83 protein-coding genes, 3 tRNA genes and 1 pseudogene are annotated in these 84,692 nt (G+C 60.1%); 39 read left to right on the top strand and 48 right to left on the bottom strand.

What is annotated here, in order from left to right:
• Positions 1-284 precede the first annotated feature (284 nt).
• The 4 genes from ACM62R_RS08170 to ACM62R_RS08155 all read right to left on the bottom strand — a co-directional run bounded on the left by ACM62R_RS08170 (position 285) and on the right by ACM62R_RS08155 (position 5,206).
• Positions 285-1,307: a KpsF/GutQ family sugar-phosphate isomerase gene (locus ACM62R_RS08170; RefSeq protein WP_415183561.1), complete on the bottom strand. Its 1,023-nt coding sequence runs from the start codon at positions 1,305-1,307 to the stop codon at positions 285-287.
• A 37-nt stretch (positions 1,308-1,344) separates the two neighbouring features.
• The gene (locus ACM62R_RS08165; protein ID WP_415183560.1) at positions 1,345-2,697 is read right to left on the bottom strand and encodes a hypothetical protein; all 1,353 of its coding nucleotides are present in this window, start codon (positions 2,695-2,697) and stop codon (positions 1,345-1,347) included.
• Positions 2,698-3,388: 691 nt separating this feature from the next.
• Positions 3,389-3,463 (bottom strand) — tRNA-Thr (locus tag ACM62R_RS08160).
• 42 nt (positions 3,464-3,505) lie between these two features.
• The gene (locus ACM62R_RS08155) at positions 3,506-5,206 is read right to left on the bottom strand and encodes an ABC transporter permease (protein WP_415183559.1); all 1,701 of its coding nucleotides are present in this window, start codon (positions 5,204-5,206) and stop codon (positions 3,506-3,508) included.
• A 99-nt stretch (positions 5,207-5,305) separates the two neighbouring features.
• Between ACM62R_RS08155 and ACM62R_RS08150 the strand changes: the two genes are divergently transcribed.
• Positions 5,306-6,181: a hypothetical protein gene (locus tag ACM62R_RS08150; protein ID WP_415183558.1), complete on the top strand. Its 876-nt coding sequence runs from the start codon at positions 5,306-5,308 to the stop codon at positions 6,179-6,181.
• A 14-nt stretch (positions 6,182-6,195) separates the two neighbouring features.
• Here ACM62R_RS08150 and ACM62R_RS08145 read toward each other — a convergent pair whose 3' ends face one another.
• The gene (locus ACM62R_RS08145) at positions 6,196-6,447 is read right to left on the bottom strand and encodes a DUF2312 domain-containing protein (RefSeq protein ID WP_415183557.1); all 252 of its coding nucleotides are present in this window, start codon (positions 6,445-6,447) and stop codon (positions 6,196-6,198) included.
• A gap of 182 nt (positions 6,448-6,629) precedes the next feature.
• Here ACM62R_RS08145 and ACM62R_RS08140 point away from each other — a divergent pair, with 182 nt between their 5' ends.
• Entirely contained in the window at positions 6,630-6,845 is a 216-nt protein-coding gene (locus tag ACM62R_RS08140) for a hypothetical protein (protein WP_415183556.1), read from the top strand.
• Positions 6,846-6,851: 6 nt separating this feature from the next.
• On the opposite strand, the gene ACM62R_RS08135 is transcribed toward ACM62R_RS08140, so the two are convergent.
• Together ACM62R_RS08135 and ACM62R_RS08130 are read right to left on the bottom strand one after the other, a co-directional pair.
• A complete protein-coding gene (locus ACM62R_RS08135; RefSeq protein WP_415183555.1) occupies positions 6,852-8,861 on the bottom strand; it encodes an enoyl-CoA hydratase-related protein in 2,010 nt (669 codons plus the stop codon).
• Between the two features lie 263 nt (positions 8,862-9,124).
• A complete protein-coding gene (locus tag ACM62R_RS08130; RefSeq protein ID WP_415183554.1) occupies positions 9,125-10,285 on the bottom strand; it encodes a FliM/FliN family flagellar motor switch protein in 1,161 nt (386 codons plus the stop codon).
• A 229-nt stretch (positions 10,286-10,514) separates the two neighbouring features.
• Between ACM62R_RS08130 and ACM62R_RS08125 the strand changes: the two genes are divergently transcribed.
• Both ACM62R_RS08125 and ACM62R_RS08120 read left to right on the top strand, forming a co-directional pair.
• Positions 10,515-12,239 (top strand): Hint domain-containing protein, encoded by a 1,725-nt coding sequence (locus tag ACM62R_RS08125; RefSeq protein ID WP_415183553.1) that lies wholly within the window; start codon positions 10,515-10,517, stop codon positions 12,237-12,239.
• A gap of 429 nt (positions 12,240-12,668) precedes the next feature.
• The gene (locus ACM62R_RS08120) at positions 12,669-13,022 is read left to right on the top strand and encodes a hypothetical protein (RefSeq protein WP_415183552.1); all 354 of its coding nucleotides are present in this window, start codon (positions 12,669-12,671) and stop codon (positions 13,020-13,022) included.
• Positions 13,023-13,028: 6 nt separating this feature from the next.
• Here the strand turns inward: ACM62R_RS08120 and ACM62R_RS08115 are convergent, their stop codons facing one another.
• Complete coding sequence (locus ACM62R_RS08115; protein WP_415183551.1) at positions 13,029-14,495, bottom strand: APC family permease; 1,467 nt, start codon at positions 14,493-14,495, stop codon at positions 13,029-13,031.
• Between the two features lie 143 nt (positions 14,496-14,638).
• Here ACM62R_RS08115 and ACM62R_RS08110 point away from each other — a divergent pair, with 143 nt between their 5' ends.
• From ACM62R_RS08110 to ACM62R_RS08100, 3 genes are all read left to right on the top strand, one after another.
• Positions 14,639-16,090, top strand: a complete 1,452-nt coding sequence (locus ACM62R_RS08110) for a biotin carboxylase (protein ID WP_415183550.1) — start codon at positions 14,639-14,641, stop codon at positions 16,088-16,090.
• A 164-nt stretch (positions 16,091-16,254) separates the two neighbouring features.
• A complete protein-coding gene (locus tag ACM62R_RS08105) occupies positions 16,255-17,424 on the top strand; it encodes a C45 family autoproteolytic acyltransferase/hydolase (protein WP_415183549.1) in 1,170 nt (389 codons plus the stop codon).
• Complete coding sequence (locus ACM62R_RS08100; RefSeq protein ID WP_415183548.1) at positions 17,421-18,320, top strand: carbon-nitrogen hydrolase family protein; 900 nt, start codon at positions 17,421-17,423, stop codon at positions 18,318-18,320. Before ACM62R_RS08105 ends, ACM62R_RS08100 begins: the two co-directional genes overlap by 4 nt.
• Before the next feature lie 1,095 nt (positions 18,321-19,415).
• Here the strand turns inward: ACM62R_RS08100 and ACM62R_RS08095 are convergent.
• The 4 genes from ACM62R_RS08095 to lgt all read right to left on the bottom strand — a co-directional run bounded on the left by ACM62R_RS08095 (position 19,416) and on the right by lgt (position 23,280).
• Positions 19,416-20,099: a Hint domain-containing protein gene (locus tag ACM62R_RS08095; protein WP_415183547.1), complete on the bottom strand. Its 684-nt coding sequence runs from the start codon at positions 20,097-20,099 to the stop codon at positions 19,416-19,418.
• 459 nt (positions 20,100-20,558) lie between these two features.
• Complete coding sequence (pgeF, locus tag ACM62R_RS08090; RefSeq protein WP_415183565.1) at positions 20,559-21,314, bottom strand: peptidoglycan editing factor PgeF; 756 nt, start codon at positions 21,312-21,314, stop codon at positions 20,559-20,561.
• Between the two features lie 2 nt (positions 21,315-21,316).
• Positions 21,317-22,411 carry a class I SAM-dependent methyltransferase gene (locus tag ACM62R_RS08085; protein ID WP_415183546.1) on the bottom strand — a complete coding sequence of 365 codons (1,095 nt, stop codon included), beginning with the start codon at positions 22,409-22,411 and terminating at the stop codon, positions 21,317-21,319.
• Entirely contained in the window at positions 22,408-23,280 is an 873-nt protein-coding gene (gene lgt / locus ACM62R_RS08080; RefSeq protein ID WP_415183545.1) for a prolipoprotein diacylglyceryl transferase, read from the bottom strand. Before lgt ends, ACM62R_RS08085 begins: the two co-directional genes overlap by 4 nt.
• Before the next feature lie 109 nt (positions 23,281-23,389).
• On the opposite strand from lgt, the gene ACM62R_RS08075 reads away from it, so the two are divergent.
• The gene (locus ACM62R_RS08075) at positions 23,390-23,671 is read left to right on the top strand and encodes an accessory factor UbiK family protein (protein WP_415183544.1); all 282 of its coding nucleotides are present in this window, start codon (positions 23,390-23,392) and stop codon (positions 23,669-23,671) included.
• A 100-nt stretch (positions 23,672-23,771) separates the two neighbouring features.
• Here the strand turns inward: ACM62R_RS08075 and ACM62R_RS08070 are convergent, their stop codons facing one another.
• Positions 23,772-24,083: a DUF6476 family protein gene (locus ACM62R_RS08070; RefSeq protein WP_415183543.1), complete on the bottom strand. Its 312-nt coding sequence runs from the start codon at positions 24,081-24,083 to the stop codon at positions 23,772-23,774.
• Between ACM62R_RS08070 and ACM62R_RS08065 the strand changes: the two genes are divergently transcribed.
• The 3 genes and pseudogenes from ACM62R_RS08065 to ACM62R_RS08055 all read left to right on the top strand — a co-directional run.
• A complete protein-coding gene (locus tag ACM62R_RS08065; RefSeq protein WP_415183542.1) occupies positions 24,073-25,110 on the top strand; it encodes an RluA family pseudouridine synthase in 1,038 nt (345 codons plus the stop codon). The genes ACM62R_RS08070 and ACM62R_RS08065 overlap by 11 nt on opposite strands.
• A 169-nt stretch (positions 25,111-25,279) precedes the next feature.
• Complete coding sequence (gene rpoH, locus ACM62R_RS08060; RefSeq protein WP_415183541.1) at positions 25,280-26,179, top strand: RNA polymerase sigma factor RpoH; 900 nt, start codon at positions 25,280-25,282, stop codon at positions 26,177-26,179.
• A 232-nt stretch (positions 26,180-26,411) separates the two neighbouring features.
• Positions 26,412-26,825: pseudogene (locus ACM62R_RS08055) on the top strand (transposase); the annotation flags it as partial.
• A 215-nt stretch (positions 26,826-27,040) separates the two neighbouring features.
• Here ACM62R_RS08055 and ACM62R_RS08050 read toward each other — a convergent pair.
• Positions 27,041-27,115, bottom strand: a tRNA-Thr gene (locus ACM62R_RS08050).
• A 102-nt stretch (positions 27,116-27,217) separates the two neighbouring features.
• On the opposite strand from ACM62R_RS08050, the gene ACM62R_RS08045 reads away from it, so the two are divergent.
• The 11 genes from ACM62R_RS08045 (at position 27,218) to ACM62R_RS07995 (ending at position 33,903) form a co-directional block, all read left to right on the top strand.
• Positions 27,218-27,370: a hypothetical protein gene (locus tag ACM62R_RS08045; RefSeq protein WP_415183540.1), complete on the top strand. Its 153-nt coding sequence runs from the start codon at positions 27,218-27,220 to the stop codon at positions 27,368-27,370.
• Positions 27,371-27,376: 6 nt separating this feature from the next.
• A complete protein-coding gene (gene murA, locus ACM62R_RS08040) occupies positions 27,377-28,645 on the top strand; it encodes a UDP-N-acetylglucosamine 1-carboxyvinyltransferase (RefSeq protein WP_415183539.1) in 1,269 nt (422 codons plus the stop codon).
• 57 nt (positions 28,646-28,702) lie between these two features.
• The gene (locus tag ACM62R_RS08035; RefSeq protein ID WP_415183538.1) at positions 28,703-29,182 is read left to right on the top strand and encodes a DUF2948 family protein; all 480 of its coding nucleotides are present in this window, start codon (positions 28,703-28,705) and stop codon (positions 29,180-29,182) included.
• A gap of 124 nt (positions 29,183-29,306) precedes the next feature.
• Entirely contained in the window at positions 29,307-30,620 is a 1,314-nt protein-coding gene (gene hisD, locus ACM62R_RS08030) for a histidinol dehydrogenase (RefSeq protein WP_415183537.1), read from the top strand.
• Positions 30,617-31,096 carry a UPF0262 family protein gene (locus tag ACM62R_RS08025; protein ID WP_415183536.1) on the top strand — a complete coding sequence of 160 codons (480 nt, stop codon included), beginning with the start codon at positions 30,617-30,619 and terminating at the stop codon, positions 31,094-31,096. The genes hisD and ACM62R_RS08025 overlap by 4 nt, the downstream gene beginning before the upstream one ends.
• Positions 31,096-31,557, top strand: a complete 462-nt coding sequence (locus tag ACM62R_RS08020) for a low molecular weight phosphatase family protein (RefSeq protein WP_415183535.1) — start codon at positions 31,096-31,098, stop codon at positions 31,555-31,557. The genes ACM62R_RS08025 and ACM62R_RS08020 overlap by 1 nt, the downstream gene beginning before the upstream one ends.
• A gap of 144 nt (positions 31,558-31,701) precedes the next feature.
• Positions 31,702-31,920, top strand: coding sequence for a translation initiation factor IF-1 (infA, locus tag ACM62R_RS08015; protein ID WP_036636451.1), 219 nt, complete (start codon positions 31,702-31,704; stop codon positions 31,918-31,920).
• Positions 31,917-32,492 carry a Maf family protein gene (locus ACM62R_RS08010; protein WP_415183534.1) on the top strand — a complete coding sequence of 192 codons (576 nt, stop codon included), beginning with the start codon at positions 31,917-31,919 and terminating at the stop codon, positions 32,490-32,492. The genes infA and ACM62R_RS08010 overlap by 4 nt, the downstream gene beginning before the upstream one ends.
• The gene (locus ACM62R_RS08005) at positions 32,489-33,535 is read left to right on the top strand and encodes a ribonuclease E/G (protein WP_415183533.1); all 1,047 of its coding nucleotides are present in this window, start codon (positions 32,489-32,491) and stop codon (positions 33,533-33,535) included. Before ACM62R_RS08010 ends, ACM62R_RS08005 begins: the two co-directional genes overlap by 4 nt.
• On the top strand, positions 33,532-33,705 hold the full coding sequence (locus tag ACM62R_RS08000) for a DNA gyrase inhibitor YacG (RefSeq protein WP_415183564.1): 174 nt from the start codon (positions 33,532-33,534) through the stop codon (positions 33,703-33,705). The genes ACM62R_RS08005 and ACM62R_RS08000 overlap by 4 nt, the downstream gene beginning before the upstream one ends.
• 122 nt (positions 33,706-33,827) lie before the next feature.
• Positions 33,828-33,903, top strand: a tRNA-Phe gene (locus tag ACM62R_RS07995).
• Between the two features lie 193 nt (positions 33,904-34,096).
• On the opposite strand, the gene ACM62R_RS07990 is transcribed toward ACM62R_RS07995, so the two are convergent.
• Genes ACM62R_RS07990 through ACM62R_RS07965 form a run of 6 tightly spaced genes read right to left on the bottom strand, consistent with a single transcriptional unit; the run spans position 34,097 to position 41,183 of the window.
• Complete coding sequence (locus ACM62R_RS07990; protein WP_415183532.1) at positions 34,097-34,807, bottom strand: hypothetical protein; 711 nt, start codon at positions 34,805-34,807, stop codon at positions 34,097-34,099.
• On the bottom strand, positions 34,804-35,478 hold the full coding sequence (locus ACM62R_RS07985) for a hypothetical protein (protein ID WP_415183531.1): 675 nt from the start codon (positions 35,476-35,478) through the stop codon (positions 34,804-34,806). The genes ACM62R_RS07990 and ACM62R_RS07985 overlap by 4 nt, the downstream gene beginning before the upstream one ends.
• Positions 35,475-35,804 carry a hypothetical protein gene (locus ACM62R_RS07980; protein ID WP_415183530.1) on the bottom strand — a complete coding sequence of 110 codons (330 nt, stop codon included), beginning with the start codon at positions 35,802-35,804 and terminating at the stop codon, positions 35,475-35,477. Before ACM62R_RS07980 ends, ACM62R_RS07985 begins: the two co-directional genes overlap by 4 nt.
• Positions 35,801-36,355, bottom strand: a complete 555-nt coding sequence (locus tag ACM62R_RS07975; protein ID WP_415183529.1) for a hypothetical protein — start codon at positions 36,353-36,355, stop codon at positions 35,801-35,803. The genes ACM62R_RS07980 and ACM62R_RS07975 overlap by 4 nt, the downstream gene beginning before the upstream one ends.
• Positions 36,346-40,899 carry a phage tail protein gene (locus ACM62R_RS07970; protein WP_415183528.1) on the bottom strand — a complete coding sequence of 1,518 codons (4,554 nt, stop codon included), beginning with the start codon at positions 40,897-40,899 and terminating at the stop codon, positions 36,346-36,348. The genes ACM62R_RS07975 and ACM62R_RS07970 overlap by 10 nt, the downstream gene beginning before the upstream one ends.
• On the bottom strand, positions 40,896-41,183 hold the full coding sequence (locus ACM62R_RS07965; RefSeq protein ID WP_415183527.1) for a DUF6950 family protein: 288 nt from the start codon (positions 41,181-41,183) through the stop codon (positions 40,896-40,898). The genes ACM62R_RS07970 and ACM62R_RS07965 overlap by 4 nt, the downstream gene beginning before the upstream one ends.
• 888 nt (positions 41,184-42,071) lie before the next feature.
• Between ACM62R_RS07965 and cpaB the strand changes: the two genes are divergently transcribed.
• The 11 genes from cpaB (at position 42,072) to ACM62R_RS07910 (ending at position 52,259) form a co-directional block, all read left to right on the top strand.
• Positions 42,072-42,941, top strand: coding sequence for a Flp pilus assembly protein CpaB (gene cpaB / locus ACM62R_RS07960; RefSeq protein ID WP_415183526.1), 870 nt, complete (start codon positions 42,072-42,074; stop codon positions 42,939-42,941).
• Between the two features lie 239 nt (positions 42,942-43,180).
• Positions 43,181-43,450 (top strand): pilus assembly protein N-terminal domain-containing protein, encoded by a 270-nt coding sequence (locus ACM62R_RS07955; protein ID WP_415183525.1) that lies wholly within the window; start codon positions 43,181-43,183, stop codon positions 43,448-43,450.
• On the top strand, positions 43,447-44,607 hold the full coding sequence (locus tag ACM62R_RS07950; RefSeq protein ID WP_415183524.1) for a type II and III secretion system protein family protein: 1,161 nt from the start codon (positions 43,447-43,449) through the stop codon (positions 44,605-44,607). The genes ACM62R_RS07955 and ACM62R_RS07950 overlap by 4 nt, the downstream gene beginning before the upstream one ends.
• 4 nt (positions 44,608-44,611) lie before the next feature.
• Positions 44,612-45,292, top strand: coding sequence for an OmpA family protein (locus ACM62R_RS07945; protein ID WP_415183523.1), 681 nt, complete (start codon positions 44,612-44,614; stop codon positions 45,290-45,292).
• Between the two features lie 259 nt (positions 45,293-45,551).
• Positions 45,552-46,820: an AAA family ATPase gene (locus ACM62R_RS07940; protein ID WP_415183522.1), complete on the top strand. Its 1,269-nt coding sequence runs from the start codon at positions 45,552-45,554 to the stop codon at positions 46,818-46,820.
• A gap of 10 nt (positions 46,821-46,830) precedes the next feature.
• Complete coding sequence (locus tag ACM62R_RS07935; RefSeq protein WP_415183521.1) at positions 46,831-48,285, top strand: CpaF family protein; 1,455 nt, start codon at positions 46,831-46,833, stop codon at positions 48,283-48,285.
• Between the two features lie 3 nt (positions 48,286-48,288).
• Positions 48,289-49,257, top strand: a complete 969-nt coding sequence (locus ACM62R_RS07930) for a type II secretion system F family protein (protein ID WP_415183520.1) — start codon at positions 48,289-48,291, stop codon at positions 49,255-49,257.
• A gap of 9 nt (positions 49,258-49,266) precedes the next feature.
• On the top strand, positions 49,267-50,265 hold the full coding sequence (locus ACM62R_RS07925; protein ID WP_415183519.1) for a type II secretion system F family protein: 999 nt from the start codon (positions 49,267-49,269) through the stop codon (positions 50,263-50,265).
• A 4-nt stretch (positions 50,266-50,269) separates the two neighbouring features.
• Complete coding sequence (locus ACM62R_RS07920; protein WP_415183518.1) at positions 50,270-50,839, top strand: tetratricopeptide repeat protein; 570 nt, start codon at positions 50,270-50,272, stop codon at positions 50,837-50,839.
• A 52-nt stretch (positions 50,840-50,891) separates the two neighbouring features.
• Positions 50,892-51,752, top strand: coding sequence for a tetratricopeptide repeat protein (locus tag ACM62R_RS07915; RefSeq protein ID WP_415183517.1), 861 nt, complete (start codon positions 50,892-50,894; stop codon positions 51,750-51,752).
• Positions 51,753-51,755: 3 nt separating this feature from the next.
• Positions 51,756-52,259 carry a prepilin peptidase gene (locus ACM62R_RS07910; RefSeq protein WP_415183516.1) on the top strand — a complete coding sequence of 168 codons (504 nt, stop codon included), beginning with the start codon at positions 51,756-51,758 and terminating at the stop codon, positions 52,257-52,259.
• Between the two features lie 20 nt (positions 52,260-52,279).
• On the opposite strand, the gene ACM62R_RS07905 is transcribed toward ACM62R_RS07910, so the two are convergent.
• The gene (locus ACM62R_RS07905) at positions 52,280-53,920 is read right to left on the bottom strand and encodes a hypothetical protein (RefSeq protein WP_415183515.1); all 1,641 of its coding nucleotides are present in this window, start codon (positions 53,918-53,920) and stop codon (positions 52,280-52,282) included.
• Positions 53,921-54,060: 140 nt separating this feature from the next.
• Here ACM62R_RS07905 and ACM62R_RS07900 point away from each other — a divergent pair, with 140 nt between their 5' ends.
• Positions 54,061-55,371, top strand: coding sequence for an ATPase (locus tag ACM62R_RS07900; RefSeq protein ID WP_415183514.1), 1,311 nt, complete (start codon positions 54,061-54,063; stop codon positions 55,369-55,371).
• A 119-nt stretch (positions 55,372-55,490) separates the two neighbouring features.
• Here ACM62R_RS07900 and folD read toward each other — a convergent pair whose 3' ends face one another.
• From folD to ACM62R_RS07805, 19 genes are all read right to left on the bottom strand, one after another.
• Positions 55,491-56,381, bottom strand: a complete 891-nt coding sequence (gene folD, locus ACM62R_RS07895) for a bifunctional methylenetetrahydrofolate dehydrogenase/methenyltetrahydrofolate cyclohydrolase FolD (protein ID WP_415183513.1) — start codon at positions 56,379-56,381, stop codon at positions 55,491-55,493.
• Positions 56,378-56,683, bottom strand: a complete 306-nt coding sequence (locus ACM62R_RS07890) for a chorismate mutase (RefSeq protein ID WP_415183512.1) — start codon at positions 56,681-56,683, stop codon at positions 56,378-56,380. Before ACM62R_RS07890 ends, folD begins: the two co-directional genes overlap by 4 nt.
• A gap of 95 nt (positions 56,684-56,778) precedes the next feature.
• Complete coding sequence (locus tag ACM62R_RS07885; RefSeq protein WP_415183511.1) at positions 56,779-58,455, bottom strand: formate--tetrahydrofolate ligase; 1,677 nt, start codon at positions 58,453-58,455, stop codon at positions 56,779-56,781.
• A 102-nt stretch (positions 58,456-58,557) separates the two neighbouring features.
• The gene (locus ACM62R_RS07880) at positions 58,558-59,157 is read right to left on the bottom strand and encodes an MOSC domain-containing protein (protein WP_415183510.1); all 600 of its coding nucleotides are present in this window, start codon (positions 59,155-59,157) and stop codon (positions 58,558-58,560) included.
• Positions 59,157-59,936: a methyltransferase domain-containing protein gene (locus ACM62R_RS07875; protein WP_415183509.1), complete on the bottom strand. Its 780-nt coding sequence runs from the start codon at positions 59,934-59,936 to the stop codon at positions 59,157-59,159. The genes ACM62R_RS07880 and ACM62R_RS07875 overlap by 1 nt, the downstream gene beginning before the upstream one ends.
• Positions 59,937-59,943: 7 nt before the next feature.
• On the bottom strand, positions 59,944-61,842 hold the full coding sequence (gene ftsH / locus ACM62R_RS07870; protein ID WP_415183508.1) for an ATP-dependent zinc metalloprotease FtsH: 1,899 nt from the start codon (positions 61,840-61,842) through the stop codon (positions 59,944-59,946).
• A gap of 81 nt (positions 61,843-61,923) precedes the next feature.
• A complete protein-coding gene (tilS, locus tag ACM62R_RS07865) occupies positions 61,924-63,162 on the bottom strand; it encodes a tRNA lysidine(34) synthetase TilS (protein WP_415183563.1) in 1,239 nt (412 codons plus the stop codon).
• Positions 63,163-63,188: 26 nt separating this feature from the next.
• Positions 63,189-63,995 carry a tol-pal system protein YbgF gene (ybgF, locus tag ACM62R_RS07860; protein WP_415183507.1) on the bottom strand — a complete coding sequence of 269 codons (807 nt, stop codon included), beginning with the start codon at positions 63,993-63,995 and terminating at the stop codon, positions 63,189-63,191.
• Between the two features lie 10 nt (positions 63,996-64,005).
• Positions 64,006-64,530: a peptidoglycan-associated lipoprotein Pal gene (gene pal, locus ACM62R_RS07855; RefSeq protein WP_415183506.1), complete on the bottom strand. Its 525-nt coding sequence runs from the start codon at positions 64,528-64,530 to the stop codon at positions 64,006-64,008.
• Positions 64,531-64,625: 95 nt separating this feature from the next.
• Complete coding sequence (gene tolB / locus ACM62R_RS07850) at positions 64,626-65,972, bottom strand: Tol-Pal system beta propeller repeat protein TolB (RefSeq protein ID WP_415183562.1); 1,347 nt, start codon at positions 65,970-65,972, stop codon at positions 64,626-64,628.
• Between the two features lie 56 nt (positions 65,973-66,028).
• On the bottom strand, positions 66,029-67,213 hold the full coding sequence (locus tag ACM62R_RS07845) for a cell envelope biogenesis protein TolA (RefSeq protein WP_415183505.1): 1,185 nt from the start codon (positions 67,211-67,213) through the stop codon (positions 66,029-66,031).
• A 10-nt stretch (positions 67,214-67,223) separates the two neighbouring features.
• Positions 67,224-67,709 (bottom strand): ExbD/TolR family protein, encoded by a 486-nt coding sequence (locus ACM62R_RS07840; protein ID WP_415183504.1) that lies wholly within the window; start codon positions 67,707-67,709, stop codon positions 67,224-67,226.
• A 3-nt stretch (positions 67,710-67,712) separates the two neighbouring features.
• On the bottom strand, positions 67,713-68,408 hold the full coding sequence (tolQ, locus tag ACM62R_RS07835) for a protein TolQ (RefSeq protein WP_415183503.1): 696 nt from the start codon (positions 68,406-68,408) through the stop codon (positions 67,713-67,715).
• Positions 68,409-68,522: 114 nt separating this feature from the next.
• Positions 68,523-68,924: a tol-pal system-associated acyl-CoA thioesterase gene (gene ybgC / locus ACM62R_RS07830; protein WP_415183502.1), complete on the bottom strand. Its 402-nt coding sequence runs from the start codon at positions 68,922-68,924 to the stop codon at positions 68,523-68,525.
• Between the two features lie 9 nt (positions 68,925-68,933).
• A complete protein-coding gene (locus tag ACM62R_RS07825; protein WP_415183501.1) occupies positions 68,934-69,560 on the bottom strand; it encodes a hypothetical protein in 627 nt (208 codons plus the stop codon).
• Between the two features lie 5 nt (positions 69,561-69,565).
• Positions 69,566-70,594 (bottom strand): Holliday junction branch migration DNA helicase RuvB, encoded by a 1,029-nt coding sequence (gene ruvB / locus ACM62R_RS07820; protein WP_415183500.1) that lies wholly within the window; start codon positions 70,592-70,594, stop codon positions 69,566-69,568.
• Between the two features lie 122 nt (positions 70,595-70,716).
• Complete coding sequence (ruvA, locus tag ACM62R_RS07815; RefSeq protein ID WP_415183499.1) at positions 70,717-71,385, bottom strand: Holliday junction branch migration protein RuvA; 669 nt, start codon at positions 71,383-71,385, stop codon at positions 70,717-70,719.
• On the bottom strand, positions 71,382-71,888 hold the full coding sequence (gene ruvC, locus ACM62R_RS07810; RefSeq protein WP_415183498.1) for a crossover junction endodeoxyribonuclease RuvC: 507 nt from the start codon (positions 71,886-71,888) through the stop codon (positions 71,382-71,384). Before ruvC ends, ruvA begins: the two co-directional genes overlap by 4 nt.
• A 15-nt stretch (positions 71,889-71,903) precedes the next feature.
• Positions 71,904-72,119, bottom strand: a complete 216-nt coding sequence (locus tag ACM62R_RS07805; RefSeq protein ID WP_415183497.1) for a hypothetical protein — start codon at positions 72,117-72,119, stop codon at positions 71,904-71,906.
• A 105-nt stretch (positions 72,120-72,224) separates the two neighbouring features.
• On the opposite strand from ACM62R_RS07805, the gene ACM62R_RS07800 reads away from it, so the two are divergent.
• Entirely contained in the window at positions 72,225-72,416 is a 192-nt protein-coding gene (locus tag ACM62R_RS07800) for a DUF1127 domain-containing protein (protein WP_415183496.1), read from the top strand.
• 100 nt (positions 72,417-72,516) lie between these two features.
• On the opposite strand, the gene ACM62R_RS07795 is transcribed toward ACM62R_RS07800, so the two are convergent.
• From ACM62R_RS07795 to ACM62R_RS07780, 4 genes are all read right to left on the bottom strand, one after another.
• Positions 72,517-72,864, bottom strand: a complete 348-nt coding sequence (locus tag ACM62R_RS07795) for a hypothetical protein (protein WP_415183495.1) — start codon at positions 72,862-72,864, stop codon at positions 72,517-72,519.
• Between the two features lie 111 nt (positions 72,865-72,975).
• A complete protein-coding gene (locus ACM62R_RS07790) occupies positions 72,976-73,848 on the bottom strand; it encodes a 50S ribosomal protein L11 methyltransferase (protein ID WP_415183494.1) in 873 nt (290 codons plus the stop codon).
• Between the two features lie 184 nt (positions 73,849-74,032).
• Positions 74,033-74,671 carry a peptide-methionine (S)-S-oxide reductase MsrA gene (msrA, locus tag ACM62R_RS07785; RefSeq protein ID WP_415183493.1) on the bottom strand — a complete coding sequence of 213 codons (639 nt, stop codon included), beginning with the start codon at positions 74,669-74,671 and terminating at the stop codon, positions 74,033-74,035.
• 137 nt (positions 74,672-74,808) lie between these two features.
• Complete coding sequence (locus ACM62R_RS07780; RefSeq protein WP_415183492.1) at positions 74,809-77,004, bottom strand: primosomal protein N'; 2,196 nt, start codon at positions 77,002-77,004, stop codon at positions 74,809-74,811.
• Positions 77,005-77,222: 218 nt separating this feature from the next.
• Between ACM62R_RS07780 and fsa the strand changes: the two genes are divergently transcribed.
• The 4 genes from fsa (at position 77,223) to ACM62R_RS07760 (ending at position 80,393) form a co-directional block, all read left to right on the top strand.
• Positions 77,223-77,873 (top strand): fructose-6-phosphate aldolase, encoded by a 651-nt coding sequence (fsa, locus tag ACM62R_RS07775; protein WP_415183491.1) that lies wholly within the window; start codon positions 77,223-77,225, stop codon positions 77,871-77,873.
• A 101-nt stretch (positions 77,874-77,974) separates the two neighbouring features.
• Positions 77,975-78,706, top strand: a complete 732-nt coding sequence (locus tag ACM62R_RS07770) for a DUF484 family protein (protein WP_415183490.1) — start codon at positions 77,975-77,977, stop codon at positions 78,704-78,706.
• A 13-nt stretch (positions 78,707-78,719) separates the two neighbouring features.
• Positions 78,720-79,643, top strand: a complete 924-nt coding sequence (locus ACM62R_RS07765) for a tyrosine recombinase XerC (protein ID WP_415183489.1) — start codon at positions 78,720-78,722, stop codon at positions 79,641-79,643.
• A gap of 39 nt (positions 79,644-79,682) precedes the next feature.
• Positions 79,683-80,393, top strand: coding sequence for a CDP-alcohol phosphatidyltransferase family protein (locus ACM62R_RS07760; protein ID WP_415183488.1), 711 nt, complete (start codon positions 79,683-79,685; stop codon positions 80,391-80,393).
• 143 nt (positions 80,394-80,536) lie between these two features.
• Here ACM62R_RS07760 and ACM62R_RS07755 read toward each other — a convergent pair whose 3' ends face one another.
• From ACM62R_RS07755 to ACM62R_RS07740, 4 genes are all read right to left on the bottom strand, one after another.
• Positions 80,537-81,043, bottom strand: coding sequence for a CarD family transcriptional regulator (locus ACM62R_RS07755; protein WP_415183487.1), 507 nt, complete (start codon positions 81,041-81,043; stop codon positions 80,537-80,539).
• A 283-nt stretch (positions 81,044-81,326) separates the two neighbouring features.
• Entirely contained in the window at positions 81,327-81,665 is a 339-nt protein-coding gene (gene fdxA, locus ACM62R_RS07750) for a ferredoxin FdxA (protein WP_415183486.1), read from the bottom strand.
• A gap of 107 nt (positions 81,666-81,772) precedes the next feature.
• Positions 81,773-82,099: an RNA-binding S4 domain-containing protein gene (locus tag ACM62R_RS07745; protein ID WP_415183485.1), complete on the bottom strand. Its 327-nt coding sequence runs from the start codon at positions 82,097-82,099 to the stop codon at positions 81,773-81,775.
• Positions 82,096-84,692: helicase-related protein (locus ACM62R_RS07740; RefSeq protein ID WP_415183484.1), on the bottom strand; the 2,597-nt coding region annotated here is incomplete at its 5' end. The genes ACM62R_RS07745 and ACM62R_RS07740, both read right to left, overlap by 4 nt.

Genomic DNA, 84,692 nt, shown 5'->3' with positions numbered 1-84,692 from the left:
CGGGCAGTGGCTCCTTCATACTGTAGGAGCCGGGTTCAGCATAAGACAAGCAATCGCTCGGTTTTGACGGCAACTACCTTCGCCGCTACTGGTTTCGCCTTCTTCTTGTCCTTTACCAACGGCACGTCGTGCTTGCGGGGACGATTTATGTCGGCCGTCACCTCGAGTGGGTATTGATTGAGAAAGAGATCCCGAAAAAACAATCCAGGCTTCGTCAGGAGCTTCTTAGTTTTCGCCGCACTTCTGTTCACAGTTTGACCTCATTCTTTATCTTGTCTTAGCGCTCATTCCGGTAAGTTGGCCGTCCCCGCACCCAAACAATCGTGGATGTGCAGCAGCCCCTTCAGGCCGCCCTCCAGATCGGCAACAAGGCAGGTGGTGATGATCTGTTGCGACATCAGGTCTACCGCGTCCGAGGCCAGTTGGTCTTCGTCTACGGTCACCGGCGTCACGGTTGCGATGTCGCGGGCGGTGACTTCCCAAAGCCGCGCGGCATTGCGGCGCATGTCGCCATCGGTCACGATCCCGAAAACCTTGCCCTTCTCGACCACCACCGCAACGCCCAGCGATTTTTCCGACATCGTCACCACAACTTCGGACATTGGCGCATCGGGGTGCACGATCGGCAACTGCCCGCCCGTGCGCATCAGATCGCGCACCCGCATGAGGCGCGTGCCCAGCTTGCCGCCAGGGTGGTAGCGCCGAAAATCCTCGGGCGCCGTTCCCAAAAGCGCGCTGACGCCGACGGCCAGCGCGTCACCGATTGCAAGGCTTACGGTGGTAGAGGTGGTCGGCGCCAGGCCATTACGGCAGACCTCTTTCACCGGGCCGTAGACAATGGCGATATCGCCGGCGCGGGCAAGCGTGCAATCCTTGCGACCAGTCAGCGCGATCACCGGAATCGTATGCGCCTCGCAGTAGTGCAACAAATCAGACAGTTCGGTCGTCTCGCCAGAGTTCGACAGCACAAGAACGACGCTGCCGCGCTGCACCAGCCCAAGGTCACCATGGCTTGCCTCGGCGGCGTGCAAAAAGATCGCGGGCTTGCCCAGTGATCGAAAGGTTGAGGCGATCTTGCGCCCGATATGGCCGGATTTGCCAATGCCCGCAACGATCAGCGGCCCCTTCGAGCCATGGATCACGTCAATCGCCCTGGCGCAGGCACGGGTGGTATCGTCAGAAAGGTTGGAGATTGCCTCTGCCTCGGCCCGAAACACCGACCGCACGATGTCAGCCACCTGCGGGGCGGGCACCGCCGCAGCAGTTGCGTGATCGGGGGGTAACTTGGTGGCGGCAAACTGGTTCATCGGACGGCTCCATTCATAAATCGGCGGCGGCGCGCAGTTACGCGACAAGCGGCGCGCCTTTGGGCAAAAGCAATTTGTTTGCGGAAACGGCCTCGGGCGAGGTTTGCGGTTCGTGGGTGGTCAGCGTATCCAGGCCGGGGCCAAGCCGCGTCAGCACGGCCTCGCAAGCCAGCGTGATACCTTCTGCGGCGTAGAAATCGCCGGGCGCGAGCGCCACTTGCCGAAGCCACCCAAGGTAATTCCGGCGCACAGAAGGCGCGGCAACATGGTGCGCGGCCCAGAATGCATCGAAATTCGGCGCACCATTGGCGCAGATGGCCAGTTCCGGGTTCGCGTAAATGGCGCGACCGATTACAAGAAGCGGCGTTCCATGATGGATCGCGGACAGCCCGGACGTGCTGTTGATAGTGATCATCCCCGCAGAATGCCGCGCAAGAAGGCCAAGCGACCCGGTGTCAACCACATCAACACGACCGGCAACGCCAAGCGTGGCGGCAGTGGCATTGATTAGCGGCGCATGGGTGACATGACCCCGCTCCAACGGGTGGATCTTGAAAACAAGACGCGCCTGTGGATTGGCGTGTTTGGCAAACGAGGAAAGTGTTTCGCGGATAAGGCGCGCCGAACACCATCCTGCGGCTGCCGCCTGAAGGTTGGCATCCGCCGATACCTGTAACGGCACAAGGAAGTACTTGCCGTCATGGTGTTCCAAAAGCTTCTGAATCGTGGCCAGATTTTGGTTTGCGTGCAAAATTCGGCGCCAACCGTTGCGGCCCCAGCGGAAAATTTCGGGAAGCGCCGAAAACCGGCGGTGGAAAAGCTGCTTGCGCCGCGATGTCTGCGAAAACGTCCGCAGAACATAATGCACGGTGCTGTACCATCCCATAACCCGCAAACTGCGATAATCCGTGGCGGGCGCACTGGCGGCGTCATCAGCGATAAAATCAGGCGGTGGAAGGCACCCCGCGATGGGTGAGGTGGCGTTGTTGCCACCGTCCTCGATCGTCACAAAACCAGGGCGAAGATAGCCCTCTTCAAGTGCGATAACCCTGATGCCCAGGCGCTGCGCTACGGCGCGCGCGATCTGATGAATGGGCCTTTCGGCACCAAAAAGAATGATGCAATCGATCTGCGTTGCGGTAAGATAGCCGTTAATCCATTCACGCCACGCATCAGCGCCGCCATTAAACAGAATACGGTTGTTTCGGGGGGCAAAGACCCGGTCTCCTGCATGGAAGCACACGCGACGAACCTCGTGCCCGCTACCTTCCAGCGTTTCTTGCAACCGTGAGAAGAACGGCCCTACCGGTCCTTGCAGCAGCAATACGCGGCTACCGCCGGCAAATGAACGCTCTGCACGGCCAGCGCGTGACTGGTCCGTCCCCATCATTTCTGGGCATGAACCGCCAACGGTTTTTTTTTGATGATCCAGCATCACAAAAATCCCACAGCCAGAGGCTGCGTTTCAAAATTCGGCACGGTAAAGTTACAGGCCATTGCTCAAGATTTAAGGGAAACCTATCTACCAACGCAGAATGGGATGCAAACTCATTTTTCGAAATCGCCGTACTGCAGGCAGAATTTTGCGCAGAAGATTCATCTTTAAGGCGTGAAGCAAATATTTTCTTTCCTCTTATAGGGCACCTCACGCCACTGCCAACGGACTTTCAGGGCCTGCACAAAAATGCGCTTGCGTCGCTATAATATTGAATCCTTGCCTAAAACCCGGTATCCATACCGCAACCGGGCGCGGTATACCTCGCCAAACGCATCGTGGGTCCAGATCAACCGTTTGAAGAGTTCCGCTGGCAATTACGTCACGATAACCACCAAAACAATCAGTGCGACGTTAAGTCACATAGACCTGAAAAGCTGTGCAGTATGCCACGCAGAGTTGCGTGATCACGCCCAGCGCAGGAACGGCCCAGCCGCCCGTATAAAAAGGACAACTGTCCGGCGTGCCCTGATGATCGGCTGTGGACAGCCTCGGGTCCAAAACGCGACTCTCAAACAGTCACCCGAACAGGTATCAAGGGCCCAAACTTTCAGAAAGTTACGTGAATTCGCACTATTTACGCGAATGGTGCCGGTGGAGGGAATTGAACCCCCGACCCTCGACTTACAAAATCGCAGCTCTACCCCTGAGCTACACCGGCATTCATAGCGTGAATAATCTGACTGCGCGCGGGGCGCAAGGCTCACTTCTGCCCGAAGTTCGCCCGCGCCAACATTGCCGTGGCAACCAACCCCACAGCCATCACCAAAAGCGCCGCAGGGGCAGCATCACCGAGGTTCTCCAAACTGGCCTTTTCATGCACTCGCGTTGCCAGCGTTTCATAGTTGAACGGACGCAGCAGCATCGTGGCGGGCAACTCCTTCATGCAATCCACAAACACCAACAGCAGCGCCGACCCGACGGACCCCTTCATCAGCGGCAGATAAACCTCGCGCAGCGCCCCCCCCGCGGTCCGCCCCAAGGATCGCGCCGCCATCGGCAGGCTAGGTGAAACGCGGCCAAAGGCGCTGTCCATCGCGCCTTGGGCAATGGCAAAGAACCGCACCAGATAAGCCAGAATAATCGCCGCCGCCGATCCGGTCAGAATCAGCCCCGGGTCTACCCCCGTCATCGCCAGCCATATATCAGCTATCCAATGATCAAACGCCGCCAGCGGCAGCAATATCCCCACCGCCAGCACCGCACCCGGCGCCGCATAGCCCAGCGTCGTGAACGGCAACAATACCCGCGGCAACCGCCGCCCCGTCAGGCGCACCCCGTAAACCATGAACACCGCCCCCCCGACGGTCAAAGCAGCCGCAGTGCCCCCCACCGTCAGCGTATTCATCAGCGCACGCGCCAAACCGGGCCCGAACCACGCCGCAGGACTGGACAGCGCATAGGCACTCATCACGCCGACCGGCAGCACGAAACCCAACAGAAACGGTGCAGCACAAAGCGCCGTCGCCCCCCATCCCACCGCACCACTCAGCGCCTTTCGGGCAATCGGGCGTGGTTGCCGGGCCGATTGATAGTAGCGCAGATTCTTGCGGCTGATTTTCTCCAACGCGACCAACATGAACACGACGGCCAGGATCACACTGGCAATCTGCGCCGCGCCACCGGCGTTGCCGGCCTCAAGCCAAGTGGTGAAAATGCCGGTGGTCAGGGTCTGCACCCCGAAATAATCAACCACACCGTAATCGGCCACCGTCTCCATCATCGCAATCGCAGCGCCGGCGGCAATTGCGGGCCGCGCCAATGGCAGACCTACCCGCCAGAACAGACCAAACGGCCCTGCGCCCAGCGCCCGCGCCACCTCGTAGCTGCCGCCCGACTGTTCGCGAAAGGCCGCCCGCGACAATAGGTAGACGTAAGGATACAGCGACGCCGACAGCACTACCGCCGCCGCCCCGCGTGACCGCACATGCGGAAACCAGTAATCGCGCGCGCTGGTCCAGCCAAAAGTCTCGCGCAGGGCAATCTGCACCGGCCCCGAATAATCCAGAAAATCGACCAGCGCATAGGCGCCTACATAGGCCGGTATCGCCAACGGCAGCAAAAGCAACCATTCCAGCCACCCCGAAAACGGAAACCGATACATCGAGACCAACCAAGCCGAGCCCGCCCCCACCATCGAAGCCAGAACCCCCACGCCTAACGTCAAAAATGCCGTATTGCCCATGTACCGAGGCAAGGTTGTGGCCATGAGGTGCGGCCAGATATTTTCCACCGGGTTCAGCGCGATCCACAATACCGACAGGATCGGCGCCAGCACGACGGCGGCAATCAGCAGCGCCCCTACCGACCAGATTCCGCCGCCCAAGGCGCGCAACCCGAAGGTGCGGGCCGGGGCCCGAACGCCCCGACCAGGCAGTGCTTGAGTGTTTTGCTTGGCTTCCATGCGCCGCAGTTACAGGAAAGCGGTTTGCCTGTCCAGAAAAGCCCTAGTAGTCTACGCCTGATCCGCGGCCCGTCACGGCCCCAAGATGCAGGAAATCAGATGCAGGTTGTATTCCACCTCGGCGCCCACGCCTCGGACGAGGATCGGCTGGTTAAAACCCTGCTGCGCAATCGCGCAACCCTGAATGGTAGCGGCCTTGTGGTACCACCCCCTAAACGCTATCGGATGTTGCTGCGTGATACCCTGTTGGAACTGCGCGGCGCCCCCGCCGACAGCGCCAAACAGCAAGAGGTGCTGGCCGCAGTCAGCGATATTAACCCGCCCGACCGGATATTCTTTTCACATGAGTTTTTTACATGCATCCCCCAACGTGTCATAACCGAAGCGGGCTTTTACACGATGGCCCAGGCCAAGCTGAAACCATTGGCCAACCTGTTTCCCGAGGCGGAAATCGAATTTCATTTTGCGCTGGTCAACCCTGCAACACTGGTTCCGGCACTGATCCAGCGCATTGAAGGTGCGAGCTATGAAAGTGTGATGGTCGGGAATGACCCGCGTGCGCTGCGCTGGTTGCCTGTAATCAGGCAAATGGCCGAGGTATCCAAAAGTCACAAGCTGGTGCTTTGGTGCCACGAGGACACGCCACTGATCTGGCCCGAAATTCTGCGCCACATTACCCACCTGCCACAGGAAGCCGCCTTTGAAGGTGATTTCGCAATCCTGGCCACGATCATGTCGCCTGAGGGGTTGGACCGGTTACGGGCGTATCTAAGCGAACATTCGCCAAAAACCATTGCCCACCGCCGCAAGATCGTGGCTGTCTTTCTGGAAAAATTCGGCCTGCGCGACAAGATCGAGATCGAGGTTCCACTACCCGGCTGGACGGACGATCTGGTCACCGAAATTACCGCAAACTATGATGCGGATGTTGCAGAAATCGCTACAATGGACGGCGTCGAATTCATCGCCCCCTGAAGGGCTTTTTCGACTCAGACCATGCCTAAAGCAGCCTTGTAGAGGTCAAGAATGGCTTCTTCTTCGTCAAGATCGTTCTTGTCGCGCTTGCGCATGGCGATCAGCTTTTTCATCACCTTGGTATCGTAGCCCCGGCCCTTGGCCTCGGCCATCACTTCTTTTTGCTGCTCGGTAATATCCTTTTTTTCGGCTTCGAGATGCTCATATTGTTCGATGAACTGGCGCAGCTCGTCGGCGGTGACATTGTAGGTGACGTCACTGGACATCGGATTCCTCGCATCTATGAAAAGGGCGGCACCGGCCTGCAGGCCGGCGCACTGTGGTACCTTAGCTAATCGGTTGCCGGGGGGGCATCAAGACCTGTTCCTGCAGATCAATGATGCGATGCCTATTGCCTTTGGCGGGGGCTTCGCGTTAGGGCGGGCCCGATTAGCAGGAGGCGCGAGCAATGGAAATTCTGGTCTGGGTTGGCGCGGCCATTTCAGTGATCGGGCTTGTCGGGATCGTCTGGTGCATCATCACGGTGGCGCAGGCGCGCCGCGCAGGGCTGGAGGATGCGGTTTTGCGCGCCCGCCTGCAACGGGTCGTGGCTATCAATCTGGGCGCGCTTTTCACCTCGGTTATCGGGTTGATAATCGTGGTAGTGGGCGTCCTTCTTGGCTAAAACCGCCTAGACCGTGCCTAAATCTGCAAAGCGACGTCCGTTCTTTATAAGCACATCCCATAGCGTGACCGGGGCCGCAGATCCTTCGGCCGCCAGCGCACGCAACAATTTGCGCTGCGCCAAAAGCCCGCGCTGATCAGCCTGAAACATGGGCCCACCCTGCCCGCCAGTCAGCCCGATACCCCGCACCGCCACCAGATCAATATCGCTGGCGCGGTGCGCCGCCCCTGTTTGCAACAGCCGTGCGCCCTCATTGGCCAGCTCAGCCATGATCCGGATCTGAATGTCAGCCGTTGACAGGTTCTGGGGCGTCACGCCAACTTCACGCCGGATCAGGCCCACCACCGCGTCAAGCCCCGTCGCGGGCATTGGCTGTGCCTCATCATAGCGGTAAAAGCCCTGCCCCGCCGCACACCCCGCCTGCCCCTCGGCCAGCAAGAACAGAACGAGCGCCCCCGGCGCACGCCCCACGCGGCGCAAATCAGCAACCAGTGCGCCAAGGCCGATCCGATCCGCGCGCATGAACGGACCTTCGGCAAAGCCGAACGCCGTCAGTGCGCGGTCAACCTGGGCCGGGCTTGCCCCGGCCATGACCGCGCGCTCTGCGGCTGCATGAATTGCTGCGCGCAGATAATCGGCAATACCGCCCGGTCCGGGACCGCCGCGCACCACCGCCTGCCCGATCCCTCGCAGCAAGGCGGCAACACGCACACCCAGATCGGCCTGATCCGGGCTGGGCAGAATGATTTCGCTCAGATCCGTGCCGAAACGCAAGGCAAGCGTCCGTTGCGGCAAAAGATCAACCTGCGGAAGGCCGACGACCAAGGGAACCGCAGGGTCAAGCGCCGACGACAGTTTGGCAGCGTCAGCCCAGGCAATGACCATATCGGCGCCCGAAAACCCGGCGGGGTCGATTGTAGCACTTAGCCGCGACCAATCGGCATCCCGCGTAGCCGGGTCCAGGTTTCCGGCCTGAACAGCGGACTCTTGCACATGGGCGACGCTGGAAAACGCCTCGGTCAGGGCATCACTGTCGGCCCCCCCCAGGATCACCTCATGCCCGGCAGCCAGTAGCATCATCGCCAGATCCGCACCGCCCGACGCTTGCCACAGGCCCACCCGTAACGTGTCAACAGCAGGCGCAACCGCCTTGTATCCTGCCAACCAGTTAGCCTCACGGGCCGCTTTCGCGCTGTGGCCAAGGCCCTTTGCCAACGGCGTCTCGGCCAGGTCAGCATAGGCCACGGCCTCGCAATCGAACGCCTCATCGCCGGGCAACAACAACGCAGCCTCGATCACCTCGCATTGACGGGTCAACGCGGCTAACGCAGGCTCTGGCCCCAGCAGGCTGCGCGTCTGCGAAAGCTCGGCCAAGTAGGTCGTGGGGTTGGCAAGGCCGGCGTCTTTCGAGGGTAGTTTGACAGTGCCATCAGAAGCCGCCAACGCCAGTGTAACGGCGGCGGCATCGACAGATCCGTCGTCGGGCACAAAATCAACCAGCCCCGCAACCAGCGCCTCGGCAGCACCCCAGCCCGTTTCGGATGTCAGCAGACGTAGTGCCCCTGCCGCGCCCACCCGCCGCGCCAACCGCACCAGCGCCCCACCCGCAGGCAACAGCCCGCGCGCCGTTTCGGGTGCTGCAAACCGCGTTTCAGGGTCTGCCAACCGCCAACCACACGCCAGCGCCAATGCCAGACCCCCACCAGAAATTTGCCCGGCAAGGGCGGCCACCACCGGCTTTTGCGCGGTGGCAATCTGCTCGGCCAGAATGCGCAAATCGGGCGTTTCGGCCTCGGTCGCAAAATCGGACGCAGCGTCAGTGGCCACCGGCCAACCTGCCACCGTGCCACGCAGCAGCACGGCGCGGGCAAACCTGTTTGCCAAGGCTTGGTCAAGCGCATCGGCCAAAGCCAGACGCAGCCCCGGATGAAATCCGGCACCCGGCCTATCCTCAGCCTCTGCCAGCGTGATGATCGCCACGCCGTCGCGCAGATGCGCCCTGACCTGCTTTGCCATATTCCGGCGCCCTGCCTCTGTGTTGCCGCCCCTTTGGGCATTGGTTTGGGCAAGTTTAGCCACTGTGCCGCCCGAGGCAACGGCTTTTGCGCGCAAAGCCCTGTCAGAGCGGTAAATAGCGTCGCGGTGTATGATCTTAAAAAAGAATACCGCGGGCAAGCCATCCAAACGCGCGGCACTGATGTCAGGGGCACGGGATGCGCCAAGGCCCTATCCGCCACTGCCCCACCGAAAAGGGTAACGGCACGCACGGGTATTCAGCGCTAGAACCCCGATCCGGTTTTCATCGCCAGCGCGGGGGCTTCGTCATTTTGTTGCGGATATTCTGGCGCCGCCGCACCCGCCCCGGTGCCGGGCGCTGTAAATGGTGCAGGCTCGCCCTTTTTCGATCCTTCGGCGGGGGGCGCGTCAGGTTCAACCCTCTTCTTTGTCGCAACAGGCAACGCGTGTTCAGCGCTGGCAGCGGGCACTTTTTCAGGTGGCTCAACGCCGCCCAACGGCAAATCCGCATCCTCCGCAATTAGCCGTGCGGCGCGAAAGCCACGCTGTTGGCCCAGCCGTGCGCGCGCAATGCAGCGCCCCCCGGCCCCCTCGATCGAGAGGGTTTCCAGCGTTGCCATCGACATCGGCAGCACCATGCCCGGCTGAAACGACATCACCGCCTGAAGCGGTAGCGTGACGCGGTGCAATACCGCCTCAAGCGTGACATGCGTGGACATTACCGCCCGGGACATCTGTTCGGGCCACTCACCAACATCATTCTCGCCCCCCGCTTCAGGGGTCGATGCCTCGCCCAAAGCGACCCCCATTTTTTGCGGCCCGGGCCCGCGCCCCGTTGCCGGCAAGGCCAGCATGAATCCGCCCTCGCGCGCGCCCGCCAATCCAACCGTAAGCTGCACTTCAAAGACCCGGTAGGCGCAATCCTCCAACAGCAACCCCAAGGGGCGAGGGTCATCCAGAAACGAGGCATAGCGAAAGCCGCCAGCCCAGACGATTTCGGGCATTTCAGCCAACGCCGCCTCAAATCCGATCAAAACACCGTCCAGCAGATCTGCGGACATTGAGGCATCCGTTCGGGTGGGTTTTCGGACAGCAGGCGCCCGGGCGCCAAGTCGACCCATCGTCTGCATCTCTATCAAAGCCGCGAGCATGGGCGGGGACAGGGCGATAAGACCCAAAGCCTCCGCCGGGCCCTCAATCACCGCCAAAAGCGCATGATCCTCCAATGTCTCAGGCAGATCTGAAAGGGTCATCCGCCTTTCGTTCACCGCAATCACCGTCAACGGTAGCTTTATGATATCTTGCGCGGCCTTCGCGAGCGCCTGCCGCAATGCGCGCACACTGGACATGGGAACGCCGTCCGCTGGCGGTCGCCCTGCCTCGGCCATCTTGCTTAGTACGGTTTTCGGTTTTTCCTCTGGCATACCTTCCGTCCGCCCCGGACACGGGCACATTCCATTGAACCTGTGACAGATCAGGGTTTACAAACCGTTTAGATAAAAGTCCCTGTTTGCGCCAACCCGGCCGTGTTGCCACGGCGATCGTCCAACTCTGACCCATATTTCAACCTTCAAATGCCGTGAATTTGCCGTAAACACTATTCATGTATACCAGATCGGACACGTCTCGATCCGACCAGATGGAACTGCGACAATGGCTATAAAGATCGGCACCGCGGGTAATGACACCCTAAGCGGCACAAACAGCGACGACACGCTGTATGGGCTGGACGGTAATGATTCTTTGGACGGCGAGCGCGGCAATGACCTGATTTATGGCGATGTGCCCGTCTTTGACGAAACACCCGAAGCAGGAAGCTGGCTTTTCGGCGTTTATGACTATGATTTCAGTAGCGCGAATGGCCAATCAGATGCCATTACATCAGGTCTGCTGCGCGGAACCGGCTATACAAACAATTTCGATGTCGCAGCCCTGGCCAATCAGGCGCGCGGCACAACAGACGACCCGGAAGATTTTGGCATTGTGCTGTCATCTCGGTTGGTGCCCAGCGTTGCAGGGGTTTACCGCTTTGCGTTGACCTCGGACGACGGCTCGACGCTGCGCATTCTTGATTCCGACGGGAACCCCGTTTCGGTTTATAATCAGGACGGTACCACCCAGCCGATCCTGAACAATGACTATCACCAATCTGCAACAACCCGCTGGGGCGAGGTCACCCTTGATTCCGCTCAGACCTATACGATCGAAATCACCTATTGGGAAAATCTGGGTGGAAACACGCTGGCCGCGACCGTTACCGTTCCCGGTGGCGCGGCGCAAAATCTGCTGACCAGTCCAATTGTCGGAATGCCGCCAGAACCGAACGTGGCGGTTGGCGGCAATGACACGATTAACGCCGGCAGCGGGAATGATACCGTTTACGGGGGCCAGGGTAACGACCGGATTTATGGCGAAAGCGGCAACGACAGCCTGATAGGCGGGGAGGGGGATGACCTGCTTGATGGCGGCGACGGTCGCGATACCCTTTTTGGGGGTGATGGAAACGATACGCTGCGGGGCGGCACGGGAAACGATTCTCTGGAAGGCGGCGCAGGTCTTGACGTTTTGGATGGCGGCACCGGGTCAGACACCATTGTCCTGAATTTTGGCGAAAGCCATGGCGAGTTTGTTGACGGCGGAGAAGACAAGAACAACAAAGACAAAGACGTCTTGAAAGTAAATGGTCGCGCCAAGATCGTGCATGACCCGGCCAACACGGAAAACGGCACCATTTTTTGGGCGAATGGGGATACAACCAACTTTGCAAATATTGAGAACGTCGAGCATGTTCCCTGCTTTACCCCCGGCGCAATGGTGGAAACAAAAGATGGTTTGGTGCCGATCGAGAACGTCAGGGTGGGGCAAAAAGTGATGACCCGAGACAGCGGCTATCGCAGGGTCCGCTGGGTGGGGCGGCGCGATCTTACGACTGCAAATCTGGCAGCAAACCCGAAACTCAGACCGGTGTTGATCCGACAGGGCGCATTACAAAACGGCCTGCCCAACGCGGATATGCTTGTATCGCCACAGCATCGGATGTTGCTTACCGGGCCGCGCGCCGAGCTTTGCTTTGGGGAAAGCGAAGTGTTGGTGGCGGCGGTTCATCTATTGGGGCAACCGGGCTTTGAGCGTTCCGATGTAAAAGCCGTCAGCTATATTCACATCATGTTCGATGCGCATGAAATAGTTCTTGCCAATGGGGCGTGGAGCGAAAGCTTCCAGCCGGGTCAGCTTGTCTTGAATGGGTTGGAACAGGCGCAAAGAAACGAAATATTGACAATTTTTCCTGAACTCGCCCTGCCGCATGGCGGCGATGCCTTTACCGCCGCACGCCTAAGCCTGAAAGCCCACGAGGTGCAGGTTTTATTTGCGGCCTGAGATTTGGCAGATTGCAGACCAGCCCGCGCCCCGCGTTTCGGAACGTCTGATCGGTGTCATGTCGCGACGTCGCACCACTACCGGGCGCTTTAGCTACCCAGATCGGCACATCAACCCAAAGAGTTCCGGTTTCGGTTTGTTGAAGGCCGGGCGGCAGGTCAGTTTTGGCCATCAGATATCGCGGCTGACGCGCTTGCATATTTCATGGGCTTACCGCGGCGCTTTACCCCAAAAACAATCGCGCAGGAAACCAGGATAGCCGCCTGGATGGGCGGGCAACAACATACCGCTTGAAATAAAGGCGGTGCGCAGCCTAACGTAGACGGGATGAGCAAAAACCCCCCAAACCAAATTCGCGGCGACTGTTCCAACCCGCTCAACGAAGAACACGATCCTGCAACGACAAGGACATGGGTAGGTGCTGCACAGATGACCATGACGCCCACACCAACTGCGACAATCTCGGTCCGTCAGAACGAAATACCGGATCTATCGGCCGCGTATCGCATCAATACTTATCCCGTTGCACTTCGATCCCGGCGCGAGACCGAAGCTGGCGGATTCGCGGATCAGGACAAATTTCCGCTAACATGGACGGTTTATTTCATGATTGACGGCCAGTGGGCCCAACTTCTTAGCGCGCGCGGCCTGCAGCGTGAATGGAGCAGTCTTGACCGGCTTGAGAAATGGTTGCGCACGATGGGCTTTCGCTATTTCTGGGTCCGCAATGATATTGAGCCCGCTGACGCGATCAGCGCTGTCAGCGGGCATTCGATGAAATAGGCGACGTCAATTCGCGGTGGGTTCCGCAAGGTCGGAATGGCCAGACAACAGCTCTTGCATCACGATCTTTCCGGCCTCGTCTGGATGGGCGAAACGGCTCCAAAGGTAGAAGGCGAAACCGAGTGCTGTCCAGCTTCCGACAATTGCCCATTCGTAGGGCCAGATCAGTGCCGCCGGGCTGCCGGGCAGGTAAAGCAGCACGATCCCCACGGCAAGAAACAGCGCGCCCCACCCTACTGCCGGGTGGCTAACCCGAAATGGGCGCGGCATGCCGGGTTCCTTGCGACGCAGCACCAGAAACGAACCCGCCACCGCCGCATAGGCCACCACGATGCCAAGCCCTCCTGCATCGACCAGCCAGACCAGCGCCTTGCGTCCGAATAGCGGCGCCACGATCGACAACATCCCAACGAAAAGAATGGCATTGACCGGCGTGTTGTAACGCGGAGACATCTTGCCCAGGAACGCCGGCAGCATCTTGGCGTGCGCCATGGCATAAATTGCCCGGCTGCCGCCGATCAGAAAGGCGTTCCAACTGGTAATGATGCCACCGATACCGGCCAGAACCAAAAGCTTGCCCGCCCAGGTTCCCCCAAAAACCGCGCTCATCGCATCAACCGTCGGCAGGCTCGCGGCAGATGAATCCTCTGCTGAAAGCGCCAGCGAAACCGCTAGAATGATTGCAATATACCACGTCACCGCCATGACGACCGAAATCACCAGAATGCGGCCAATCTGTTTGGGCGGCAGGTTGATCTCTTCGGCGGCCTGCGGGATGACGTCGAAACCAACGAACATGAACGGCGTCATGATAAGAACGGCAAGCAGCCCTTTGGCACCGTCCATGAAAAGAGGCTCCATATTTGCCGTGTCACCGTTGAAAAGTGAACCTGTGACCAGCATGATGCCGACCGCCAAGATCAGCAGCGTTACCACTTTTTGCAAAAGCGCGCTGGACTGGATGCCAAGGATGTTGATCCACGTCATGATTACCGCACCCAGGACGCCGATCATTACCCAGGTGAAGTAGACGTCATAGCCGGCCACGCTCCACATCAGCCCGACCTTGTAGCTGGGAAACAATTGTTCAACGACCGTGGGCAACGCCACCGCCTCGAAGGCGACCACAGACATATAGCCCAGGATGATCGCCCAGGTGCAAAGAAACGATCCGCCCATCCCGAAGGCACGATAGCTGTAAACATGTTCGCCGCCGGTCAATGGCATCGCTGACGCCAATTCCGCGTAGGTAAGTCCGATCAGAACGACGGCAAAACCACCAACCGCGAAGGCTATCATGGCACCCAACGCCCCGGCAGAGTTCACCCAACCACCAGCCAGAACCACCCAACCCCAACCGATCATGGCCCCAAAAGCGAGTGCGAGCACATCCTTCGACTTCAAAACTTTTTCAAATTTCCCCTGAGACACTCTGCAACGCTCCCCGTTTCTAGGCTGGATGATTTCGGGCATGGCGGGTCAAAGATCACATTCGTCAACAACCCGCTTGCATTATGCACCATGATGAATTTCAATTCCCTGAGCAACAAAATTATTCCACACTGGCGCGTTCGGCAATCTTTGACAACTTTCAGCCTGAGAAAAAGGGAAATGACATGGTGGACACCCCAAAGCTGACCAGTCTGACGGAAATATTTCGATACCTGCGGCGCAATGAAACGCCGATCTATGTCATCACGCCCACCCCCTTCAGTCTGCTTGGCATTGATCAGTGGGTCGGTGGGTTGGAGTTTATAAACTACTTTGACATCTTTGATGGCGATAATCCGCGCATCTTTGTGCCTGATCGGGACGGCCCGCAAGAATTCAGCTCGATGGAGGATGTGGCCAATTATCTTGTCGATCACCCTCAATTTGCAGAGCACGTCAAAAAGCGGCCGCGTGGCAAGGCAATCTTTGTGATGTTTGACGAAGAGACCGAACGCCTATGCGAAAAAGTCGGGGTCGACATCGCCCTGCCGTCGGCAAAACTGCGCGACCGGCTTGATTCCAAGATTGAGACGACACGGCTTGGAAATGACGCGGGCGTGGCCAGCGCACCCAACATCATGGGCGAGGCAGACACCTACAAAGACCTCATGCTGCTTGCCGACGAAGGCGGCCTTGGTCACGATCTCGTGGTGCAGACCCCCTACGGCGACAGTGGGCGCACCACATTTTTCATCAAGACCGAGGATGACTGGAACCGCTTCGAGTCAAAGATCATTGGCCAGAAACTGAAAGTGATGAGGCGCCTGAACCACCTGCCTGGCACCATCGAAGGCTGCGCCACCCGGCATGGAACCCTGGTCGGGCCGGTCATGACCGACATCACCGGGTTTGAAGAGATCACACCCTATAAGGGGGGATGGTGCGGGAACGATATTTCCACCACGATCCTGCCCGATGGCGTGCCCGAAAAGGTGCGCGAAATGGCGCGCAAATTTGGCGACAGGCTTTACGCCGAGGGTTACAAGGGCGTGTTTTGCCTGGACTTTCTGCTCGATACCGATGATCACACGGTCTATCTTGGCGAATTGAACCCGCGCGTCAGTGGCGCCACACCGCCCACCAATCTGATCACGACGACCTATGGTGGATGCCCGCTGTTCCTGTTCCATATCCTCGAATATCTGGATGTCGACTACGACCTTGATATGGAGGCGGTGCAGGCACGCTGGAATGACTATGACAACTGGACGCAATTGATCCTAAAACAGACCGAAGACAAGGTGGAACTGATTACCGAAGTGCCACCATCAGGGGTCTGGCGCATGGCAGAAGACGGCAGCGTGTCGTTCCTGCGTGCGGCGCACAACATCACCAGCGTCGGGGATGAGAACGAAGCCTTTTATCTGCGCGTTTACGGTGTAGGAGAGTATTGTTACCATGGTGCAGATATGGGTTGCCTTCTGGCACGCGGGCGGATGCAATCTGACGATCGCGCGCTGACCGAACGCGCCAAGGCATGGAACGCGGGGCTCAAGGCGGCGTTCCACACCGTTCCGCTTGCCGCCGAAGCGCCAGCACTGCCGCCACATGGGTTTGATGCTGGCAAATGGTTCTGACGGCGCGGGCAATAAAGGAGCGCGGGTTATTTTATCGGGCCGCTTGACAATAGGGTTCGAAGAGCAAATGTTCTACACTATGCAGCATGGTGTAGAACATGCGCGATACTCCGTCCGCGCGCCTGACGCAAAAGCGCAGCGGCCGAAGTCTGGAAGGAACCCGGATGGAACTCGATTTTCGTGGCCTCACTGAAGATGCCCCCGGAGAAGCCTGGCGGGCAGTTTACGCACACGGTTGGCCCGGTTGGCGAAAGTGGTTTCTTGCGCGGGGTGGCCAAACGGCGCCGCGGCTTGATGATGCGCAGCGTGCGTTGCGCCGCCATATGCCAGAGATGGAAACACTTTGGGAGAAACTTGTGGAAACGGTCGACGGTGATGACGACACCGCACGTTTCCTGAGCTTTTGGACACCGCCGCGCTACATGGTTAGCTGTAGCCAACTGGTAATGACCGATGCAGACGGGCCGATGCTGATCCGGAACTATGATCTAGACCCCGGCCTGAACGAGAGCACGATGCTGCATACCGCCTGGCACGGACGCAAAGTCATGGGCATGGTCGAGGGGCTGGCGGGTCTGGCAGACGGGATGAACGACGTCGGGCTTGCCGCATCGCTGACCTTTGGGGGGCGCACCAACAGTGGCCGCGGTTTCGGTATCCCGTTGATCATGCGTTATGTATTGCAGATGTGCCGTGATGTCACCGACGCCCGCGAAGCGTTGCGCGCAGTGCCATGCCACATGTCCTATAATGTCACGGTTGCTGACCGTAGCGGCGCATGGTCAACGGTCTTTCTTGCCCCCGACCGACCCGCACTTGTGACCGATCGACCGTTGGCAACCAATCACCAACTCGGGGTCGAATGGCCGCGATATGGGCGGGTTTCCAACACCCGAGAGCGCGAAAAATACCTTGAAAACATGCTGGCGGACAAACGCCTGACCTGCGCCCATACGCGCGAGGCATTCCTGCGCATGCCATTGTTTTCAAATAATTATGCCAAGGCTTTCGGGACGGTTTACACCGCCGCCTATCGTCCCGCATCCGGTGAGGCGACCCTCTCCTGGAAGCAAGGAGAGCCGGTCACATGGCGGATTGACGCCTTCAAGCCGCGGCACGTGAGGGTGGCCTATTCTGACACCGGCTCACACGCCCGCCCGGCATCGGCAGGCAGCGCGTCCACACCGATACGCGATGCCGGTAACCCGCAAACGGTGGACGCATTTCTAATGCAACTTGCAAATTGTCTGGCAGGGCGCGGCAACTGGGCCGGGCTCGGTGATTTCTGGCGGCGGACAACACATACCGCCGCACAACAAGGAGATACGACATGACCCATTTCGCCATTGCCGGCATTCAGATGCCGATCACTATGCAAAACAACCTGGACGCAATGCAAAGCCGTCTTGATGTCTTGATGTTCCTTTATCCATGGGTTGAGATGGTCGTTTTCAGCGAACTGGCCGTCCATGGGCCGGTGCATGCTTCGGCACAACCCACCGGGGGGGAATTCGAAACAGCGTTCCAGCAAATGGCGCTTCGGCATGGTATCTGGCTGATCCCCGGCTCGCTTTACGAAAAGCGCGATGATCGGGTTTACAACACGACACCGGTGATTAACCCCGCCGGTGAAATCGTGACGCGTTATCGTAAAATGTTCCCCTTCACCCCCTACGAGGTCGCCACCACCCCCGGCGATGAGGTCTGTGTCTTTGACGTGCCGAATGTGGGGCGTTTCGGGGTGTCAATTTGTTACGATCTCTGGTTCCCCGAACTTACCCGTTCAATGGTCGCGATGGGTGCAGAGGTGATCATCAACCCGGTGCTGGCGAATTTCATTGATCGCCCCGCAGATCTTGCCATTGTTCAGGCATCGGCGGCGATGTTCCAAAGCTATATCGTCAGCGTCAACGGCCTGGGCGTTGGGGGCAACGGATATTCCATGGTCGTCGACCCCTCCGGTCAACTCATCCACAAGGCCAATGTCGGAGAAGAGCTGATCCCGGTCGAGCTTGACCTGGGCCTTGTTCGACGTCAACGCAGCCGCGGCCTGCGCAATATGGGTCAGCCGTTAAAGAGTTTCCGCGACAGGCCCACCGATTTTGCCGTTTATCGCGAAGGTTTCGACACGGGCTACCTTGATTCGCTTGGCCCGTTAGAGAAACCGGGGCGCGCAAACCCGAGTGCCGGAAACCTTGTGCAACTTCCCGGCGCGACCGCGGCAGAGTAATCCTGTTCCGGTTTCTTTTTCGCGTTTTGAGAACAAAGTTCATCATCAGAGCGGCCGAAAAAGACAGGAATACGCAGCCAGACAGAAGACAGCCCGGTGGGCTGTTTTCCCGGTAGATGAGGTGGAAATTCAAAACATGGAGACAGTTTTTCGGCAGAAAAATCGCTAGGTTACAGGGAACTCCCGCCCGTCACGGCACCTTCACCCATAACAACCCGCGCCACCTGGCCAGTGCGGTTGTCATGGCCAGCAGGCATTTCACAATACCCTGCCGCCCAGCCTTGGGCGGTTGACGTTCGCCACATCCTAAGGATCATCGCCGCAATCGGCATGGAAGCCCTGAAGCCTTGGTCGGCTTTGCACGACCTCAAGGCTACATTTATGGTTTCATTCAGTTTTCCAGATTGGTTTTCAACCATCTGCCACTAAACTTGGCATGACGACTATTCGTTGCTTTCGTAAACGGTTTTTTTATGAAAAAACGCTACCCCTGACAATGTCAGCCAATAAGGCCCAACACGCATTGACAACACGTCCAGCAACCTACACGCTGGTTAAACTTTAACTAGAGTTTCATAATATTAACGCAACCATAGAAAGAACTGCCGTAATCAATGAGCCATACGTTTGCCAAGCAGGCATTGCCTTGGTTCTATAAAGACCGCTGCCACGGTTCGTCGTCGAAAGCGCAGTTCGTGCCGTTATAGAGTTTCTGAGTATCTTTGAAGGACACAAAGTTAACCCATCTTGATCCAAATTTAGCCAACCTTGAACAGCAAGAAATACTAATGGAAGCTCGACACTCAACATTCAGCGCCCACGAGAACGTGTTATCGTACCCGCAATCGTATGTCGCGCCAGAGGCCTTGGGCATCCCTCAGGGGGATACGTCGGGTGTGTTAAAAGTTCGTGGTCGGGACTGTGTCATCCCCCTCGGGTTCTGGCTCATTCCTCTTGCACTGGCTGGAATCGCATTCTGGGGTCTGATCTTGCGGGCAATCGTTTCTTGGCTTTGGTAAGGATTGGCTCCCTGCCCACTGCTTTGGCGGGCTAAACAACATCCCCACTCTGGCAGCAAAACTCCAATGGCAGCACCTAAAAAGCTTCTGTTCCGCAAAGGGGCCGTTGCGGGTAGGCCACGGGACCAAATCCTTCAAGATCATCCAGATGCGGAAACAACGCTGTGAAAAGCGACAACAGCCGAGGTTCTACCGTCTGCGCGATATGAACGCCGGGGTGATAGCTTTCCAGTTCCACCCCCATAACCCGCAAAGTGCCCTGCCGTGCCAGCGCCAGATGGTAAGTCATTACCGGGGCTCCGGGTCTTATCTCGAACACATTGCACCCATCAACAAAGGCGCGGGCGGGAACATATGCCTTGCCCTGTCTGGCAGGCATCTGGCAACCCGTATCACGCGATAACAAGCGCGCGCCCCCACCCAAAATCAGATCCGATTGCGGCTTCCCATGCCCGAGCGCATCAGCAGTGATCCGGGTCAAGGTCGCAGAGACCGTATCCGACGGCATCTGAGCGGGATAGGCCATCATTGACCCGATCCACAAAATCGGCTCGGTTCGCCCTTCTGCCGTTGTCACCCGCATCCCCGGGATCAGGTCTTCTACCGCGATCGGGCCAGTTTCCGTTTGAACCAATGCCCCCCTGGCAAGTGCCGAAAACGCAGATTCGAACAACGAAATTGCGGGGCCAAGATGCGTTGAGGTCGCCACATCGCCCGACGGCCGAAGCCACGCGGTTTCATAGCGACGCGTCATGGGCATTGTGCGCAGCGTTTGCGCGCAACCAGATGCGGAAACCGGTAACCGCGCAGCCCCAATACGGGCCGATACAGTTACCTCTGCCGTCGCCCCCAAGATGCCGGGGCGGTGAGGATAAGACATGCGATCAGCCTTTCGGTCTGGTCACATCTGCGACGGCCCCCACCAGATGCAGATAGACATCTAATTAATGCCTCTACTTGTTGCGCAAGTCAAATTCTGACCAATACTGCGCACCAAAGAATATCAATCCAACCTTATTCAAATGATTGTTTCAAAAATCGGAATTTCCACCCGCGCGCCAAAGGAACCGCACGCGCGAAAACCCGTTGGATCGAAAGCACGGGGTGCGAAGCCAGTATTTCAACAAAAGCCGGTGTATTGCGAGTGGGTTAAATCAACCGACAGGCGGGAACACCAAATACTGCGGCATCGCGCCATCTTTGCCCGATCCCGCCATTGTCAAAGCCGGATTGCAGAAATCAACCTTCCGTAGTCTGCCTGGCCAAGCTGCGTCGTGCGGCGGTAGGAATAAAACAGGGTCGGATCGGAATAAGTGCAGTGTCGGGTCCATTCCGCATTGCCCACACCCGCCTCACGCAGGCGATAAAGGCCAAAACCGGGCAGGTCAAACATGGGCTTGCCGTTTGGCCCGCCCGCAAAGAAACGATCAAAGGCGGGATCCTCGGTCAGGAAAGTGTCCATGAACTCATCGCCAACCTCATAGGCGCGCTGCGAAATCGCGGGGCCAATCACCGCGGTTATGTCTTTGCGCTGCGCCCCAAGCGCAACCATCGCCGCAACCGTCGCCTCGAGTATGCCGGCCAGCGTGCCGCGCCATCCGGCATGAGCCGCCGCTATGACCCCAGCTTTTCGGTCAGCAAACAACACCGGTTGACAGTCCGCGGTCAGCACGGTCAGCGCCAAGCCCGGCGTGGCGGTAACCAGCGCATCCGCCTCAACTGCGGTCTCGGGCGGCGCCGCTACCGTGACAACATTGGCCGAATGCACCTGGTGCACCCCGACCAACGCCTGCGCCGCCACCTGCATCGCACTTGCCACGCGGTCACGATTGATCGTCACCGCCTCAGTCAGGTCTGACGACCCGTAACCGCAGTTCAGTCCTGCGAAAACGCCCGAGGACGCGCCACCCTTGCGGGTAAAAAACCCGTGGCGAAGGCCGGTAAGGGCGGGCGCGGTCACAATCTCAAGCGTCATGCTCATCTGGGTCTTTCAGTGGGGGCCTGATCAAAGCCGGGCGGCAAGGGGGCGGTGGGCGCATAAATCGCCAGCGCCTGAAACAGGTTTCCCATTTCCGACGGGTGGGTCAAGCGGTGATGTGCCGCGATATGTGCCTCAAGCGCCGGTTCGCTCAAACCTTTTGCCAAGGTTTGCGCCCGGCCAGTAATACCCAACCGCTCCAACATTACCCCTTGCGGCGTCAGCGCCGACACGGCTGCCCCAGCGGCACAAGCGGCACCGGCGATAGGCTCGAAATCCACATGCGCCGTCAGATCAGACTCACCAGGGCGGGCCAACGGGTCTTCTGGGCGGTGGGCGCGCAAGGCCTGGAAGGTATCGCCAAGGCTGCGCCAACCACCATAATCAATAACCAGCGCAACGCCGCCGTGCCGCACGATGCGCCCGGCAATGGCAGCGGCAATAGAGGGTGCTGCGGGACAGATTTCCACGATATCGCCGTCACGCGTGTCACCCAGACGATGTGCCAGATTGGCCAGTGGCGTTGCGGGCGCCAACCCCGGTGCCAGCCGCCCCTCGGGAGTGATGCCCACCTGCCGCTCGGACCATTCGTGCCCATGCCGTTCAAACTGACGAATTGGCAGGGCGTCAAAAAACTCGTTTGCTACCAGATATAGCGGCGCCTTGGGCAGGGTTTCAAAGCTATCATGCCAGATCGGATTGAACACCCCCAGGCGCTGCGCCTGCACCGTGCGCAAGGCTGGTGACGCCTCGATCAGATGCACACGCGCCGCCTCGGCCATACCAGGCACCGCGCGGATTGCGCGCAAGATATCCGCCATTAGCGTCCCGCGCCCCGGCCCTGGTTCTGCCAGCGTAAAAGGTGAAGGGCATCCCTGATCCAGCCAGACCTGCGCCAGACACAGGCCCAACATCTCACCAAACATCTGGCTTATCTCAGGTGCGGTGATGAAATCGCCCGCCCGCCCGAACGGGTCACGCGTAACGTAATAGCCATGATCAGGGTTCAAAAGGCATTCCGCCATGTAGTCTGATAGCGGCATCGGCCCCTGAAGGGCGATGCGCCGCGCCAGAATCGTCGCCAGCGGCGTCATGCAGCCTTTCGCGCCCTAAGCGCGAACCATAGCCCCACCAAAAGCATCGGCAACGACAGGATCTGCCCCATCGACAGCCCAAACCCCGCGCCGCCGATCACATGCCCCAAAGGATTATCAGCACTGATGAACTGCGCATCCGCTTGCCGGAATAGTTCCACAAACATCCGCGAGGCGCCGTAACCGATCAAGAACACCCCCAGCAAAAACCCCGGCCTCAGTAGCGCCCCGCGCCGCAGTAGCGCCCACAGGATCAGCCCCAGAAGAATGCCTTCCAGCCCCGCCTCATAAAGCTGCGATGGATGGCGCGCACAAGGTTCGGTCAGCGTAGCGCAGGCCTGCGCGGCCGCCCCGGGGAAAATCACCCCCCAAGGCAAATCAGTCGGGCGCCCCCACAGTTCTGCATTGATAAAATTGGCGACCCGCCCCAACCCCAATCCGATCGGCGCCACCAGGGCAAATGCGTCCGCAACCGATAAAGGCGCAATCGCATGTTTGCGGCAATACCAGATCCCCGCCACGACCACCCCAAGAAAACCGCCGTGAAATGACATGCCCCCCTGCCAAACCTTCAGAATGTCCAATGGATGGGCCAGATAATGCGCCGGATCGTAGAATAAAACAAACCCCAGGCGGCCGCCCAGAACCACACCCAAAACCACTGCGGTCAATAATTCTTCGACCTGTTCCGGCCGCATCGGCGCCTGCCCCCCCCACAGCGCCGGGCGCTTCATCAGCCCCGTAATCACGCGCCAGCCCACAATCAGCCCAACAATATAGGCCAGCGCATACCAGCGCAGCGGTAGCCCCAAACCCGGAATCGTGAAAATTACCGGGCCGATATCAGGAAACGGAATCGCGTGATGCATGGACTCACCTCGGTTTGGCCGCTCAAAGACCCTGCGCCCGCGGTGAAGTCAACCTTGAGGTTTCGCGTTCGCGCCGCCATATAGGGCGAAACCCGCGAATGAGGATGCCATGCAACCGCCCAACAAATTCTTCGATGAAATGTCCAAGCTGATGACCAACGCCATGGGCGTGGCCCAAGGCGCCAGGACCGAGGCTGAAACCGCAATGAAATCCTGGATGGATCGCTGGCTGGCCGACCGCGATTTTGTAACGCGCGAAGAATTCGACGCAGTCCGCGCCATGGCGCAAAAAGCCCGCGAAGAAAACAAGGCACTAAAGGCCCGTCTTGACGCGCTTGAACCCAAACCCGCCCCAGCCAAAAAACCGGCAGCCAAAAAACCCGAAGCCTAGCTGCAACCGCGCGGATCAGACCCCCAGACAAAACGCCAGCACATAAAATCTGGCCGGCTTTTGTTTGGTCAAAATACTCCCGCCGGAGGCATCCAACCTTTCACTCAGCCAGGACAGATTGGCGTAAGGCCCCATCGGCCCCATAGATTAGAATCTTGCCGCTTGCGGTGACAACAACGCTATAACCCTTGGCAAAAGTCAGTGCAGACACGGTTTCCCCCTCGGGCAAGACGATATGTGCTGGCAATTGCGGGATCACTGCATCTCCGCTTGGCAAACGGATGACAAGAAGCGCGATGATCGTTAAAAGGCCCGCAATCATCGTGCCGGTCAGAACCGTCACCAACAATTTCAAAAACCGGATCTCGGGCAGCGGTTGCGGGGACGGGTCGGAAGGCAGCATGTCGGACATCAAACAACAGATCCTGCGCGTGGTGATCGGGAAAGCCCCGCCTGACCGTCTTGATAAGGCGCTGGCCCGCGAAGTGCCAGAGGCAGCTGCATTGTCACGCTCACGACTGGCCCGGATGATCACCGAGGGCGCTGTCAGCCGCGACGGCACCGTGATCCATGACCTCAAAGCGCGCGTCTACGAGGGCGAGGCCTATCAGATCACGCTTGAACCCGCCCGCCCGGTGGAAACAAAAGCCGAGAATATTCCCCTGCGTGTTCTTTGGGAAGACGATGATCTGATCGTGATCGACAAACCCGCAGGGATGGTGGTTCACCCTGCCCCCGGCTCGCCTCAGGGCACGTTGGTCAATGCGCTTTTGCACCATTTCGGCGGCGCGCTTTCAGGCATTGGCGGCGAGGCCCGCCCCGGCATTGTGCACCGCATCGACAAAGATACCACCGGCCTTTTGGTGATTGCCAAATCAGACCGGGCGCACCACGGGCTTGCCAAACAGTTTGAACAGCACAGCGTCCACCGCCACTATCTGGCAGTTGTTTACGGCGCGCCCGATGCAGGCGATCCGCGCCTGCGTGGCACCCGGGGCGTCAGCTTTGAGGGCGGCAATGTGCTGAAAGTCACCTCGCAATTGGCCCGCCACAAAACCGATCGTCAGCGCCAGGCGGTACTGTTCGAAGGCGGCCGCCACGCGATTACCCGCGCCCGACTGGTCGAAAGCTATGGCACACCACCGGTAGCCGCCCTGATGGACTGCTGGCTTGAAACCGGTCGCACCCATCAGATCCGGGTGCATCTGGCCCATGCCGGTCACGGTCTTATCGGGGATCAGACCTATGGCGGGCGGCGCAAGCTACCTGCCAAAGCCCTTGGCGAGGCGGCACTGGAGGCTGTGGCAAACTTTCCGCGTCAGGCGCTCCACGCGGCCACGCTGGGCTTTAACCATCCCGTGACAGGCGAAGACTTGTCGTTCACCTCGCCCCTTCCCACCGACATGGCAGCCCTGTTGATGGCACTTGGCCGCTCATAACCCCGTGAGGTGGCACGAATAGGCTGGCCTTGCGACGGAACCACGTTCATCTTGCGTTAAATACCTGATGCTAATTGCCAGATCGGCTTTTGGAAGAAACCGTCAAGGCTTGAACGATTGGGGGAAAGCCCCCATCTTGACGTGCCTCGATCAGGAAAAGAGGTCGCAGATGACGAATTACACCAACCTTCCCGCCCCCAGCCCCGAACAGGGGCTGAACCGCTATTTGCAAGAGATCCGCAAATTTCCACTGCTGGAGCCGGAAGAAGAATACATGCTCGCCAAGCGCTGGGTGGATCACCAGGACAGCAGCGCCGCCCACAAGATGGTAACCAGCCACCTGCGTCTGGCCGCCAAAATTGCCATGGGTTACCGCGGGTATGGCCTGCCTCAGGCCGAGGTGATTTCTGAGGCCAATGTCGGTCTGATGCAGGCGGTGAAACGCTTTGACCCTGAAAAAGGCTTTCGGCTGGCCACCTATGCAATGTGGTGGATCCGCGCCTCGATTCAGGAATATGTCCTGCGGTCCTGGTCGATGGTAAAACTGGGCACCACGAGTGCGCAGAAAAAGCTGTTTTTCAACCTGCGCAAAGCCAAATCCAAGATCGGCGCGTTAGAGGACGGCGATTTGCGCCCCGAACACGTTGCCCGCATCGCGCATGACCTGAGCGTGACAGAAGACGAAGTCATCTCGATGAACCGGCGGATGTCGGGGGGGGACGCATCGCTGAACGTGCAGGTCGGCTCGCCCGATGGCGATAGCGCCACCCAATGGCAGGACTGGCTTGAAGACGAAGACGCCAATACCGCCGAAGCCTACGCCGAAGCCGACGAACTTGATACACGCCGCACCATGCTGATGGATGCAATGGATGTTCTCAACGACCGCGAACGCGATATTCTTATGCAGCGGCGCTTGCGCGATGAGCCGGTGACCTTGGAAGAACTATCGACGCAATATGATGTCTCACGCGAAAGGATCCGCCAGATCGAAGTGCGGGCATTCGAAAAGTTGCAAGATCGGATGCGCATCCTCGCGCGTGAAAAAGGCATCCAGATCCCGGTGTAAAACCGGCCAGGAATTCGGGATTACCCGTCTTGGGCGCGGGCCGATAGCGATATGCTTTAACTTCGTGTCCTGTAGTCACGACAATTTCTGGTCTTTCCAATCGGCAGAGGCGATACTTTTCCCTTCATCTGGTCTCGCTACGCTTACGTTCCGGTTTCTGAGGTGATCGTGACCTGCCACGGGATTTTTTCGCCATCTGGGATTAGGGTCCGGCCCAACAAAGGGACGGACAATGAAGCGAACGAGATACAGCGAAGGGCAGATCATCGGCATTCTGACCGAGCACGCGATATGCGCGAAGTGTGCCGACCTTTGCCGCGAGCATGGCCCGTCGGAGGGCACCTTCTACGCCTGGAAGGCCAAGTATGGCGGGATGACGGTGTCGGATGCGAAGCGGCTGAAGTCACCGGAAGATGAGAATGCAAAGCTGACGAAGCTTCTTGCGGAACAGATGCTGGATAGCGAGACCTTTGCATGCCATTGGTCCGAGGACAATGGTCGCGCGCAAAGAAGGAACTACTCTCAAAAAATGGCAGCGTCCGCCGCGAAGCGCGAGGCTGTCGCGCATCTTCAGGCCAAGCTGGGCCTGTCGGAGCAGCGGGCCTGCCGCCTTGTTGATGTGGATCGCAAGATGATCCGCTACCAGCGATCAATGGCCGTGAGATCACTGCTGGCGGCTATCCGGTCTAGCAAATTTAGGGTTTCGCCCCACAGGCCAGGTTCACCCGGTTCAAGTTCCATAGCGGCCATATGATCGCGGTAGAGAATGCCGGAGAGCCATGGTGTAGAACCTCGGTGTAGAACCGAAGTCAATCTAAACCCTTGATAGCCACTATATTTTTGATCTGCAAAGGGAAAAGATGGTGCTGTGAGAGAGGATTGAACTCTCGACCTCACCCTTACCAAGGGTGTGCTCTACCACTGAGCTACCACAGCATCTATCGCGATCATCTGACCGTGGGCGCGGATTTAGACGTATTCGGCGCGGGGTGCAAGCGCAATCTGGACGCTTTTGTTCATCCGCGTTAAGAGGGTCCGATGGAGAAGAAATCTCAAAATCCCGGCAAGGATCGCCCCGACAACACCCGCGAAGCGCGGTTGCGGGCGGCGCTGCGGGCCAATCTCGCCAAGCGCAAGGCGCAGGCGCGGGCACGGGCCGAAGAACCGGATGAGCAAAAAGAGGACGAGTAGCTGCCCATGGACCAGATCATTGTCAAAGGCGGGGCCGAGTTGAAGGGTCAGATCCCGATTGCCGGGGCCAAGAACGCCTGCCTTACGCTGATGCCCGCCACGCTGCTTAGCGATGAGCCGCTGACGCTGACCAACGCGCCGCGCCTGTCGGACATCAGCACGATGACGCAGCTTTTGTCGTCGCTCGGGGCCGAGGTGGCCAGCCTGCAAGGCGGGCAGGTTCTGGCGATGTCCAGCCATGATATCAACAACCACACCGCAGATTATGACATCGTGCGAAAGATGCGCGCCTCGATTCTGGTGCTGGGGCCGATGCTGGCCCGTGACGGTCACGCGGTGGTATCGCTGCCGGGCGGCTGTGCAATTGGCGCGCGTCCGGTCGATCTGCATCTGCGCGCGCTTGAGGCGATGGGCGCCGAATTGGACCTGCGCGACGGCTACATCCACGCCAAGGCGACGGGCGGGCTGAAGGGGGCGGTGTTCGAATTTCCGTTCGTTTCGGTTGGTGCTACAGAAAATGCGCTGATGGCGGCCACGCTGGCCAAGGGCACGACGGTGCTGCGGAATGCGGCGCGCGAACCTGAAATTGTTGATCTGGCAGAATGTTTGCGTGCGATGGGCGCCCAGATCGAGGGCGAAGGCACCGCCACGATTACCATTCAGGGTGTCGACCGGCTGCACGGCGCGACCCATCCGGTCGTCACTGACCGGATTGAGCTGGGCACCTATATGCTGGCCCCGGCAATCTGCGGCGGCGAGGTGGAGCTTTTGGGCGGGCGTATCGCGCTGGTCGGCGCGTTTTGCGAAAAGCTGGATGCGGCGGGGATTGATGTTGAAGAAACGCCGCTGGGCCTGAAAGTGCGTCGCCGTAATGGCCGCGTGAACGCGGTTGATGTCGTGACTGAGCCTTTCCCCGGCTTTCCGACAGACCTTCAGGCGCAGATGATGGCGCTTTTGTGCACGGCCGAAGGAACCTCGGTTCTGGAGGAGAAAATCTTTGAAAATCGCTTCATGCACGCGCCGGAACTGATCCGAATGGGTGCGAAAATTGACGTGCACGGCGGTCATGCCACGGTGACCGGGGTGGACCGCCTGAAAGGTGCGCCCGTCATGGCCACCGATCTGCGCGCCAGCGTGTCGCTGATTTTGGCGGGACTGGCCGCCGAAGGTGAAACCGTGGTCAGCCGCGTCTATCACCTTGATCGCGGTTATGAGCGGGTCGAGGAAAAGCTGTCGGCAGTGGGCGCCAGTATCGAACGCGTCAAGGCGGAATGATAGCCGCCAGCCTTTGAACAACCACACCTCGAAATGCTTTCTGGCAGGAGACGGATGATGAGCGAAGACGCAAGGTTTGAAGACGCGACTGAAACCGCCCTGGCGCTACGGGCAGAGGCCGCCGACGATCTGCCGGTCATTGCCGCACTGGTGCAAGACGCCGTTTTGCCGATCACTGAAATTCGCTGGGACAAGGGGGCGCGCAAACTTGCCCTGCTGATCAACCGTTTCCGCTGGGAAGATCGCCCCAATGCTGAATCGCGCCGCCGCCCCTATGAGCGCGTGCGCACGCTTTTGGTGATTTCGGATGTGACGGGCGTTGCGAGCCAGGGCATTGACCGCAGCGAAACCGATACGATCCTGTCGATACTTGATCTCAGCTGGGAGGCGAGCACGGACGGCACGGGCCAGGTCATTTTGACGCTTGCCGGTGACGGCGCAATTGCGGCAACGGTCGAGTGTCTGGCCGTTGATCTGCGCGATGTGACCCGCCCCTATATCGCCCCCTCGCGCAAAGCCCCGCAACACCCGGAGTGAACGTAGCCCCCCCGTTATGGGCCGAAATGCAATAGTCGTGGCGTTTTGGGGCCTGCCCTGTGATGCAGCGCTTGCCGCAGGGGCGATCAGCGACTAATCGGGTTCGGCTACAGGAGTGTTGATCATGCCACAGTTTCTGTCTACCCGCGATGCCGGTTTTGACGCGGCTTTCAAGGCGCTGCTTGGCGCCAAGCGCGAAGATGCCCCTGATGTGGATGAGGCCGTAGCCACGATCATCGCAGATGTGCGCGCGCGTGGCGACGCGGCAGTGATCGAGCTGACCAAACGGTTTGACCGGCTGACGCTGACGCCTGACACTCTGGCCTTCACACCAGATGAGATTGCCGCCGAGATCGCCAAGATCGCCCCCGAAGATCGCGCCGCGCTGGAACTGGCCGCGGACCGGATCGGGGCCTATCACGCGCGCCAGATGCCCGAAGACGCGCTTTGGCAAGAGGCCAGCGGCGCCCAACTGGGCTGGCGTTTCACACCCGTTTCGGCAGCCGGGCTTTATGTGCCGGGGGGGCTGGCCAGCTATCCGTCTTCGGTGCTGATGAATGCCATTCCGGCGCGGGTTGCCGGGGTTAAGCGGCTGGTCATCGCCTGCCCGACGCCGGGCGGCGTGGTCAACCCGCTGGTCTTGTTGGCCGCGCAGATTGCGGGGGTGGACACCGTCTACCGCATCGGCGGCGCGCAGGCGGTGGCAGCGCTGGCCTACGGCACCGAAACAATCACTCCGGTCGACAAGATCACCGGGCCGGGCAACGCCTATGTGGCGGCGGCCAAGCGCCGGGTGTTTGGCAAGGTTGGGATCGACATGATCGCCGGGCCCTCGGAAATTCTGGTCATCGCTGACCGCGACAACACCCCCGACTGGATCGCGCTTGACCTGCTAAGCCAGGCCGAACACGACGAAAGCGCGCAATCCATTCTGCTGACCGATGATGCAGATTTTGGCCGGGCCGTCGCGGCCGCGGTCGAGGCGCGATTGCAAACACTGGAACGACGCGCAATTGCCGGGGCCAGTTGGCGCGACTATGGCGCAATCATCGTGACCCGTGATCTGAACGAGGCCGCAACCCTTTCAAACAGGGTGGCCCCCGAACATCTGGAATTATGCGTGGCCGACCCCGATGCGCTGGCCACCAAGATCACCCATGCAGGGGCGATTTTTCTAGGCAGTTACACACCCGAAGCCATTGGGGATTATGTCGGCGGGCCAAACCATGTGCTACCCACGGCGCGCTCGGCCCGGTTTTCATCGGGGCTTTCCGTACTGGATTTCCTCAAACGGACGACCTTGGCAAAGATGACCCCGGCGGCGCTGGCCGAGATTGGCCCTGCCGCAGAACGGCTTGCCAACTCGGAAAGCCTTGAGGCACACGGGCTTTCGGTGCGCGCGCGCCTTGACGCCCTGAACGAAGGAGGCGGAAAATGAGCCGGATCACACGGATTGACATTGATGATCAGGGTTTTGCCGCGCTGACCCCCGAGATTGAGCAGGAACGCAAGGTCGCGATCTATGATTTGCTGGAGGACAATTCCTTCGCGCTTCCGTCAAAGGGCGATATAGCAGCCCCGGCTGGCCCTTTCGCGATGGGGCTTGCGGTGCGTGAGGGGCGGTTGGTGTTCGACTTGCGGTCAGAAAGCGACGAACCGGTAGCCGCTTTTCACCTATCGTTCGGCCCATTCCGGCAGGTGGTCAAAGACTATTTCCAGATCTGCAAAAGTTATTTTGAGGCCGTCAAACGCCTGCCCCCCAGCCAGATCGAAGCCATCGACATGGCCCGACGCGGGATTCACAACGAAGGCGCACGGGTGCTTCAGGAACGACTGGAGGGCAAAGCCGAGCTTGATATTGACACAGCGCGGCGTTTGTTCACTTTGATTTGCGTACTGACACCGGGAACATAATGGTAAAACTACCCCATTCGGTTTTGTTTTGCTGCGACCATAATGCGACACGCTCGCCGATGGCCGAGGGCATGATGAAAAAGTTTTACGGGCAAGAAGTCTACGCGCAATCTGTTGGCGTCAAAAGCGATATGATGGTTGACGGCTTCACCGTGACGGTGTGTCAGGAAATCGGGGTTGAACTGGGGCGGCACCGGGCGCGTTCATTCGATGAAATGCAAGACTGGGGCGACGATCTTTCGGGATTTGATCTGGTCATTGCCCTGTCGCCCGCAAGCCAGCGTCGCGCGTTGGAATTGACGCGGTATTTCCATCTTGATGTGGAATACTGGCCGGTCATGGACCCAACCGGCATAGCCGAAAACCGCGAAGCCCAGCTGACCGTCTACCGCCAGACACGCGATCAGATCAAAACCCGGATGCTGGAGCGTTTTGGCCCGCCACAGATCCCGCAAACATAAGCCGAAGTCGCCCCCACCAATGCCCGGTATTCGTTGTTGGCAAACAAAACCCCTTTTCTCTTGACATAAGCCTTGAAAATTGCCGCGACCCGGCGCAATACAGGCTCGCCTGCGGTTTTGGCGGGTGCATCATATGGAGTGACCATGGCCAAGGAAGAAATGCTCGAATTCCCCGGCGTCGTGAAGGAACTCCTGCCCAATGCGACGTTCAGGGTCGAGCTGGAAAACGGCCATGAGATCATCGCACATATGGCAGGAAAAATGCGCAAGAACCGGATCAGGGTTCTGGCGGGCGACAAGGTTCAGGTGGAAATGAATACCTACGACCTGTCGAAGGGTCGCATCAACTATCGTTTCAAGTGAAACTGGTTCTAGGCTCGGCCAGCCCCCGGCGACGGGAGCTGTTGGCGCAGCTTGGGCTGACGCCAGACACGGTGCGCGCGCCCGAGATCGACGAAGACCCCCACAAAGGTGAACGCCCGCGTGACTATGTCGCGCGGATGGCGCGTGAAAAGGTCGCCGCATTGCCGCTGGCCACCGATGAGGTGCTGCTGTGCGCCGACACTACCGTTTGTGTCGGGCGCCGGATTCTGGGCAAGCCACGCGATGCAGGCGAAGCGGCCGAATTTCTCTGGGCGCTTTCCGGGCGGCGCCACCATGTGCTGACTGCCGTGGCGGTCCGCGCGGGCGACCGGGTCTGGGAACGGCTAGTCGATACGATTGTCAAATTCAAACCCCTGTCAAACGCCGAGGTGAACGCCTATCTCACCTCGGGCGAATGGCAGGGCAAGGCGGGCGGCTATGCCATTCAGGGCGCGGCAGGCGCGTTTATCCCATGGCTGCAAGGGTCGTTTACCGGCGTTGTGGGCCTGCCTCTGGCCGAAACCGCCACATTGTTGCGCGCGGCCGGTCTGCGTGCGGAGGACCGCCGATGAAGGGACGTATCGTCGTTTTGGGGCACCTGCGGGGCCGTGAGGCCGCCGCGCTGATGCAAGACGGACAGTTGGAAGACCTGATCCTGGATCCGGGCAGCGCGGTGGCCCTGGCCCCCGGCGCAATCTGCCGCGCGGTCGTGGATCGGCAGATGAAGGGCCAGGGCGGCGTTTTCGTGCGTTTGCCCGAGGGGCGCGGCTTTTTGCGTGAAACGGGCGGGCTTGCCCCCGGTCAGGCGATCCTTGTTCAGGTTGCGGGCGGAACCGAGCCCGGAAAGGCGTTACCCGTCACCACGCGGCTTTTGTTCAAAAGCCGCTACGCGATTGTCACGCCTGCAGCACCGGGGCTGAATGTGTCACGCCGTATCCGCGACGATGATACCCGCACTGCACTTGAGGCACTGGCCGCCGAGGCGATGGCGGGCAGTGCGCATGGGCTGATCCTGCGGTCGGCCTGCGACGGCGCTGACAACGCCGAGGTGCAGGGCGACATCACCGCCATGCGTGATCTGGCTGATGCCGTGCTGGCCGATGTTTCGGGTCAACCCGAGCTTCTGGTCGATGCCCCCTCGCCGCACGAAGAGGCGTGGCGCGACTGGGCCGACCCGGCCCCCGATGATATTGCCGACGGCGAAGGCGCGATGCACGACCACGGCGTTGACGACGCGCTAGAGGCACTGCTGACCCCCCGCGTCGATCTGACCGGCGGCGCGCATATGATGATCGAGCCGACCCGCGCGTTGATCGCGGTCGATGTGAATACCGGCGCCGATACCTCGCCCGCGGCAGGGTTGAAGGCCAATATCGCCGCCGCGCGCGATCTGCCACGCCAGCTACGGCTGCGCGGCCTGGGCGGGCAGGTGACGGTTGATTTTGCGCCGATGCCCAAAAAGGACCGCGCCACGTTAGAGCAACAGATCCGCGCCGCCTTTCGCGGTGAGGCGGCCGAAACCAGCCTTGCCGGCTGGACCCCCTTGGGTAATTTTGAGCTGCAACGCAAACGCGACCGCGTTGCGCTAACAACGATTCTGGAGGCTGCGCCCTGACCTGCCCGATCTGTTCCAAAAAAACCGACCCCAAGTATCGGCCATTTTGTTCCAAACGCTGTGCTGACGTTGACCTTGGGCGCTGGCTGACCGGATCCTACGTCATTGCGGGCAATGCAACTGACGAAGACGATTACCCGGCCCCGCCACCAGAACAGCCGCTGAACTGAGCGGGGAAAATTCTTTCGATAACCCCGAAGAATGGCGAAATTTCCACCAAACCCACTAGACAGCCCTTTAGCCCTCGTCTAGGTAATCCGCCAAGCCGTATGGGTTCGCCCATTATCCCGGCGCCCGGATAGCTCAGTTGGTAGAGCAGCGGATTGAAAATCCGCGTGTCGGCGGTTCAAATCCGTCTCCGGGCACCACTCAATCCCTTGATAAAGATAAAAAACTGCTTTCAGCCCTCGGGTTGCTTATTACCTCGGGCTTTTCGGATCTGTCCTTGGGACATTTTTACCGCGTGGTTGTAGCTGTAGCGCGGCGTGATCTTCTGGACAGAACGGTGCAATCTTCTGGACGGAAATTATTTTGACGGGGGCTGCGGTTCGGCGCTCGCCGCTATGCCGCCAGAATCTCTAACGTCGCCGCGATGTTGTAGTTAGAAGAACCAAGAGTCGCCGTATGTTCTGCCGTTGCGCCTGCTGCGACAGGGCCGGACTGTTCAACCGCGATGCAGCCCTGTGCCGTACTGACGGAGCCAAGAACGAGCCCGTCACCCGGAGGGGTTATTGTCCGCGCCGAGGTTGTCCAAATCGAGAGAATGAGACTGCCTGCCATGGCGACAACACCCGGCGTTGTCGGGTCGACCACGCTGGGCGTCATTACCTGGGCATCCGCGCCAAACCCGGCAGCCCCACGATAAACGGCGCACACTGCAGAATAGCCGTTAGTTGAATTGATCACGACCAGACCCTGCGCACCCTCGGTCCCGTCGATCACTCGAGAAAAGACCCGCGACCCAACTCGTGTACTAGAGCTGTTCGGAAACTCCGGACCCGCCGAGTAGCCGTCGAACTCCAGCACCATATGCGAATTTCGTATCCCGAGCATGCAAACGGCAAAGTCTCCCGGCAGCATCCCCGCCGGGTAATCAAAATAGAGACGCCCCCCGGTCGCCTCGGATACCGATGAGGAACAACCAACCAACTCAAGGCCGCCACCCGGCGCAGCTGGCTTTTGCCAGATCTTTGCTCCGCCGAAATGTGCCTCCACGATTTCACTGGCACCGAAGAAAGCCCGAACCGCACCTGAGAAATCCGCAACCGTCATGCCGATACCAGATAGAGAGTGTTGGCGTCAGGTGGCTCCGGTATCAGTGCCGCGCTGGCGACGACGACAACCGTGATAGACTGGCCCGGCGCGCCCGGATCGCCCTTCGGCCCCGGCACCGTGCTATCCGCACCCGGCGCACCCGGATCGCCCTTCGGCCCCGGCACCGTGCTATCCGCCCCCGGCGCACCCGGGTCGCCCTTCGGCCCAGGCACTGTGCTATCGGCCCCCGGCGCACCCGGATCGCCCTTCGGCCCCGGTACCGTGCTGTCCGCCCCCGGCGCACCCGGATCGCCCTTCGGACCCGGCACCGTACTATCCGCACCCGGCGCGCCCGGATCGCCCTTCGGCCCCGGTACCGTGCTGTCCGCACCCGGCGCGCCCGGATCGCCCTTCGGCCCCGGCACCGTGCTGTCCGCACCCGGCGCGCCCGGGTCGCCCTTCGGCCCCGGTACCGTGCTGTCCGCCCCCGGCACGCCCTTCAGCGACGCCAGCCAATCAGGCTCGGTGCCCGTAAAGCCGTTCTGCACCGCAATCTGATAGGCGCTGAGACCGTCGGAGCCGCCGCCGGACCCAGAACCCCCGCCGATGCCGACGTGCAGCGGTATGGGCCCGTGGGTTAGCTCCAGCGTGACGACATAAAGCGGCTGCAAGGTCAGTGTTGTGCTCATCGCGTTACACCTGCGCCGACCGGAAGCCTGAACGTTTCGGTGTGATGAACCCGACCCGACGGGGTGATGATCTCGATATCGAGCAGCATCGAGCCAACCGGCCAATTGATACTGTCCGCAGCTGCTGCGCTGAATTCGCCGCGACCGAGGCCGGGGCTTGTCTTGGTGAACAGGAATTCGTGGATCAGCGCGCTGGTGGCATTGCCCTGCCGCCCCTGCATCCTGACGGTCCAGGCGGTAATATCTTCCGGGACCAGATCGGCGTCAGAGACGGTGATCGGCAACAGGAAACTGTCCCCTAGCTTGATGGCCGGCAGAGTATTCATGTGATTGCCTCCATTACGGCGAAGAATGCGACCACGGCAGCGTCGATCTCGGCGGCGGTCTGGGCGGCGTCGACAAGGCTGATATGCCCGATCCGCGCCCCTTCCAACCCCGCTGAAATCCCGGTCCAGAGTGCTGCCATATTGACCCAGACCTGTGCCACCTGATCCGCCGTTTCACCGGTGATACCGACCTCGGCCGCGATCATCGGATACTCGGCAATATCGGGTGTCGCCTCAGCCAGCCAGGCCCGAGCCTCGGACTCTTTGCGCAGATAGATCATCTGCTGACCGGCGATGTCGGTGGTGATTGCGGCGCGTAGATATCCGATCACCTGGTTGATCTTTGCCACCGCATCCAGCTTCAGCGGGGCGAGATTGGCTGTGACGAGGGCGCCATCCGCGACGCGCAGGGCGGCGAGGTTAGCGGTGGGCGTATCATCCGGCACCTCGATATAGTTGCCCGCCGGTCCCTGACCTGCGCCAGCCGCCAAGAGCATGGTGAACCGGATATCGCCGGTCTCGGTATCGTAATAGACGCGTATCAGCCCCAAGCTCCCATCGAGTAGAATTTGTAGTTGAGTGTTCTGGCGGCGTTCCCATTGGTGACGATCACAGGGGTTATTTCAGAGAAGAATGTGATCGTGCTGCCGTAAGTGTATGAGTGGTTGGTGCCTGAATTATCTGTTTTCATGGTCCCAAGTGCCACGTTTTGTTCCGTTCCCGCACAAGTCAGAAGCCACAGACCGGACCCCAGATCAGGAAACGGACCTTTGTTTGACAAGGTTCCAACTGCTTGCGGCGATAACGGCACAACGTCGGCAAGAGTAGCCACAAACGCGGTGGCGGCGTATTTCACGATGCCGGGGGAACCATCACCACCCTTGTCACCAGCACTTGCGCCACCAATACCCTTACCACCGATGGTTATCTCCAGCTGCGGGTTGGTAATTGAGAGTAGGTCGTATTCAGTTACATAGACAATTCCTGCGGCCTGACCACCATAGCCATAGCTCATTGCGTATTGAGTGCCAGAAGCAGACCCGCCACCACCAGCGCCATACCCCGTTGCGGATTTAGGCGCGACAATGCGGAACATGGGGGATTCATGAAGCTCGTATTGTTCGCCATACCCTCTCCCACCACCTGTGCCGAGGGCGGAGTTGGCACCGTTTGTTGAGGTTGCGGTGTTCTTCGCACCACCAACCGCGCCAGCAGAGCTCCAGGACACACCAGTATAGGTGTTACCGTCGAACAGACGCACCAGAGTCTGTCCGCCGTTGCCACCGACGTTCTCCTTAGTGCCACCGCCGCCGCCGCCGCCCAAGAGCTTCAGTGAAAGTCGTGCCGTGCCAACCGGCAGCACGATGCGCGAGCCGGGGGTGGCGGTGACATCTATGTCTTCGGTAGGTGGGGCGGCTGAGACATAATGCCGAGCGTTTTGAATCCGCAGACCTGTCTCCTGCGTGATCTGAACATACTGATCTTTACCACTGAACGAGGTTCCTGCGAGAAAGCCGAAGTTGTTTCCCGCTGCGCCCGGCGTCGTTCCCAGGTAGATCCCCGGAACGGACTGATCCGTCGCCCCCACCTTGCCCATCGAGAACCCGGCGTTGGCCGCATCGATGGTCAGAAGCTCGTTCACGTTCAGAAAGGCCGCGTCGATCTTTCCCGCGCCAATGACACTCGCGTCAAGTGAACCCGCTTCGACATGCTGCCCGGTGATTGCCCCGGCGACAATCTTGCTTGTCGTGATCGCCCCATCAGCGATCAACGTGGCGTCAGAGACCGTATCAACCTTGACGAAATCAATCTCGCAGACGCCCGCCTTGTTCGAATAGTTGACGATCACCAGCGGTCGCAGGTAGCGCACATTGGGATGCACCTTAGCCGGCTCTTCCAGCGACCCAGCGTTATTAGTTCCGCTCACTTCGCCGTGGCCTTGGGTATAGCCTTCGAGCAGAAGGTATTCACCGACGGTCAATATCTGACCGTTTATGCAGTGATAGTGTTGCTGGGAATGGGAGTTTGCGCCGCTGTTATTGACCAGTGTCACCCCATCCGCCGCCACGCCGACATAGCCTGCGTAGATTTTGTTGTCGGCGCCTGAGACCTGATGAACGCCAACACGCATGCGGTAGGTCCGGTCGGCGTCAAACGGGATCAGGGTTTTGGAGACATACCAGACCTGGTCGTTGCCAGCGTTGTTTCCTGCGCGCAGCACCTTGCCGCCCTGTTTGGCGTTCGCACTCGTGACAATCGCCACTTCACCTGAAGAACCGTTCACACCTTCCCAGCCATCCAAGGCAATTGCGCTGTCAAACACCTCAGAAAATACCGCCGAATTGTCGTGGATGGTTAGCTTCTGCGCACTCACACTGCCATCAAGCAAGATGTCGTCGGCCTTTATGCGGACGATAGAGCTGGGGGCAGCGCCAGACCCATCGGCTGCGATCAGGTCGATCAGCGACACCGCGCCACCCGCCTGAGCCTTGATCAGGTATCCCGCGCTGGCGCCTGTCTCAAGATCAGCAATCGCGCTACCCTGTGCCGTTACGGTCGCGGCAAGCGAGGTGACGCTGTTCTTCGCATCGGTAGCAGCCTTGTCGGAAACTGCGGTCCAAGCGGTGCCATTCCATCGCTTCGGCGTGTTCGCGCCGCCCGTCGTGTCGATCCAGAGGTTTTGCGGCAGTCGGTCATCCGTGGCCGGTGCGCTCGTCTGGAAGAACACTTTACCCTTGCCATCTGCGGTCGCTTTCGCCGTTGTGACACTGGCCTGAAGCTGCGTCAGCGAGGTCGCCAATGCCGAGGATGGGCTGATGTTCAGGCCCACAATGTCTGTAACCTGACCGCTGAGCGCGTCGATATTGGCTTGCAGGGTCGTGCCCTTGGCGGCAATCGCGCTGTCCGTTGCCGTTTTGGTATAGTAGCTCGTCAGCGCGGACGCTTTGATTTGCTTGCCGGAACTGTCGTAGAACGACGACAGGTCGGCGGTGATCGATGTAATGCCCCCCTGAACGCCAGCGAAGGCATCCGTCAGGTTTCCGGTAAAGCCTGACACCAGCGCGTCGTGAGAATTGCGAACCGATTGCGCCTTGGCGTCGGCGGTCTGCGCCTGAGCCGTGGCGGCATCGACAGCCGCTTCGGCATCCGTGATCCGGTCCAGGAACGGCTGGGCAAGATCGGCCTCACTCAGCCGGATGTCGGGCGTGGTGACCGATAGCCAGATGGTCCAGACAGTGTCCAGATCCGCGACCAGCTGGGCGCGCACCTCGTATTCGGTGTTGGCCAGCAGGCCCTGAGACACGATCAGCGACCCGTCCGCGACCGACAGGGTCGAGCCGCGGGCGGCAGAGGCTTCGGTTGCCTTGACGCGAACCTCCCATTCGAGACCGCGCGTGTCATCCGCTTCCTGACCGGTCCAGGTCAGAAGCAATGCCGGACGGCGTGCCAGACCGCCACTGTCGGTCACGGTGGTGGCGGCAACGGCAAAGCCGGGCACCACACGCGCGATCGGGGTGGTGATCCCGGGCGGCACGATGCCGGTCGGCAAGGCGTCCGAGGGCTGCCAGTCCGTATCGGCCGCATCCCGTTCGCGCAGGCCAACGGTCTGCGACATCTGCATCAGCTCATCGGTGATCTCGAACAACTCGAACAGCTTCGTGCTGTAACCGTGGCGCTCCGATGTCCAGGCGATGGCGTCAAGCGGCTCCAGCACGGCCGCTTCGGGGGGCAAGCTGACATGGTGGCGCCGGAACCGCCGCTCTTCGTTGATGTAGGATTGCATCAGGCGCTGGACCTGCGTCGGATAGGGCACGGCCGGCAGGGTCAGGTCGGCGATCAGGCGGCGCCCCTGATCCAGCACTTCCAACGCCTCATTGTAGCGCGGCGGAGCGTCTTTCGTCTCCCACAGGCTGACCGGTTCAGGGTAGCTGGCATGAACGCCGTTCCACGTTCCATCCAGCCCCGGAAACGGCTCGAACACCTGATCATGGTCGATCAGGATATCGTCGTCGCTGAAGAAATAGACCGGCATCCCCGGCCCGCCGATGCGGATTTTCCAGATGCCGCCGATTTCGGTGATCTGGCCAGAACAGGCCTTGAGCAGCTCGTCGATGATATCGGCCGGCTCTTCATCGACCGAGACCTCAAACCCGGCCCGATACTGCGGCTCGGTACCGCCGCCCTCAAGCGCGATCGCCATGTCGCATTCGTTCATCGCGGCGAACCAGCTGGCCAGGGGAAGCTCGTCCGCGCCGCACTCGCCGCCCCAGATATTGCCGTCCGGCAGCCGGATGCCGCGCAGGATATTGTAGGTGATCACTGCCGGATTGGTAGACTGGGCCCAGCTGGCCGGGGTATCCCAACGCTGGGCGCCCGCACCGCCGACGCTGCTGTCGGCGCGCGGATCATAGAGCGGGATCCCGTTGCATTCAAACCGTACGCTGGGCAGACCGTTGAAGACCTCGCGCTTGTATTTGAACACGACGACGGCATAGGCGGTGCCGGTTCCGACCATGTCGGCCGTCCAGGGGCGGCCGGGGTCAGCGCCGAACTTTGCGCGCAACAACGGGTCCGCCACCGTCTGGCTGCCATCATGGAACCGCACCCGGATGTAGCCTGCATATTTGCCGGTGACCGTGGTCATCCCGTCGCCGTCGACCGCCCCGTCAACGGGCACATATTCATCATTGACGATCAACCGCGTCAGGGTTTGACCCGGGGTGGCTGACAGGGCCACGACATAGGCCAGATAGGCGTTTGGCGTGTCGCCCGCCTTGCCATAGCTCATCGGGGGCGCGACCAGCTGACCGCCGGTCGCTGACCAGCCCAGAATGAAGCTTTGCGGTGTGGTGCCGCCGGTCTGGGTGACATCCGTCTTGATCCCGGGGGCGCGAACCTTGGGGGACAGCGCGCGGGCCAACAGTGAAAGCCCGACCGAGAGCGCCGTCTGCACCAGAAAACTGGCAAATGCGCCTTTGGCAGCAAAGGCCGTGATCGCCTGGACCACCGCGCCGATGGCCGCACCGACCGGGCCAGCCTGCGCCGGGGCGGCAGCCGTCAGAAACAGCACGAAAGCTAACGCAAGGATCCTCATATCCGAAACGCCCTCCGAGCCGAGGTCAGCGGCAGGGTCGCCAGCCCATCGCGGCGCAGCACATAGATCAGCTCGCCCTGGACCAGCCCCAGCGCGGCCATACCGTCATCGCCCTCCACCACGGCGATATCGCCGACAGCGGCGCGGGCGGGATGGATTTCCGGGTAGCGGGCGGCAGCAATCGTGACATGATCGGCGAACTCGGTCTTTTGAAGCTGGTTCAAACCGGCCTTGAGGGTGCGGTATTTGCCGCGCCAGGGCCGGGCCGGATCCTCGCCCGTCATCGCGGCAATCGCGCCCGCGACAAACAGGCCGCAATCGTGGGTACCCTAACAGAAGGGCTGGCGGGAAACCTCGGCCAGATAGCCGATCAGACGGCTACGCCAATCGGGAAAAAGTGTCACACTCATCGGTCACTTCCCCCCTTGTTGAATATCCCGCTGCTGGAGCATTGAGCAGCTTCGGAGCCTGCGCTGATCGATCGAACCGGTTCGGGATCGGTTAGGCCAAGGGATCTGTTCGCCCGTAGGCGGTCAGGTCGCGCGGCGTCAGAACCACCATCGCCAGGCACTTTTCTGACGCTTTGGCTTGTCGGACCTCAATCACGATCGTGGCCTAAGTCCAGAAATTACAACCACTTGTAAACATGTGGCTTTTTAAGGTCCGACACAAATAAACAAGGTCCGACAAATTGTCGGACCTCAACACATTGGACAGCACAGAACGCGCTGGTCATTTCACGGACCTCCGCCGCCCCACACCTTCAAATTTCTCGATTTTAACAGTCTGTTGCGTTCTGCGCGGTTGGTGCTGCCCGAATGAAAGTTCCTGCGCGCTACATGCTGGATTTTTGCGCCAGAACCGCCCCCTGCTTTCATCGCTGACACGACACCCCTGCGCCCGCTTTCGTCAATAACCCCAATATCCACGGCGCTTTTTGGTCGGGCCTCACCCCTATCCGGTTAGTCCAGAAGGTAGCCCCCTCCCCTACAAAACGCCTTTAACGCTGCTGCGTCGCGCAGGTGGCTTGATTACAAGGATCACTACTTTCCGTTACGTCGCCGCCACATTGCCACGGTACTGCCACTTTCCTGTGGAAAAAACTCGCGTTATTGTAGTAGTAACCCCGGTCGTCCATGGTACGGCTTAAGGTATGAGGAGAGGAATATACCATGCGGATGATCTTTGGGTTGGTTCTGATTCTCGGGGTCGGATTGGCCGGTTTCGCAGTTTACATGGCCCAGGATTACATCACGCAGGCCCAGGCAGAGCGTGACTATCTTTTGGCAACCCAGGCAGAGGCCCCGCAGCTGATTGATGTCGTTGTGACCAAAAAGCCCCTCAAATACGGCGAGCGTTTCTCGAAGATGGATCTTGAAGTGATCAAGGTGCAGGCAGGCAAAGCACCCGATACGGCATTTCAAGCCATAACAGGCCCCCAAGGGGTAGAGAATGCACCGCGCGCCGTCTTTTTTGAGGGCGAAACGCGCGCACGCGCCGCACTACGCAGCTATGAGCCGTTCGAGCCCCTGCTCGCATCAAAGGTCACTGCCCCCGGTCTGGATGCCGGTATCATGGCAAACCTTGCGCCCAATATGCGCGCCTTTACCATAAACGTTGATGTGGCCTCGGGGGTTTCAGGATTTTTGCGGCCCGGTGACAGGGTGGATGTGTATTGGTCGGGCGCCTCGGGCAATACTCAGGTCACCAAGCTGATCGATACCAACCTCAAACTTATCGCCATCGACCAAAGCGCCGACGCGGATCGCTCGGAGGAAACGATGATTGCCCGCACCGTCACTGCCGAGGTGACGCCAAAACAGGTTGCGGCGCTGACGCTGGCACAATCGACGGGCCGGCTGACGCTTTCGCTTGTCGGAACGTCTGATACAATGGCCGTGGGCGCCATCGAAATTGACCGGGATCACCTTCTGGGCATCAAGGCCCCTGAGGTCATCGAGGTAGAGGCCGGCAAGGTCTGCACTATTCGCACGCGAAAAGCCGGTGAATTGATCGAAACAGAGATACCTTGCACGAACTGACAACTGCTGGATGAGGGGCACATGCGCCATAAAGGCCCTGCCCCGGGGCCTTTCGCCTTTGTGGATAGGTGCGATAATGCAGAAGTGTTGCAAGTTATCCACATCAAGACATCCTCTCAAGCGGTTGATTATTGCAAAAATCTATCAATTCACGCATTGTGCAAAAAAGTTGGGCATTCAAGACCCCGAAACGGGCGATTAGACCCGAGGTGTGGCGTGATCGGAGAGGCAGGATCACCATGAAGATGACAGCAGTAATGAGGGCATGTCTTTTGGGCACGTCACTAGGGCTTGCGATGCTTGCCCCGGCGAATGCCGAAACGCTACGCGTCATGTCGGGGTCGGCATCCAGTCCGCTGAACGTCCCGATGAACCGCGCAGTGGTTGTGGAAAGCGACCAGCCCTTTGCAGAACTATCCATTGCCAACCCAGGCATCGCCGATATCACCACCCTGTCGGATCGTTCGATCTATGTGCTGGGCAAGGTGCCGGGCCGCACGACACAATGACGATACTTGGCGCGGATGGCCAGTTGATCACCAACGTCGAGGTCCAGGTAACCCCCGACGTCGCAGAATTCAAAGAGCGTCTGCGCCAGATTTTACCGGGCGAACAGATTGAAGTGCGCACCGCCAATGACGGCATCGTGCTGTCAGGGACCGTTTCATCCGCTGCCAAGCTGGATCGCGCCATGGATCTGGCCCAACGCTACGCCCCTGAACGCGTCTCAAACCTGATGAGCGTTGGCGGCACGCAGCAGGTCATGCTGAAAGTACGCTTTGCAGAAATGCAGCGGTCTGTTTCAAAGAACCTGTCGGCCTCGCTGGGCTTGCGGGGTACAGCCGCATCCAGCAAGGTCGGGCTTATCGGTGGTTCGGGCAACTTTACCCGTTCGGGTGCTGTGGATGATGCGTTCGACAATGGCATCGTGCCGACCAAAAGCACCTCGGTTGGGGCCCTTGGCATGGGCTTTACCGCCGGCAATCTGGAATTGGCCGTGGTCCTTGAGGCGCTTGAGGCCAAGGGCGTCGTGCGGACGCTGGCTGAGCCGAACCTGACCGCCCTTTCGGGGCAAGAGGCCAAGTTTCTGGCAGGTGGCGAATATCCGATCCCTGTTGTTTCGGGGGACAGCGACTCTATTTCCGTGCAGTATAAACCCTTTGGCGTGGAAATGGCTTTCACCCCGCGGGTCGTTGATGGCGACACGATCAACCTTGTGATCAAGGCGGCGGTTTCAGCGATTGACACGACTGTGACGATGCAATCGGGCGGCTTTTCCGTCAATGCATTCAAACGCCGCGAAACCCAGACCACGGTTGAAATGCGTGACGGCGAAAGTTTTGCGATTGCCGGATTGCTGCAAGACGACTTTACCGATCTGAACAGTCAGGTGCCTTGGTTGGGTGATGTGCCCGTTCTAGGCGCGCTGTTTCGCAGCGCTGATTACGCACGCAAACAGTCTGAACTGGTGATCATCGTGACGCCCCACCTGGTTACGCCGACGCGTGGCGAAGCCTTGGCGCTGCCGACCGACCGCGTGCGCCCCCCAACCGAGGCCGAGTTGTTCCTGTTTGGAAAAACCGTTGGCACAGGCCCCAAAACCGGGGCCGCAGCCGAAGTCGCCAAGCAGGACTTTTCCGGCTCTTACGGCTATGTGATGGAGTAACGTCATGAACGGACAAGATCACGGCAAACATGGGCAAAAGATACGGTTGGCGCTATTTGCAGCGGTTATGGGCTTAACGGCTTGTGGGCCGATGCAGGCAAACTTCTATTCCGAGGCTGGATCAGATCTTGCAGAAGGTGGGTTTGGCAACTCCACCATGAACAACACCTTGCTTCAGTCGGGACAACGCGATTACGCGGTGTCATTGACCAATCGTTTTGCTTCGGACGTGCCCAACACGGTCAACTTTGCCTTCAACTCATCGGTCTTGGATGGGGCGGCGCAGGCAGCGTTGACACAACAGGCAGATTGGATCCGGCAGTTCCCCGAAGTGCGGTTCCGGGTTTATGGCCACACGGATCTGGTCGGCTCGCAGGCCTACAACAAAGCCTTGGGGTTGCGGCGCGCGCAGGCTGCAGTCAACTTTTTGACCGCGCATGGCATTTCGCGTTCGCGGTTGGAAGCGGTCGTATCTTATGGCAAGACGCAGCCTCTGGTCTATACGCAGGCCCCCGAGGAACGAAACCGCCGCACCGTAACCGAGGTGTCGGGTTTTGTGAAAAACCATCCCTCAGTGCTTAACGGCAAATACGCGCAAGTCATATTCCGCGAATATGTCGAGAGCGCGGCCTGGCAACACCCGGGAACGCAGGTTGGGGGCACGGTCATTTCTGGTGGTGGCTGATTGCCCGCTATTTTTGACGTTATTCAGGACGGCCTTCGGAAACGGGGGCCGTCTATTTTGTTTCATCGTCTCTTATTACCGTATAATTGGAGTCTTTTGGCCCCAATGTCGCCAAGATTGCAAGCGACGTTGACCATCGGCAGTAGTGGCGCGACATTCGAATCGCGCCCAGGTCATGGGATACAAGCCTGAGATGAGAAATTTGAAAGATACCGATCAGGACGATGACCGCAACCCGCGGACAGAAGGACGTGAGGCAATGAGCACAGTAGTATTGTTGAAACCGGAACCTGCACCCATCGTCGCATGCACGATTTCACGCGACGTCGCAAACTTCGATCTTCTGATCGAGGATATGGAGGCCGAGCTCGGCGAAAGCTGGGGCGACCTTACCTTTGGCGATGCGGCTATCTTTCTGTCGCAACCCGAGGCTGACACGCTGGAATTTGTTGCCATCGCCGTGAACAGCGAAGATGAAAACGACCTTACCCGGATTTCGTCGATCATCACCACCGCCAAGGAAAAAGGCATCCGCGTGATCCTGATCGCAGAAGAGGTTAGCCCCATTGCGCTACACCAACTGTTGCGTCTTGGGGCGGATGACTTTGTACCCTACCCCCTGCCAGAGGGTGCATTGCACGAAGCGATTGAACGTTTGGCGCATGTCGACGTGATCGGGGCCACAAACGTGAACCCGTTGCTACATGCGGGCAGCGCCCCCGTAACAGAGTTCAAGGCAACGGGCGGCAAGGATGGCACGGTGCTGCCGGTCCACGGGCTGGCAGGCGGCACCGGGGCGACAACATTTGCCGTGAACCTGGCATGGGAACTGGCAAATGTGGAAAAAAAGGGGGGGCCACGCGTTTGCCTGCTCGATTTTGACTTTCAGTATGGCTCTGCGTCCACTTATCTGGATCTTCCCCGTCGTGAAGCGGTGTTTGACCTGCTTCAGGATACCGGGCACATGGATGCCGACATCTTCAGCCAGGCATTGCTGACCTTCAACGACCGCCTACATGTGCTGACAGCACCGGCAGACATGCTGCCTTTGGACATCGTCAGTGGCGAAGACATCAACCGTGTCATTGACATGGCCCGCGCCAATTTTGATTTCGTGGTCATCGACATGCCGTCGACCGTCGTCCAATGGACCGAGGCAGTTCTAAGCCAGGCGCATATCTATTTTGCCATGCTGGAACTGGACATGCGGTCGGCACAAAACGCCTTGCGGATGATTCGGGCGCTAAAGAGTGAGGGGCTTCCGCTGGAAAAACTGCGCTATGTGTTGAACCGCGCCCCAAAATTTACCGATCTGACCGGCAAGTCGCGCGTGCGGCGTCTGGCGGAAAGCCTTGATATTGCGATTGAATTGCAGCTTGCCGATGGTGGAAAGCAGATCACACAGGCCAACGATCACGGCCAGCCACTGGCCAAAACCGCAGCCAAAGCCCCCCTGCGCAAAGAAATCCAGAAACTTGCAAAGTCTCTTTATGACTTGAACCGTGCCGCCGAAACCGCCCGCGGCTAAGGAGTAATCTATGTTCTCGCGCTACAAAAAGTCTGCCGCGACAACGCCAAAGGGCGCGCCGTCGCAACCGTTGGGGCAGGTAATGCCCAACCCCAACACGGCAGCCGCTGACGGGAACAAAACACTTGTGCAGCGCCGCGTGCAACCTGCCCAGGACGCTACGGCAACGGCGGCGGCAGAAAAAGAAAGAAAACGCAAAGAGAAGATGAGCGAGCTGAAGCTCGAACTTCACAAGCGCCTTTTGGACAACCTCAATCTTGCGGCGTTGGAACATGCGACCGAGGGTGACCTCAAAACTGAAATCTCGGCCATCTCAACCGAAGCCCTGACGGAAATGTCGGTCGTGCTGAACGCGACGGACCGCGCCACGCTTAATCAGGAACTCTACGACGAGGTGATGGGGCTTGGCCCACTGGAACCGCTGCTGAAAGACGATACCGTAAACGATATTCTGGTGAATGGTCCGCAGCAGATCTTTGTGGAACGGGCCGGCAAACTGATGTTGACCGACACAACCTTCAAGGATGAAAAGCACCTGCTGCGGATCATCGACAAGATCGTGTCGGCGGTCGGCAGACGGGTCGATGAATCCAACCCTTATGTTGATGCGCGTCTGGCCGACGGGTCGCGTTTCAACGCGATGGTGCCCCCGATCGCCGTAGACGGCAGCCTTGTTTCCATTCGGAAATTCAAGAAAGACAAGCTGGGTATCGACGATCTGGTGCGGTTTGGCGCCTTTACCGAAGAAATGGCCGCCTATATTCAGGCCGCCGTTTCAACCCGGCTGAACATTATCGTCTCTGGCGGGACCGGCTCGGGGAAAACAACGACGTTGAATGCGCTGTCATCGTTTATCGACAATGCCGAACGCATCCTGACCATCGAAGACACTGCCGAACTTCAACTACAGCAGGTTCATGTGGGCCGGATGGAAAGCCGACCCGCGAACGTAGAGGGCAAAGGCGCAGTGACCCAGCGTGACTGCCTGCGTAACGCCTTGCGGATGCGCCCGGATCGGATCATCGTTGGCGAAACCCGCGGCGAAGAAGTGATCGACATGCTTCAGGCAATGAACACCGGCCATGATGGGTCGATGACCACCATTCACGCCAACTCTGCGCGTGATGGTATCTCGCGTCTGGAAAACATGATCGCCATGTCCGGCATCGAAATGCCGATCAAGGCGGTGCGCAGTCAGATCGCCTCGGCTGTGAACCTGATCGTGCAGGCCTCGCGTTTGCAAGATGGTTCACGCCGAATGACCTCAATCACCGAGATTACCGGCATGGAGGGTGACGTGATCTCGATGCAAGAGATATTCAAATACGAACGTCTCGGGCTTTCGCCGGACGGCACGATCATCGGCCGTTTTACCGCAACCGGGGTCCGGTCGCATTTTTCGGACCGGTTCCGGCAATGGGGCTTTGATCTGCCCGCCTCAATCTATGAACCCGTGGAAGGTTAAGCCATGATCATCAGCCCGACGCCCATTATTTACGGCCTGATCTTTGTGGCCGTGTTGCTTTTGGTCGAAGGCATCTATCTGCTGGTTTTCGGCAAGTCGATCTCGCTCAACTCCAAGGTCAACCGGCGGCTGGATCTGTTGGAAAAGGGTGGACGCCGCGAACAGGTGTTGGAACAGCTTCGCAAAGAGGCCACCCAGCACATGAAATCGCGCGGGATTCCACTGTACTCAATCCTGGCCGAAAAGGCGCAAAAGGCCAACATCGCCTTTTCTCCGATGGCACTCGTGGCGGTGATGGTGCTGGTTTCGATGGTTGCGTTCCTGGGCCTGTCCATCGGCACTGCGGCGGCTGCGCCGGTGCGGGCGGCGTTGGCGGTGTTCATGGGGATTGGCGGGGTTTATTTCTGGGTCAACAGCAAGGCCAAGAAGCGCATGGCGATGGTGGAAGAACAACTTCCCGATGCGATTGAGCTGATGGTGCGGTCTTTGCGGGTGGGCAACCCGTTTTCATCAGCCATCCAGATCGTCGCAAAAGAGGTCCCAGACCCGCTGGGTTCTGAATTCGGGATCATCGCTGACGAAGCCGCCTATGGCCGCAACGTAGCAGACAGCCTTCGCGACCTGTCCGACCGTCTGGACATGCAGGATTTGCGGTTTTTGGCGGTGGCCGTGTCGATCCAGCAGCAATCTGGCGGCAATCTGGCCGAGATTCTGGACGGTTTGGCCAAGGTGATCCGGTCACGCTTTCGTCTGTTTCGCCGTGTGAAGGCAATCACCGCAGAGGCAAAATGGTCGGGTGTGTTTCTTTCCGGCTTCCCGTTGGCGGTTCTGGTCATCATCCAGGTGGTATCGCCAGACTATTACGACGGCGTGAAAGACACGCCTGCCTTCGTTCCTGCCGCGTTGGTCGTCTTTGCCCTTTTGGGGGCCAACATGATGTTTATGAAGGCCATGACCAACATCAAGGTCTAAGGATAATCAATGGAACTCTTTGCGGCGCTGAACCAGACATTGATTACGACATTGGGGCCTTTGGGCCCGGTCATTGCGCTGGCCGGAATTGGCATCACCCTGATTGCGGCAACGCTGCCCTTCATGCTGAAAAAACGCCCCGATCCGTTGGACCGGTTGCGGATCAGCGCTGGTTACGCCCCGGCAGAGCCCAAATCTGTTGAGAGTGACAAGGCTAAAAAGCTGCGCATGTCGGCCGGCTCGGACAAGCTGGACAAATACGCCGGTTTTCTGGAACCGCAAAACGAAGAAGAAATGAGCGCCTCTCGCTTGCATCTGACGCGCGCGGGTTACCGAGGGCGCAACGCGGTGCGCACATTCCACGCCGTTCAGTTTGCCCTGGGTCTGGTGATGTTGGTGCTAGGGGTCGCCTATACGATCTTTGCATCTGCCACAGGCGAAGTGTCAGGATTACAAATGGTTCTGTTCGTGCTGCTTCCCGGCTGCGTGGGCTACTACATGCCGAAATACTGGGTCGATAGCCGCGTCAAAAGCCGCACTGCCGAAATTCAGAATGGCTTTCCCGATAGTCTTGATATGTTGTTGGTCTGCGTCGAGGCGGGCCAGTCGCTGGATCAGGGCATCATCCGCGTGTCAAAGGAGCTGCGCGGAGGCTATCCCGCGCTGGCCGAGGAATATGAGACGGTCAGCCACGAAATCAAAGCCGGCAAGGAAAAATCCGCCGTTCTACGCGCCTTTGGCGACCGCTCTGGCGTGCAGGATGTTGCCTCGTTTGTCACCGTGATGATCCAATCGCAGCAATTTGGCACCTCTATCGCTGAGGCGCTGCGCGTCTATGCCGCCGAAATGCGTGACAAACGCGTCATGCGCGCCGAAGAGGCCGCCAACAAGATCCCCACCAAGATGACGCTGGGCACAATGATGTTTACCGTGCCGCCATTGCTGGTCATCCTTGTTGGCCCGTCAGTTCACGGTATGCTAGAGACGTTTAAAACCATCGGGCAATGATCTGATGACCGTCATGTCTTTCGGCCGCTATCTGGGCGCATCTTTGGTGGTAATTTTGCTCGCTGCCTGTTCCACGGGTGCTTTGCACGCCGAAAAGGGGTCTCCTTATGCGCCCGGCACCGCGAAGGGGCAGGCCGTTGATGGGCTTATGGTGGGGCATCGGCTGATGGCGGCGGGTGAGTATGAACTTGCGCTTAAGGCGTATTATCGTGGGGCCGCCGAACAAGGGGCAACCGTCGATGTGTTGTCCGCAATCGGGTCGGCAAATCTTCATCTGGGGCGGTTGGGGCAGGCCGAACAGATGTTGCGGCACGCAATCGAAAAGGACCAAAGCTTCGTTCCTGCCTGGAATAACCTTGGCGTCGTACTGATGGAGCAGGGCCACGTCGCAGAGGCCGCAAAGGTGTTTCAGACCGCCTATGCGCTTGATAGTGGCCAATCGGACGACATTCGCAAAAATCTGCGCCTTGCGCTCGCAAAACAACAAAAACCCGATTATGCTGAAGCCGAGGACAAGAATTTCTCGCTGGTGAGGCGCGGGAACGGGCAATATCTGCTGCTCACCAAGCTATAATAACCCAACGCGCAAGCGGCGGGTCGAGGCAAACGAGCAAAGGACGCAAAACATGCGCCACCCGGTTCTTTTCGCGCTCTGCATCGGCAGTGCGTTTGCGCTGAGCGCCTGTCAGAAATCTTCCGACGCAGAAGTGGCGCGCGCCATGCAAAGCGTCAACGCGATTGACGAAACCAATCTTTCGGACGTAATGCTGACAGTTGGCGATCCGAAAGAGGCGGTGAATTACTTCAAACGTTCATCCGAACAAAAACCCGACCGGATCGACCTCAGGCGCGGCTTGGCGAAATCACTGGTGCGTGCCAAACAGCCCGAGCAAGCCGCCGTAGTTTGGGCCGCCGTTGTCGCGATGCCCGGCGCAACCGATGATGATCGCGTTGGGCAGGCCGACGCGCTGATCCGCGCTAACGACTGGAAAGGCGCAGAAACCGTGCTGAACCAGATCCCGCCCACCCATGAAACCTATCAACGATATCGGCTTGAAGCGATGGTCGCGGATTCCAACAAAAGTTGGAAGAAAGCCGATAGTTTCTATGAAATCGCTGCCGGTCTGACCACAACACCCGCTGGCGTGTTGAATAACTGGGGTTATTCCAAACTGACGCGTGGCGATTACAAGGGCGCTGAAAAGCTGTTCGCGGAATCGCTGACCTACGACGCGAACCTGTTCACCGCCAAAAACAATCTGGTATTGTCGCGCGCGGCACAGCGCAAATATGACCTGCCGGTGATCGCGATGACCCAACCCGAGCGGGCGCAGCTATTATACACGGCAGCGCTTTCAGCGATAAAACAGGGCGATGTGAACATCGGACGCGGTCTTTTGCAGGATGCTGTCGACACCCATCCGCAGTACTTCGACGAGGCGTCGCGCGCATTGGCTGCCCTTGATGCCAATGTCGCCAAGGGCTAGGCGATGCTGGGTCTGACCCCGTCGCAATCGGCGCTTGTACTGCTGTTATTTATCACACCGGTCTGTGCGTGGGTCGTCTGGTCTGACCTCAAGACGATGAAAATACCCAACCGCGCCGTCTATGCGCTGGTGGGGGTGTTTTTTCTGGTGGGGCCTTTTGTCCTGCCGCTGGATGTCTGGGCGTGGCGCCTGGTGCACCTGCCGATTATCCTGATGCTGGGGTTCGTGCTGAACGCGACGCTGCATTTCGGGGCGGGCGACGCCAAGTTTGCAGCGGCCGCAGCGCCATTTTTCTCTAGTAATTATAGCCACTTAAACCTAACGATTGTGCTGTTGGCCGCTTTTCTTTTAGGGGCATTCACTGCCCATCGGCTGATCCGCGCCATACCCGCCGCGCGTGCCATGGCGCCCGATTGGGTATCATGGCAGCGCGCCGATTTTCCAATGGGGCTCGCGCTTGTTGGCACGCTTTGGGCCTATCTGGCGATCATCACCAGCGCTGGCTGAGCCGTTTTCGGCGGGCACCCCTACCCTTTCGTGGGTTTCAACAAGATATAGGTTTCGGTGCGCCGCTCTTCGGTCAGGTGCCAGCCGGCATCATCCAGCGCTTTCAACATGCCGGTTCGCATGCTTCCTCCTGTGGGGCATAGTGGCACCAGAACGTGGTCTGCGGCCTCAATTCCGGCCACCCCCCCGTAATACCAGGGCGCACCGCCCCTGACCGGCAGGAAATCACCATATAGCCAAAGCGCCGAAAACAGGTCCGCCACCAGCACCTGGCTATGACGATAACCCGATGCCATCAGATCGGCTGTTGCCGTTTCAAACCACGCGTTATACCCGCCGATCAATTCGCAGTCCGCCAGAACTTCGCCGTTCAGCTTGGCCGGGTCAGCCCGATCCGAACGCGAGGCAAAGGTGGCATAGGCCGAACCGGGCTCATCACCCGCACGTTGCGTCGCCACGCGATAAAGCCGCGCCTCTTGCACCAGCAAATCCGCGTGTTTGGGCCGCGCTGACAAAAGCGCCACGGCCTTTTCTTCGGGCATGAAAAAATGCCGAAACGGGCTGAATGCCAGGTTAAGCACCGAGGCCGCCCCCAGCGTCAGCGCCATAACCCCGGTGACCATCAGCGCATTGCGCATCGACCAGCCAAACGCATTGCTGACCCCCGCATCCGGGCGCAACGAAAAGGCAAACAGCGCCAGCATCAAGAGCCACTGCGGGTCATTGCCGAAATTCTGCCATGTCACATAAATAAACCCCGGCGTCAGAAACAGCAGCACCATCCCCTCGACCATCCGCCCCGATTGGCGCAAGAATATCACGGTGGCCAATAACGCGAATGTCCCCGCTATGAATCCAGGTCCACCCATAACCGCGGTCAGAGGCTGCCCGGGTTCAGGCCGAATACTAGATCCAGACACCTGCGCAAGATCGCGTAGATAGGCCAGCCAAAACCCTGCCCCCAGTGCAAACGTGACTATTGCCGCAACCAGCAGCCCCGACAATAGCGCCGCAACTATCATCCGCCCCTGCCGCCGCGCCAGTAGCGCGATTAGTACCGCGGGCGCGAAAGCTACAAAATACGTCACCTTGACCAGCACCAGCGCCGCCATCGCCAACCCGATCAACGCGCCATCCAGCCAGGGCCGCACCCGCCCGATCGGTGCCAATAGCGCCAGCGGTATGGCAATATAGGCCAGCGCCCAGGCCCAGCGGTTGTAATGCATGGAAATTGAAACGCTGGCATCGGCCTCGCCATGCACCAGCGCCACACAAAGAACCATGATGTAGCCGCCAAAAAGCAGCGCCCAGACCCCGGTAAACCGCGAGGACGCCACCCGCATCGCAGGCAACAGGAGCACCACAGCCACCGCCATTTGTGCCGCGAAAAACGCATGTCCAATACCCAGGCCCGCCTCGACAAAGGCCGCAATCGGCCAGAGCGCCAAAACACCAATCGGGGTCATGAAATCCAGATGAGGCCATTGCCCGGCCTCAGCCATGCGCAAGACCATGTCGGCCAGGTGCAGCGTGTCGCCCTCATGCTTGCCAAGGTAGAGCGCGCCTTTAAGGAAATTCATCCCGCCCAGCACTGCCAGCAGCCCCAGCATCACCGCCGCCAGCAGCCACGGGTTGACCGCGCCTTTGTTTGCCTCACGCATCCTTGCCTCTTCGTTTAATTTCCATTTTTTGGCCACAATAGCTACGCATGGTCATCCCAAGAAACCCCGTAGTGCCGAATTGTGCGTTTGCAATGACATGATCGGGGCATTGATGACAAATTTGGCGAGGAACGCGGGCAATGAACATGATGGCGCAAAACGTGTTGGCCCCGGTGCCCCCGAAAACATTGGACGAAGTGGGTATTTCCGTGGTGATGCTGCGTGACATCCTGCTGAAAACGATGTTTCGCACCAATATGGACACCGCGTCGGGGTTGGCGCGGCTTTTGGCGCTACCGTTGCCGCTGGCGCAAGAATTGATCGACCTGGCCCGCAGCCAGCGCTTGCTGGAAGCGACAGGCACTCTTCATGCCAATTCGGGCGGGGAAATGGGCTATCAACTGGCCGATGCGGGCAAGGCGCGCGCGCTGGATGCCCTGTCACAATCGGAGTATTACGGCGCCGTTCCGGTGCCGTTGAACGCCTACCGCACGCAGATTGAGCGCCAGTCAATTCGCAACATCCAGTTGACACGCGATCAGCTAAGCGCCGCCATGGGGCATCTTGTGCTGCCCCCGGCGCTTTTGGGCAACCTGGGGCCTGCGGTGTCATCCGGGCGCTCGATCCTGATGTATGGCCCGCCGGGTAACGGTAAATCCTCCATCTCGAACGGGATCCGCGACGCCTTGGGCGACAAGATCTTTATCCCCCGCGCTGTCGAATATGCCGGCCAGATCATCACCGTCTATGACCCTATCGTGCATTCTGCTGCGACCGAGTCGGTCGATGATCCGACCGCCCTGCGCAAATCGGGCAATCGGTTTGACAACCGCTACGTCTATTGCGACCGCCCCACGGTCATCACCGGGGGCGAGTTATCCTTGGAGATGCTGGACCTGACCTACAACCCCACCGCGCGTACCTATACCGCGCCCTTGCAAATGAAATCTTCAGGCGGGGTATTCATCGTCGATGACCTTGGCCGTCAGGCCGAACCGCCGCAGAAACTGGTCAACCGCTGGATCGTGCCGCTGGAAGAAAACCGCGATATCCTTGCCCTGCAATCGGGTGAGAAATTCGAGGTGCCCTTCGACACGCTGGTAATCTTTTCAACCAACTTCCACCCCAATACCATCTTCGACAAGGCCGCCTTGCGTCGGATCTTCTTCAAGATCAAAATCGACGGCCCTAATCAGCAGGATTTCCTCAAGATTTTCCAACTGGTCGCGCGGAAGAAAAAGATGCCGCTTTCGGAATCTGCATTGGTGCATCTGCTGAAGGTCAAATACCCCACCATTGACAATATCTACGCCAACTATCAGCCGATCTTCCTGATCGACCAGATGATCGCCATCTGCGAGTTTGAAGGCATCCCCTATCAAATGACCCCTGAATTGATCGACCGCGCCTGGGCCAACATGTTTGTGGCCGAGGAAGCGATTGAGCACTGACGCCCGGCGCAAGTCGGGGATTTGGGGTAAAATGAGTATTTAGGCCAAAAAAAAGCAGCGGAGGCTTGTTTTGGCCCAGAACACGTCCTGAAAAAAACGTTGGCGCCAGACAGGAGGGGCTAAACCGTAAGCCCGTCAGGCTCGGGCAGGCGATTGGCGCGGCAGCAAGCGGTAACCGTATTGGCCAGAAGGCAGGCAATTGTCATCGGCCCCACCCCACCCGGCACCGGGGTTATTGCGCCCGCCACAGCCGCGGCCGAGGCAAAGTCCACATCGCCCACCAGCGTGGTCTTGCCATTGCGGGTGATCCGGTTGATGCCCACGTCGATGATCGTGGCACCGGGGCGAACATGCTCTGCGGTTATCATTTCGGGGCGACCCACTGCGGCGACCAGAATATCGGCACCCCGGCAGACTGCCGCCAGATCCCTGGTGCGTGAATGTGCGATGGTCACGGTGCAGCTTTCGCCCAGCAGCAGTTGCGCCATCGGTTTACCCACAATGTTGCTGCGCCCCACCACGACTGCATTCAACCCCGAGAGATTTCCAAGGTGGTGTCGCAACATCATCAGGCAGCCCAGCGGTGTGCAGGGCACCATGCTTTTCTGCCCGGTCCCGAGGAGCCCGACGTTCGAAATGTGAAATCCGTCGACGTCTTTGGCCGGGTCAATCGCATTGATCACGAGGTCTGAATTCAGCTGTGCCGGCAGCGGAAGCTGCACCAGGACACCATGCACGGCGGGATCCGCGTTCAGCCGCGCGATCAGGGCCAGAAGGTCGCGCTCGGAGATGTCCGCGGGCAGTTTATGTTCGAAACTGGCCATTCCGACCTCAAGCGTTTGCTTGCCTTTGTTGCGCACATAGACTTCGGACGCGGGATCCTGTCCCACCAGCACAACCGCCAGACCCGGTGTAATTCCATGGTCGGCCGCCAACCGCGCTACATGAGCGGCAACCTTTTCGCGGATACGAAGCGCGAACGCCTTGCCGTCGATTACCGTGGCACTCATGCGTTATTTCCTTTGCCCAAAACCTGTTCTTCGCGCTCAATCGACCATTCGATCAACTGCCGCCATAGGGCATCGACCAAATCGGGGTCAAGCCTGTGTGCCTGTGCCGAGGCGCGCACGTTGGCCACCACCTCTTCGACCCGCGTGGTGATTCGTGCGGGCATACCCTCGCCCGGTTTCAAATCTATTGCGCGGTCGATAAGCACAGCCCTGTCGGCCAGAAGAGCCACGATGCGCGCGTCCAATGCGTCGATCTGCGTGCGCAGTTCGGCCATGCAGGCGATATGGTCGGGCGATGTCATGGAAGCCCCCTCCGATTACTTTGGCACGGTTTCGGCACGCGAAATCACGCCACCCTATCGCAGGATTTTGGCCTAGGCTCAACCCCGGCCAAAGCCTAGAACAAGCCTTCCACGTCGCCCGATTTATTCAGCCCGATCGTCTCGGCGCTGGGGGTGCGCGGCAGACCGGGCATGGTCATGATTTCGCCACAGATCACCACGACAAAGCCCGCCCCCGCTGACAGTCGCACCTCGCGTATCGGCAGGGTGTGACCGGTGGGCGCGCCGCGCAAGGCGGGGTCGGTGCTGAATGAGTATTGCGTTTTTGCCATGCAGACCGGCAGATGGCCGTAGCCGGCCGCCTCCCAGGCGTGCAGCTGATCGCGGACCGCTTTGTCAGCGATCACCTCGCCCGCGTGATAGATGCGCCGCGCGATAGTGTCGATCTTGTCAAATAACCCCATCTCATCGGGGTAGAGCGGCGCAAAATTGCCCTGACTGCTATCAACCAGCGCCACGACTTTTTGCGCCAGATCCTCGGCCCCTGCCCCGCCTTTGGCCCAGTGATGGCACAAGACCGCCTCGGCGCCTTGCTGGGCGACGTATTCCCTGACGGCGGCAATCTCGGCCTTGGTATCGGTGGTGAAATGATTGATCGCCACCAGAACCGGCACCCCAAACCCTTTGGTATTGGCGATATGGCGGCCCAGATTGGGGCATCCTTTGATAACCGCGCCTACGTTTTCCAGACCAAGATCGGCCTTTGCCACACCGCCGTTCATTTTCATGGCGCGCACGGTTGCAACGATCACCGCCGCTGCTGGTTGCAGACCCGCCTTTCGGCATTTGATGTCAAAGAATTTCTCGGCCCCTAAATCAGCCCCGAAACCCGCCTCGGTGACAACATAGTCGGCCAGTTTCAGCGCCGTTTGCGTTGCCACGACACTGTTGCAACCATGCGCGATATTGGCAAATGGTCCGCCATGCACGAAGGCGGGGGTATTTTCCAGCGTCTGCACCAAATTCGGCTGAAGCGCGTCGCGCAGCAATACAGTCATCGCACCATCTGCCTTCAGATCACGGCAATAAATGGGCGCCTTGTCGCGGCTGTAGGCCACGACGATGTCACCCAGGCGCTTTTGCAAGTCTTTCAAATCCCTGGAAAGGCACAAGATTGCCATGACCTCTGAGGCCACGGTGATGTCAAATCCGGTCTGGCGTGGAAAACCGTTCATCACGCCGCCAAGCCCCACAACGATATCGCGTAACGCGCGGTCGTTCATATCCATCACGCGGCGCCAGACAATCCGGCGGTCGTCAATCTCCAGGCTGTTCCCCCAGTAGATATGGTTGTCAATCATCGCTGAAAGCAGGTTGTGCGCGCTGGTTATGGCGTGAAAATCGCCGGTGAAATGCAGGTTCATTTCCTCCATCGGCACGATCTGGGCGTGGCCACCGCCTGCCGCGCCGCCTTTCATCCCGAAGTTTGGCCCAAGGCTCGCCTCGCGGATGCAGATCGCCGTGCGCTTGCCTATCCGTGACAGTGCATCGCCCAGGCCGACGGTTGTCGTGGTCTTGCCCTCGCCCGCGGGTGTCGGGTTGATCGCGGTCACAAGGATGAGTTTGCCGTCAGGACGCGCCCCGAGCCCCGAGATGAAATCACGATCAAGTTTGGCCCTGTCGCGCCCGTAGGGAATCAGGGCCGTTTCCGGGATGCCAAGCTTTGCAGCGATTTCAGGCATTGGAAGCTTTTTAGCGGTGCGGGCAATTTCGATATCGGTTTTGACGGTCATGGCAGTCCCTCGCGAAGGCTGATGCTTGGTTTTCAGGAAGCCTACCCGGTTCAACGTCATCGCGCTGCAAAATTACGACAAATAGCGTGCCGCCTGCGCGGCTTAGTCTGCGCGCGCAGCGGCCAGATGTGGCCAGACCGGCTGATCGGGGACATGCAGGCGAACGGTATCGCCCAGGCACAGCGCGCCTTCGCGCTCGACCCATGCGGTAACGCCGCGCCGTGCGGTTGCGGCCGGCTTGAAACGCGCACCAAAGCCGGGGCGATGTGTCTCGATGACCCGCGAAACCAGCGTGCAGGGGCGGTTCTCCATATCAACCACCAGCGTCACCCCATCCGCCACTTGCAGCCGCGAAGAGGGCGGCAATTGTGTCAACGCGGGCAACCCGCGCAACACCACCGTCGCCCCTAGCCATTCAGGGGCAAGCGTTTCCAACCCCATCTCGGCAGCGATGGCGATCAATTCCTCCTCCGATATGATCGACATTTGGCGCGTGTTGCGAATGGTTGTCCCCAGCGGATATTGCTGCGTCATGCGTGAACATGATGGCCGCGTCATCCCAGCGTGATCTTCGCCCTCGGGCCCGTCAAAACTGCACCAAAGCCGGTCAACAGGAACCGACGCCAACGCGGTTTCACGTTTGATGACCCGCCCCAGCCAAACCACGCTGGCGCTGAATTTCGTGGCTAAAAGCGCGGGCATCAAGACACCGTCACGGTAAAGAACACACGGCGAAACGGGAACAAGACCGCACCATCGGGCTCTGTTGGGTAGGCCGCTGCCAGGGCGGCATCGTAGCGGTTTGTGAATTCGGCCAACTCGGGCGCGGACAATGGTTCCAGAAACGGGCGCATCGCCGTGCTTTCAGTAAAGCGACGCACCGGGTGCGCGTCCTTGTCAGGCTCCAGCCGGTGCACATAGTCGGTTTCCCAAACGTCTGCCTGGCCCAACGGTGCCAGCAAGCGGTGATACTCGACCGCGCTATTCACCGGCGGCTGCCAGCCGGTGAAATCAAATCGGTCAGGAAACATCTCAGCCGCAAAATCCCGTAAAAACCGATGCGAAGGCGCCCCAAACTGGCGCGGCATCTGCACTGCCAACGTGCCGCCGGGCGCCACGAAGCTGGCCAGACGGGGCAACAAGACCTCATGCCCGCTCAGCCAATGCAGCATCGCGTTGGAAAAGATCAGCGCCACAGGTTTTGCAGGTTCCCACGTCGCCACATCGGCCGAAAGGCAACGTTTATAAGCGCCCGTCGCGGCTGCAGCGGCCAACATCGCAGGCGAAGCATCAAGCCCGATCAACCTATGCCCGGAAAAACGCTTGGCCAACGCGGCCCCTACCGCCCCATTGCCGCATCCAAGGTCAATCACATCCCCCTTGGGTAGCGCAGGCACGCGGGTCAGCAGATCCAGCGCGGGGCGCAGCCGCAAGCCCCGAAACCGGGAATAGATTTCGGGGCTCCAGTCGGGCTTGCTCATCAGCGCCTCAAACCGAGGGTTCAGGCTCGGCGCCCTTCGGGGCAGCCGGTTTTGTTTTGGGGACCGCCGAAACCGAAGGCACGTTGCCAGAAGGCGGCGTCATGTCATCGCCCCCGATTGCCTCGCCACGCACGATCCGGCGGATTTCCTCGCCAGTCAGGGTTTCATATTCCAAAAGACCCTGTGCAAGCCGCTCAAACTCGACCGATTTTTCCTCAAGAACCTTGTAGGCCAAGGCATAGCCTTCGTCGATCAGGTCCTTGACCTCTTGCTCTATCAACTCTTTGGTTGAGGCAGATACCGAGAACCCCCCGGTATTTCCGGAATAGCCCTCATGCGCCTCGGCATAATCTACTGCGCCGACCTTGTCGGACATGCCCCAGCGCATCACCATTGCCCGCGCCAGCCCCGAGGCCTGCTGGATGTCGCCCGCAGGGCCGTTCGACACACCTTCCTCACCATATTTGATGATTTCGGCGGCCTTGCCGGCCATGGTCATGGCGATGCGTTGTTTGGCCTCGTCCTTGTGCATGTTCAGCCGGTCCATTTCGGGCAGACTGACCACCATTCCCAAGGCGCCGCCGCGTGGAATGATCGTGGCTTTGTAGACCGGGTCGCATTTCGGCATCGCCATGCCAACGATGGCGTGGCCGGCCTCGTGGTAGGCGGTCTTTTCCTTTTGCTCGGGCGTCAGAACCATGCTGCGGCGTTCAACCCCCAGCATCACCTTGTCCTTGGCAGACTCGAAATCTTCCATCGTCACGAAACGGCGGCCCACACGGGCGGCCATCAGCGCGGCCTCATTGACCAGGTTGGCAAGGTCCGCCCCCGAAAAACCGGGGGTTCCGCGCGCAATCAGGCGCAATTCAACGTCCGGGCCCTGCGGCACCTTGCGGGCGTGAACGTTCAGAATTTTTTCACGACCTTTGATGTCGGGGTTCGGAACGTGGATTTGGCGATCAAAACGGCCCGGCCGCAGCAACGCCGGGTCCAGTACATCGCGGCGGTTGGTTGCGGCGATGATGATGATACCCTCGTTGGCCTCAAACCCGTCCATTTCCACCAGTAGCTGGTTCAGCGTCTGTTCACGCTCATCATTGCCCCCGCCGATGCCTACGCCGCGCGAACGGCCCACGGCGTCAATCTCGTCGATAAAGACGATGCAGGGGGCGTTTTTCTTGGCCTGCTCAAACATGTCGCGCACACGCGATGCGCCGACACCCACGAACATTTCCACAAAATCCGATCCCGAGATGGTAAAGAAGGGCACCCCCGCCTCGCCCGCAATCGCGCGCGCCAGCAGCGTTTTACCGGTGCCCGGCGGGCCAACCAGCAGCGCGCCCTTGGGAATTTTACCGCCAAGACGGCTAAACTTTTGCGGGTTGCGCAAAAACTCGACAATCTCTTCCAGCTCTTCCTTGGCCTCGTCGATGCCGGCCACATCGTCAAAGGTCACGCGGCCATGCTTTTCCGTCAGCAGTTTGGCGCGCGACTTGCCAAAACCCATCGCGCCGCCTTTGCCGCCGCCCTGCATTCGGTTCATGAAGAAGATCCAGATCCCGATCAGCACAAGGAACGGTAGCCACACGCCCAGCAGCGACATGAAGCCCGACTGTTCCTGCCGTTCAACCCGAACCTCAACATTCTTGGCGATAAGCCGGTCCGAAATATCGTCGCTGGCGGGTTTGATCGTTGTATACTGCGTGTTGTCCTTGCCGACGAAGGTCACCACCTCGCCATCCAGTTTAACGCTGGCAACATCGCCCTTGTCGACACGGCTGATAAAGTCCGAATAGCTGACCGAACGCGCATTCACCGCACTTTGACCATCACCAAACAGGTTGAACAGCGCCAGTATCAACAGGAACAGCACAGCCCAGAAGGCAAGATTGCGTGCATTACCCAAGAGGAATCCTCCAATATCCAATTGGCGCCGCGACAGAGTCGGGCACCTGTTGATCTGAAAATAGGCATTCAGCGCGCAGGTTCAATGCGATAAAAGCGCAGAAAGGAAATCATCTGCCCCACCGCGCCCCCCATGGCCAAGTTCCGCCGACCAATTCTGCCCCATTCCGGCAAGCGGCGCGGCCACCAATTCCCCCTCGCGCCACACTGCCGGATCGGCCAACAGCGCCGCACGCGGGCGGGGCTGGCTGCGCCAATTTGGGCAAAGTCGCAAACCGACGTCACCCAACGCCCTGATTTCGCATCGTTTCTCATCAGGCCCGGTCAACCGCCACCGCCCATCCCAAAGCGCGCCGGGCGCTGCGCGACAGTTTGCAACGGCCACCGGCTCGCGGCAGATGCGAAACCAAGGCCCCTCTTGCAGCACAAGGCAACCATGCAGCGTGGCCGTGCCCCCGGCCAGAATGGTTTTGATCAAATCGGCAAGCGGCGCTGCGCGGGGCGCGTAATCAGCCGAGGCCACCCAGCGCAGCCCTTGCGCCAGAAGGCGGCGGCGCAGTTCGGGCGGATGGCTGGCAAAGCCGGCGCGATCAAACAGCAGATCGCCCACCTCAACCCGCAAGATCTGCTGCGCGGCGATGTAGGTGGCGCGCGCAACCACCTCGCGCACCTCGCGCAGATGCGCCGTCACATCCGCAATCCCGCCAACGCTGATCCCCAAGGGGGCCAGCGCGGTCAGCACGGCACGGGCGCGAACACGGTCATAGCTGGGGTCGTCATTGCTGGGGTCTTCGGCCCATTGCGCACCCAAGTCGCGCAAAAACGCGCGCAGATCGGCGCGCGGTGCCGCCAAAAGCGGGCGCAGCCACAGTGCCCCCCAAGCTGCTCGTTCAGTCGCCATTGCAGACAGCCCGTCCAGCCCGGCACCGCGCGCCAGCCGCATCAGAAAGGTTTCGGCCTGATCGTCGGCAGTATGACCCAACGCTACCGCCTCGACATCATGGGCGCGGGCCCAGTCTGCCATCAGCGTATAGCGGGCGCGCCGGGCCGCATCGGACAGGTTTCCGCGCCCGTCCCAGCCCTGCCAGCGCAGTGTTTCATGCGGCACGCCAAGGCCGGCACAAAGCTGCGCCACCGCAGCCGCCTCTGACGCGGCTTCCGGGCGCAAACCGTGATCTACCGTCACCGCATTAAGCGCCGGTCGGTCAGGTTGGGCGGCCAGAAGGTGCAAAAGTGCGACAGAATCGCCCCCCCCGGAAACCGCGACGCCCAGCCGGGAAAACCGACCGGGCGCAACTACCGCACGGATCTGCGCCGTCAGGTCCGAAAAACGCCCGCCGCTGCCCGTCACTGACAGCCAAGCGCGCGCATCGAGGCCCCCGCCTCGATCATCGCCGGGGCTTGCGGGAACCGCACACCCACCTCGGCCAGGGTCGCGCAGGCCTCTTGTTTCTGGCCCAGATTGCCCAGCGATTTGCCAAGGTTCAGCAGGTTGTCAGGCGCACGCACACCGTTGGGCGCGGCTGAAAACGCATCCAGAAACGCCCGCGCGGCCTTGGCCTCTTCGCCCGCTTGACGCAGCGCATCGGCGCGCAGATACATCGCCTCTTCGCTTAGCGCACCGCCCGGATAGGTTTCGGCATAGGCCGCAAAGAGGTCAGCGGCGCCGCGAAAGTCACCTTGACCGAGCACCTCCTTGGCCCGGTCAAAATCTGCCTGCTCATTCATTGCCATGGCCGGCCCGGCCGAGGGTATGGGGGCAGCAGGTGCCGCGACGGACCCACCACCGCCCAAGGGCGGCGTGGTGCCAATGGCCGCGATGTCGCAGCCGGGCTCCAGTTCGCACAGGCGGAATTCCAGATCGCCCAACCGGTTGGTGCCATCAGACACCACCCGGTTGATCCGGTTTTCCAACCCTTCGGCCTGCGCGGTCAGCCGCGCCAGCGCCGCCTCCATCGTATCCATCCGCTCAAGGGCCGATGCCCCGCCTGCCGCCTGCATCCCCGATTGCCCCGACGCCACCAATTCGCCGCGCAAGCCCTGAATCTGCGCCGACAACTGGCCCAGCTCTACCCGGATATCGGCAAGCGACTGGTCTTGCGCCAGCGCCGGTGAGGCCGCCAGCAGCCCCAGTGCCAAAACCAACCCTCGCATCCTGCGCATCTTAGCTGCCCGCACCCAGCGAAATCACCGTAACCGCGCGGCGGTTCTTGGAATAGCACTCTTCGGTCGAACACACCTCAAGCGGGCGTTCCTTGCCATAGGACACGGTGCGCAGCCGCCCCGAAGCAACCCCTTGCGATACAAGGAATTCCTGCGCGGCGTTGGCCCGGCGCGCGCCCAGGGCAAGGTTATATTCGCGGGTGCCCTGTTCGTCGGCGTGCCCTTCGATGATGGCCGAATACTGACTGTTGGCCATCAGCCACTGCGCCTGACCGTTCAGAATGCCGCGTGCTTCGGGCGATAGGGTGGACTGGTCAATAGCGAACAACACCTTGTCACCAATGGTCTGGCTGAAATAGGCCGGGCTGCGCGGGTCGCTGGCACTGCCAAGCGCTGATTGATCAATCCCGCCGGGCCCAAAGGCGCCATCACCACCTGCGCCACCGGCGCCATAACGGTTGGGGTTGTTACAAGCCGCAAGGGCCAGCGCCGATACAATCAAAAGCGCCTTGGGAAGAAGGGTCATGGTGCTACCGCCTTTTTGTTTTACTGGCCCGGGTTTTGTCTTGGCCCGGTGCCACATACTCTAACAGTTTGTTCCGGCTTTGGGAATCGCCCACCTTACGGCAACAGCGGCGACCAGGCCGGGTCCGAGGCCGCGCCGGGTGTCGGAACCACCCTGAGGTTCCGCCCCGAAATGTCGACCGAATATAGCTGCGCCCCACCACTGGCCCCGGCGGTTTCGCGCGTGAACATGATTACCCGGCCATTCGGTGACCAGGTTGGCCCCTCGTCAAGAAACGAGGTCGTGAGCAGCCGCTGTTCAGACCCGTCGGTCCGCATCACCCCAATATGGAACTTGCCCTGAAGCTGCATCGTGAAGGCAATCAGATCGCCACGCGGCGACCAGACCGGGGTGCCGTAGCGTGCCCGCTCATACCCCGCCTGCGGAAATGAAATCCGCGTTGCCTCGCCACCACCGGCGGGCATGACGTAAAGTTGCTGGGTGCCCGAGCGGTCCGATTCAAACACGATGCGGCTGCCGTCAGGGGAATAGGAGGGTGCCGTTTCGATCGCCGGGGTATTGGTCAGCCGCGATGGCGCGCCGCCGCCCACCCCCATCCGCCAGATGTCGGTATTGCCGCCCTGCTCAAGCGAATAGACGATAGAGCCGCCATCTGGTGAAAAGCGCGGCGCGAAGGTCATGGTGCCGGGCTGCTCGGGCAACAGTGTCGCCGCGACCGAGGCCACGTCCAGCAGCTTGATCCGCGGAAAGCCGGTCTCATAGGTGGTATAGATTACCTTGTCCCCGGCATAGCTGAAGCGCGGCGCCAGCACGATGGTGCTGCTGTCGGTCAGATACTGCACATTGGCGCCGTCATAATCCATCACCGCAAGGCGCTTTTGACGCGCGTTCTTTGGCCCGGATTCCGAGACGAACACCACACGGCTGTCAAAATAGCCGCCCTCGCCGGTGATCCGGGAATAGGCGGTGTCGGCCACCTTGTGGGCCAGCCTGCGCCAGCTTCCGGTCGAGGCGGCAAGCTGCTGCCCCTCGCCCAGTTGCTGGCCGGAATAGACGTCATAAAGCCGGAATTTCACCGTTACCCGCCCACCGGAAACGGCCACAGCCCCGGTAATCACCGCCTGCGCGTTGATCGCCTTCCAATCGGCGTAGGCCAGTGGCGCGTCAAAACTGCTGACCCGGCTGATGTGGGCGCTTTCAGGAATTTCCCGAAAGAGGCCGGTGCCCGAAAGGTCAGCGGCGATTACCTGGCTGATATCGGCAGCATATTGGCCCGCCTCGGCGGTTTCGGCCACAAATCGGGGCAGCGCATAGGGCAACGGCTCAATCACGCCATCAGTGATTTCAATCCGCAGCGGCCCGCTTTGGGCATGGGCCGCCGGGGCAAAAGGCAGTGTCACGACCGCAAGGGCCAAGGCAAACCTCACAAAACGAAACATCATAACCGTCCCTCGCATCGGGTTTTGTTGGTTGTAGCGGATTTCGGCGGCAATGGGCATCACTTCATCCTCATCTTTTCGGGGTTGAAGACGATCTCGATTTCGCGCCATTGATCGTACTTGTCTGCGGGCAACGGAAAGCCGTCTGACCCGCAGCGCACAATCGCCCGGCGCCCGGCCTCATAGGCCTGTTTTGCAGACGCCTCGGACCCGCCCTCATAGCCGATCTGCCGGATCGAGTTGATGTCAGGCGTGCCATCAGGGTTCATTTTCACGCTCAACGTAACAACGGTGCGCAGCGCCTCGGTCGACAGCGCGCCGACGTTCCAGCAGGCTTTCACATCGACAATCAACGCGTCTTTTTCGCCCGACGTCATCGGCGGGCCCGAGGCCGCGCGCCCCACGCCGCCGCTGCCCTCGGCCTGCGAGGGCGCGGGGTCGCCCGCCAAAGCCTCGGCCAGCGCATCATTGACGGAATCCGACTGCGGCTTGGCAGGTTGGGCAGGTTTTGCTGTTTCGGTTGGCTTGTCAGCGGGGGCGGGCTTTTTGGGCCGCGCCTTTGGCCGGGCAGACGTCGCCGGTGCCGAGGATTCGGGCTTGTCGGTGGTTTCCGTCGCCTCGGTCACGATTTCGGTCGTGGTTTCGGGCGGGGCGGCCTCTTCCTTTGGAGGCTCCACCACCGGGGCGGGGTCGGGGGTCTCTTCGGGCTTGGTTTCGGTCATGGCGGTGTCAGAAACACGCGCATCGGGGGCGGGCGCCTCGGCGGGCGTTGGCGCGACGCGGGGCGCGGGCTTTGGTTTCGGGCGCGGGCTGATCTGGGTCAGAACGGTTTGCGAAGGTTCCTCGACCGGCGGCATCGGCTGTATCGGCGGGGTATCGGTCACGTCAGCCACCGGCGGGGTGGTCAGATCGGTCAGATCCGGCTGCGGCTCGGGGGTGGGTTCGGGCGTGGGCAGGGCCTCGGCCTGCGGCGGCTGGGTCACCTCGGGTTCGGGCGTTGGCGCAGGTGCCACCTCGGCGGGGGCCTCGGGCATGACCATTTCGGCAGCGGGCTGATCTGATGCCTTGGGCGCGGCCGCCACCATCGCGTCAAACTGCGATTGCGACATCACCGCCACTTCGGTCATCTGCACGGGGTCATGCGCCTTTGGCTTGAACCAATAGCCGCCAAAGGCCACCCAGACGATCAGCCCCAGATGGAGCCCCGCCGAAATGCCCGTGCCGATCTTATCCGCCCGGTTCATGGACATGGCGCTAATTGCCCGCCCCTTGGGTGCCATCCAACGCAGGCCCGCCCGTGTCCGTCACCAGCACGATGTTGGAGAACCCGCCCGCGTTAAGCGCGCCCATCACCTGCACGACCCGCGCATATTCAATCGCGCCATCCGCCCGCAGATAAATCTTGTCACTGCTGCGCTCTGCCGCAATCGCGCGCAGGCGGTTGACCAGATCGGCTGCGGGAACCTCGGTGTTCATGATCGCCACCACACCGTCAACGGTCAGCGAAATGGTCAGCGGCTCTTCCTGCTCGGTCGGCAGCGATTGTGCGGCGGTCTTGGGCAGCTCCAGCGGCACCCCGACCGTCATCAGCGGCGCGGCCACCATGAAGATGATCAGCAGCACCAGTGCCACGTCGACAAACGGTGTGACGTTGATCTCGCTCATCGCGGCATGCTTGCCGCGCGCGCCACGGCGGCGACGCCCCCCCCCACCGGATTTTCTCATGACCCCCGCGCCCATGGCTCAGGCGTCCAACTGGCGCGACAGGATCGTGGCAAACTCGTCCGCGAAAGCCTCATACCCCGAGGCGAGCCGGTCACTATCGGCCGACAGCTTGTTATAAAAAATCACCGCCGGAATAGCCGCCAAAAGGCCAAGCCCGGTGGCCATCAACGCCTCGGCAATCCCCGGCGCCACAACCGCAAGACTGGTGTTTTGCGATATGGCGATCTGCTCGAACGCCACCTTGATCCCCCAGACCGTTCCAAACAGCCCCACGAAAGGCGCGGTCGAGCCGACGGTCGCCAGAAACGGCAGCCCGGCACTAAGCTGTTCGGTTTCCTTGGCGATCGCCACATCCATTGATCGATCTATCCGCGCCTGCGCGCCTGCGATCAACTCGCCATCCTGCCGGTGGCTACGGCGCCATTCCAGCATTCCGGCCGCGAATATCCTTTGTGACGGGCCGTCAGGCGCCGGGCCGATCTGGTCAAACAATTCGTCCAGCGGCTCACCCGACCAGAACGCCCGGTCAAAGACCGAGGCTTCGGTTCGCGCAAAGCGGTAAGAGATGAATTTCTGGATGATGATCGACCATGACCAAAAGCTGGCCAGGATCAACAAAATCATCACCAGTTTCACGGTGAAAGAGGCGCGCGCAAAAAGCGCAAGCAAAGAGAAGTCAATCTCTTGCGCCATCGCAAGGGTCTGGGTGTCCATCTGTTACTGCTCGCCGGTTGGGCCACATTATCGTGGCTCTGATTAGCAGGCAAAATACACGAGGATCAGGGCGAAGCCAACACATCTGCGTTATAATGTGGCCGCAAGCGCAATTCAGTGCAGATCTGGTGCCAGCTTGCGACGGATTTCGGCAGGAAGCCGCGCAACGGCACCGCTTTCTTGTAAACACACCAGCGTCACCTGCGCCGCAAATAGCGGCTGATTGTCGCGCAGCACCTCTTGCGCCAGCACGATCCGCGCGCCGGTCTGCATCAATAGCCGGGTTGTCACGATCAACTCATCATCAAACCGCGCCGGTTTCAGATAGTCCGCCTCAACACGCCGCACGGCAAAAACGATGCCATGATCGCGCTTCAATGCCACCTGATCGACACCCAGCCCCCGGACCCATTCACTGCGCCCGCGCTCGATGAATTTCAGGTAATTGGCATAGTAGACGATGCCGGCAAGGTCGGTATCCTCGTAATAGACGCGGATCGGGAAACCATGGGTCATGGCGCGTGCCTAGCCTTCAAACCTGGCGATACGCGCGGCCAGACGCAGGGCGTGCGTTTCATCCTGGGTCGCGGTGGGCAAGACCGGGTCATAGGCCGCGCGAATCACGCCCGCGACGTCAGGGCGCAATACCGCCACACCCTGCGCCATGGCCAGGGGCGAGGCGTCAGCAAAGGCGGAACCAGCCCAGGACAGGATCATCTGCACCGCCTGATTCAGCGCAAGCGTGGCGGCGGGCACCTCGCTAAGGGCGGTGTCCATACGCACGAACGCAAAACAGGCCTTGATCGCGCCGCCCTCGTCAAAGCGGAAAACGCGGTATTGGTTGGCCCCGCCGTCATCAAGGCGCACGACCATTTCCGCCAACCCGTCGATCATTTGATCAAGGTTTGGCACATCCAGAAGTTCATGCCAGTCCCGAAAAAAGAAGATCATCAGATTGGCGCCAATTTCGGGGTCTGTTTCGGCCATCTTGTGATTGGCAAGCGCAACTATTGCCTCAACCGCGCCTTTGACGGTGGCCAGCGTGGCCGCTTCGACGCCAAAGACCACCGGCACGATGGGCCGCCCCCAACGCGCAAAGAAATAGCTGCCGTCGGCGCGGGTGAACAGGGACTTTATGGCATCAGGGGTCATAGCGGTCATCCTTCGAACAGGTCGGCCTGGCCCGGAGGCCTTGGCGCGGGCAGGCCCAGATGCGACCAGGCGCGCAGCCCCAGCATCCTGCCACGCGGGGTGCGCTGGATCAGGCCTTGCTGCAACAGATAGGGCTCGATCACCTCTTCGATCGCGTCGCGGGCCTCGGAAAGTGCGGCGCAAAGCGTTTCCACCCCCACCGGCCCGCCCATGTAGTGTTCCGCGATCAGCATCAGATAGCGCCTATCGGCCCCATCGAGCCCCAGATGATCGACCCCAAGCCGGGTCAGTGAACTGTCGGCAATGGCCCGCGTCAGCCGGCCGTCACCCTCAACCAGGGCAAAATCGACGACCCGGCGCAAAAGGCGCCCGGCGATACGCGGTGTGCCGCGCGCCCGACGCGCAATTTCACGGGTGCCGCCGGGTTCGGACGGGATACCCAGAAGGCGCGAGCCACGCGTCACGATCAGGTCCAACTCATCCTCGGTGTAAAACTGAAGCCGGGTCGGAATACCGAAACGGTCGCGCAGGGGTGTGGTCAAAAGACCCAGCCGCGTGGTGGCCCCAACAAGGGTAAAGGGTTGCAGCTCAATCCGGACGGTGCGGGCGGCAGGGCCTTCACCGATCACCAGATCCAGTTCAAAATCCTCCATCGCGGGGTAAAGCACCTCTTCGACGGCGGGGTTCAGGCGGTGTATTTCGTCGATGAACAGAACATCGTTCGTTTCGAGGTTGGTCAAAATCGCGGCCAGATCGCCCGCCTTGGCCAGCACTGGCCCCGAGGTCATGCGAAAATTCACCCCCAGTTCGCGCGCGATAATCTGCGCCAATGTGGTTTTGCCAAGCCCGGGGGGGCCGTGAAACAACGTATGGTCCATCGCCTGACCACGCATCTTGGCGCTTTCAATAAAGACGCGCAGATTGGCGCGCGCCTCGGCTTGGCCCACAAACTCCTCAAGCGTCTGCGGGCGCAGGGCGCGGTCAGTATCGTCGGGCAGCCGATCAGGGCGCAAGGCAGGTTCGGGCGTGGTCATCTGGGGTTCCTTCGCGCCCAAGTGTCGGGCGAAAGCGATGTGGATTCAAGGGTGGCATTTATACTGATGGGGGGCGCCAGGGGTGCGAACCCATCACCGGACATCCTGGTTAAATCAGGCGATCAGTTTTTCGGCGCCAAAAGACGCAGCGCGGTGCGGATCAGTTTTGCGGTATCGCTCGCCTCGGGGTTTTGGGTGGCCTCGGCCACGGCGGCTGCCGCATCCGACGGATTATAGCCCAGGTTGGTCAGCGCCGAAAGCGCCTCGGCGGTGAAATTGGCGGCGGGAGGGGCGACCGGGGCTACCGATTTGCGCGGCTTGGGGCCAGGCTCCAGCACCTCGCTGCCGGGCGCCAGATCAACGCTGAGCGCACCACCAAGCGCCATGACCGATGGCGCCTTGTCCTTCAACTCCATCACCACGCGCTGCGCGAGTTTCGGGCCAACCCCCGGCGCGGCCTTGATCGCCGCCCAATCCCCCAGTGCCAGCGCCCGGCCCACACCGTCAGGGCCAAGCGTGCCAAGGATCGCCAGTGAGGCCTTGGCGCCGATACCCTGCACCGAGGTCAGCAGCCGGTGCCATTCCTTTTCCTGCAATGTCGGGAAACCGAAAAGCTGAAGCAGGTCTTCGCGCACCAGAAGATCGGTATATAGTGCGCAAGCCTCGCCCACGGGGGGCAGATTGGCCGCTGTGCGCGACGATACATGAACGATGTAACCCACCCCACGCACATCAATCATCACCTGATCCATGGCGCGGTGCACGATAACCCCGGAAAGCCGCCCGATCATGCCGCGCCCCGCTGCAAGGCGCGCGCCATCCGGCCAGCCGATTGCAGATGATGCGCATGGCAGATCGCCACCGCCAACGCGTCGGCGGCATCCGGCCCGGCCAAGGTAACACCGGGAAGCTGAAACCTGACCATATGCGCAACCTGCCCCTTATCGGCATGGCCCACGCCCACGACCGCCTTTTTAACCGCATTGGGGGCATATTCGCCCACCGCAAGCCCGGCCTGCGCGGGCACCAAAAGGGCAATGCCGCGCGCCTGCCCCAGCTTCAGCGTGGCCACGGCATCCTTGTTGACAAAGGTTTGCTCGACCGCGGCCGCATCGGGGGTGTAGCGCACCAGAACCTCGGTCAACGCGATATGCAGCGACAAAAGGCGCGGGGCCAGATCCTCGCCTTGCGAGTGGATAATGCCGTTGGCGACATGCGTCAGCCGCGAGCCCTCCATGTCGATCAACCCCCAACCAAGGTTGCGCAACCCCGGATCGATTCCCAAAACACGCATCTACGCCCCTCACAATCACTGCTCTGTTGCCTTTTTCACACGGCTAGCACGAAAAGTGAACATCACAAAGCCTGAAGGTGCATCAACACGCAAAGTCAGAAAATTGATCGAACTGGCGGCCTGACGTAACAAAACGATGCCGCAGCGCAGAAAATGGATACTTTCGGGCAATCGGATCACCATTTTCAGCCCGGCGTTTCTACGGCCATCAGAGCCATGCAAATAACGCATATCGGGGCTGTCCGGCCAATGCTTGTTAAATAAATTGGCGCAGCCTATCTCCAGCCCAACAGAAATGACGCCCGTGCAAGAAGCACATTTTCAAGGATGAAGACAATGTCCGTCTACAACACCAACGCCGCCGCCGCCCACTCGGGTTTCTCTGGTTTTGTCAGCTCGCTGATGTCCAGCATTTCGGCTTGGAACGATGCTCGTCAGACCCGGATTGAACTGAGCAAACTGTCGGACCGCGAATTGGACGATATCGGCCTGACGCGCGGTGATATTGATCGCGTTGCCAAACTCTGAAACCCAAACGCTGATCTGCGGGAAACCGCCAAAGGCCGTGCCGATACCCCGGCACGGCCTTTTACTATGACCTTTTCGTTGCGCGACAACGTTCCAGAGGTCAACCGATAAGCGGCTTGATGAAATTTGCGAGATGCACCGTCAGCGGATCGGCGGTCAAAATCCAGGCGCCTATCTGATCTGCGATGGTGCCATTCGATAGCGCAACGACGCGCTCGACATAGGCATCGGGTCCAAGTTGGGCGTAGAGGCCAGACTTGAACAACAGCGCCCCGACCAAAAACAATGCCAACGGACCCAGCCAGACGCTACGGCGCGCTTTCGGGCGGATAGACTCATAATAAGCGCGCCCCAATGTGCCGGCAGCCTCAAAGGCACCACCGGCCTGATGAATCTTATCAATCCGGCTAAGGCGCTGTTCAAAGTCTTTCATGTTGTGGTCAATCATGGCACACATCCATATTCTTGGCTTGGCCTTAAATATAGGCAAAGCCAATATGCACCTGATGACGCCAAGGCGGCAGTTAGCAATAAGATGTATTAATTGATTATCCTGGGGCTATTGGTGCTTTTTCAGAACCAATGTTGTCCAATCCCCATATTCATCGCGCGAAACCAGAACAAAGCCCTCGGTTTCATAGGCCGCAATAACCTCATCCGCCTGCGCGTGCAGAATGCCGGATAGAATCACATGGCCATCGGCGCTGGTATTGTTGCCCATTTCAGGCGCCAATGAAATAAGCGGCCCCTTCAGAATATTGGCAAAAATCAGATCATAGGGCGCGCCGGCCAGCAGTCGCGGGTGATCAAAGCCGGCCGCCTGAACGCAGTCAACCCGCCCCGCCAGATCGTTGGCGACAACGTTTGCGGTGGCGGTCTCGACCGCGACGGGGTCGATATCCGACGCGAGCACCACCTCGGGCCAGATTTTCGCCGCCGCCATCGCCAGAACAGCGGTGCCGCAGCCAATATCCGCCACCCGGTGTGCCCGCAGGCCCGCACGCTGCAACCGGTCAAACGCGGTCAGACAGCCCAGTGTCGTGCCGTGGTGACCGGTGCCAAAGGCCATCGCCGCCTCGATCAACAGGGGGATGCTATCGGCGGGCACTGCATCGGCATCATGGCTGCCGTAAACAAAAAAGCGCCCCGCCACCACGGGTGACAGTTCACGTTTGACGTGGGCGACCCAATCTGTATCCGGTAATTCCGATACCACAAAGGGGGCCGCGCCATGCGCCATCGACAGTAGCGCAAGCGCCGTCTCATCAGGCGCATCATTGAAATAGCTGCCGACTTCCCAGCGTTCGGAACCATCCTCAATCTCGAATACACCAACGCCGTAGGGCTGGGGGTCAAGTTCTTCGAGGTATTCGGCCAGTGCCTCGGCCTGATCGCGGTCAGGAAGGGTGGTAAAGGCGGTGAAGGTGGTCATCTGGGCAGCTTTCCTGAGGGTTGGGGGCTGGTAGGCGCTTTGATGGGGGCGCGTCAAGGCAAGCGTTCGTATTGCACCCAGAGCCGGGGGTTTCACACCTCCGGACCCCCGTGGGATAGTCGGGCCAGATAGACGGCAAAGGCGGCACAAGGTCGTAATGCCGCAACCACCAGCAGGGTGCGGTTCAGACGGGCACGCCGATTGGGCAACTGACCCCGGTGCCGCCGATGCCGCAATAGCCTTGCGGGTTCTTGGCCAGGTATTGCTGGTGGTAATCCTCGGCAAAGTAAAATGGCGGCGCCGATTGGATTTCAGTGGTGATGGGGCCATAGCCAGCCGCAGATAGACGGGTGGCGTAACGGACATGGCTGGCAAGTGCGGCCTCTTTCTGGTCGTCCGTGAACGTGTAAATGCCCGAACGGTATTGCGTGCCCCGATCACCGCCTTGGCGCATGCCTTGGGTAGGATCGTGGTTTTCCCAAAAGACCTTAAGCAGCGCTTCATAGCTGATCCGGGTTGGATCATAGATCACCCGCACCACCTCATTATGGCCGGTTTGCCCTGTGCAAACCTCTTGATAGGTCGGGTTCGGGGTCAGACCGCCCGCATAGCCGGCCATCGTCAGCCAGACACCGGGAAGCGCCCAGAATTTGCGCTCGACCCCCCAAAAACACCCCATGCCAAACATTGCCTGCGCCATCCCCGGCGGCACGGGGCCATCAATCGGCCGGCCAAAGATGAAATGCGGCTCGGTTACGGGCATGGGTGTGGGACGGCCCGGCAGGGCCTCGGCTTGGGTTGGCAGATGGGTTGATCTGGACATGATGTGCTCCGTTTAGAGACCACAGATAGGGGCGGTAGAGGTGTTTTTCCAGTCAACGCGGATCCAGGCAGAAAATATCCACCAGGGGGCCACTTCTTAGCGCGATGCCACCGCCGCGCGCCCTTTGTGGCACGGCATCAAAGAAAGCTCTGCGGGTCAATATCAATCGCCACGCGCAGTTTTGCGGGCGGTTTCAGCTGCGCCACCCATTCGGCCAAAGCCGCCTGAAGCGGTGCGGCCTTGTCCGCCTTCACCAGCATCCGGACCCGGTGCCGCCCCCGCACCCGTGCAATCGGCGCCGGTGCGGGACCGTAAAGCACCGCCCCGATCCGGCGCAGCGGCCCGTCGCGCCGCGCCAGCGCACCGCCGAAATCAAACAGCGGCTGCAGATCAGGCCCCGACAGGATGATCCCCGCCATCCGGCCATAGGGCGGCACGCCCTGCGCCCGCCGCTCTTCGGCCTCGGCGCGCCAGAATGCTTCTTCATCACCGCCCAGGATAGCCCGGATTACCGGATGGTCGGGCTGATGCGTCTGCAACAGCGCAAGCCCCTTCTTTTCAGCCCGCCCCGCCCGCCCCGCCACCTGCCGCATCAACTGAAAGGTGCGCTCCGCCGCCCGTAGATCCGACCCTTGCAGCCCCAGATCAGCGTCAATCACCCCGACCAGCGTCAACTGCGGAAAGTTATGCCCCTTGGCCACGATCTGCGTGCCGATGATGATATCGGCACCACCCGCCGCAATGCTGCCGATCGCCTCTTTCAACGCGCGGGCAGAGCCGAACAGATCGGATGACAACACCGAAAGCCGCGCATCGGGAAACCGCGCGGCCACCTCTTCGGCCAACCGCTCGACACCGGGGCCGACCGGGGCCAACCGCCCCTCAACCTGACACGAGGGGCAAGCGGTGGGCATCGGCTTTGTGTCACCACATTGGTGGCAAACAAGACGTTTGAGAAACCGATGCTCGACCATTCGCGCATCGCAGTGGTCACAGCCGATCTGATGACCGCAGGCCCGGCAGACCGTCACCGGCGCATAGCCGCGCCGGTTCAAGAACAGCATCGCCTGTTCACCACGGCCAATTCGCGCAGCCACTTCGCCCGCGAGCGTGGGCGAAATCCACCGGCCAGCCTCTTGCGCCTCGGTGCGCAGGTCTATCGCGCGCATCTCGGGCAGTTCGGCCACCCCAAACCGCGCGGCCAGATCAAGCCGCGTGTATTTTCCGCTATCGGCATTGACCCAGGTTTCCAGACTGGGCGTAGCCGAGGCCAGCACCACCGAGGCCGAACAGAGCGACGCCCGCAACACCGCCATATCGCGCGCATTGTAAAGCACACCCTCTTCTTGCTTGTAGGAGGTGTCGTGTTCCTCATCGACCACGATCAGCCCAAGGTCACGGAACGGCAAGAACAGCGCCGACCGCGCCCCCACCACAAGCCCCACACCGCCCTCGCCCGCCATGCGCCACAATCGCCGCCGCTCGGTCTGGGTCACGCCGGAATGCCATTCACCGGGGCGCGCGCCAAACCGCGCCTCGACCCGGTCCAGAAACTCGGCCGTCAGGGCAATTTCGGGTAGCAACACCAGCGCCTGCCGTCCCCGCGCCAGACATTCGGCCACCGCCTCAAGGTAAACCTCGGTCTTGCCGGACCCCGTCACCCCTTTCAGCAAGGTCGTGCCATAGGCGCCCTTGCGCACCGCCGCGCGCAAATGCGCCGCTGCCGCCGCCTGATCGGGCGCCAACGCCTTGCCCGGCAGATCAGGGTCAAGCCGCGCAAAAGGCAAATCTCGCGGGGTGTCGACCTCAATCACGGCGCCCGATTTGACCATCCCCTTGATGACTTGGGTCGTGCAACCAGCCATCGCCGCCAGCTCGGCCAGCACGAACCCCGGACCACCGTGGTCGCGCATCACCTCCAGCACCCGCGCGCGCGCCTCGGTCATCCGGTCTGGCGCGCCTTGCCCCAAACGGTAGATCTTGCGCAGGCCCGGTGTATCGCCCAGACCCGGTGCACGGGTTGCCAGGCGCAGCATCGCGGGCATCGGCGTCAGGGTATAATCGCCCGCGCGCAGAAGGAACTGACGCAACTCATCGCGCATCGGTGCGGCGTCCAGCACCCGGCTCACCCCCCTCACCCGCGCCAGATCATACCCCCCCTCGCCCGGCCCCCAGACCACGCCTAGAACCTTGCGCGGACCCAAGGGCACCTCGACAAAGGCGCCCATAAAGCACCCCCCCTCGGGCGCGCGGTAATCCAGCGGCCGCCCGATCGGTTCGGCTGTCAATACGGCAACCAGCGCACCTTCCTGAAAATGGCCCGTCTCAGCCATGACGCGCTCCCCTCGCAGATCTGCATTTGGCGGGGATACTTGAATGCAAAAAGAATGCGGCAATTCTCGCTGGCAGAAATATCCCCGGGGGGGCGCCGAAGGCGGGGGGGCAGGCAGCCCCCCTTTCCCGATGGCAATCTGTGCACCCGTCGGTCAGGGGTTCCGGCAACCGCCGCTTTGCGCTATCACGCGGCCAAACACCCTTCAGGAGTCTTCCGATGAAATTTTTCGTTGATACCGCAGATGTCGCCGCGATCCGCGAGCTGAACGACCTTGGCATGGTGGACGGCGTCACCACCAACCCGTCACTGATCCTCAAATCAGGGCGCGACATTGTCGAAGTCACGAAAGAGATCTGCGACATGGTCTCTGGTCCCGTTTCCGCCGAAGTGGTGGCCACCGAGGCCAAGGCAATGATCACCGAAGGTTTGAAACTGGCCAAGATCGCCTCCAATATTGCGATCAAGGTGCCGCTGACCTGGGACGGGCTGACCGCCTGCAAGGCTTTCGCATCCGAAGGCCATATGGTCAACGTCACGCTCTGCTTTTCGGCTGCACAGGCGATTTTGGCGGCCAAAGCCGGGGCCGCATTCATTTCGCCCTTCATCGGGCGCTTGGACGATATCAACATGGATGGCGTGCAACTTATCGAAGATATCCGCCTGATCTATGACAATTACGACTTTGACACCGAAATCCTTGCCGCCTCGATCCGTTCGGTCAATCACATCACCGATGTGGCGCGGATCGGCGCCGATGTGATCACCGCGCCCCCTTCGGTCATCAAGGCCATGGTCAACCACCCCCTGACAGACAAGGGGCTTGAGCAGTTTTTGAAAGACTGGGCGCAAACCGGTCAAAGCATCTGATACCCTTGGGCGGCTGGCACATTTGCATAGCCGCCCAAACTTTTCGGATACCAACCAAAAAATGCCTGATTTGTCGTTCAACATGTGTATGGTAACCAAAAATGAACCCTGAAACGAGCGTGGCAGGCATGGCAGACACCGCAATCGCGGCGCAATTGCGCGACAAGATCATTTCCACCCCTGAGATGATTCTTGAGGATCGCGACCTGATGCGCGCATTGATCGCCGCGAATGAACGGGCGATGGGCACCAATATCGTCGATCTGCGCGGCGTGGCGATGGAACGGCTTGAGGCGCGTCTGGATCGGCTGGAAGACACGCACCGCTCGGTGATTGCCGCCGCCTATGAAAACCTGGCCGGGACCAATCAGATCCACCGCGCCGTGCTGAAAATGCTTGATCCGGTCGAGTTTGAGGAATTTCTGAAGAACCTCGGCACGACGGTTTCCGACATCTTGCGCGTTGATACCGTGCGATTGGTTCTGGAAAGCGCGCACAACGAAAATGACCCGGCGTTGCGCCGGCTAAGCGACGTGCTGTGCGTGGCCGAACCGGGGTTTATCCTGGACTATATGCGCGCAGGGCGCACAGGCCAGCCGCGCCCTGTGGTGCTACGCCAGACACAACCACATTCCAACGTAATTTACGGCAATACCGCGGACTGGATCCGTTCCGAGGCGCTGATGCGGCTGGATTTCGGCGTGGGGCGGTTACCGGGTATGCTGGTCATGGGCGCCGAGGATCCGAACCAGTTCAAAGCCTCGCAGGGCACCGATCTGCTGGCGTTTTTCGCGGGTGTGTTTGAACGCGCCATGCGGCGCTGGCTATCGTGACGGGGCGGGGGTGATGGCGTTGGGGTTTTCCCCTGCCGCCGGTGACGCGCTGGCAAACTGGCTGGACCACCTACGCGCGCTGGATGGCGCAGCCCCCCACACACTGACCGCCTACCGCGCCGATGTTGCCGCTTTTCTTGGGTTTTTATGCCTTCACCATGGCGAAGGGCTGGGCCTTGGCCGCTTGGCTGCGGTTACCCAGGCCGATATGCGCGCCTTTCTGGCCGCCGAAAGGGGGCGGGGCTTGGGGGCGCGGTCACTGGCGCGCCGGCTTTCCTCGATCAAATCCTTCATCCGTTGGCTGGCTGACCGTCAGAATTTTGACGCAACCCATGTGCTGGCTGCGAAAGCGCCGAAATTCACCCGCAAACTGCCCCGCCCGCTAAGCGAAGAGGCCGCCCGCGCGGTCATCTCTGAGGTGGATACGCAAGCGGTGTTGCCCTGGGTCGCGGCCCGCGATGCGGCGGTGGTGACGCTGCTATACGGTTGCGGCCTGCGCATATCCGAGGCGTTGGGCCTGACCGGTGCCGATGTGCCCCTGCCGGAAGTGCTGCGTATCATCGGCAAGGGTGGCAAGGAACGGCTGGTTCCCGTTCTGCCCGCCGCCCGCGATGCCGTGGCCGCGTATCTGCGCCTCAGCCCGCACCCGATGGCCGCCGATGCCCCCCTGTTTCGCGGGGCCCGGGGCGGGCCACTGAACCCGCGCCTGATTACCCGCGCAATGGAACAGGCCAGGATGCGCCTTGGCCTGCCCGCTACTGCCACCCCGCACGCGCTGCGTCACAGCTTTGCCACGCATCTGCTGGCCGCCGGGGGCGATTTGCGCGCAATTCAGGAACTATTGGGCCACGCCAGTCTTGCAACCACCCAGATTTATACCTCTGTCGACAGTACCCGGTTGATGGAAATCTACGAAAATGCCCATCCGCGCGCCTGAACGGTTGCAGGTGCAAATGATTTCCGCCAAAAACCCGCCATGACAAATTCGCTCAAAGCCCTGTCCGTACATCTGCTGACCGCCACCGGGGCGGTTCTGTCAATGTTGGCGATGCTGGCCGCCGTCGAGGAAAAATGGAGCCTGATGTTCCTGTGGCTGGTGGTAGCACTGGTGGTGGACGGCATAGATGGCCCATTGGCGCGGCGCTACAATGTAAAGAAGAACTGGCCCACTTATGACGGTGTGATGCTGGATATGATCATCGACTATTTGACCTATGTCTTCATCCCGGCCTTTGCGCTGTTTGAATCGGGGCTGTTGCCGGGATGGACAGGATGGATCGCGATCATCGTCATCACCTACGGTTCCGTCATCTACTTTGTCGACACACGAATGAAGACTAAGGATAATTCCTTTGCGGGCTTCCCTGCGTGCTGGAACATGGTGGTGCTGGTCCTGTTCGCGATCGAGCCGAATTTCTGGCTGATGCTGGGTATAGTGGTAGCGCTGGCTGCCACGATGTTCACCAACCTCAAATTCATCCACCCGGTCCGAACCGAACGCTGGCGCACGGTATCGTTGCCGATTGCGTTGGCCTGGACAAGCTTTGCGGGCTGGGCGGCCTGGGTTGATTTTCACCCCGAAAGCTGGGCGCATTGGGGGCTGGTGGTTACCTCGCTTTACCTGCTGTTGGCCGGTATCGCACAGCAAATCCTGCCCGCCCGCACACCTAATGCCAGCTTGTCATGATCTTCGCGCAAATGGCGGGGCGATGGTGGCGGGGGTATTTTCTTGAAAGAGGCTGGCCAACATGTGGCCAGCCAAAGCATTTTTTGCAGCACGTTCGGGACTTCGTGGCGCCCTGTCGCTTTTCATAAGCTCAACTGCCGAAATCAGGCAGCTCGCGACACCAAAACGTTATCCACAGCCTTTGCGGCACCGGCCTCGTCTGTGCCCGAGACGGCTGCCACCTCGCGGGTCAACCGTTCCAGTGCGGCCTCATACAACTGACGCTCGGAATAGGATTGTTCACGCTGATCATCGCTGCGATGCAGATCGCGCACGACTTCGGCAATTGCCATCAGATCGCCGGAATTGATTTTCTGCTCATATTCCTGCGCACGGCGTGACCACATGGCCCGCTTGACCTTGGCCTTACCCTTCAAGGTTTCCAAAGCCCGGGAAACCACATCCGGCGACGAAAGTGAGCGCATGCCAATCTCAGTCGCCTTATGGGTCGGAACCCGCAGGGTCATCTTGTCTTTTTCGAATGAAATGACAAACAACTCCAGGCGCAAGCCAGCAATTTCCTGCTCTTCGATCGAGATGATCTTGCCGACGCCATGTGCGGGATAGACGACAAACTCGTTAGGATGAAAGTCGGTTTTCTTCTTGGTCATAAAGCCACTTCCTTGCCGGCGACCTGGCATCGCCATTTATATTCCACAACCGACGCTCCAAAAGCCTGTGCTTTCAGAGCGATCATTGTTCATTTACGGGAACTCTCCGCAAGCGCGCAGTCTTGCCGGGCGACAGATCCACAATCCTTGTGGCGGAACCATAACACAAAAAACGCCCATTTCAAAGCACAGTGCTGCGATGCAGCACATCCCCCCTTACACATCAAAGGGTTAAAGACGTTTCAGGGCCGGTCATCGTGTCAAAATCGGTACAAAAACCGAATCAGTCACCCTTGCCGGGGGTAGGGTCGAAATATTTTTCCAACTTGTCTTTTTCGCCATCGCGCTCTTCCGCCTCAGGAAGCGGATCTTTCTTTTGGGTGATGACGGGCCACAGATCGGCATACTTCCGGTTGAATTCCACCCAAGGGTCCATATTCGGCTCAGTATCCGGACGAATGGCATCCGCAGGGCATTCAGGTTCACAAACGCCGCAGTCTATGCATTCATCGGGATGAATGACGAGCGTATTTTCCCCTTCGTAAAAGCAGTCCACCGGACACACTTCAACACAGTCGGTGTATTTGCAGGCGATGCAGTTATCGGTGACGACGTAGGTCATGGGTCCACCAGAATTTCTTCGTGTTTCGACGTTACCTAGCCTTGGCAGGCGGATCAATCAAGATCAGGCGCAGCGGAAAGGCCGGGTTGCGGCGATCTGACTTTCGCTCAGAACGGCCGTTTGGTAGTTTGGGGCTTATCAGGAACATGATCCTGTGGCGATGCCAAATCCTTGTAAAGCGCCGACGCTTCGGCCGCAGGCCCGCGCCGCGCGCCGCAGGCCAAAAGGCACAAACTGCGCGGCTGGCCCGCCCAACTAAATGCCAAGACATCGCCCGGGCCTATCGCGCGGCCCGGTTTGGTGGTTTTCTGACCGTTGACACGGATCTTGCCTTTGGACACCACCTCGGCGGCCAGTACGCGCGTCTTGTAAAGCCGCGCGTACCATAGCCACTTATCGATTCGAATCCGGCCCGGCTGTGCCGTTTCGGTCATTTCTTGTCGCGCAAGGCCGCCAGAATCGCAAAAGGACTGTCGGGGTCGAAACGTTCTTTCCGGGGGGGATGCGACCCAAAGCTGCGGGGGCTGTCATCGCGCTTGCCAGCAAATTTGCCGGGTTTGCCGCCAGGCTTTCCGCCGGGTTTGCCCTCACGCCGTTCGTGCGGTTTTCCAGGGCGACGGTCGCCCTGGGGTTTACCCTCACCTTCTGCGGTGCGGTCGCGCTTTGGGCGCTCGCCACGCGGCGGGGCCGCATCATGTGAGCGCACGTCGCGCGCCGCGCGTGGGGCGCGTTCAGGGCGGGGGCCCCTTGGGCGCGGCGCCCAGGTAAAGATCACGAACGTCTCCATTTCAGGGCCGGTATCGGCCACCGCAGTGGCCTCGGCTTCGGCCTCGGCCAGAGGCGAGGTTTCCTCGGGGATCGGGTTGGAGCTTTCAACCGCGGGCGTCGGTGCGGGCGCAGGCTCGACTGGTGCCTTGACCTTTTCACGTTCGCCACGCTCGCCTTTGTAGCCCAGACCCGCCATCAGGTCGGTAAACTGGTCCAGCGTCATTCCGGTGATCGACAGCATATCCGGCGTTGCCTCAAACCCGGCTTTACTGTCTTGACTGCGCAGCATATCGGCCAGACGTTCGAGCATATCAATACGGATCGCGCGGGCGCCAGCAGGATGAAAGCCGGCCAGCGTATAATGAACCCTCGGCACATCAGGCAGGTTCGGAATCGTCACCAGACCCGGCGGCGGGCTTTCGGGAAACTCTGCCAGATCCTGCGCCAACGACCACAGCACCAGCCGCAAGCGCGTTGGCGCGGGTTTCAGCAATACCTGCTGAAAGATCGTGTATTGCCCAAAACGCACGCCATGTTTGCGCAGCGCGCCACGGGCGTCCTGATCCAGTTCCTTGACCTCGCCGGCCACACCGTCGCGCGGCAAAACGCCCAAAGCCTCGACCAGACGGAAGGCAAAGCCCCGCGCCAGCCCCGTCAGCGCCTCATCGCGCGACATCGCCAAAAGCGGGTCGAACAGCGCGGCAACCTTGCGGTCGATAAAATGCTGCAAGCGCCGACGAACCTTTTCGGCCACCTCAAAACCCGCATCTTCATCAACGAATGCCTCAACACCGGGGCGCAGCGCATCGGCGCCTTTCACCAGCTTGCCTACCGCCTGGGTGCCCCACATCAGCCCCCCCTGTTCGGTAAAGTCCATCTCGGTGTCGGGCGCGTTATAAAAGCGGTCCGCACGCAAGTGGAATTCTGGGCGCAGCGCCTCATAGGCAGCCCGTGCCAGCATTTTCGCCTCATCGGGCGATGAAGTGCCGTCCTGCCGGAAGCGGAACCCCTCAAGACGGCCGGCGAATTCGCCTTCAACCGTCACTTCGCCCTTGTCGTTCACCTCGGCCACAAGGCTCTCCTTCTGTTTGAGCCGCCGCAGCAGTACGCTGGTGCGCCGGTCCACAAATCGTTGGGTCAGCGCGCCGTGCAGCGCATCTGACAGACGGTCTTCTACAGCGCGCGTTTCATTCCGCCAATGGGATTCATCATGCACCCATCCTTTGCGCTGTGATACATAAGTCCATGTGCGGATAAACGCCAAGCGTTTTGATAACGCATCAATGTCACCAACCGGTTTGTCGATACGCGCAATCTGTGCCGCCAGCCAATCCGAAGGCACATGACCGGGGTCTTGCAGAAACTCGAATATCCGCGCCAGAAGGGTTGTATGTTCAACCCCCGAGATTGATCGAAAATCCGGTATCCGGCAAACATCCCACAGCAGGCGCACGTCTGACGGGTGGGTCAGGCGGTTCTGAACCTCGGGGGCGTCGGCCAGGGATTTGAGCGCCAAAAGGTCGTCGGCATCCCGCGCGCGGGTCAGCCATTCATCGGTCGGGCTGACCTCAAGCGATTGGATCAGCCGCGCGACGGTGCCAAATTCAAGCCGCCCGCTACGCCACTGCAACCGCTGGATCGGGGCGAAACGGTGGTTTTCGACCGCATCCACCACCTCGGGCGGAAGCGGGCTTGCCTCGCCGGTAACGCCAAAGGTGCCGTCGCGCATGTACCGCCCGGCGCGCCCGGCGATCTGGCCTATCTCATGCGGGAACAGATTGCGCATCCGGCGACCGTCAAACTTTGACGTGGCTGAAAAGGCGACATGGTTGATATCAAGGTTGAGGCCCATGCCGATGGCGTCTGTCGCCACTAGATAGTCCACATCGCCATTTTGATAAAGCGCCACCTGCGCGTTGCGGGTCCGGGGGCTAAGCGCGCCCATCACCACCGCGCAACCGCCTTTCTGACGGCGCAGCAGCTCGGCCACGGCATAGACATTATCAACCGAAAACCCGACAATCGCGCTGCGGGCGGGCATCCGGCTTGTCTTTTTCGAACCTGCCCACGTTAATTTCGACAATCGGTCGCGGCGGGTGAACTGAACCTTCGGCACCAGCGCGGCAATCGCCCCCCGCATCGTATCCGCCCCTAGAAACAGGGTTTCAAGCAGGCCGCGGGCATTCAAAAGCCGGTCGGTAAAAATGTGGCCGCGTTCCGGATCGGCGCATAGCTGAATTTCGTCGATGGCAACGAAAT

The organism is Phaeovulum sp. (genome assembly GCF_047638075.1).
Classification (GTDB): domain Bacteria; phylum Pseudomonadota; class Alphaproteobacteria; order Rhodobacterales; family Rhodobacteraceae; genus UBA6197.
The sequence above is the reverse complement of the archived record's forward strand: the minus strand, read 5'-3'. Positions and strand labels throughout refer to the sequence as shown.

Bases quoted from the DNA above. Each gene is read 5' to 3' on its own strand.
- ACM62R_RS08170 (WP_415183561.1), bottom strand. From the start codon at position 1,307: ATGAACCAGTTTGCCGCCACCAAGTTACCCCCCGATCACGCAACTGCT.
- ACM62R_RS08165 (WP_415183560.1), bottom strand. From the start codon at position 2,697: ATGATGGGGACGGACCAGTCACGCGCTGGCCGTGCAGAGCGTTCATTT.
- ACM62R_RS08155 (WP_415183559.1), bottom strand. From the start codon at position 5,206: ATGGAAGCCAAGCAAAACACTCAAGCACTGCCTGGTCGGGGCGTTCGG.
- ACM62R_RS08150 (WP_415183558.1), top strand. From the start codon at position 5,306: ATGCAGGTTGTATTCCACCTCGGCGCCCACGCCTCGGACGAGGATCGG.
- ACM62R_RS08145 (WP_415183557.1), bottom strand. From the start codon at position 6,447: ATGTCCAGTGACGTCACCTACAATGTCACCGCCGACGAGCTGCGCCAG.
- ACM62R_RS08140 (WP_415183556.1), top strand. From the start codon at position 6,630: ATGGAAATTCTGGTCTGGGTTGGCGCGGCCATTTCAGTGATCGGGCTT.
- ACM62R_RS08135 (WP_415183555.1), bottom strand. From the start codon at position 8,861: ATGGCAAAGCAGGTCAGGGCGCATCTGCGCGACGGCGTGGCGATCATC.
- ACM62R_RS08130 (WP_415183554.1), bottom strand. From the start codon at position 10,285: ATGCCAGAGGAAAAACCGAAAACCGTACTAAGCAAGATGGCCGAGGCA.
- ACM62R_RS08125 (WP_415183553.1), top strand. From the start codon at position 10,515: ATGGCTATAAAGATCGGCACCGCGGGTAATGACACCCTAAGCGGCACA.
- ACM62R_RS08120 (WP_415183552.1), top strand. From the start codon at position 12,669: ATGACCATGACGCCCACACCAACTGCGACAATCTCGGTCCGTCAGAAC.
- ACM62R_RS08115 (WP_415183551.1), bottom strand. From the start codon at position 14,495: ATGCCCGAAATCATCCAGCCTAGAAACGGGGAGCGTTGCAGAGTGTCT.
- ACM62R_RS08110 (WP_415183550.1), top strand. From the start codon at position 14,639: ATGGTGGACACCCCAAAGCTGACCAGTCTGACGGAAATATTTCGATAC.
- ACM62R_RS08105 (WP_415183549.1), top strand. From the start codon at position 16,255: ATGGAACTCGATTTTCGTGGCCTCACTGAAGATGCCCCCGGAGAAGCC.
- ACM62R_RS08100 (WP_415183548.1), top strand. From the start codon at position 17,421: ATGACCCATTTCGCCATTGCCGGCATTCAGATGCCGATCACTATGCAA.
- ACM62R_RS08095 (WP_415183547.1), bottom strand. From the start codon at position 20,099: ATGCCCATGACGCGTCGCTATGAAACCGCGTGGCTTCGGCCGTCGGGC.
- pgeF (WP_415183565.1), bottom strand. From the start codon at position 21,314: ATGACGCTTGAGATTGTGACCGCGCCCGCCCTTACCGGCCTTCGCCAC.
- ACM62R_RS08085 (WP_415183546.1), bottom strand. From the start codon at position 22,411: ATGACGCCGCTGGCGACGATTCTGGCGCGGCGCATCGCCCTTCAGGGG.
- lgt (WP_415183545.1), bottom strand. From the start codon at position 23,280: ATGCATCACGCGATTCCGTTTCCTGATATCGGCCCGGTAATTTTCACG.
- ACM62R_RS08075 (WP_415183544.1), top strand. From the start codon at position 23,390: ATGCAACCGCCCAACAAATTCTTCGATGAAATGTCCAAGCTGATGACC.
- ACM62R_RS08065 (WP_415183542.1), top strand. From the start codon at position 24,073: ATGTCGGACATCAAACAACAGATCCTGCGCGTGGTGATCGGGAAAGCC.
- ACM62R_RS08070 (WP_415183543.1), bottom strand. From the start codon at position 24,083: ATGTCCGACATGCTGCCTTCCGACCCGTCCCCGCAACCGCTGCCCGAG.
- rpoH (WP_415183541.1), top strand. From the start codon at position 25,280: ATGACGAATTACACCAACCTTCCCGCCCCCAGCCCCGAACAGGGGCTG.
- ACM62R_RS08045 (WP_415183540.1), top strand. From the start codon at position 27,218: ATGGAGAAGAAATCTCAAAATCCCGGCAAGGATCGCCCCGACAACACC.
- murA (WP_415183539.1), top strand. From the start codon at position 27,377: ATGGACCAGATCATTGTCAAAGGCGGGGCCGAGTTGAAGGGTCAGATC.
- ACM62R_RS08035 (WP_415183538.1), top strand. From the start codon at position 28,703: ATGAGCGAAGACGCAAGGTTTGAAGACGCGACTGAAACCGCCCTGGCG.
- hisD (WP_415183537.1), top strand. From the start codon at position 29,307: ATGCCACAGTTTCTGTCTACCCGCGATGCCGGTTTTGACGCGGCTTTC.
- ACM62R_RS08025 (WP_415183536.1), top strand. From the start codon at position 30,617: ATGAGCCGGATCACACGGATTGACATTGATGATCAGGGTTTTGCCGCG.
- ACM62R_RS08020 (WP_415183535.1), top strand. From the start codon at position 31,096: ATGGTAAAACTACCCCATTCGGTTTTGTTTTGCTGCGACCATAATGCG.
- infA (WP_036636451.1), top strand. From the start codon at position 31,702: ATGGCCAAGGAAGAAATGCTCGAATTCCCCGGCGTCGTGAAGGAACTC.
- ACM62R_RS08005 (WP_415183533.1), top strand. From the start codon at position 32,489: ATGAAGGGACGTATCGTCGTTTTGGGGCACCTGCGGGGCCGTGAGGCC.
- ACM62R_RS07990 (WP_415183532.1), bottom strand. From the start codon at position 34,807: ATGACGGTTGCGGATTTCTCAGGTGCGGTTCGGGCTTTCTTCGGTGCC.
- ACM62R_RS07985 (WP_415183531.1), bottom strand. From the start codon at position 35,478: ATGAGCACAACACTGACCTTGCAGCCGCTTTATGTCGTCACGCTGGAG.
- ACM62R_RS07980 (WP_415183530.1), bottom strand. From the start codon at position 35,804: ATGAATACTCTGCCGGCCATCAAGCTAGGGGACAGTTTCCTGTTGCCG.
- ACM62R_RS07970 (WP_415183528.1), bottom strand. From the start codon at position 40,899: ATGAGGATCCTTGCGTTAGCTTTCGTGCTGTTTCTGACGGCTGCCGCC.
- ACM62R_RS07965 (WP_415183527.1), bottom strand. From the start codon at position 41,183: ATGACGGGCGAGGATCCGGCCCGGCCCTGGCGCGGCAAATACCGCACC.
- cpaB (WP_415183526.1), top strand. From the start codon at position 42,072: ATGCGGATGATCTTTGGGTTGGTTCTGATTCTCGGGGTCGGATTGGCC.
- ACM62R_RS07955 (WP_415183525.1), top strand. From the start codon at position 43,181: ATGAAGATGACAGCAGTAATGAGGGCATGTCTTTTGGGCACGTCACTA.
- ACM62R_RS07950 (WP_415183524.1), top strand. From the start codon at position 43,447: ATGACGATACTTGGCGCGGATGGCCAGTTGATCACCAACGTCGAGGTC.
- ACM62R_RS07945 (WP_415183523.1), top strand. From the start codon at position 44,612: ATGAACGGACAAGATCACGGCAAACATGGGCAAAAGATACGGTTGGCG.
- ACM62R_RS07940 (WP_415183522.1), top strand. From the start codon at position 45,552: ATGAGCACAGTAGTATTGTTGAAACCGGAACCTGCACCCATCGTCGCA.
- ACM62R_RS07935 (WP_415183521.1), top strand. From the start codon at position 46,831: ATGTTCTCGCGCTACAAAAAGTCTGCCGCGACAACGCCAAAGGGCGCG.
- ACM62R_RS07930 (WP_415183520.1), top strand. From the start codon at position 48,289: ATGATCATCAGCCCGACGCCCATTATTTACGGCCTGATCTTTGTGGCC.
- ACM62R_RS07925 (WP_415183519.1), top strand. From the start codon at position 49,267: ATGGAACTCTTTGCGGCGCTGAACCAGACATTGATTACGACATTGGGG.
- ACM62R_RS07920 (WP_415183518.1), top strand. From the start codon at position 50,270: ATGACCGTCATGTCTTTCGGCCGCTATCTGGGCGCATCTTTGGTGGTA.
- ACM62R_RS07915 (WP_415183517.1), top strand. From the start codon at position 50,892: ATGCGCCACCCGGTTCTTTTCGCGCTCTGCATCGGCAGTGCGTTTGCG.
- ACM62R_RS07910 (WP_415183516.1), top strand. From the start codon at position 51,756: ATGCTGGGTCTGACCCCGTCGCAATCGGCGCTTGTACTGCTGTTATTT.
- ACM62R_RS07905 (WP_415183515.1), bottom strand. From the start codon at position 53,920: ATGCGTGAGGCAAACAAAGGCGCGGTCAACCCGTGGCTGCTGGCGGCG.
- ACM62R_RS07900 (WP_415183514.1), top strand. From the start codon at position 54,061: ATGAACATGATGGCGCAAAACGTGTTGGCCCCGGTGCCCCCGAAAACA.
- folD (WP_415183513.1), bottom strand. From the start codon at position 56,381: ATGAGTGCCACGGTAATCGACGGCAAGGCGTTCGCGCTTCGTATCCGC.
- ACM62R_RS07890 (WP_415183512.1), bottom strand. From the start codon at position 56,683: ATGACATCGCCCGACCATATCGCCTGCATGGCCGAACTGCGCACGCAG.
- ACM62R_RS07885 (WP_415183511.1), bottom strand. From the start codon at position 58,455: ATGACCGTCAAAACCGATATCGAAATTGCCCGCACCGCTAAAAAGCTT.
- ACM62R_RS07880 (WP_415183510.1), bottom strand. From the start codon at position 59,157: ATGCCCGCGCTTTTAGCCACGAAATTCAGCGCCAGCGTGGTTTGGCTG.
- ACM62R_RS07875 (WP_415183509.1), bottom strand. From the start codon at position 59,936: ATGAGCAAGCCCGACTGGAGCCCCGAAATCTATTCCCGGTTTCGGGGC.
- ybgF (WP_415183507.1), bottom strand. From the start codon at position 63,995: ATGCGAGGGTTGGTTTTGGCACTGGGGCTGCTGGCGGCCTCACCGGCG.
- pal (WP_415183506.1), bottom strand. From the start codon at position 64,530: ATGACCCTTCTTCCCAAGGCGCTTTTGATTGTATCGGCGCTGGCCCTT.
- tolB (WP_415183562.1), bottom strand. From the start codon at position 65,972: ATGATGTTTCGTTTTGTGAGGTTTGCCTTGGCCCTTGCGGTCGTGACA.
- ACM62R_RS07845 (WP_415183505.1), bottom strand. From the start codon at position 67,213: ATGAACCGGGCGGATAAGATCGGCACGGGCATTTCGGCGGGGCTCCAT.
- ACM62R_RS07840 (WP_415183504.1), bottom strand. From the start codon at position 67,709: ATGGGCGCGGGGGTCATGAGAAAATCCGGTGGGGGGGGGCGTCGCCGC.
- tolQ (WP_415183503.1), bottom strand. From the start codon at position 68,408: ATGGACACCCAGACCCTTGCGATGGCGCAAGAGATTGACTTCTCTTTG.
- ybgC (WP_415183502.1), bottom strand. From the start codon at position 68,924: ATGACCCATGGTTTCCCGATCCGCGTCTATTACGAGGATACCGACCTT.
- ACM62R_RS07825 (WP_415183501.1), bottom strand. From the start codon at position 69,560: ATGACCCCTGATGCCATAAAGTCCCTGTTCACCCGCGCCGACGGCAGC.
- ruvB (WP_415183500.1), bottom strand. From the start codon at position 70,594: ATGACCACGCCCGAACCTGCCTTGCGCCCTGATCGGCTGCCCGACGAT.
- ruvA (WP_415183499.1), bottom strand. From the start codon at position 71,385: ATGATCGGGCGGCTTTCCGGGGTTATCGTGCACCGCGCCATGGATCAG.
- ruvC (WP_415183498.1), bottom strand. From the start codon at position 71,888: ATGCGTGTTTTGGGAATCGATCCGGGGTTGCGCAACCTTGGTTGGGGG.
- ACM62R_RS07805 (WP_415183497.1), bottom strand. From the start codon at position 72,119: ATGCGTTATTTGCATGGCTCTGATGGCCGTAGAAACGCCGGGCTGAAA.
- ACM62R_RS07800 (WP_415183496.1), top strand. From the start codon at position 72,225: ATGTCCGTCTACAACACCAACGCCGCCGCCGCCCACTCGGGTTTCTCT.
- ACM62R_RS07795 (WP_415183495.1), bottom strand. From the start codon at position 72,864: ATGATTGACCACAACATGAAAGACTTTGAACAGCGCCTTAGCCGGATT.
- ACM62R_RS07790 (WP_415183494.1), bottom strand. From the start codon at position 73,848: ATGACCACCTTCACCGCCTTTACCACCCTTCCTGACCGCGATCAGGCC.
- msrA (WP_415183493.1), bottom strand. From the start codon at position 74,671: ATGTCCAGATCAACCCATCTGCCAACCCAAGCCGAGGCCCTGCCGGGC.
- ACM62R_RS07780 (WP_415183492.1), bottom strand. From the start codon at position 77,004: ATGGCTGAGACGGGCCATTTTCAGGAAGGTGCGCTGGTTGCCGTATTG.
- fsa (WP_415183491.1), top strand. From the start codon at position 77,223: ATGAAATTTTTCGTTGATACCGCAGATGTCGCCGCGATCCGCGAGCTG.
- ACM62R_RS07770 (WP_415183490.1), top strand. From the start codon at position 77,975: ATGAACCCTGAAACGAGCGTGGCAGGCATGGCAGACACCGCAATCGCG.
- ACM62R_RS07765 (WP_415183489.1), top strand. From the start codon at position 78,720: ATGGCGTTGGGGTTTTCCCCTGCCGCCGGTGACGCGCTGGCAAACTGG.
- ACM62R_RS07760 (WP_415183488.1), top strand. From the start codon at position 79,683: ATGACAAATTCGCTCAAAGCCCTGTCCGTACATCTGCTGACCGCCACC.
- ACM62R_RS07755 (WP_415183487.1), bottom strand. From the start codon at position 81,043: ATGACCAAGAAGAAAACCGACTTTCATCCTAACGAGTTTGTCGTCTAT.
- fdxA (WP_415183486.1), bottom strand. From the start codon at position 81,665: ATGACCTACGTCGTCACCGATAACTGCATCGCCTGCAAATACACCGAC.
- ACM62R_RS07745 (WP_415183485.1), bottom strand. From the start codon at position 82,099: ATGACCGAAACGGCACAGCCGGGCCGGATTCGAATCGATAAGTGGCTA.